Source organism: Paenibacillus sp. BK033 (assembly GCF_004345425.1).
Lineage (GTDB): Bacteria > Bacillota > Bacilli > Paenibacillales > Paenibacillaceae > Pristimantibacillus.
The window spans coordinates 288,357-403,699 of record NZ_SLVP01000005.1 but is presented as its reverse complement, the minus strand read 5'-3'; the positions used below and the strand labels follow the sequence as shown (position 1 = coordinate 403,699).

The following is a 115,343-nucleotide window of genomic DNA, read 5'->3' as shown; positions in this document are numbered from 1 at the left end:
CAAGGCCAAAATATCCGTGATTGCCAATAGCAAGAACGGGTTTGCCGCATGCCATTGCTTCAAGAGCAACCCGGCCCGTTCCGACAACCAGATCGCCGAGATTATAATAATCGCCGATCTGCATCTGATTTCCCACCGGATGGACGAACGGCGCATGGCATTCCTGGTTTACGGCCTCCGCCAGCTCGGCGATAGCAGCAGCCTGATTCCCCGTACCCGCGATAACCAATTGGAGAGGCAGCTTCCCGTGAAGGCGAAGGGTACGCGCCGCTCGCACAAGCATGGCGCAAACCGCCGCCTTGTCCCATGCCAGGCGGGAAGCATACACGACGATCTTGTCGCCGTCCGGTATGCGAAGACTGGCGCGCAAGGCCGCAGACGAAGCGGGACGATAACGCTCGAAGTCAATGCCATTGGCAATCAAATAGGACGGAATTCCCAGATAATCCAAATAACCGCGCACGGGTGGACTAACGCTGATGAAGGTGCAGGCAGCATCCTTCAATAATTGCAGCTGTTCGGGCGGATAATAAGAGCCATGCACGGTGAATACGACCGGAATTCCCAGCTTTCGCGCCGCTTTCGCTGCGTGCAAGCCGGATGGCAGCTGGTGAATATGCACGAGATTAATCTTGCGGCTTCTCATAATCTGCGTAAGCGCGGCTTCCGCCTGCAGCTGGTGTTCCGGGTCCATCAGCTGCTCTGCCGCCAGGTCCACGCGGTGAATCGGACAGCCTGCGCGGGCAAAAGCTTCGTACATCACGCCTGTCCCCCCTGCATAGACAGGCATGACGCCAAGCGCGGGAAATGCTTTCACAAGACTCAGCACGTAAGTTTCCGTTCCGCCGACAGCCAGGCTATCCATCACCATCAGCAGCCGAATCCGATTACGTATCATATCCCTGCTCCTTGTGCGATTTGCCGAAATAGGCGCGTGAACGCTGCTTCTGATGCTTGCGGTAGTAATACAGCACATCGCGCAAATTATCCACGTTCCTGGCTCCCGGCTTGATAATCTTCGCTATAAATTCGTAATCCTCTGCTCCCTCGATACGCCTTGTATGTCCGCCGATGCGGTCGAACACCGCTCCTCGGAACATAGCCGTCCCGTGGCAAATGCAATGACCGCCTTTCGCATACACTTTGCCGATCTGCTCTCCGTATTTAAGCCAATACACGGGCGTTCGGCTGTCCGGTTGGCCATCTTCGAATACCTCGTAATTCGTGCCAAGCAGATCAATATGGGGATTTTCGTTCAAATAACGGACCTGCTTGGCCAGCCTCTCCGGATGGGATAGATCATCCGCATCCTGAATGGCGATATACTCGCCTTTGGCCAAGTACATCCCGGCCGTTATGGCGCCGGCGTAACCGGCATTGCGCGGCAGCCGAAGCGTATATATCCCTTTTCCGTCCTGCAATAATGGCTCGTTGTCGTTAAGCCATGTTACGGCATATTCGTATGACCCGTCCGTGGACAAATCATCGATAAGAATAAGCTCCCAGTTCGTGTAGGTCTGATTGAGCAAGCTTGTCAAGCAATCCGACAGATAGGGAAGCTTGTTGTAGACGGTGACAACAATGCTGACTAGTCCAGGCACTCGCAGAAACGACAAAATGCCTCACCTCCCTTTTTTATTCGCAATCGTCATAACAGCCGGATATAAGAAATGAAGCGTAATTGAATAATGGAATAGCTGCCGTTCTCGTATCCGAATACCTCCGAGGTGCGGACCGTTACCGCCGTGCCGTCTACCGACACGAGCGTTCCGCAAATCGTTTCCAGGGCACTTGCAATCTGCACCTCTTTGTTCACGAAAGACAATAATTCTTCAATCATCGTTCCACCTTCTTTCCTGTCAATTGAAAGGAGACCAGCTGTTCCAGCGCAACCATGACCATAGTCCCTCCAGGCTCGCGCACGATTAGAAAATCGGAACCTACCTTACTGATTGTCCCTTCGACCGTACCCGCTGCAGTTAATAACTCGGCTGGCTTGCTTGTGTAAGGCTCGAAAACCTGCTTGAGCTTATTCAAGCCGGACATGCCGGCATCGCGCTGCCCCTCCAATCCAAACGAAGCCAATTCCTCCCGAATCGTTTGACGCAGCTCCGCCAGGAGTGCCGTCGCGTCAAGCGAATCCGAGCGTTGCGGCTGTGCCGCATTCAATCTCGGCAGCAGACGGGCAAGCCCGTCAAAATATTCCTTCAGCTCCTTCTCGTTTACGATAATTTTCATCGCTCCATCCTCCTTTTCCCACTCTCGGAAACTACCAATCTCCATACTTACTAGCGTATACAGGCGGCGGGAAGAAGGATTGAGTCAAATCACTAGTTAAATTGAAAATTTTTTCATAGAAAGGCAAAAAAGGACACCTTCCACGTTTAAGAAGGTGTCCTTTTATGTAGTAAACACAATAAAAAAGCCCGCAAATGCACGAGGCAATATGCAAAGACTTAAGTGCGGTCTATGTAATTAAATTAAGAAACAAAACAATTTTCGTCCTTAAAAAAATAAAAATCAACATTTTCCAAATCAGAGATATCCTCGATCTCTATAATAGTATTATAACCTGGATTTTATTATAAGTCTATACTTTATTAGAAAATCCCGGTATATTTCTTTTCTGGACTAAAAACCACTTATAAGGAGGCTTCAATCCATGATTGCGCTGCAAGGTATTAATAAGTCATTTAAGGTTGCGCGGAGAACAGCCGGCGTCCGGCAAGCCGTTAAAGCCCTATTCGCCCGGGAGCATACAATTGTCGAGGCGCTCCACAATATCTCGTTTCATATCTCCCCCGGTGAAATCGTGGGTTATATCGGCCCAAACGGAGCCGGTAAGTCAACCACCATTAAGGTCATGAGCGGTATTCTCGTGCCGGACAATGGAACATGCAAAATTCTAGGCTACACGCCTTGGCAAGACCGCGCGGCGTATGTCAAGAATATCGGCGTTGTCTTCGGCCAGCGAACCCAGCTGTGGTGGGATGTCCCCGTCATTGATTCCTTTGGGCTCCTTCGCGATATTTACAAGATTCCCGGCGATGTCTACCGTACCAACCTTGCGATGCTGACCGAATCGCTTGCGCTAACGGATATTCTGCAGACGCCTGTCAGACAGCTTAGTCTTGGTCAGCGCATGCGATGCGAAATCGCCGCTTCCCTTCTCCACGATCCTAAGATTTTATTCCTCGACGAACCGACAATCGGTCTTGACGCCGCCAGCAAAATCGCAGTCCGCCAGTTCATCAAACGAATCAATAAGGAACGCGGCGTGACGGTCATCTTGACCACGCATGACATGAACGATATTGAAGCGTTGGCGGACAGGATCCTGATGATCGGCAAAGGCACCCTGCTCTATGACGGCACGCTGAACGATCTGCGCGGCCGGTTCGGATCGAAGCGAACGGTTACGGTCGATTACCGCGAACATAATGAGCCGGTGCATATCGACGGTGTTCGTTGTCAATCGTGGACGCCGGAGCGTGCCGTTTACAGCATGGATATCGAAGTCACGCCGGTTGCCAGCGTTATTGCCAGGCTGTCCGAGCAGGTTGAGATCGTTGACCTCGAGGTTGGCACAACGCCTGTTGAGGAGCTTGTGCTGGAGCTCTATAAGGAGCACCGGATATGAATACGTACCTGTCCGTCTGGAAGCTGCGATTTGTCAGCGGGCTGCAATATCGGACAGCCGCCATCGCCGGCATGGCTACCCAGTTGTTTTTCGGCTTTATTTTTATCATGGTGTATGTCGCTTTCTATGCCCACAGCACGGCGGAGCCCTCGATGTCGCTCGAGCAGTTGGCTTCGTATATATGGCTGCAGCAAATTTTCCTTGCCTTTGTGATGCTCTGGTTCAGGGACAACGAAATCTTTACCCTCATCACAAGCGGCAATATCGCTTATGAATTATGCAGACCATGCGGGATTTACTCCTTCTGGTACGCCAAACTGCTTGCCCAGCGTTTATCAAGCGCAATCCTGCGGTGCATACCCATTCTTCTGGTCGCGCTCCTGCTGCCGAAACCCTATAACTTATCCTTTCCGCCTTCGGGCACAACCTTTGCGCTGTTTGCGGTGACGTTGCTGCTAGGACTTGCCGTTGATATCGCCATCTCCATGTTTATCAACATTTCCGTCTTTTGGACGATGTCCCCCGTCGGCTCTACCCTGGTGATCGCGGTGCTCGGAGAGTTTCTGGCCGGCATGATTATTCCGGTTCCCTTGATGCCGAATTGGATGCAGGCCGTTACTTATGCGCTTCCATTCCGCTGGACCGCCGATTTTCCGTTTCGCGTCTATTCCGGGCAAATTCCGCAATCCGAGGCGGTCTGGGGAATCCTGATTCAATTCATTTGGCTGGCTGCGTTGATCCTGCTTGGCCGGTGGTGCTTAAAGCGGGCGCTTCGCCAGATTGTTATACAAGGAGGTTGACCCGCATGTATCTGTATCTGAAATATATATCCATCCTGTTCAAATCGCAGGCGCAGTATCGTCTCTCCTTCTGGCTGCTGACTGTGGGGCAAGCCCTTACTCCGCTAACCGTTCTCGCCGGTTTATATTTTATGTTCGCGCAGTTTGGGCAGGTAAAAGGCTGGACTTTCTACGAAGCGGCCTTATGTTACGCGATTATCGGACTTAGCTATGCTCTTAGCGAGACGTTCGCCCGCGGTTTCGATATGTTCTCAAGCCTGGTTGGCAGCGGAGATTTCGACCGCCTGCTTGTCCGGCCGAGAAGCACCGTTCTGCAGGTGCTTGGTTCCAAATTCGAATTCGCAAGGCTAGGCCGCATGCTGCAGAGCTTGATCGTATTGGTCTGGTCGCTGAGTAAACTGCCGGTTGAGCTTACGCTCCCGAAGCTTGGCACGCTTATGCTGATGATTGTTTGCGGCATGCTGATCTTCTCGGGGTTATTCATCGCCACCGCCTCGCTTAGCTTCTGGACCATTCAAGGTCTTGAGGTAGCCAACGTCTTTACTGACGGCGGCCGGGAAATGGCGAAATACCCACTTTCGATTTACGAGAAATGGGTAACGAATTTCTTCACCTTCGTCATCCCGCTAGGCTGCGTCAACTATTTGCCGCTTCTCTACGTGCTTGACCGAACGGATGGACATCAAATTCTCTATATGCTGTCTCCGCTCGCGGGCGTAATTTTTATCCTCCCTTGCCTGATGCTGTGGCATATCGGGGTCCGGCATTACCGCTCGACGGGGTCGTAACCTCAGGAGCTCTCCTCCACTCTCCACCTGAACGAACGGCCTCCGCGCAACATACGACGGAGGCTGTTTGTCGATCTTTTCCGAACGTGTATATACCCGCAGGAAGAAACAAGTTTGAGATATAGTGTAGTGAGCAAATGGTTTGGGTATAGTATCTAGATACACAAAACTTTTCCAGTGGCAGGTGCATGAACTCCAATGTCTTCAAACGAACGCACCATTTCACAAATGAGCATGGCCATGACTGTTCATTCTTCCCTTTCCGATAATGAGCGAGCATTCCGGTCCATATTCGCGAACTGTTCGGATGTGGTCTTCCGCCGCTTAACCTTGCAAGGCAATGCCATCCTTCTATTGGTGTACGTCGACGGCATGATCGATAAGGATCTTGTTCAGAACGCAATCCTTAAACCTTTGCTGTATGAAGGAGTTCCCCAGGGGCTCGGGACACTCGGAAGCCTGGCCCAAATGCTGGATATGGAGCTTATTGCGGCTTTGCAGACCCAGAGGGTAACCCGATTCGAAGAAGCCTCAGACCTTATTTTAAAAGGAAATGTAGCGTTCCTTGCAGATGGCGATCCATTCGTTCTTCTTGCGGATGTTTCCCAATTCGAAACGCGGTCCATTGAAGAGCCTTCCACCGAAGCGGCCCTGCGCGGAACCCGTGAAAGCTTCACGGAGCTGCTTCGAACGAATACCACGCTGCTCAGGCGGATTATCGTGACGCCGGATCTAAAGATGGAAGCATTTCAAATCGGCAAATTGACGAAAACCGAGGTCGTTCTTGCCTATATCGAAGGTCTTTCCTCCCCTGCTTTGGTCAATGAAGTAAGGACTAGAATCGACGCGATCGATATTCAGAGCGTTCTGGAATCCGGCTATATCGAAGAATATATCGAAGACACCGGCTATTCACCGTTTCCGCAAATGCAAAGCACCGAGCGGGCCGATGTCGTGTCCGCTGGTCTGCTGGAAGGGAGAATAGCCGTCTTCGTAAATGGTTCTCCGATCGTTCTGGTCGTTCCGATGACGTTCTGGGACGGTCTACAGGCACCGGACGATTATTACGAACGTTTCTTGTATGTAACCATGAACCGGTGGATCCGCTATTCGTTCGCTCTTTTTTCGCTCCTCTTCCCGTCTATTTATATCGCGTTGACTACGTATCATCCCGAGATGATGCCTCCAAAGCTGATGCTCAGCATTACGGGGCTTAGAGAACAATCCCCTTTTCCAACGGTGATCGAGGTGTTTCTGATGGAATTTATGTTTGAAGGATTAAGGGAAGCCGGAATTCGATTGCCGCAGCAAATCGGTCCGCTGGTCAGTATCGTGGGAGCGTTGGTCATCGGCCAAGCCGCTGTGCAAGCGGGAATTATTTCGGCTCCCATTGTCATCGTCGTATCGGCAGCCGGTATCTCGTCCTTTGTTATTCCGCGTTACCGGTTCGGTTATCCCTTTAGAATGCTGAGATTCCCGCTGCTGGTTCTGTCCGGATTATTTGGTCTGTTTGGCGTGGCGCTTGGATTGATCATGATTCTATCCCATCTGATTCAACTAAGTCCGCTTGGCACGCCGTATCTTGAACCGATCGCACCGGCCAGCAAAAGCAAGCTGAAAAATGTTTTTTTGAGAAGGCCCAGAAAGCGTATGAGTTAAGGCGGGATCCATTGTTGAAAAAATCGATGACAACCATTTGCCTCTTACTGATTCTGTCGACTGTAACGGCCGGCTGCTGGAATCTTAAGGAGCCCAACCAGCTGGCGATTGTTATCGGCGGAGGGCTGGATATGAATGCGGACGGCAGGCTGGAGGTCAGTTCCCAGATTGCCGTTCCGGCTGGTCTAGGCGGTCCGGATACCGGACCTAGCAAGAAAAGAAGCTTTGTAGTGGTCAGCGCCTCCGGCAAGGACTTTATGGATGCGGGTCAAAATCTTCAGACGCAGCTCTCCCGTACCTTGTTCTATGCGCATCGCCAGACGATTCTGATTGGCCAGCGAATGGCCGAGCAAGGAATGGACAAATATTTGGATATGGTCGTGCGCAACCCGAAATCGGAAATGAGATCCGTCATTTTTGTGGTGAAAGACGGTACGGCCAAGGAGATTCTAGCCACGGAGCCGGTCTTTGATCCGTTGATCAGCACAGCCTTGGGCAGCGTTCAGTCAGCACTGGGGATGAAGCCTTATTACTATAGGGAATTTCTGTGCGAATCGCGGCCAAAAGGCGGGACCGTCTTGTTGCCGGCCGTTAGCTACCATTCGACCACAAAAAGGTTCATCTACTCGGGAGCAGCGATTCTGAATAAGGAAAATTCGCATAAGCTGACCGGATTTTTGAAGCCCGATGAATCGTATTACGCGAATTGGATTAAGGGAAGACAAAGATCGCTTACCGTCTCAACCTCGGGAAGCCAATCGAGCGGCAGTATCAGCTTAAGGGCGCAAGCTCTCAAGAGTCGAATCCGCGTGGCCAAAGACTCGAACGGAATGCGCGTGCATATTCATTTAAGCGGTAAAGGCAGCCTTGTGGAAAACAATTCCATGAGGGATCCTTCCCAAGAAAAGCAACTCCGCAAAATCGAGGAAATCCTAAGCCGGGAAGTTGAACGGGCCGTGAACAAGCTTGTCTTCAAAGCCCAAAAGCAATATAAAGCGGATATTTTCGGAATCGGCCGGCATGTTCACAACAAATACCCCGGTGAATGGAAACAGTTGCAAAATAACTGGAACGAGACGTTCAGCAGAATTCCGGTTACCGTAGAGGTACAGCTTCGGTACGAGGATCCGGGACAAACCAATTCTTCGATATGATGGTTCTGCAGCCGGGCAGGAAAGGACGAAGGCAATGAAAATTACGGGGTGGCAATTATTTTGGATCATGGCGACTGTGGAAGTAGTGATGGCGGTCTGGCTTCGCATCTCGCCTGCCGTGGAGATGGCCGGGCAAGACGCCTGGATGTCCATGCTGCTTGCTTGTCTGCTAGGCGGGGCAATCACGTTGCTGGTCGTCAAAGTTGGCATGCTGCATCCCGGCCAAAGTCTGGCCCAATTCAGCAGAGAGCTCTTTGGCCCATGGCTGGGCAAAATCGTCACCCTTCCCTATTTTGCGGCCTGGTTTATTTTATCAGGTGATGTGCTGCGTTCCTTCGCGGATTTCCTTCATCTCATCCTGCTGGACAAAACGCCGGTATGGGTGCTGATGGCGATGATTCTGACGGCTGCCATTTATTTGACGGGTACAAGCGGGATTACGGGAATCGGCCGTTTTTGCGGAATCGCGGGACCTCTGACGATTCTGACGCTGCTGGTGAGTTTTTTGCTGAATGCAACCAACGCGAGATGGGTTAATTTGCTGCCGGTCTTGGGTGATTCTAGCCTGACGGAAATCGTACGCGCCTCCTTCGCACCGGCTTCGTTTCTGGCCGAATCCTTTATGGCGCTTGTCCTGTTGTCGTTTGTTTCCAATCCCAAGCATATTTTGAAGAAGTCCTTGGCGAGCGTGTGGTTGACGGGCGTAATGCTTGTCCTGTCCACGCTGATGGTTCTGATGGTGTTTGGTCCGACGGTGGCTCAGGAGCTTCGATTCCCCTATTTCATGCTGGTGCGGTCGATCAACATTTTGAATTTCATTCAGAACATGGATATTCTTGTCATCTTTATTTGGATATTCGGAGTATTTGCGAAAATATCGCTGTACCTGTTCATTACCAGCTATGAAATAGCCCAGTGCTTCCGGATCAAGTCCTGGAAACGCCCTTTCTGGCTCACTGCTCCACTAATCTATCTTATCGCGATGATAATCCCAAATGAATCGGCCATCATGATGCTCCAAAGATTATGGGAGATGATTGTTATTCCCGTCTGCGCGATTGGCATTCCGATAGGCCTATGGATCATGACATCCGTTAGAAGAAGGCTGGTTAAAACGGAGTGATAACCCCGCGAAGCTATTCCGATTAATAATAGCGGCTCCCCGTAAAATCACGTGGAGCCGCTATTTCATGATTATTTTTTGAACGTGGAGGCGTCATAGGCTTTTTGCAAAATTTCCAGGTAACGGTCGAGCTTCAAGTCTTTAAGTCCCTTCAAGTAGCTGTCCCAGTCCTTGTCGAGGCTCTTGTGACCGGTAATGAATTGCAGCTCGTTCTCGTCAATGTACGTTTTGATGTTGGTTTGAAGCATGGTTGCTTCGTCCACTTCGGCTGGATCGAGCCAAATCGCCCAAAGCGGGAACAATTCTTTTGGCTCATGGCCTTGGTAGAGCAGCGTTGCTTGATACAGACGGCGTTCATAGTTCGCGGAATCGTAAATGTCTGTGCCTTGTACCCAGCTGTCGCGGTATTCTTTCGGCATATAGAAGTGAGCCATGCCGCTCCAGCCGGCGTTGCGCGGTGCTTCGCCTTCCGTCGTAGGAATAGGCGCTACCATAGGCTTCACGTTCTCTCCAAGCGCAAGATCGCCTTCCTTCGGATCCGTCCAGTCAATGCCTTTCATACCGGACGCGCCGTTGGTTTGGCCTTCCGGAGTAAACATGTAGTCAACCAACTTAATGAGAGCGATTTGCTTTTCTTCGCTTGCTTTGCTTGTGATCGCAAACTTGGCTCCAGGAGATACGCCACCGCCGTCATGCGTTGCGAGAGATACGCCTCCGGGGCCTGTAAGCGGCGGAAGCGGGTTGTAGTCCTTCGAGTTCTTATTGCCATGGTCAATGTTAAGGAAAATGGCAGGGTGCATGCCGGCGCCGGCGCCAAGAATTTGCGCATCGCCGTTTTCGCCGATTTTTTTGAACGCTTCGGCATTTTGCGTAAACGCGCCCGGATCAATCAAGCCTTCGTCATACAACGATTTAATGTACGCCAGGCCTTGCTTCCATTCGTCCGTAACCGCGGCGGAGCCTACCTTGCCGTCTTGCAGCATCAGATGGTTGCGGTCGTCGTCGTAGACGAAAGCATTCATCAGGTAAGGAACAACGTGTACGCCGAACTCTTCCGTCGAACCGCTCAGCGGTACCTCGTCTTTCTTGCCGTTTCCGTTTGGATCTTGGTTTTTAAACGCTTCAAGCACCTTTTTGAAGTCTTCGGTTGTTTTTGGCATTTCCAGGTTCAGCTTTTCCAGCCAGCTCGTATTCAGCCACAACTTGTTCGGATACGAACAGTGGAAGCATTGCGAGTATGCAGGAAGACCGTAGATGTTGCCGTCCGGCGCAACGCTGAACGCTTTGAAGTCCGCATTGCTCTCAAGCGCTTGCTTGATGTTCGGCGCGTATTTATCGATCAGGTCGTTCAGCGGAATAAGTACGCCTTGCTTACCGTATTTGATCAAGTCAGCTTGCGAGAATTGATCGATATAGGCCGTTAGCATGTAGGCATCCGGGAAATCGCCGCTCGCCAGGGAAATTTGGCGTTTCTCCTTGGCACCGTCCGAAGGGATGGCTTCGAAATTGAATTTGATGTTGAATTTCTCTTCCACGAATTTCGTGAACTTGTTGGTTGCCAGGTCGATATTAGGCTCCTGCACCGCGAACAGCTTAATATCTACGGGTGCGGACGGTTTTTCGGTTTCGGTGTTTGTTGAAGCGCTGTTAGCGGGTTTGTTGCTGGCCGGCGCATTGTTGCCTGCGTTGTTTTTCGAGCAAGCCGACATGACCAGGGTGACCATTAAGACTGTCACGAGCAGAATAACCATTCTCTGTTTTAACACGTGCAATCGCTCCCTTTTAATGAATTCCGTTAGGTGTTGCTAATTTTGTATTGAGTTCGTGCTTCTCGCTGCGCTTTTGAACGGCATTCCCCCTTTCACCTTGTCTCAGCCGGATTAGCCCTTGACGGAGCCGACAAGCATCCCCTGCACGAAATAACGCTGCACAAACGGATAGATAATGAGCACGGGAAGCGTTGCCACCACAATCAGCGAATATTTGAGAAGCTCCGCCAGCTGCTGGCGTTCAACCTGCTTCAAGGCGTCCATGTTGGCGCTGCCGCTGTTGTTTTGGATGATGATGCTTCGCAAAATGAGCTGCAGCGGATACTTGCTGTCCGATTTCAAATAAATCAAGGCATCGAAGTAGGCGTTCCACTGCCCTACCGCATACATGATGATCAGTACCGCGATTATCGGCTTGGATAACGACAGCACGACGCTGCGCATGAAGCGCAAATCGCTGCAGCCGTCGATTTCGCTTGCCTCGACAAGCTCGGACGGAATCGATTGCTGGAAGAACGACCTTGCGATAATAACCTGCCATACCCAGACCGCGTTCGGAATAATGAGCGCCCATCTGGTATCAATAAGGCCGAGGCTCTTCACAACCATGTAGGTTGGAATCAAACCGCCGCTGAACAGCATCGTAAACGTGATAATCATCATGATGACGTTGCGTCCAAAGAAGGTGGAACGCGACAGCGGATACGCCAGCATGATAGTCAATGTGACGCTGACGAGCGTTCCCGATACCGTATACAGCAGCGAATTGCCGTAACCGGTCAGCACCTGCGAGTTTTTGAATAGCGCTTCATAACCCTTAAGCGAGACATCCACCGGCCACAACCAGACCTTGCCTGCAGAGACGGCGGACGGACTGCTGAACGAACTGCTTAAGATATAAATCAGCGGATAGAGTACGGCGACAAGCACAAGCCCAAGAATGATGTATACGGTGATTAGAAATGCCTTATCGCCCGATGATTCTCTGATTTTGTTCCTTACCTTTGCCACATTAGCCATGCAAACACCTCTTCGTTACCAGATGCTGGATTTCAAAAACCGACGTGCCAGTGCGTTAACCGTAAACAGCAGAACAAGATTGATAACCGAGTTGAACAAGCCGACAGCCGTCGCGAAGCTGTAGTTCGCGTTCAGCAAGCCGATCTTGTACACGTATGTTGCGATGATCTCGGAGTTGGCGATATTCAGCTTGTTCTGGAGCAAGTACACTTTCTCGAAGCCAATCGCCATGACGTTCCCGACATTCAGAATAAGAATGATGGAGATCGTTGGCAGAATGCCCGGCAGATCGACGTTCCAAATCTTCTGAAAGCGCGATGCGCCGTCCACCCTTGCGGCTTCATACAGGGTTGGGTCAATTCCCGATAACGCGGCTAGATAGATCACGGCAGAATAGCCGGCCGTTTGCCAAATGTCTGACCAGACATAGATCGATGAGAACATGCCGGGACTGCCTAGAAAATTAACCGATTCCATGCCCAGGTGATTCATTAGCACATTCACGAAACCAAGCCTTGGCGCCAGGAACAGCATGATAATCGATACCATGACTACCGTAGAGATAAAGTACGGCGCGAAGGTCACGAGCTGCACGAAGCGTTTGAATTTCTGAGCCCGTACCTCGTTCAGCATCAAAGCCAGCAGAATCGGAATCGGGAATCCGGCAAGCAGCAAATAGAAGCTGAGCATAAGCGTGTTTTTCACAAGCGAGCCGAATATCGGATTCTCAAAGAACAATCTGAAGTTGTGGAACCCAACCCAAGGGCTTCCCCATATGCCTTTCGTGACGTAATAGTCTTTGAAGGCCAGCACCGCGTTCAGCATCGGATAGTATTTGAAAACGATAAAGAACAACAGCGGCGGTGCAACGATAAGATACAATTGCCAGTGTCTAGCGAAGCTCTTTCTTGCGCTGAGACGTTTGCCGGCGGCTTCCAAACGAATCCCCCCTAATTAATTGAGTAAACCGCGTCTTGATGGATGACAGCGCTTTCTACAGGTTCGATCATAGGTGATTTTTAGGGTCCCGGAATAGGTACAATTGCGTCATTCAGCGTACAAATCTCCCGAAAATATAGGGACATTTCCGCATAGTGCGGCCATTTTGCTCCTGCGATACCGTACATCTCAAGCAAAAAGGCCGGCCGCGTATGCCGCGGCCGGCCTAAAGCATTATTTTGTGTTTTTCTCCTGCAGCCATCTATCGTACGCTTGCTGCATAATCTCGACGTAACGGTCCGAATCGAGAGATTCCAGTCTGGTTACATAGGACGTCCAGTCCTTGTCCGGATCCATTTGGCCGGTGATAAACTCCATCGCGCTCTCATCGATCTCGTTCTTGAGGTTGGATTGCAAGAGACTTGCTTCGTCCGCGCTGTCAGGGTTGATCCAGACGGACCACATCGGGAAATATTCCTTGGGCTCATGCCCTTCGTATAATTCGGTAGCTTGAAACAGCCTTCTCTCGTATCCGCCCGGAGCGTAAATATCCATATCCTGAACCCAGCTGTTCCGATAGGACTTGGGCATATAGAAATGCCCCATTCCACTCCACCTCGTATTGTGCGGAGGATCCCCCTCTTTGGGCGCAATGCTGGCGAACGCAGCCGGGATATCCGGATCCAGCGCCTGCTCCCCTTGCACGGGTTTTCTCCAATCCACGCCTTCCTTGCCGATTTCCGCATTGGCCTGACCTTCCGGCGTGAAGAGATAATCAGCGATTCGGATGAGCGCAATCCGCGCTTCCGGGCTTGCTTTGTCTGTAATCACGAATTTGGCGCCAGGCATGATACCGGACGGATAATATACAGCATAAGAGGCATGCGGTCCCTCAAGAGGCGGAACCGGCACGTAATCGCTCCCCCTCTTGTTGCCTGGCCCGGTATTTACAAAGATTGCAGGATGCATGGCCGTGCCCGCTCCCAAAATCTGCGCATCGGCATTCTCTCCCAACTTGTAGAAGGCGTCGGAGTTTTGCGTAAAGGCGCCTATATCGATAAGCCCTTGATCATACAAGGACCTCACGTACTTCAATCCTTCCCGCCATTCGGGCTTGACTGCGGCCAGGCTGACTTTACCCTCCGCCACATTCAAGTAGGTCCGGTCGTCATCGTACACGAATCCGTTCATCAAATACGGAAGCACGCGTACGCCGAACTCCTCGGTCGAACCGCTGAGCGGAATTTCATCCGGCAAGCCGTTGCCATTCGGATCTCCATCCTTGAATGCCTGAAGCACCTCGCGTAATTGCTCCGTTGTTTTTGGCATCTGGAGTCCAAGCTTCTTCAGCCATTTATCGTTTAACCATAGCTTATACGGATACGAACAATGGAAGCAATCGCTATAGGCGCCAAGACCGTATATATTACCGTCCGGAGCCGTATTCAACGCCCGAAGTCCAGGCTCTTGTTCGAAAGCTGCCTTTATATGAGGCGCATACTGTTCAATGAGATCGTTCAGCGGATAAAGGATCCCCTGCTTGCCATAGCGGATGACGTCTGCTTGCGAGAACTGGTCAATATAGCTTGTCAGAATATAGGCATCGGGATAATGGCCGTTCGCGAGCGAAATTTGGCGTTTCTCCTTGGCCCCTTCGTACGGAATGGTCTGCCAGTTAAAGCTTACCTTAAATTTCTGTTCCAGCAGCCGGGAGAAATCGTTAGTCTTCAGGTTCTGGCCAGCGTCCTGCTGGGCGAAAACGCTGATCCGTAGCGGTTTATCCGCTTCGGATCCAGTTTGCTCCGCCGAACTGCATGAGGAGAGTCCCAGAAGGACGGAGCAGACGGAGAGAACGGTGCAGGCCAGACGAATAAGCTTGTTCAAACCATCTCCCCCTTCACCCTTCCACCGTTTGCCTGTACGAGCTTGGCGAGACGCCAGTGACCCGCTTAAATGCTCTTCGGAACGAATGGGAGCTGTTGTAGCCGACACGGGATGATATTTCGTCAACCGTGTACCGGTTTTCGCGCAGCAGCGCGATGGCGTTCTCCATCCGTACCTGCTCCAGATAATCGGACAGATTCGAGCCCGTCACTTCCTTGAATAACTGGGAAATATATTTCTCGGGTCTCTCCACGGCCTCGGCAACCCGGTACAGGGTCAAGTCGGAGTCCGAGAAACGACTAGCTATATAAGCTTTAATCGCCTCGATAATTCTTGTATGCCCGTCGTTCTTGCGGCTTACGACGATCGAGCACATCACGCCGGTGATATCTTCGATTTCGGCTTGGAAGGACCGCTTGTCGGAAGCGTGCAGCGCAATGATCCGGTCTTTAAGCTGCTCGAACATGCCGGATTCCATAAAGGATTTCTGATCGAGCAGCTTAAGCAGGGTTCCTTTCATTTCTCCGGCCAGCTGCTGCCACATTTCCACGGACAGCTCCCGCTGCTCGGTATTAAGAGACATTACTGTGCGGACGATTTTACTTGTTTCCTCCGACTCCCCTGCCCGGATCGTGCCGATCAGACGCAGCTCCATCTCAAGCGGATAATAATAAGTCGCGCTCTCGAGTCGGGTTTCCTCAAACCAGACGATTCCTTTCCGTTCGGCATGAAGCGCTTGATCCATTGTCTGCTTCGCCTGCTCATAGGAGACGCTGACTTCGGTTTCCGAAGCAAATGCTTCGCCAAGCGCGGCAATAAACGTAATGCGGTATTGGTCGAACGCATGCTTGGACAGCTGCTCGAGCAGGCTGGCAATCTCGCCTTGCCCAATCGCGTTGCCGGTCTCGGCTTCCATGGACGCGAACACGATCACTATCCGGTCGGAGCCCCAATCGGTGGTCAACGTAAAGCCGGCAATGTCGAGGAGCGCTTGCTTCAGCAGCAGCCTTGCGGCATGAAGCTCATTCAGAACCTCCACGCTGTCCATGCCCGTATAGCCTTGCACCTGTAAAATGCAGACGTATCCGGAATGTCCGTAAATGCCCGTATTCGCTTGGGAAGCGGCCGCGAATATTTCTTCCCGCGTCTGCAGTTCCCCGGATAGGAGCCGCTTCAGGAAAGCATCGCGAATGAGCGGTAGCTGTCTCCTCAATTCGGATTCCAGCTGATTGCTGCTGCGGATCATCTCCGCAATGTTCCCGTGCAGGAAGTCGTATTCGTTCCTTTCCGTCGTGTCGTCTTTTCCGAACTGCTCCTTTACCACGGAAACCAGCTTATGGATCGGCATGCTGTTGCGGTAGGCCAGCATTAATCCAACGAACAAACCAACGGCGATGGCAATGCCTGTAATCGTCCAAGTGATGAACTTGATCTGATTCGCATACTCGAGCAAGGCATGTCTCGGAATACCGGAGCGGTAAACCCAGCCGTTTGTATTCGAATGTATGGTAATCACGAGATCGTCTTTGTAGAATTGGCTGGTTTTGTCCGCGTCAAAGCTTGCATCCTTGGCTAACGCCTGCATGTCGGGCACGCCGGTACCCAGCGAAGCGATGGTTCGGCCGCTGGCATCGCTGATTTGCGTCCAGCCGCCGTATTTGTCCGTGATGCCCGTCAATAGATTGGTAATCGTCTTCTCGTCGATCGTAACCACCACAACAGCCGGAGAAGAACCGCTGAAGCTGTCCAGCGGGAAAGACTGCATGTAAGTGACGACCGATGTTATCGTTCCCCTATTATTGTAAGGGCGAAGCGGGATAATCTCGCTCCTATGCGTCTGCCCGAGAATGGACTGTCTCCATTCGGCTAACGATTGGTCCTCATACCGGAAGCTTTCGTAGAAATGCTCGGGTCTTACGTATGCGGAGCCTGGCGTCAGAATAACGTTGTAATTGCCCAGATAAATATAGAACTGCTGAAGAAAATCATTGGTCTGCCCAAACGTTAACACGCTGCGCAGGATCCGCCAGATGCCGTATACATTCGTCTGCTCCCCGCTGCTCTTCTCGTTCATCAGCATGTTCAAATCCGGATTGATCGCAAGCTGTCTCGTAAATCCTTCAACCTCTGCCATTCTGCGCTCCAGCAGCTCTTTGCTCTTCTGCAGCTGCATGACGCTGTTCTCGATGGACAGCTTCTCCGTCACCGATATGGAAGTATGATAGGATAGGAAGCCGGCAATGCTTGGAATGATCAGGATAACGATGTACGATACGAGGAATCTCCTAAAAACGCTGTTAAACTTCTTCATCCGCCACCCCCTCCCTTATATTCTGGCAGCGCTTACACGCCTCTTTCTCTATTATCCTATAAAATACGTTTTCCCGCACTTTATTTTCCCGACATACGCAGCCCTTTCATTTATCGTACCACTGAAGAATTCATACGTATTTGCATAAGCGTCCATTAATTTGACGATTACTCCGGTTGAAAAAAGAAGAACCGCAGGCAGCGCCAAGGCTGCTTGCGGTTCATTCTATGATTGATTTACTGAATTGGGGCAAGGTTGACCCCATCGATTACGGAATAAGAAGAGCTGCCCGGCGTCTTCCAGCCTACCGCGACATGATCGTCTCCTCCTTCTTCCTTATGCAAAACTTCAACATAGTAACGCTGACCGGCCGTCAGCGAGATTTGCCCGGACTGCTGGCTTGCGTATTGCGTGAAGTTCAGCGGATACACCCAGTCGACAACTTCTCCGATCTGAGTCTTATTGGCAGGATTCGCATCCGTACTGAGGTACATTACGCTATTATTATCTCCCGCGATAGAGAATTGGTAGATCCCCGTTACGGAAGGCACTATATAGCCCCGGATCCGCGTGCCGTAATTATCGCCCCAGTTGGATGGCGCCTGGAAGCTGGTTAACGTGCTGGTTCCGGATGGTGCCGTGCCGGTAGGAATGCTGGCAATCGTGCTGCCCGTAATATTCGTCCAGTACTCGCGCGTAATAGTGCCCGCAGGCGTCTGGCCGCCGGATGCGTTAGTCGTAACGTTAAGCGCAGCGCTGGCTGCCGACACGTTGCCGGCCCCATCTTTCGCCTTCACGGTAAAACTGTAAGCGGTGCTTGGAGACAAGCCGGTTACATTAAGCGATGTCGCTCCCGCTGTTGTGCCTGCAAGCGTTGCTCCGTTATATACTTCATATCCGGTCACGCCTACATTGTCCGTCGATGCCGACCAAGACAGGCTTACGCTTGTGGACGTCTTCGATGGCGAGGTTAGCCCTGTCGGCGTCGTTGGAGCTTGCGTATCGCCTGCCGCGGCATTTGTGGTTACGCTCAGCGCGGTGCTTGCGGCAGACAAATTGCCGGCGGCATCCTTCGCCTTCACCGTGAAGGTGTAGGTTGTGCTTGGAGAAAGCGCGGTTACGTTAAAGGAAGTGGCGCCCGTGGTCGAGCCGGCCAGCGTGCTTCCTTTATAAATGTCATAACCCGTTACTCCTACATTGTCCGTCGATGCGGACCAAGTCAGATTCACGCTGGTCGACGTCTTCGAAGGAGAGGACAATCCGGTTGGAGCCGTAGGCGCCTGCGTATCGCTTCCGCCACCGCCAACAGCCATGTTGACGTCGCAGGTTTTGTATTGACCCGGAGCAGGATCGCCGAATACGTTGTTGGCGCACATGACGCCGTTTGTATAGGTACCGTAATTGTAAAGACCTGCTGCGCCGTAGCGGACTTCCTTCGTTCCCGTAAAGCTGCACATATTGTTTTCGCCCGCGCACGCGACCCATACAGGCGTAGGAATCGAGCTGGTCGTGACGCTGATTGCGCTGCTAAGCGAGGAAGTATTGCCGGAGGCGTCCTTCGCTCTGACGGCAAAGCTGTAAGCCGTGTTGGAGGTCAATCCGTTTACCGTAAAGGAGGTTGTAGCCGGGCCTACCGTCGAACCCGCCAGTACGCCGTCTTTATAGATGTCGTACCCGGCAATTCCGATATTGTCCGTTGATGCAGTCCAAGTCAGCGTAACGCTTGTGTCGGTCTTCGACGGAGACGTCAAATTGGTTGGCGTTGTTGGAGCCGTTGTATCCGGCGGTCCCGCTATAACGGTAACGGTCTGCTCCTTCACGCTGGCGCGTCCGCCGTTATCCCAAACGCCAAGAATTACTTGATAAGTACCGGGCTTCTGATAAGTATACGTTGGGCTGGCGGTCGTAACCGGCAGTCCTTCGCCGAGATCCCACAGATTCTCCACAATGGTACCGTTGTCGGTTGATGTATTCGTGAAGGTCACGGATTGGCCAAGCTGCACGGTCAGCGGAGCTGTGAAGTTCGCTACCGGCTTCGGATCGCTGAAGCCCCTGCTTGCGAGCTGCGTGTTATTGCCGTTGCCGCTTACCGTATTGTTGCTCCACTCGAGATCCGCTGCCGAGGATGGATATTGGTCAATCGAAGGACCGGCGTTGTTCGTAATAATGTTATTAATGAAGCTCAGGCGGTCGGTACCGCCCGCGGTTGTAATTTCGATCGCTTTGCGCCCGTTATTCGTAATCGTATTGCTGTCGAACGTCACGTTTTTCGTATTGCCATGAATGCGGACCGCGTTGCCGTCGTAACCCGGATAAGCGGCTTTCGGATTGCCGGCGGCTCCGTCTTTGAACGTGTTTTTGTAAAAATATTGGTACTGCTCCGTTTGTCCCGTGCCTTCTCCTTGCAGCTGCATGCCCCACATTACCATGTTTTGCACCGTGTTGTAGTTCCAAAGCTGGTAGCCGGTGCCCGGGGACTGCTGAATGCCGACCTGCTGGCCGCCGTCAACCATGTTGCCGGAAGTGACGCCGTGGTCAACCATCACCTCAAGCCCCATGTTGCCTACCGTTGTGCTGGAGCCGACATAGTTGTTGCGGACCGCGATATAGGCGGAACGGACCGTGCTGATCCAGTGATCGACGGTATTGTTCTCAACCAGGGAATAGTTTACGTTGGTATGAAGCTCGATGCCCAGCCCTTCCATTTTCTTGCCGGTGCCGGTAACCGTATTTCCCCGAACGATCGCGTAAGGGCTGTCGTCGTTAATAAAGATGCCGCCGCGTCCGGTTTCCGCAACATAGTTATTCTCGACGAGGGCATGATCCGAGCCCCAGCCTACGCGCACGCCGCCGCCCCAGTCCGAATTAACCCCGATATTGGTTACCACGCTGTCCGCGATTGTCAGATTATCCGTGTTGACGCCGTACAATGCAAACGGACCGAATCCGGACGACATGCCGAAATCCTTAACCTTCAGATTCAGCATTTTATTGCCGCTGCCGTTTTCCGATACAACCGCGGATTGGGGTACAGTGCTGTTGCTGGCATCGAGCGTCATCGAAGACACTTCGGCGCCTGAGAGATTATAGAGCGAGAAGAAGGTATTGGCCGAAGTCGAATTGTATTTGATAATCGTATTATCCCGGCTTTGACCCGTAATTTTGACGCCCGATTTCCCGCTGACCGCGGTTCCGAGATAATACGTGCCGTCGGGAATAAATACCGTATCCCCGCTGGCTGCAGCGTTAACGGCCGCTTGAATAGCCGCACTGTCGTCGCCCGTGTCCGTGCCGTTCGCGCCATATGAAGTGACATTCAAGGTTGCGGCGTAAGCAGGCATCGCGGGGATGACGGGAAGCAATAAGGCTGTCGCGCATAAGAGGCTTGCAATTTTTTGGTTCGTCTTGGAGACCCGCTGTGACTTGGCTAATCTCATAAGTTCACTCTCTCTTTCGTTACTGGGATAATGGCATACAGATGCTTCCGGCTTCTTCTCCCCTGTTATGATCCCAAGAAGTTCCTCTCTCTGTAGCTAACTGCCCTGAACCGGGCTTCACCTCCCTTCGTGAAAGTGCAAAAGCGGCAAGGGCCGACGGCCTTTTTTTCGTGCATTGCTAGCCGTTACTCGTACTGCCGTATACGATAACTGCATTTCCCCAGTCCGCATGATCCCAGTCGTTTCCGTTGCCGCCGTTTGTGACGACCAGCTTTAGCGCTTGCGCGCCGCTGATGTCCAGATCGATCAAAGCGGTCTCCGATTCCGCGGTCAATACGCCGCTGTCGTAGGCTAGCTCTCCGTCGAGCCACACTTGGAAGCTGACCGCGCCATTGCCGTACGTCTCGTCATCCACGCCAACCTCAGCAAGGAAACGATTGTACGCACCGCCTACCGCGTAGATGATTTCCGAATCCGCATGCGTGCCGAGACCTTTGGCGTACTCGGTTCCGTTTAGCGTAATTACCCGGCCGTCGGAAGATTTATCGCGCATAACGCTGCCCCAGCCCGCCGTTCCGATGTCCCACCCATAATCACTCAAATACACGTCGCCTATTGGAGCAGGCTGAACGGCTGTTGCCGGATCGCTGGCTTCCGAAGCATTGCCCGCCGCATCCTTCGCCTTTACCGTAAAACGATTCGAAGTACCCGGCAGCAATCCGGTTGCTTCATAGTGAGTCGTCGCCCCGTTTGTCGTGCCGATCAGGATACCTCCCCGGTATACCTCATACCCCGTAACCTCCTTATTGTCCGATGACGCTGTCCAGTTGAGACTAACATTCGTCTCGCCGATTGCCGCTGCGGTCAGGCCGTTAGGCTTTGTTGGAGGCGTGGCATCGGGAGCTTCCGTCGTAACCGAAAGCGTTGCGCTTGGCGAGGATACGTTACCGGCAGCATCTCTTGCACGAAGCACGATTAGATACGCCGTTGACGGAGACAACCCCGTTGCGAGATAAGTCGTTTCTCCCGGGGCAGTTGATCCGGCCAATGTTTCGTTGACATACACGTCGTAACTTACGACGCCAACGTTATCCGATGCCGGACTCCAGCTGAGAGCAACGGTTTCATCGGTCTGCAGCGGCGAGACGAGATCGCCCGGAGCCGAAGGGGACTGCGTATCCGGTTTGCCCGGGCGCACGACTACGGTTCGTTCCTTAAGGCTGGCGCGTCCTTCGTTATCCCAGACAACCAAGGTTACCCGATAAGCGCCAAGCCGGTCGTATACAAAAGTCGGCTGCACGCTTGAACTTGGAAGACCCTCGCCAAAATCCCAGAGCTGATGCGAGATCGAGCCATCATCCTTTGATTTGTTCACGAACGCGACAGGCTCGCCGACGCGCACGATCATTGGCGCATCAAAGTCTGCCGTTGGTTTTGCATTCTCGAAGCCGCGCGAAGCAGGTTGCGAATTGCTGCCATTGCGGAGCACGGTATTCCCTTGCCATTCCAAATGGCCGGCAGCGGCAGGATACGGATCGACTGCAGCAGCCTTGTTTCCCGTTATTAGATTATTGGTAAAGCTCAGCCGGTCAACGCCTGCCGCCCCCGTAAACTCGATCCCTTTTCGTCCGTTGCCCGAGATGAGGTTGCTGTCGAACGTCAGATTCTGCGAGCTGCCGTGAATGCGTACGCCGTTCCCGTCGTAGCCCGGATACGCCGCGGCAGGGTTGCCTTCCTGCGTATCCATGAAGCTGTTTCTGTAAAAATACTGGAACTGCTCCGTTTGCCCCGTGCCTTCGCCCTGGAGCTGCATTCCCCACATCACCATGTTTTTCACTACGTTGTAGCCCCACAACTGATACCCCGTGCCGGGCGATTGCTGTATGCCAACCTGCTGGCCCCCGTCCACGATATTGTCCGTTGTGACGGCGTTATCCGCCATGACCTCGAGGCCAATGCTGCCTACTCTTCCGTCTTTGGGTTTCACGATGTTACGTCGTACCGCAATCGTATCGGAGCGAACCGCGCTGATCCAGAAGTCGACCTCATTGTCTTCAATGACGGAATGATTCACGTTCGTGTGCAATTCAATGGACAATCCATGCTCTTTCAGACCGGATCCGGTTATTTTGTTGGAGCGTATGACGGCTCCAGGACTATCGTCATTGATCAGAATGCCGCCGCGTCCCGTATTTGAAATTTCGTTATTCTCGACCAGCACGTTGGAAGAACCCCAGCCCGCGCGGATGCCAGCGCCCCATATGGAAGCGGTTCCGATATTGGATATCCTATTGTTGGTAATACTGGCGTCGGTGGAGCCTATCACATAGAGAGCATGCGGGCCAAAGCCTTCGGCTGCTTCAAAGTTTTGAACCCTGAGATTGTTCATCCTGTTATGGCTGCCGCCTTCGGATACTACGGCGGACATCGCGATTTGGCTTCCGCCGGCGTCTAGCGTGAGGTCCGATACCGAAGCATGCGTAACGTTGTGCAAATAGAACATATATGTATCCGAACCCGACGTGAATTGAATGATCGTCTTATCCCTTTTCTCGCCCCTGATCGTTACGCCGGATTTGCCCGATAAGGTGCCGGACAGCTGGTAAGTACCCTTCGGAATCATAACGGTATCGCCCGTATCTGCCGCATCTATGGCGGCTTGAATGGCTGCGCGGTCATCCAGTCCATCCTGGCCGTTTGCGCCATAATCCGCAGCCGAAATGATGTTCCTATGGGCTGGTGATGCCCCGGCGGCTGCACCAGGCAGCGGGAATGCCGTGAACAACAGGGCCAGCGACAGGAACAAGCCGGTCACCAATCGTTTGGATTTCATTAAGGTCATCTCTCCTTCGCGCTTGGTATAAGGCGGAACCGGATCTCCCTTCTCCGCTCCTCCATCGTGCCCGATCCCGGGTCATATGGAAACTGTTCAATTCTCGAATAACAGCACTATCAGGCTGTATTTCGGGTTAAATACTGTATTAAACGCTTCGCATAAAACTGTACAAAAACAAAAAAGCCCGCAGGTTTCCCGCGGGCCAGCTCCATTTTCGATATTAATGAGCTTCATATACATAGCGAAAACCATCAGATGGATGATATATCCCATCGATGGTTTTCGCGTACAGCATCTTATTTTTCCAGTGCGGCTTGAATGTGTTTGTTCAGCGTTGTTACATCGAAAGGCGAAGTCGGCTTGTCCGATAATTGGAAGCTTTGCTTTAGCTTGATTATACGGTAAACGCTCGCATCCAGAACAGACGGAGGGATTTCGCCGCTTTGCGCAGCTGCCGTCAGGGCGTCAATCACGGTTTGCTGCTGCACCGGGTCATGACCGACCAGGATAATATCCGCTCCTGCTAATACCGATTGCACCGATGCTGGCCCGACGGCCTTCACCTTCCCCACAGCCCCCATTGTCATATCGTCCGTAATAACAACTCCTCCGAACTTAAGCTCCCCTCTCAAATAATCCTGGATGACTTTCTTTGACATGGAAGCCGGCGTATCCGGATCAAGCTTCGTCATCAAGATATGCGCGACCATCACCATAGGCGCTCCTTGCTTAATTGCGGAGCCGAAGGGGACAAATTCGATGGAGCGCAGCCGCTCGAGATCATGATCGACCACCGGCAGCCCCAGGTGGGAATCGACGGAGGTATCGCCGTGCCCGGGAAAATGCTTGACTACCGGAATGACTCCCTGCGATTGGATGCCAAGCATCTCCTGCACGCCCATGCTGCTGACCAACTCTGCCGTGGTACCAAAAGCACGGTTTCCGATGACCGGGTTTTTGGGGTTTGTATTGACATCGAGAACGGGTGCGAAATCGGTATTCATACCAATCGCTTTCACCGCTTCGCCCAATGCCGCGCCTACCCGATTGGCATATTGGGGATCATTGGTCTTCCCTACCGTCCTGCTGGCCGGAAATGCCTGAATTGGCTTGGGCAATCGGGAGACCCGGCCCCCCTCCTGGTCCGTGCTCAAGAGAAGCGGAAGCTTCGCGCCATTGTTTCGGTTGATTTGCTTGAGATCGTTAACCAGCTTAATTGTCTGCGACGGAGACTCGATATTATTGCTATAGAGAATAATCCCGCCAATGTGGTTGTCTTTGATAAGCTTGCTTATTTCAGGCTGTATTTCCGTGCCGTCCATTCCCACCAATACCATTTGACCTATCTTCTCGGTTAAGCTCATGGATGCTGCAAGCTCGGCTATCGGATCGGCAGGCGTTGGCGTCTCGCTGTTCACGGGTTGCTCCGGCTCAGCCGTTCCGCAACCGGTCAGAACAAGAAGTGCAAGAATGATCGCGTACAGAGAACAGATTCGAAGATATCGCATAGGATCCTCCTTATGTAATTCTTAAACGGATGTCTTGAAGACCATCAAATATGTACGGTACAGCCCGGAAGAAAAGCTAAGTTGACCGATACCCGCAACTTAGCTTAACCCGATTATAACATAGCCGATTGCCGGGCACGAATCTGTTCTCTGGCCTCATCGTTCATCCTGGCCGGCGTCCATTTCGGTTCAAAGACGAGCTGGACTTCGGCTTGCTTTACGCCGTCAACCGATCCGGCTGCTTTTTTGACATCCGCAATAATGCGATCCGCCAAAGGGCATTCGGGAATAGTCAAGGTCATTTCGATAACTGCCTTCCCGTTTTCTTCTTCCTTAATACCGTATACAAGTCCGAGATCCACGATATTTACGCCTACTTCGGGATCCATCACGTTTTCGAGCGCCTCCATAATCCGATCTTCATTCATCGCTGCACCTCCCTCGCGTTTCAAGTAAAGTATTCGATCTTGGCTTCGGGAAAATGATCGTGAATCTGTTTATAAATAAATTCCTTCAGTGCGTTAGCCTGCTCGTCAGGGTAAACGTATTTCCCTTGGCCCCAACGCCCCCATTTGTATTTCCGGCTTTCTTCGTCCATCTCCAGCTTGGATTTGGGGTAGCGCTGCTGAATCACATTTTTCGCCGTTTTTGTGAAACGATGCTGGATCAGCTCGAAAGTCAGGTCGGTGCATGCTTCGGGCGGAAGCGCAGTTTTTAATAGACTGATGAGTTCGGCATAACCGTCTTCCCAGCCTTCATGCCAAATGATTGGAGCAATAATAAATCCTAGCGGATAACCTGCGTGGGCAACCTTTCCGGCCGCTGTAATTCGTTCGTAAAATTTCGAAGTGCCCGGCTCGAAATGTTTAATGACATAATCGGCGTTCACGCTGAAACGAAACCGGGTATGCTTGTTATGCTTGGCATCGAGGAGCGGCTCGACATGGTGATACTTCGTGACGAAGCGGAGCCGTCCAAGAGGCTGCTTCCCCATAAATTCGATGTATTCCTTGAGTGAGCCGGAAATATGCTCAAGGCCAACCGGATCGGAGGTACAGGCTGCCTCGAAGCGGGTAATCTCCGGCGCGCGCTCGTCGATATATTTTTTAGCCTGAGCAAGGATATCGTCGGTGTTGACGTAGACGCGGATATACGGCTTAGCTCCAAGCGTGGTCTGCAAATAGCAATAATGGCAATGCCCCATGCAACCCGTGGCAATGGGAATGGCGTATTCAGCCGAAGGCTTTGACTGGTCGAATTTTAACGTTTTCCGAATGCCTACGACAAGCGTTCGTTTGGCAATCCGGTATTTCTCCAAATCGCTTTCCCCGGGTAAATTGGTGATCCGGTTATGCGAAGTGGTCATTTGAATCGGTAGTCCTTGCTTCTTGGCCCATTCATGGATTCGTTGGCCTTTCGGATAGTTCAGCGCATCGGGCTCGAAATACACAAGCTCCGGAACGAATACCTGCGTATCGCGTGCCGGCGGAGTCAATAACCCGCTTGAATTTGACACATCGGCTCACCTCACTGTTACATTCGTTTCGCAATCAACCTTAGGGTGGACGAAATTATCGATTTCATACGAAACAGCTCTTAACGGTTAATCGCAGTGCATAGTTTCCAGACGATACGCGCAACATACACCATGAATCCTGAATAATGACGATCGTAGAACCGGGGGATGGCCATGGCGGAAAAAAATATTCTCGCTTATTTCAAAAGTCCCGAGCAAGCGGAGAAAGCACTCGAGCAATTAATGCCGTTAAAGGTTATAGACAGCTCCATTAACCGGTTTGACGGGTATCCGGGCGACGGATCGGATCGGATTCGCAATCCGATTACGGGCGATTTCCCGGGACTTGGCTACCTAACCCTGGGCGGAGATTTCTCGGACCGGGATGCCGCCATCCTGGCGGCGGCACACGTTAGCGCGAGCGGTATGAGCAGTGGTGGACAAGATGATGAAACGGCCGGGCGAGACATTCTTCTGACCGTTATTGTTGAAGAAGAGGATTATGAACAAGCGGTAGCCATCGTGGAGAAAGCCGGCGCGCTTGTCTAAGGAATAAGAAAGGGATGTTCCCATTTGGGAATATCCCTTTCTTCCTGTTTATATGTGCAATACTTCCTGTTTAAGCGGTGACAGCGCATGCGATTCATCGATGTGAATAAACGCGTCGTATCTTTGCGGCAAAATTGTTGGAACGTAGTTCCCTCTCTCTCGACGGGGGTTATAAACGACGCCAATCGCCCGATGGCCAATCGGTTCGGTAAAATCTTGCCGGTCGAGCATCAGGATCTTATCGAAAGCCCCGGCGCGATGCACGAGATCTTCCCAGCTGTCTTTCAAGGCTTCCGGCACGGTCATTGTTTTTATCTCGCCGCCCCATTGATCCGAAGCAATAACGGTGCCCCTATGCGTTCCGAAACCAACGGCATATACCCGGTCTTCCCCATACTTCTCCCGCACCAGCTGGCCGACGTTTACCATTCCGTCCTCAAGCATATCCGTTGCCCGGGCGTCCCCGATATGCGTGTTATGCTCCCACACAATAGCCTTGGCCCCTTGACCGTAAAAGGTCTTGATTCGGTCCAGCGCTTCAACCATGTGTTGATCCCGTATATTCCAGGATTCGGGTCCTCCGCGCACCATCGATTGATAGTACCGTTCTGCGTTTACGGCCACGAGGGCGTTCAGCTCATCGCTGAGGAGCGCTTCATCGCGGTTATCGCCTTGCTGTCTTTTGCTTTGAAGCTCTTTCAATAACCGTACAACCTCTTGTTCGCAGCTTTCGGATAGAAAAGCAGCCGAGACCCCGTAGTTTTGCGCTTCGCGGTTATAGGGATCGAAGCAGGCAAACGCCTTGCGAGCGATGTCCAGCTCCGGAGAACCCGTCTTCTCCAGATGCTTCAAAATCTCATCCATGGATTCCCACAAGCTGTAAACGTCAAGGCCGTAAAATCCGATCCTCGTATCCGGCATTTGAGATCGATTGTAGTCGTAAAGCCATCCCGCAAATTGCAAAATTTCTTCATTCGCCCACATCCAGGTTGGCCACCGGTTATAGTCGCGCAGCGCCTCTCTCGAATTGGGAGCAGCGCCGTTATACTGTTTTACATAGCGATTCAGGGTATAACAGGATGGCCAATCCCCTTCGACCGCAATAAAGGAGAAGCCTTTGTCGGCAATCAGCCTCTTGGATAACTCCGCTCTCCAAGTGTAAAACTCGGACGTGCCGTGGGAGGCTTCGCCCAATAATACGATATCCGCATCCCCAATGGCATGAATTAACGGGTCAAGATCTGCCGGGCTTTTTAATGGGAACGCGCAATCTTTTATTTTTTCCACTATGCTTTCGCTGTTGGTCATGTTTATTCTCCTACCCCTAGATGTCGCGATGCCGTGCCATCGTGCCATCTTATAGCGTTACCCGAAATAAAGCCATTATGTAATCCCGGATGCAGGCTGCTAATCAAACCAAGCTGCTAAGCTTGCTTATCCGAAAATTGATGTAACGCAAAAAACCCCAGATCGTGAATCTGCAGCCATTCGAATCGGTCAATCAAGCAACTACCGTAATGGTGCCGTGGTACATGTACATTCCGCAATCAAATGGATACGACCCGGGCTTTAAATGGTCCAAAGTCGTCACATTCTCCCCTTTTTTCAAATAAAGATCAAATCCGAGCTCATCCGAATCGACGCTTGTAATGCAGGTAAAAGAGGTATTCTTGACAAAATTCAGCTTTACGGGAACTCCTGCCTTAATTTCAATATCGGAAGGGTAAAAACCGTCTTTCTTGGCTTGGATCGTCACCACCTGATAGCCGTCCTGCATCGTCACGGCGGGCGTTTCCGCAGCGGTCTTCGAGTTGGATGAGGAGAAGAAAACAAAAAATAATGTGCATATAACAACGATAGCTAGAATAAGCCACATGGCCGGGGATTTGAATAGGCTGGTTTTCATCGCATACACTCCTTTCCTAGGTCGATTATACATCTTCGACTCGGATGAATATGGCCGGCCATGTGGCCGTTCCTTGAAGGAATAGTGAATATTTCAGTACAAAAAAACAGCTGCCGAATCTCGGAAGCTGCTTTGCGTTAACGCCGGCTTAGGAAAAGCAAAATAAATGAGATCACGATGATAGAGCCTGTCCATGCCCAAGCCAGCGTTGTATGGCCGGAATCAACGGCTACATAGATGGCGGTGGGCAACGTTTGAGTCTTGCCCGGAATGTTTCCCGCTATCATCAGCGTGGCGCCGAATTCTCCTAGACCTCGTGCAAAGCCAAGAATATAAGCCGAAATAAGCGATCGGAATGCCAGCGGCAGCGTAATGTGCCAGAATACCTGCCGTTCGTTCGCTCCGATTGACCGCCCCGCCTCTTCTAATCTTTTATCAACGGATTGAAAGCCAACCTTCATCGTCTGATACACCAGCGGAAAAGAAACGACGACTGCAGCTATAACGGCAGCCCACCAGGTAAAGATAACGGGAGCCGAGAATAGCCATTCGATAGCCCGCCCCAGCCAGCTTCTCCTTCCCAATAAGAAAAGCAATAAAAAACCGACGACAGTCGGCGGAAGGACTAGCGGCAGCATAAATACGGTTTCGATAAAAATCTTGCTTTTTAGTTTAGTGCGGGAGATCCACCACGCTGCAGCTACTCCAAGAAACAGCACAAAAAAGCTTGAACACAGGGCTACCAATAAGGATAACCGTATAGGAAGCCAAAAATCATGAGCGCTAATCAACTTCTCCCCCACTTCTTTTATGTCTAATTATAACGAAATGCATTTAAATAGAACATTCACCTAATATAAACGGTACCACCGTAGATATCAACAAAACAGTGTGATGAGAAGAACACTAAGCATTACCGGCAAAATTGGAGCAAGTAAAAAAGAAAGGAGACCCGCTGCCGGGTCTCCTGCCTCCTATGATGATTTCATTTCCGTTATTAAGCCCGAATTAGTTCAGACCGGCTTTTGACAAGCCAAAAGCTGCATCCGCGGAGCCAGGCTCGGTTCTAAAAGCAACGTTTGCGCGGTTCCAGGCATTGATCGCCATGATCGAGTAGGTCAGGTCGGAGATTTCCTTCTCCGTGAATTGTTCGCGGACATGGTTGTAGATTTCGTCGGATACGCCATGCTCCGGCAGTTTAGTCAAAACCTCAGTCCAAGCGAGCGCTGCTCTTTCCCGGGCGTCGAACAAGGTGGATTCTCTCCAGACCGCGAGATGGTAAAGACGCAGTTCTCTCTCTCCGTGAATCTTAGCTTCTTTCACATGCATATCCAGACAGAATCCGCAGCCGTTCATTTGGGAAGCCCGGATGTGAACGAGATGAATAATCTTCGTATCAATGGAACTGGATTTCTCCGCATAGCTCAGCTCCATCATTTTTTTCGTAAACTCAGGCGATTGCTGCATATAATTTACACGTTGTGTCATTTCGTATTCCTCCTCAAATTTGTTGTGACGTTATTAAGACAATTGACGGTTTCGTTTTGTGACAGCCTTAGCGAAAAAGTTTTTAAGTGACGTTCAGGCCGCCGTCTATCGCGATAACCTGACCCGTTATCCAATCCATACCCGGTTCGGAGAGAGTCACAATCCATGCGGCAACGTCTTTAGGCTCTCCGCGGCGGCCAAGAGGTATGCTCTTGCGTTCATGCTCCTTCACCGCTTCAGCCTGTTCCGGAGTAAGTCCCATCCGCTCCTGGAGAAAAGAAGTCTCGACAGGTCCGGACGCTATGGCATTCACGCGAATGCCCTTCGGAGCGAGCTCAAGCGCCCAGCTTCGCGTCATGTACTCCATTGCAGCTTTGCTCGAACCGTATAGCGACAAATTGGCTCCCGCTTTACTGCCATAAGTGCTCGACATATTGAGGATTAGTCCGTTTGTTTTCTCCAGATAAGGAATAGCAGCAGCTGCAAGCAGCGTTGGACCTACTACATTTACCGCGAAGATGTCTGTTATGGCTTGGGCATTCACATGCTCTAGCGGCATAATACCGCCTGCTCCCGCATTATTCACAATAATATCCAACCGTCCCCATAGCCCTATTGCTGCCGCAACCGTACCGGCAGCCGAATCGGGATCGCTTGAATCAGCAACAAAACCTCTGATATTCGGATGCTTTGCCGTAATTTCTTCCAATACTTCCGCCCGACGTCCGGTAATGAGCACCTTGGCTCCCTTGGCCGCAAACATTTGTGCGGCGGCAAATCCGATACCGGATCCTCCTCCGGTTATAATAACAACCTTATTGTCTAACATAAGCTCGGTCTCCTTTTAAACTATCACGGATTTATATTAAACTGCTAATAATTAATTAATTAACTATTGGACGAAAGCCGTCCTTTTCCAGGACGGAAATCGTGATTTAGAATAAAATGCTCAATAATTCTTTCAGCCTAGACTGATTTTCCATCGATAGCTTTCCAATATGCTCTTTGATTGTATCCTCGTAGACGGGCCACACCGTTTCAATCAGAGCCTCGCCTTGCGATGTTAATCGCACAAGGACTCGTCTTCGGTTAGAGGGATCAAAATCTCTTTGAATCCTTCCCGCCTTTTCCAACGTGTTCAGCAAGTTGCTGATATTCGCCCTTGTCACGGCGAGATCATCGCTTAATTCGGACGGAAGCATCGGCTTTCCGCCTCTTTTCAAGGCGACGAGCAAGCACCAACGGCCAAGCGTCAAATCAAACTTCCCAAGATGCTCTTCCAGCTTCTGTACCAGATGATGACTGGTTTTATAAATCGTTAGAAAAACATCGATTTGGAGAAGAGGCTTCTCAAACGGGTCCCATTTCTCTATACGGTTAGCCTCCTTTATAATTAATCAATTAACTATTTGCAAGTTAACAATACAGCGAATTTTTTCGCGTGTCAAGTCAATGCTTCATGCAAAGACTGCCGATAGGTTATTATCGGCAGTCCCCTATACCGGTATGCCTTAAGCTAATGCGGTTGGTCTTACCATAATTTCGCTAATGAGAGCGTCGTCAGGTTCACTGATTGCATAAGCGATAGCTTTCGCGATTCGGGACGGAGCAATTCCCATATCGCGTATCTGGCTGGCGACGGCTTGCACCTCGGGACTTGTGATGCTGCCGAAGAGCTCCGTACTTGTCAAGCCTGGAGCTACGACGGTGGATCGAATACCCGATGAAGCGGATTCCTCCAGGCGCAGCCCTTCCGAGATCGCCCTTACGGCAAATTTGGTAGCCGCGTATATGGCGGAAGTGGCGGATACGTGATAGCCCGAGGTGGAAGACAAATTAATGACATGACCGGACTTTTGCTCGCGCATAATCGGTAACACCGCTGCGATTGCGTACAACACGCCTTTGATATTCACATCAATCATTTGCTCCCACTCTTCCACCCGCAGCTCGTTCATTCTGGAGCTTGGCATAATGCCGGCGTTGTTTACCAAGACATCGATACGGCCATACTTATCCAATGCGAATTGTGCCAGGCTCTTCATATCATCGGCAGACACGACATTTGCTTTAACGGATACCGCTTCTCCTCCGTTTTGCTTAATGTCATTAACGATTGCGTGAAGACGATCCTCTCTCCTCGCTGCCAGCACAACCTTCGCTCCGTTTTCAGCTAGCAGCCTTGCCGTTGCCTCCCCTATTCCACTTGATGCTCCCGTAATAATAACGACTTTACCTTTTATATTTTCCATGGCGGTTATCTCCTTTGTTTGCTGAATTTGTGTCGGATATATAACGCGAGTTGAATATTTAACGGCCGTTGATTTACATTATAGACAGATATCGCAACCTCTCAATGGTTGATTGCAGCGCTTTTGTTTTATATCCGACACTCACTTCGCAATTGTTGATTAACTTAAGGAGGAATCCTTTGGCATGGAAAATGTGGCAAAGACGGATCGCCGTATTCTTAGGACGAAACAGGCGATCAAGAAGTCATTTCTTGAGCTTTTTACGGAAAAAGAGTTTGAACAGATTACGATTAACGAGATCGCGGACCGGGCCAATGTAAACCGCGGAACCGTTTATTTGCATTACAGCGACAAATACGATCTTCTGGACAAATGTATCGAAGAGCATATCAACGAAATCATCTCTTTATGTAAAGATCGCGGGTCGGGTCAAGGCAATCCCCAGCAGCTGTTTGATTATTTTCGCGAGCATTTCCCTTTTTTCTCGGCTATGTTTTCCAATGAACGAGTTTTTCTATTCCGGGATCAATTGCTTCATTTCTTCTCCGTCAATATGATGATGAAAATGGAACAGGCGAACGACAAGCCAATTATCGATCAGGAGATTAAGGCCCAATTTATGGCTTCCGCCTTTATCGGCATCCTGGAATGGTGGATTCGCAACCGGATGCCGCATTCCACTCTGTTTATGGCGGATCAGGTGCGGAATTTATTCGAAAATAACCAGGTCTACCCGATGTTTCGGTAAAACGAAAAACCATCCGATCCCGGAGTTTATGCTCCTAATCAGATGGTTTTTGACTTTTACAAACCTAAATTTTCAATGCGGTTAAGCAAGCTGGTTATATCTGAAATCGTTTGGATGATCGGCGAGTTTTGTATACGGTCCAAAGCGAGATGGCCGTTCGCCAAGGCGTCATTAATCTCCTGAAGCAAGACTTGATTTTTCTCGATCAATTGTTGATGCAGATCCTGTGCAATCGCGGGGGCTTCCAGCAGGTTAAACTGCATAATGTCTTCTTTTAACGCAACTAACCGGTCCTCCAGCTGCTGCTTGGTTTCGGGGTCGGTCGCGGCGTCCCGAATCATTTGCGGTGCCTGCTCCGCAAAATCGGACAATCTATTCATATGCTCCTGTGCTTGATCCGCGTATTTCACGGTTTGATTGGCGCTCTCGAACAATGAACACGCGCTTAACATCATCGCGGAAACGACGAGCAAGAGAATCATAAGTTTCCTCATTCCGCACCTCTTCCTTCCTTAGGGTTGCTAATTTTTACTTTTTACGCATTCGGAGGAAAAGGGTTTCATGAAACAGCCTCAAGGCGCGGCTTGAGGCTGTTTCTCTGCGTTTGATTAATCTACAATCATGTCGCCAACCCACAAAAGGATGCCGGTGGCGATATTGAACCAACCGATAAATTTGGAAATCTTCCATTCCTTTTTTTTCTTTTTATCCTTGCCCAGATCTCTCACGTCAATGTAAAGGATAAGCAGCCCGCTTACGATATACAATGTAATTGCGTAATACAGATAGCCTATGGTGTAACCGCCAAGCATCCGTAATCCCTTCCTCGCCAAACAGGATATTAAACGCCTTTCATTCCGATTCTTCGTACCTTCATCGCGACTTTGACTTCAAAAGTGCATTGCTTGTACATTTTGCTCCATTCCTCTGCCGTTTTGATCCGCTTGTTCCAATATTGCGACTTTCTGGCCCGTACGATTTCGCCAAATCCGAAATAATCCGAGCCCTTTTCTTGCGATTGCTTAATGATGTCGGAATAAAATTTAACGGCATCTTCTCCTTGCTTCTCCTCGATTAATTTCAAGATATCCGGATTATTAATCTGAATATCGTTGCTCACCTTTCCTTCCACGTTTAGCTCAATTCCGATATCTATCGTGAAATGCGGAACACCGTCCTTGATTTGGACTTTGATTTTGGAGCGGCGGTGGGTCGCGGTCGTCATGACGCTTTGTTCTGGACTGCCGAGCTGAACGAACACCCTGTAACCCGCGGGATTGATCCCTTTAACCGCCAAATACCCCGCTATTTCTAACGGCTTGGTCACTCCAACCATATGGTCGCCTACAAAGTAAGCCAGACCTTTGATCTCCACATTCTGTTCTTTCTTAATCTCAACAAATGGCAAAAAGCCTTCCTGTCCTTTTTTAGAGACATTGCTCCAGAATATGCCGATATAGTCTTTCGGAAATTTCCCCATTCGAATGCCTTCATCCAGCGTTGACATCAAATAAAGGGTAGGAACCCGTTCGAGAGGCGGAGACGCTTCCATAAATTTGCGTGCCTTGCCTTTGGCGACCATCATCCAGGCCATTCGCCGGACTTCAGAGTTTCGGCGAAAATAATCGTTTATGTTTTCGAGACCTTTTCTGGCCACGGCTTCGGAGATCACTATGACGCGCAAATGACCGAAAAAAAGCTTGCTGGATACCTGCTGCTGCAGATTCATAAAGGCGTCGTTTAAGCTATGGCCGACAACCTCGATAACCCACACCGTTTTTCCGACGGAGCCGCTTCCCCCGCCTCCGCTTTCGCCTGGCCCCAACGGTATTCTTCCGGGGAGAGCTATTTGCACGGCAACTCGGATCATTCCTTTACTCGGTGCGGGTATCGTTCCATGCAAATGGGAGATTTCGTCTTCTTGCTCTTCCGCTTTTTCCGTATTTGCCATATCGATAGATACCCCTAGCACAACTGCCCGTTCCTCGATCTCCATCCTATCCCAGCATCCGGCGAGAAATGGCGCGGCAATCGTAACCATGCATAGCACTCTAACGATTTTGATCCACATTCTTGTTGTCTGCAACAGGGTTCCCTCTCTTCTTGCGAAGAATCGAAACGATAAGCAATAAGCCCGGGTAGGCAATGGTAATGATAAGTCCGATGCGGCCGACGTTTTCAATAATTTCATACATTTGAATAATGTTTTTAGGCAGCATGGCCATTACAAAAACAAAAGGCAAAATGAAATAGGAAAACAGCTTATGCTCTTTCAATCGAAAAAAATGACTCATCGAATAAATCGTAAAGAAGTAACTCGAGAATAGCGTTGTAAACACCGCCGTCACCCATACGGCAAGAAAAGCCGCATCCAGCCGCTCCAAAATGTTAGCGGGCAATGACGTTGCCTTGGCAAGCTCCAAGGTCGGCCATAGCAGATTTTTTATCTCCTCCGCACCAAATACGCTGACGGTAGCGGCAACGATAGTCACATAAAGACCTCCGGCAATGACCATGCCCCAAAAACTAGCCTTCATCGCCTTTCGGGGATGCTTCATACTCGGGATAACGGCCGTCATCACGAATGCCCCCTGGAATAGGGCTGCGATCGTTAGCGTACCCTTTAGCATTCCGCCCGGCTCATTGCCCCAAATGGGCAGCAGATTAATCGCTTCCGCATTTTTCAAAGATAAAGCGGCAATGACAAGAACGGGAACCAGCAAAAACGGAAAGTAAAACGTGTGAATATGAGCAAACGTGGTAATTCCGTGCCGTGTGGAAATAGCAGCGAGAAGCAGCATGACGATAACCGTGACTTCAACCGGAGTTGATTTTAATACCGAAGTAACAACAACTTCGCCGAACTCCCGTGCGGTTAACGACGTAAGTACCGCAAAGAAGAGAATGATAAACAAGCTCCCCATCCATGCAAGCCATTTGCCTATTATCTTCTCGCTGTAGTCAATAATCGTTTCGTCCGGAAACCGCATGCCGAGCCGAGTAATCAGAATTAACCCTACAAAAGCAAGCAGCATAGCCAAAAAGGTTACCAGAGGCCCGCCAGAATCGGCAGCGCGCACCGCGAACAGCGGCAGCGCCAACACGCCTACGCCAATGATCGTGCTGACAAGAACTGCGGCTGCCTGTATGACTGTAATCTGGCGGGTCTCCATCTAACGATTCCTCCTATTCACTCTTATCATTTAAAGGATCCAACACGTTTTTCGACGTTTTTTTGAGCTCGTCAAACTGCGATTCCGATACTCTTGTTTCTTCGACAGGATCAAGAAACGCGGGTCTTTTATTCATCAGCCATAACGGTCCTCTGACCAGCAGATCCTTCAAGCCTTGAAAGTCAACCGGAATAAGCGGGCTAAGGTAAGGAACGCCAAAAGACTTGAGGGACAGCAGATGATTCGCTATCAGGATTAAACCGATCATTACCCCGTAAAGCCCAAAGGTGCCGGCTAATATAATGAGCGGAAAACGAAGCAGCCTTAACGCCAGCGCAGCATTGTATGCCGGGGTAGCGAAGGACCCAATCGTCGTTAAAGCGATAATAACAACCGTGATAGGACTAGCGAATCCGGCCGCTACTGCGGCTTGGCCCACGACTAACACGCCTACGATCGAGAGGGCCCCCCCGACTTGCTGCGGCAATCGGATCGTAGCTTCCCTGAGCACTTCCATCGAAATTTCGATAATGAAGACCTCGATAACCGCCGGGAAGGGTACGCCTGCCCTTCCTCCCGCTACGGCTACCGCGAAATCGGTTGGAATGAGCTCCGGATTGTAAGAGATAATCGAGACGTACAGGGACGGAAAAACCAATGAGAAGACGAGAGCAATCAACCTGGCGAATCGGATCGAGCTCATCAGAAGGAATCGTTCCGTATAGTCCTCTACGGTTTGATAGAACTGGTTAAAGACCGTAGGCACAACTAACGCCAAAGGCGAACCGTCTACGAGTATGGACACCCTTCCTTCGGCCAGGTTGGCCACCACCTTGTCCGGCCGCTCGGTATATTGAACTTGCGGAAACGGCGAATAATGATTGTCTTCGATAAACTGCTCCAAGTAACCGGAATCCAGTACCGTGTCGATATCGATTTTGGAAAGACGATTATGAACCTCTTCCACTAATGCGGGATTAGTAATTCCTTCTATATAACAAACGGCTACCTTTGATTTGGTTCTGCGGCCGATCTCCATGGTCTGAATGCGGAGATCAGGAGATTGGAGCCGGTATCGGATCAAGGAAATATTCGTGCCGAGAGGCTCGATGAAGCCTTCGCGCGGACCTCTGATAACCTGTTCGGTTGCGGGCTGCTCAATGGAGCGTTTTTCAACGGATCTCGTCGTAATGACGATGGATTCCTTCATCCCCTCTACGGCAATAACCGTATCGCCCCGCAAAATACAATCCACGAGCCCCGTTAATTCGCCCTGTAGGCTGCTCTTGCTGTGATAAAGAGAGTCGTTCATGATAACGTCGGATAACTGGCTAGTCTCAATTGATCTTCCAATCAGATGCGGCGGCGTATACATCAGCGCCTTCATGATATCCGAATTGACGCTGTCTTGATTGACCATGCAAGAAAAGAACATAATGGCGGCTGGAAATTGGCCGAATACGTTGAATTTGCGGACTGTAAAATCCTCGTTCATGCCAAGTATTCCGTCTAAAAAAGCTATGGTGTCTCCCAAGCTGGAGGTGACTTTCTGTCCATTGTATTTATCCATCGTTTTGCTTGGGCTTGGCATAAGCAGCTTAGCATCTAATCTTCTGACTTTTCTTGTTGGCATTCCATCACCTGCTACTCACCATAATCTGACTTTTTGCTTTCTCAGGTTTTACCAATACGGCGGAAATTATGCGTGTCCTCATTCCGGGAGCCCTTATGCAAAACAAAAGCAGCCGCCATAGAATTGGCAGCTGCTTCCACGAGATCGAACTCTTCTAGCCTGTATCCCAACGATGCCTAAACTTCGTCAGATTCGGATGCGCGTCCGGAGGCGCTTCGGTAATGATCAGCCGTATTTTTCCGATCCATTCCTCGAATGAATGATACGAAGCAAACGCGTTAGCCGTCTCCGGCGAGACGTACAGGAATAGCGGCGGCGGATATGCCTCCATCAGATGACGAATAGCCGCTTCGATTGGCGTATATTTCTTGCGCTTTCCTTCCCAATTCTCAACCGCTATCATAACGTCGTCCCCGTGCTCTCTTCTCCAGTCGAACAAGAAATCCTCCCGCTTATAATACGGCTCGATCGGACGTTTCCACATGCGTCTCGCCGTTTCTTCATGGAGCGGGTAAAGCACAAGCTTGACGAATGATCTTTCCTTTGCAAGCGCAGCCGCTTGCTCCAGCTGCCGGTCCGTCACGTCCTGGAACGTGTCATAATACACCATGGTTCCTTTTCTGGTGTCCGGCTCTTCTACGTGACCAAATGGCACCGTCCGGTTGCCCCGATCCATCGACATCCCCCCTAGTCATCCTTCGCAACATAGTATTGGTCTATTGATTCTTTTTCATTTCCTGCCGATTCGCCAACAGATTTGATTCTTCCTCTATACGGCTGACGTCAATCCGTTCGAACAAGATTTTCAGCTCCTTGATTTTGCGGTTCGCGGGAACGGAAATAATTGCCCATTCCGGCTGATCCAGTGTCAGGAACTTTCTTATTTCTTCGCAGGCGAACGGAATAAACGGGTTTAATAATTGAGCCAGGTTGGCAATGATCTGAACGGATGCATGAAGCGTATTCCCGCATGCCGCTTTATCTTCTTTGATCTGAAGCCACGGCTTCTGCTCGTCAAAGTACTTATTGGCGCGGCGTACGGAAGCGAATATTAGCTCAATGGCTTCTTTCATATGCCCCCCTTCTATCAATGCCCCGCTTCTAGCGTAGCAGTCTCCTATCGTCTGCTGCCAATCCTCGCTTAGAATCCCTTCCGGGATAAGTCCTTCAAACGATTTTTCAATAAAAGACAACGTCCGATTGACGAGATTTCCGAAGGCGCCAAGCAATTCGCCATTATGGCTATGAATGAATTCCCGCCATGAGAAGTCGGTATCCCGATTCTCGGGACCGTTGGCAATCAGAAAGTAGCGGATGGAATCCGGCTGATAGCGGCTTAGAATGTCCGGTACCCATACCGCCCAGTTGTTGCTCGTGGAGAACTTCTTTCCTTCCAAGGTCATATACTCGCAGGAAATAATCCGGTCGGGCAAATGCAGTCCGCCGGCTCCTATCAGCAATGCCGGCCATATGACCGTATGAAAAGGAACATTGTCTTTGCCGTGTACATAATAGGCCGTTATGGGATCATTGCCTTCTTGCCAAAATAGTTCCCAGCTGCCTCCAGTCTCCGCGGCCCACTGCTTGCTTGCCGACAGATAACCGCTGACGGCTTCAATCCAGACGTATATTTTTTTCTCCTCGAAGCCTTGAACCGGCACATCCACTCCCCAGGTTAAATCTCTCGTAACCGCGCGGTCTCGAAGTCCCTCTCTCACATATCTTCTCGTTATTTGAACCGCATTGTCTTTCCAGCCGCGCGAATGCTCAACATACTCCGACAGGACATCCTGGAAGCGGGAAAGCGAAATATAATAATGCTCGGTAGGACGTTCAACGGGCGGATTGCCGCAAATCTTGCAGGTCTTATCCGATAGGTCGGCGGGATCCAGCAAAGTAGAGCAATAATCGCATTGATCTCCCCTAGCCCGATTGCCGCAAACCGGGCAAGTCCCTTCGACATAACGGTCAGGCAAAAATCGCTGATCCGTCTCGCAATAGGTCTGCTGGATCGTTTTCTTGTACAAATATCCGTTCTCCAATAAGCTTAGAAAGAGCTTTTTTACGACCTCATGGTGAAACTCCTGGTCCGTGCGCGTGTACAGGTCGTACGTAAACCCCAGCTTCCGAAAGCAATCCGTAAACTCCCGGTGAAAACGGTCTGCGATATCCCCCGGCGATACGCCTTCGTTGAGCGCCTGTACAGCAACCGGCGTGCCATGACAGTCACTGCCCGAAACATACAGTACCGGATTGCCTTTCGCACGAAAATAACGGGCGAGCACATCACCCGGCAGCAAGCTCGCGAGCCGTCCCAAATGCAGCGATCCATTCGCGTAAGGCCAAGCGCCTCCAATAAAAATAGGGTTCATGATGTTCCCTCCTTCATATAATCCTGCAAAATAAAAACAAAAAAACTCCCATCCCGAAGGGACGAGAGTTATCCTCGCGCGGTTATCTGAATATTCAAGTTATTCGAATTATATTGGATAAATTTACCTCTGTCAATCATTCCCCTTAAGCTCGACTGGTATTGTCACTATAGTTCCGGTATGGTAAGTTAATACAGCTACCTGAGACCCTCAGCTCAGCTATGCCGATCCGCCAAGAAAGGATGAATCCCATGTTCAAGCTGCTCAGTAGAAGCATTCGCGACTTCCGCGCAGCGTACCCGCAGCTATTATTGTTTGAATATTTATTTATGCTGGTTACCAGCGTTATCATTATCCCCATCATTACTTTAATCTTTAGCCGTATCCTGACCGTTGTTGGTTCCGGCTCGCTTATGAACGATGATATCGTTCAGCTCGGATTAAGCTGGCAGAGCATGGTTGGCCTTACCGCTATTGCGCTTGTCGCTTCCTTCGCAATATTTATCGAGCTGTGCGTTCTAATTATTCTGGTTCAGCAGCGTTATTTCGGCAATCGGATCGCGATCATGGACGCCCTCTTTACCGCCCTCCGCCAAACGCCAAGTCTGTTAGGCTTCGGTACCGTGCAGCTGCTTGTCTTGCTGCTCGTGCTGATCCCGTTCGTCGACTCGCCGATGTCGGAATCGTTCTATGCGCTGTTTAACCTCCCTATTGTACTGGAGCGCAGCGTCATGAACTTGTCCGTCATGATGTCCATTGTCTACTTGCTTATCCTGCTTGCAGCCGTATATTTGGTGCTTCGATGGATTTTCGTCCTGCATTACATCGTCCTCGAAGGGCGTACCGTCGGCCGCGCAATCCGGAGCAGCCTCGAGCTGACGAGAGGCAAGCATTTCAGGGTGCTGACCTCCTTATTTTTAATAAACGCGCTTGTGATCGGTACAGGCTTCGCAACGCTTTCGTCGGTCTCTCTCTTGCCTCATTGGCTTAATCATAATGTGCTGAAGGCGTTCTCCGATCATTATTCCTTGACGCTGTCCACCATTCTAACGTACATGCTGACGCTGGCGATCATGCCTCTCAACATCATCGTGCTGACCCGGTTATTCTACGTACTCAAACGGGAAAAAGGACAGCATCTGCAGGATAACCTGAAGTTGTACCGCAGTACTCTTGGACGATTCGAAGATTCGCTGTCCGGCATGATAAAGCGTTTCGCTCATAAACGGGCATTGTTTGCCGTATTAGCCGTTGTTTATATAAGCCTTGCCTTATTCGTTGGTCTAAAAGCGAGCAGTCATCTGGTCTACGCCAAGTGGAGCGTCCTGATCTCCGCGCATCGCGGCGACACGGAGAACGCTCCCGAAAATTCGCTGCCGGGCATTCAAAGCGCCATTAATAAGGGCATCCAATCGGTTGAAATCGATATTCAGCTGTCCAAAGACAATGTCGCCGTCTTGAATCACGACGCTACTCTTAACCGGATGACCGGTGTGAACAAATCGGTGAATCAGCTGACCTACGACGAAATAAGCAGGTTGTCCATCGGACACGACGCCGAAGGTGATCCTATCCCTGTCGCTACGCTGGAGCAGGTATTGCAGGAGGCAAAAGGACGGATTAAGCTGCTGCTCGATTTGAAACCCCACGGCGCAAGCGAACCGCTTGTGAGGGAGGTTATCCGGCTGATTCATGAGAACGAAATGGAAAACGAAGTGTATATCCAGTCGTTTGACAGCACCATGCTGAGGCAAATTCGCGTGCTTTCCCCCGATATCCGCATTGGTCAGATCATGTATTTCGCCGTCGGCAATCTTTCCTCGTTAGACGTTGACTTCTACACAGTCGAACAGGTTATGGTAACGAAGCAGCTCGTCGACCGGGCGCATGCCTCCGGACGGGAGGTGTGGGTATGGACGGTGAACGGTCGTCACGACTTGAAGGAAATGCTGAAATTTCAGGTGGACGGTCTGATAACCGATACCCCAGCTCTTGCGCAATCCATGATTGGTGTTGATTTATAACTTGAAGAAGCTGAACCGTCTTAAGTGGTAAATTAAAAAGTAAGCCTCCTAAAAAATAGCGCTGCAGAGAGCTATCCCTGCAGCGCTATTTTTCGATTTTGTTCCTTTGCAGCTTTCTTGAGCAAAATTGCGGGCAAGCGAATGCTGCCGGACTTCTAGGCTAGAAATTGGCAAGCCTCAAAGCAAGAACCGGAGGAATCCTCTGCTATTTTTCACTTCTATTCGAACACATAGCCCCTCGTCATTTTACAACTTATAGGACCTTCCTACTTTCTAACGCGCACCCCGTCTATGAGGTACCCCGTACTGCTCACGATGACCTCCTGCTCCTCGAACAGCCCTTCCGTAACAGCCGTGACATAGGCATTGGAGTCAGTGACCTTAACTCGGGTCTTCGCGGCATAATAGGCATTTCCTAGAGGCCCTTCCTTGCTTTCCAGCGTAAATACATAAGCTCCTTGATCATCCTGATGCACGGCTTCGTTCGGCAGCGTAAGGTTGGCCTCGCTGTTGCTCTTCGCAAGCTTTACCTGCACACGCTCGCCGCCAATCAGCTTGTTGTCCTTAAGCAGAACCGTTACTAGGCCGGGAATGGAAATAGAATCGTTTGATGGCGGTTTGCCGCTGTCTGGCGTATCCCCGACTGCACCGTTTACAACATTATCGATAGACGTTATCGTACCAATAAGCTGTTCCGTGTCTTTGCCGGTTATCTTCATCTGATCCAACTTTTCTCCGATCTCCAGGAGTCGGGCTATATCGCCGGGTACCTGCAGCTGGATCTTAAAGCCTTCGGATGCATTGGCGATTATCACATCCGGCCCACCGCCGGGACCCGATCCAGCAAGCGCATGAACCTCGGTTACAATGCCCGCAAAAGGCGCGGAAACCGATTGGCTTTCGGCAATGCTCTTTTGCAGGCTATGTATGTGATTCTCCTGCGAGGCCATGTCAAGCTTGGCGGAATCCAGCGCAACCTTGGCCGCAGAGAGTGCGATCCCGTCTCCTTCGGTGACCGCCGCAATATAATCCGTCTGCAGCTGATTCATGGACAATTGCATTTTCTCGAGACTTGTCTTCATGTCATCGAGCTGAAGCATCGCTTCGCTGCCGTCATACTCGATTAATTTCTGGCCTTTCGTTACTTTATCGCCTTGTTTGACTAGCAACTTCTTCACTTTCCAGCCTGCCGGATTCATAAGGGCTTGCGTCAGCTCCGGTTGAACAGTCGCAATGCCTTCGAATTCGTGCGTGACCGATCCTTTGGATGCGGTTTGCGTATAGACCTTCTGCAAAGACAGGTTCCTTATCGTATTTCCCGCAAGGGTGCATGCCGCGAGCAGGATCAGGAACAGACCGGCAAGCAGCCGCAGCTTCCGTTTGCCGGAGCCGGACTTTCTATCATCCATTGCATTCACTCCTGAGATTATCCTTTTATGCCCGAATGTTGAATGCCTGCCACGAAATAAGACTCCGCGTACAGGAACAAGAGCACCATCGGGGCCATATACAATGCGGAAGCGGCAAACCCTGCCCCCCGTTCCGATTGGTTGATTTGCGCCAAATAGAGCGACAATGGCTGTCTGGCAGCGTCCTGCAAGAAAATAAGCGGCTGCTCGATCATGTTCCAATAATCGACGAACAGCAAAACCGCCAGCGCGGCGAGACCCGGCTGGGCCAGCGGAAGAATAACCCGCAAAAAAATAGTAAAAGGATCTGCTCCATCGACTTTGGCGGCTTCCGAAAGCGCGTAAGGAATATGAGCCATAAATTGCCGCAGCATAAACACGCCAAACGCGCCGAATATGCCGGGCAATATAATGGCTGAAGGCTGGTTCATAAGCCCCAGCTTATCGATTACAAGATAATTCGGGACTAACGTAACCTGGAAAGGCATAAGCATCGTCATCAGATAGACAAGAAACAGCTTTTCCCTTCCCGGAAACCGCAGCATGGCGAAAGCGTAAGCCGCCAGTGAACCAACGAAAATCTGGCCTATGACGATCGGCGCCGCAAGCCCGGCAGAGTTCCAGAACATGTGAAGGAACTTCGGACTCAGTAACAATACCTTCGCGTATTGTTCGAATGACAACCAGTCCGGCAGCAGCTTCAGATTAACGAAAGCATCCTTCCCGCCGCCGGCCGCATTCACCATCTGTCCGATTAAATGATAATTTTGGCTAAGCTCGGCTTCCGTCATCAAGGAGCTTACAAGCGTAAGTCCAATCGGAAACAGCATAACAGCTGCAAATACGGCAAGAATCACCGATAATGCCAGTCCGGACACTCTAATTTTCATTGATCCGCCCCCTACTCCGTTTGTTCCCTGAATCGGCGTTCAGTGCGGAGCAGTCCCGAGGTCAGGAGCACGATGCAGGCCACCATCATAGTCGCGGCGGCCGTCAGCTTTTGAACATCCAGCTCGAAAAACATGTTATTCATATAATGCTGCAGCATATACAACCGGTCATACGGATAATTTCCGGCCAGCAAATACGTCTCCCGAAACACCTTGAACGAGTTAATGATCGAGATCAACAGCACGAAAAATAAGGTTGGCGTCAAATAAACTAGCGTAATATGGCGGAATTGACGGAAACGGCCGGCGCCTTCAAGCGAGGCCGTCTCGTAATAATCCTTCGGAATCGATTGCAGCCCCGCCAGCAGCAGGATCATATCGTAGCCGATATTTTTCCATACATACATCGCGATAACGATACTCATGGACCAATTCGATTGCATCCAATCGATTCTTGCCATTCCCAAGGCGTGCAGCCATGCGTTCAAGGTCCCGTTCCAGTCGAAAAAGATTTGCCAGACCGTCACGACGGATGCTACAGGCACAACGAGCGGGAGCATAAACGATGTCCGCAGCGCACTGCGCAGGAAGATCCGCCTGTTTAGTAGGAGGGCAAGGGTCAAGGACAAAATGATTAATAGCGGAACGCCAACGGATGTAAACAGCATCGTATTGCCGGCCGCTTTACGGAACGAAGCGCTATGGAGAAGCTCGGAATAATTGCTAAAGCCTACGAATTGCCCGCCAAGCGCGCCGTCAGTGAAGGACTCATAGATGCCGAGCAGAAACGGGATGAGATAAAACAAGGAAAATCCAATCAAGCTCGGAGCAAGGAACAGCAGCGCCGTCATGCCGTCCCCTCTCCAACCTCGCAGTCCTCCTCTATTCATTGAGAACCGTCATCGCTTTATTTTGAATCAGCTTCGCTACGTCTTCCGCCGATTTCTGGCCGGCGAAGAAAGCTGACGTATTGGCGAATACGATATCCAGCACCTTGCCGGATGCATTCTTCTTGCGGGTAGCGGCATTCGCAAATGCTTCAAGCCGGTCGAGCTGCGTTTCGTCCACCTTGAAGGATTTGCCGGGCTGCGAGCCAATGGTTGGCGGCGTAATCGTTCCCCGCTTCTTCAGGGCTTGTACAGCGTCATCGAAACGCTCCTTGTTGATGGGAAGGCCAATCGTTGTGTGGTCCATCATGTATTTCAGGAAATCCCAGGCTGCGTCCTTCACTTTGGAATTTGCGTTTATTCCAATATCCGAACTCGTTTCAAAGGAAGTACCCGCCGGCTCGCTGTCCGCATGAGGTTTAATATAAAATTCCGTATCCTTGCCAAATAGATCTAATGTCGTTAAGTAATCTTCCGGTGACAAGATGGATACGTTCGTAAAATATCCCTGCCCCGACGTGCTGACGATGCCATCGTCAACCATGCTTTTTATTTGTTCAAGCAAGCCGGTGAATTCCGGCGAATCAAAGCTTGCCTTGCGGTTAGTCTCGTCTACAAACCTGCTATAGTTATCCGCGACAATGCTCCGTACGAAGTAATCGGTACCGCCAACTTGAAGACCTTCTCCGCTGGCAATAGCCGCCTTATATTTTCCGTTTGCGTTCACCAGTTCCTTGCCCGCTGACATGAAATCATCCCATGTCCATGAATGATCGTCGATCCTTACTCCAGTGGCGGCAATTGCGCTGCGGTCTCCGACCATGCCGCTTAAGCTGAAGGATAACGGCAGGCTGTACAGTCTCTTTTCACCTTGTTCGCTGCCTAATACATTCGTGAAGTAGTCCGTCTTGCGAAACGTATGGTCTTCGTCCATTCTTGCGGTTAAATCCTCAAGCAAATGATGCCTTTCATAATCGTCCGCGGCCAAATACCGGAGATCAACCAGGTCAGGTCCTTTTCCGGCCAGCATCGCCGTGTTTGTGGTTGTCGTAAACTTATCGATGTCGGCATCCGTTTGCTCTCCCCCCCCTTCGTCGCTGTACGGTTCGCTTAACCCGTATTGCAGCTTGATCTTGATATTCGGATGTGCTGCTTCGTAGGATTTTACCACTTGTTCGTATTGCTCCTCTGGCCAGAAAACGGAGAATACGACTGTTTTCTGACCGCCGCCGGATGCGTCTCCATCCGGTTCCGCGTTTGATGCAGCATCGGAAGGAACAGCTGACTTGCCCGGCTCGTGACTAGCCTTATCGCCTGCCTCCATGCCTTTGTTCGTACTGCAAGCCGCCGTGACCAGCACGATTAGCGAGACGGCAAGTATGATTAGTCCCCTATTCTTCATTCCATTCATTCCCTTTTCGCGTATTGTAACTCTGGAAATACATTAGCCTCCTCTAACCCGAATGCTTGACCCAAGTATAACTAAGCGATGTCTCAAAGCTTTCATCATTTTGTGTACAACATGTCTCCGACTTTCAAAAAAAATACGGCAGGCCGGACCTGTTTCGTCCAACCTGCCGCGCTCTCGGCAACTAAATATCCGATTTTACTTGTCCTGGAAATCAATAATGAAACCATGCAGGGCAATCGTGCCCTCAAGTTCGGACACAGGTGCGGGAACAATCTCCGTTCTGTTGAACGGTTTGCTGCCTGCGACCAAGAGCTCGCCATTGCCGATACTCCATTTCATAAGGGAAGGGACAAAGCCTTGGTAGACGGCCGTTTGGGACAACAGGTTGTTGCCTTGCAGCTTGCCCGCATAGATAATGTCCCCGTCGTTTTGCGTATAAGCGATCATCTTTCGATCCGGTGACAGGCTAAAGCTGACGATCTTCTCCAGCAATACGGTAAGCTCTCCGTTTCGACTGTCGTATTGGAACAAGGTGCCGTCGGCACCCAGGAATATAAACCGGTTCGCATCTACCCAGAAGCAACCGTTCTGCGTGGACGCATGGTCGTATCTCACTACAAAGCGGCCGTCATCGTTTAATTCGGCCAGCGAGACCAGCCTGCCGTTATCGATTAATAGACGATTTCCGTCCTCTGACAATACGGCAGAAGCGCTGTTCTTCATATCTGGCATGCCCTGCAGCGCCAGCTGCTTAAACGATCCCTGCCGAACGTTATAGACAACAAGGTTCAGCTGATCGCGGCGGTCTCCCAGCACTAGATACGACAGATATCGGCTATCGTTCGACCACCGCAGGTTACGGGAAAACAATCGCTGCGGCTGCTTTGGCACCGGCTCGTCTATGGAATAGTTTTGTCTTCCGTCCACGGATTGCAATTCCAGCGAGTAGCCATTCTTGGAATCCGACAGACTGGCGATCAGCCTGCCGTCCGGCGATAGGCTGAGAAGATCCTTTCCTGCATTTAAGCTTGCAGTAAGCTGTTTCGGTTGGTCAAAGGGCGGTGCGAGAAGCTGCAAGCCGTCATAAGGAGAACCGGAGGGAACGTTATCCGAAGCATAACCAACGATCTCTTCTTCGTTTGTCCAACCCAAAACCTCAAACTTGGCAAACCACTTCTCCAAGGGATAGATCGTCTTCACTTGAAACAGCTTGCCAACGTTTGCTCCAACCGCCGGCTGATCGGCCTCAGACTCCGGGATTACGATCGTCTCTGAGCGGGGATTTCCCATGCAGCCGGAAGCCGTAAGGAGCAGCGCCATCACAACCCAGTAAAGAAGAAGACGGGTGATCCGATTAATCATGCTGTGCATTATTACCCCCTCCCTTACTGCCGGCCGCGGGAAGCTCAACGCATACGTTTGTGAGTCCTTCGTCGCTCTCCATCCGAATGGTTCCGCCGTGGTCGTCGACAATGGATTTTACGATACTGAGACCTAGGCCTACGCTTCCTTCTTCCTTAAATGTCCTGTCGCCGGAATAAAAGGGCTCAAACACGCTGGCTATTTGCTCTGCCGACAACGTCTCGCCCGGATTGCTGAACGTGAATCGGAGAGTCTCCCCCTTCGGGTGCTTCTCTCCCGTGACCAGAATTTCCGCCAGCGGCGTGCTATATTTGATCGCATTATCTAGCAAATTGATAAACAATTGCCGCAGCCTGTCCGCTTCTCCCCATACTACAAGCCCGTCTTCCGCCCTCAAGACGATGCTCTTCTTATAACGTTTGGCGCGTATCGCCATGGCATCGCATAAATCGCGAAGCAGCACGCCGGTATCGACAAGCGCTGCTTCTTCCCTGACGGCGTCTCGCTTCGACACTTCAAGCAGGTTCAGCACCATACCGTGCAGCCGCCGGCTTTCCTCCACGATATGGGTCATTCCCTTTTGGAAAAACGCAGAGTCGCTCTCTCCACTCTCCCGGATGATCTCCGCGTAGCCAAGAATGGACGTGAGCGGCGTCTTGAGCTCATGCGTGACGTTATCGAAAAAGCGCTTCTCCTGCTCGATAAGCGACTGCAGCCTGTCGCGGTCCCGGCCAATCGTTGCAATCTGGCTGTCAATCCGTTCAATCATGTCGTTGAAGTTGTCCGCCAGCCGCCCAATCTCGTCCTTGCGCCGGAATTTCAGACGGACGTTCCGGTTTCCCCGTATAACCTCGGTGGATGCGTTAGTCAGCTTGATGAGCGGAATGGTGATATGCCGGGACAGCAAGTAAGAGAAACCAAACGCAGCCAGGAAGATTGCAAGAGCGAGATAGAAGATGATGTTAAGAACTCGCCCGGTCTGCTCATACAGCGAAGAGAAGTCTTTGGCAAACCGCAGGATCCCGACCTTTACCCCATCGATTACGACGGGATAGGAATACAGCACGGAGCCGGCACTGCCTTTATACGAAATGGTATATGCCGTCTTGCCTTGCAATGCAAGCTTCAGGTCCTCGGTGGAACGTCCCGCGAATTTATCGGCGTCCGTGGAATACAGCAGCATACCATCTACCGTATAGGCGCTCACATCGCTTGAAGTGGCGCGGCGAAGATCGCGAGCCATCTCTTCGGCCATTTGACCGAAATAAAGGTCGTTGTTTGCGAAATGATTAATGAGGAAGGCTTGAGTGACGTAAATATTGCCGTTGTTCTTGAGATCGATGAGATCCGATGTGACAATACTCTTGTTGCTGTTACGGATATATTCCTTTAACGTGACGTTCAGCAAAAGGAAGGATAAGCAAAAAATCAGGAAAAAACCGATGACGAACTTGGCCCGCAGGGTTTGCAGCATACGGTCAGTCCGTCCTTTTCTCGAATTTGTAGCCGATGCCGAACACGGTTGTAATCAGATCAGCGGCGTCAAGCTTCTTGCGCAGCCGCTGAATATGGGTATCAACCGTCCGCATGTCTCCGGGAAAATCATACCCCCACACGGACTCCAGCAGCTCGGCGCGCGTAAAGATTTTGCCCCGGACACCTAATAGCGCCAGCAGCAGATCAAACTCCTTAGGCGTTAGATCAATGAGCTCGCCTTGCTTCGTTACGAGACGTTCGGATGGAGAGATAACGATGTCCCGGAACCCGATTTCCGTCGGCAGCGCCGGCTTCGCCGGGGCTTGGGCTTGCGCAAGCCTGCGGAGGATGGTTCGGATCCGGACAATAACCTCCCGAAGATCAAACGGCTTCGTAACGTAATCGTCCGCTCCCACTTCGAGTCCGAGAATTTTGTCCGTGATATCCGATCTGGCCGTAAGCATTAGAATCGGAATGTTATATTGCGCGGTCACCAATTTGCAGATATCAAGCCCGCTTTTGTCCGGCAGCATCCAATCCAGCACCAGCAGGTCGGGCCTGAACCATTCGAGCTCCCTTAGCCCGTCCGTGCCGGTGCCGGCTATACGCGTCTCGAAGCCTTCGCGTGCCAGACCGTAAGCAAGCAGATCCGCGATTGCCTCCTCGTCCTCGATGATGAGTATTCTTGTTTTGTCCATTATGAAGCTCCAATCCGTATACGTTTGTACCCTTTAGAATAACTGTCATTTGTTGCGGGATTGTCTAGAAGTTGCGTCTAACTTGTCTTGAAGATGTCAACAAAATGTGTCCGAATGGATGAATGCCCATATTTAAATGTCATTAATTATAAATAACGTTAATTACGCCGTTAGCCTTTGCAAACGCCTTGACTGCTTTCTTTACATTTTTGCGCAGCTGAGCAGATACGTGAATGTCCGGCTCAAAATGCAGCAGCTCTACCTTAAGAATATTTTCTTTCCGGTCGAGCCGGGGATCCATTCTGCCAATTAACCTGTCCCCTGCAAGGATCGGCATCGCGTAATAGCCATATTTTCGCTTATCCGCAGGCGTATAAATCTCCCATCGGTATTCGAAATGAAATAAATCCTCCAGCCGCTTTCGGCTCCACAGCAAATTATCGAGCGGCGGCAAGAACGTAATCTCCGCGGCTTCCGCCTCCAGCGGCTGGGCCGGCTCCACGGCAGCCGCATCATGGTGCGCCAGCACCCGTTCCGCATCGGATGCCAGCACATAATACGGCTGCTTAAGACCCTCCACCTCAACCTCCGTAACGATGCCGGATTGGATAAATTGCCGGATTGCATCGCGGCGCTGGGCAGCGCTGTATCTCAGCCAGCCAAATCGGGAATCGGAAGGCTCGAATACGCGATAAGCCCGGAAATATTTCAGCAGCATGAGCCGTTCCGCTTCTTCTCTCCCCAGTTCGCCTGCAGCTTTAAGAAGCTCTGCCGGAACGCTGCGGCTCGTCAAATCAAATAGTCTCTGATTGCCTTCCCTGCCGACAATCCGGATAAGCGCCGAATCGGTTAATAGATTGATGGCATGCGAGGTTGCTTTTGTTTTGGCTGCCGAATTGGTATTCTCCCAATAACCATGCACCTTCTTATCCGATTCGAACGCTCTGGCAGGCAGCGGCCCCTCAGCGCGAAGCTTGTCCATGACCTGCTCCGGCACAGGCTGCAAGGCTTCAACCGCGGAAGCCGCATGCTCGCGGATTCTTGCCCGGGTAGGTTCGAATATGGGATAATCCTCCATCGGAATGATGCAGGCAGCATTGGCGAAATATTCGAATACCTTATGATCGCTTAATAAGTCATTAAGAAGAGTTGGTTCATAGCCCGTCAATCGGGCTGACATGACCAAATGCTGATTCGCCCGGACGGCAGCTACCGGATCGATCTGCAAGCATTCCAACTCGCGTATGATACCCAGCACCTGATCATGATCGGCAGCCTTGTTGCTCCGCGGTGCGAGAAGCTGCTGTTTTTCCAATAGAAATCGCCTAAGCGCCCGTTTGGTGGTTTTTATCATCCGTTTGTTCCTTTCTATTCTCCGTATTATCGATGCGTTCATGGGAATACTTGGTTGTAACCAAGGCTAAGGAAGGAGTCAATGAATGGAGTCCGCAGAAAAAATCTCAGGAACGCAATTATGCCTATTAATGTTTTCTTTTATTGCCCCTACCGTCATTCTCGTTATTCCGGGCCTTATGTCAAGTCTGGCCAAGCAGGATGCGTGGATAACGATTCTCCCCACGTTCTTGTTTGGCGCTTTAAATATAGGAGTCATGCTCGTTTTGTCGAAGCGTTATCCCGGGATGACCATCATCCAATACAGCGCATGCATTATCGGCAAATGGCCGGCGAAGGTTCTAAGCTGTTATTTGATTTATGTCTGGTTTAATTTCGATTTCATCATTCTGAATCAGCATATCCAATTTATTAATACGGTTTTTCTTATGCGAACTCCTTCTGTCGTCATCAGTCTGACGCTGGCGATTTTCTGCTGCATTGCAGTCTATATGGGGATAGAAGCGATCGGAAGATGCAACGAATATCTGGCCTTGCTCAATTTTCTGCTTCTGATTCCCCTCCTTTTCCTGATGCTCGCGGAGTCCGATCCGGAGAGGCTTCGCCCCGTAATGGGGAGCGGAATCGTTCCCATTCTTCAAGCAAGCGTCTTCCCTATCGCGTACATCACTCAATTTTTCACGTTAGGCTGGCTTCTGCCTTACTTGAATCAACCGAAGAAAGCTGCCAAGGCTTCCTTTCTTTCTTTGAGCATTATCACGGGACTTTTATGCATAACGCTCCTTCCACTTATCATGGTGTTTGGGCCGTTAACGGAAAAGCTGACCTTCCCGGTATTAAGCGTTATCCAATATATCGGGATAAAAGGAAGCTTTGAGAGATTGGAAGCCTTGGCGGTAGCGATCTGGGTGATGAGCTGCTTCATTAAAATCGCCGTTACGATATTCGTGATCTGCCTCAGCATCAGCCAAACGTTCAACACGAAAAACTACAGGGACATCGTCATTCCCGTCATGATATTGTCTGTGCTGGGCTCGTTAACCGTATTTAAAAATTATGCGACGGAGCTCACCAGCTATCTGAACTTTACCTATCCCAGCTACGCGATGTTTACTCACTTTGTGGTGCCCCTCCTGCTTCTCGCCATAGATACAATCAGGAAAGGCTTTCGGCATACTGCAGCTTAATAAGGCCGCGCAATGATTTTTCCGATTGGCTCGAACAGGCCCCTAATGGGGGTTGTCGAGCTTGGAAGCGGAATATGGGCAATCCACAAGCAGCCCGCCACCACGACTATCGTCATTAAACTCGCAAATAAAACAGCCGCTCCCGGCTGTTTTATTTGCAGAACCCGGTACCAGGACCAGCCAACCGCAGCCAGTGCAAAAACAATCAATTGCAAGATCATCGCATGTTCTCCTATTCGTGTTGGAGCGTGGAATGAACCATTCCGGCGCCATTGACCGTCAGATTGACGTCAACCGTTATGCGTGCGTTCTGGAACTGGGTATCCCACTCCTTTTTTATCGTCTTCCACTTGCCCGGATTACTCTTGTAAACTTCTTGCCCGAATCCTACGCTATCCGCTTTATATTTCTTTTGCAGTTTAACCAGCAGCTGCTCCGCTTGCATTCTCATGGAGTTTTCCATCGCTTGTTTGATCATCGTCATTTGGGCGGAATTGCTGACGTCGAGCGTGGAATTGTTCTCCTCGACCGTCCCCGTCCCTTCCAGCGTGACGTTGAATCGGATTCCGTTATTATCCGTATGCGTCACGATTTTGCTAGTCGTATGGTTAAGCATAACCCCGATCTCCCCATAGTCCTCGGGTAATTGTGCCGATATGCGGCCGAATTTCAGCTTATTCGTTAACCACATTAAGGAAAGCGTCTCTTTCTCGTCCAATAGACCGATTAGCTTGAGATCCTTCAGGATTCCCGTACCTTCGGCCTTGAAGATCTGCTCCTTTTTATCGGCAAGGTGATCTCCAAGCTCCAGAACTCCGACAACGGGCTGTATTCCTTCGCTTTGACTCGCAATAAAGAAATCGCGCAGGGTGACGGCCACTTCGTCTCCCGTTCTTTGCATTTCGTTAACGACTTCAAGCGGCACCTGCTTCAATGGATAGTTCAATTCAAGAATCTGCCTCGCATCTCCGCCTTTGACGATCATGATATAGGTTTTCAGGCGATTTCTCGGATCATGGGTAAAAACGTCAAGCAAGGCCTTATTAATGCCTTGTCTGGCTAAACGCTCGCTAATAAACACCACGCTGCGATGGGAGTAAAATAATTGACGAGAGCTTTTTTTCTGCAGGGCCCGATGAATTTCATTGCCGCTGTTACCGGTTGCCGATACGAGATAGAAGGAGCCCGAATCACCTTTCCCCCCTCCTCCCGTACCCTCTTTGGAGCCGGGAATGGCGATTTGCAGAGTGCAAAACAAGCTGCCGTCCTCCTGCACGTCCATGGCCGTTCCCGTTACAAAAGCCAGATCATTGATCTCCATGCGGTCCCAGCAACCGCCAAGGGTAAAAACGACAAGAAGAAGCCATGCGGCTTTCAGAGCTCTCATCTACTCCCACCCTCTTTATTCGTTTTCCACCGATATTTAAGCCGAATCGGGATCCGGACGAAAACATCCTTAAAGGCAGCCAGTCCAATCGGAGTGACCGGGGCAAAATAAAGCTTGCCAAAGGAACGGAGCGAGGTTACATGCAGCATGATGCCGAGAAACCCGAGGACTATGCCGTACAACCCCAGCGTACCCGCCATAAACAGCATCGGAAACCGGAGCAGCCGAATCCCGTTGCGCAAACTGAACCGAGGAGTGGTAAAGGCGGATATTCCCGTAAGCGATACGATGATGACAACCGGGGCGGAGATTAAACCGGCCTGCACCGCGGCTTGCCCAATAACAAGACCGCCTACGATGCCGATTGTCGGTCCGATTTGCTTCGGCATTCTTACGCCGGCTTCAAGCAACGCCTCGAATACAATCTCCATCATTAAAGCTTCTATCATCGCGGGAAAAGGAACCGCCTCCCTCGAACCGGCAATGCTCAAAACCAGATTCGTGGGAATCATTTCCTGATGAAAGGTCGTAATCGCTACGTAAAGGGCGGGAGCAAAGACGGCAAAATGAATAAACAAAAAGCGGATCCAACGGATAAACGTAGCGATCGGCCAACGGATATAGTAATCCTCGCTGGCTTGAAGTCCCGTCCAGAATGTCATCGGGACAATCAGGACATAAGGGCTTGTATCCACAAGAATAGCTACCTTTCCTTCGAGCAGCTCGGCGGCAACCACATCCGGCCGTTCCGTGCTGTGGACCTGCGGAAACGGAGAATAAGGCTGATCCTCGATAAATTCCTCGATGTAGCCGGAGTCAAGAACGCCGTCTATTTGTATCGAGCGCAACCGGCTCCTCACCTGCTCGAGTACTTTATCTTCCGCAATTCCCTCAAGGTACGTCATGACGATCTGCGTCTGCGACAGCTCTCCGAGCGTAATGCTTTCCGTCTTCAGCTTTGAAGTTTTGAGTCTGGCCCGTACCAGACCCAGGTTAGTTGAGAGCTGCTCGATAAAGCCTTCCTTGGAGCCTCGGATAACGGGCTCGGAGGAAGGCTCTTCAAGGCTTCGTTTCGCGACTCCGGGGACGGCAACCGTGATGACGCTGCTGCTGCCTGCCGTTAGAATAGCCGCATGGCCTTGCAGGAGGTTGCGGACGACTTCGGATATTTGGCTGGAGATGATGGTTGTTCCAACGGATATCCATTGATCGGCCAGCTCTTCCGCATCAGATGGAATGTCCTCTTCCGCGGAGCGGGCAAGCAGCGGTTTTAATACATGCTCTTCAAGCAGGGGCTTATCAATCAAGCTGTTTATGTAAACAATAATCCATTGCGGCTTTTGTTGAACTTTAATCCTTCTGTATTCCAGGTCATAGCAATTCCGAAACGTTTCTTTGATACAACTCTCGTTCAGCTCTATGTCGGAAACAAACCGTTTATCGTCATCTTCCTGGAGGATGCTCCTCTTGGATTTAAGAATGTTGAAATAGCTGCCGGATGATCGGATTCTTAATCTCCTCATAGAAAGCACCTCCTAGGCGGTCTCATAACCTTGATGAATTCCCATTCCCATAGTATGGATGCGGCGATTCAAAATATTCAGCCGGGGATGCGCAAAGAAAAAGCCTGGAGCGCGGTTAGGCCCCAGACTTTTATGAATTCCTGCTTATCGGGGCAGCTCGGGGATAATCGGTTTGGCAAGACGGTCGGCCCGGCCGATCCCTAGCGGCAAGCTTAACGCTCCCGCAAGAACGACAAGAGCCGCTCCGATTAAAGCCGAAAGATAGCTTCCGTTGCCGGAGATCAAATGACCCGCAATAAGCGGACCGATGATCTGCCCCAATCCAAAAAACGTCGTCAATAAGCCGATGATTTTCCGGTTGTTCCGAGGGAACAGATCCTTCGCATAAGCAACAAACAGCATGGTAATTCCCATAAAAGTGGCCCCGAACAAAATAGCGCCTGCAAAGATGGCTGCCTTGTTCGGAATAAGTACCGGAACGGCAATGCCTATGGCTTGCATGGCCATCGCAAGGGACAGGGTCCACTTTTTCCCCCACCGTGACGCAATCATCGACCAAAGGACGCAGGAAGGAATGGCTGCAGCGCCGACAAGCATCCAGCTGAGCGATGTCATGTTCGGGATGTTCGATACGGTCTTGGCGTAAGCGACGAGATAGGTTCCCGTCACGATATAGCCCAAGCCTTCCAATCCGTAGGCAATAGTCAAACAGACCATAATCCGCCGGGCGGAGGACGACGCTTCGTTGCTCGAAGGGCTTGCCTTAACCGTTCCCTCATTTCTTCCCCCTAATGAGTACCAGGCGGCCAATCCCAGGACCAGGCTGATCAAACCTAACCCCTTCCATATCCCAACCCACTCGCTGCTGCGTGCCAACAACGGGACGGCAATCCCGGTAAGCAGGATTCCGGCTCCCACCCCTCCGTAGAAGATCCCGGCCTGAAGGGCGGACAAACGCTCCATTACGATGCTGGTAACGATGACGAAGACCGTTGCGCTTGCCAGTCCGGACAAGAAACGCAGCACTAGCCATGCATCGAGACCGTGGAATTCTCCCATGCTCCATGTCGTTCCTATACTAACGATGATCCCTGCGAACAATAGCAGCGAGCGGTTCTTGATCCGCATGAACGTTAAGATAAAGGCGCCGATCAAATATCCCAGATAATTGCTGGAAGCCAGATACCCGGCACCCGAAGCGGAGAACAAATGATGATCCATCATAATGGGCAGCATGGGGGTAAAAGCAAACCTTCCGATTCCCATGGCAATCATCATGGCGGCTACGCCGCCGGCGAGTACCATCCAGGTATGTCTTCTTCTCATAAATGTTCCTTCTTTCTTTGGATAGCCTGTTCATGTTGGCATAATTCTGATATCATGAAATTTAAATGATTATATATTTTGTTATCTGAATTCCAGATATCTAAGGCATAATAATATAACGGAGGCCGCAATGGACATTCAATTACTCAAAGTATTCTCGACAACCGCCAAGGAAGGAAGTATCTCGAAGGCGGCTCAAAAATTGAATTTCGCCCAATCCAACGTCACTCATAAAATTCAGCAGCTGGAAGCCGATTTGCAGACGCAGCTCTTCTACCGCCATAACCGGGGAATTACCTTGACGCCCTCCGGCCAGATTCTCGTCTCCTACGCGGAAAAAATTCTGCATGTCATTCAGGAAGCCAGGTCGGCTGTTGTTGATTCCAAGGTACCGGCTGGACCTTTGTCCATTGGATCGATGGAGACAACCGCCGCCGTCCGATTACCCGTTCTTCTGGCCAAGTATCATGCCGATTATCCGGCAGTGGATTTCAATTTGGTTACGGGTCCCACGGACAGCCACATTCATGGCGTTCTGCATTATGAACTGAACGGTGCCTTTGTTGCCGGGCCCGTTGATCACCCCGAATTGGAGCAAGAAAGCGTGACCGACGAGGAGCTGGTCCTTGTCACTTCGTCCTCTCACCCGGCTATCAATAGCATTCACGAGGTCCAATCAAGGACGCTGCTTGTTTTTCAGAACGGATGCTCCTACCGGGCTAAATTCAATCAATTGCTTCAAGAGGAAGGCATTATCCCCGTCAAGCTAATGGAATTCGGATCGCTCGAGACGATTATTGGCTGTGTCAGCGCAGGTCTCGGCATTTCTTTATTGCCACGCTCAATCGTCACCGAGCAGGAGCAGCAGGGACAAATTCGGACGCATGCGATTCCGAGCAAGCATGGGCACGTGACAACCGTATTCATTCGGCGCAAGGATGCTTTAATGACTCCCGCATTATCCGCGTTCCTCACGGAAATGCGGGCTCATTTTAATTAAAAAGGCTTTGTTTATTTCGTTAAGGCGGCAGCTTGGCCAATGATCTCTTCCACAATCTGCCGGGCCGTTTGACCGGCAGTCAGCATCCGTGTTCCTTGTCCTGCCCATAAGGATAAGTAGTCCGCTTTCTGCTGCTTGCCCGCCGCATTCCGGATATCGCGCGTTGCGGTGTTTTGCGTTGGGAACGGCAGCGGAGCTTTACCGCTTGCCTCCCATTGCTCGATAAATCCGTTTCTAATGCCACGGGCCGGCCTCCCGGAGAAGGCATTGGTAATCACCGTACTCTCCTCGTCGCTGGCAAGAAGGGCTTTCCGGTATGCCTCGCCGGTCCCGGCTTCGATCGATGTCAGGAAGCGGGTTCCCAGCTGTACGCCTTGCGCGCCAAGCATCAGAGCAGCAGCAAGCCCGCGGCCATCCATAATTCCGCCTGCAGCGATAACGGGAATGGCTACTCGATCCACGATCTGCGGAACAAGAGCCATCGTACCGATATTCGCTCCCATTGGATTTACAGCTGCGCCAAAGGTGCCGCGATGGCCTCCTGCTTCGCTTCCTTGCGCGACAATCGCATCACAGTCCTTCTCCTCGGCAATCAGCGCTTCCCTTACCGTGGTAACCATGGCTGCAACCTTGCTGCCGGAAGCCTTCGCTGCTTGCATCTGCGGTTCCGGCAGCACGCCAAATGCCGTGCTGATAACGGGAACCTTCTCCTCGATTAACACGTTGAACTGTTCTTCGAACCAATCGGGCGTATGGATTGCGTTTCCTTCCGAGTCGGGAATACCCAGCTGCTTCCGGAACTCGTTAAGCTTGTCCTGTACCTCTTGCGTTCGAGTATTATCGTCCGAAGGCTGATTCACGAACAAATTCACTCCGAAAGGTGCCGTGGTTAATTGTCTGATTCGGCGGACTGCTGACCGGATATCCTCCGGCGCCATATAAGCTGCCCCTAAAGTGCCAAGCCCGCCCGCCTCGGAGACGGCAGCCGTCAATTCGGGCGTGGAGGGCCCGCCTGCCATACCGGCCAGAAATAGCGGATAACGGATTCCGAACAATTCGCATAAAGGCGTACGAAGCATATTTAGCATCGGAACTCACTCCTTCTATAAAACGTCCAGTCTTGCTTGCTAACTTGCTTCAAGTATACAACGAAGCGGCTTTCACGAATAATACAGAAAAATGCTATCTGCTATCGTAAAATGAGATAGCAGATAGCACATCTATTTCAATCATCCTTGTTCGGAATGGATGAAAGGCGCGTTATTCATACATCATAAATTCGCAGCTCGTAAATCATGAACGTCATCTCCTTCGAAATAGGGTAACGCCAAGAACACAAACTTATTCGCTTACCACTTGCCGGCGCTTTGACCGCCATCCACATGAAGGACTTCGCCCGTAACGAATTGGGCAGCTTCCAGGTACAGAATCGCTTCCACAATTTCATGAACCTCGCCCATCCGTTTCATCGGGTGCAGCTGAGCCAAGAAATCATGGGTTTCGGGAGCATGCATAGGCGTTTTGATAACGCCTGGCGCAACCGCGTTGACGCGAATGCCTTTGTCCGCATATTCAATCGCAAGGGACTTGGACACCGTCGTCAAGCCTCCTTTCGTCAGCGCGGCGAGTGCAGACGGCACATCTTTGATCGGCTGCTCGGAGACGCCGCTTGCCGTGATATTGACAATATGCCCGGATTTTGCTTTTTGCATCTCGGTAATTGCGCGCTGGGTTATATGGAAGAAACCCGCTACATTCGTGGACAATACGGCTTCAAACTCCTCTTCGGTGTAATCCGTAAAGGGTTTCGCCAGAAAAATGCCGGCATTGTTAACCAGCGTATCCACACGGCCGAAACGCGCGATGGCTTCGCTAATCAGACGTTCTGCCACCTGCGGTTTGGAAATGTCGCCTGCGACATAGGCGATTTTCAATCCGGTTGGATCGATTTCTTTTGCAGCTTCCAGCAAGGTTTGCTCGCGTCGGCCGTTAATCACGACCTTCGCCCCTTTCTTAACGAGTTCAATGGCAACCGCCTTGCCGATCCCGCTGCTTCCGCCTGTTATAATGGCAACTTTATTTTGAAATGTCATGATATTTAATCCCCTTCTGTTTACCTATCAATAGATAGTTTTTTGAGACGCTGATTTATCAAACCTTTGCCAACGGCTTAACCGTTCTCAAATGGTTAACGTAGTCGATACTGCTTTGCGCCAGCCGCTCGTCGGTAAGATTGGATACGTCGTTTAAAGTAAAGTGAGGAAGATAAGTTGCGCTAATGAAATGAGCCGTTGCTTCAAACGGACGCAAGATTTCTTGTACGGTGAATCGGTTGAAGCCGGTTGGCTGATACGATTCCTCGGACCCGTAAGTGGAGACGGCTACGCCAAATTCCTTGCCGGTTGTTTTGTCGCCTTCCGGACCGAAAGCCCAGCCGTATTGCAGCACGGTATCAAACCATTTTTTCAATAGTGCGGGCGCGCTGTACCAGAAGAGCGGGAATTGGAAGATAATGCGGTCATGGGCTTCCACCAGCGCCTGCTCTTTCGCAACATCGATATTTTCGTCCGGGTAAGCTTTGTAAATTTCATGGATGGTGTATTCGCCTTGTTTCCTCAATTCTTCAAGCCAAGCTTTATTCACGCGCGATGCTTCCATATTAGGGTGTGCTGCGATTACTAATGTTTTCATGATCATTTGCTCCTTTAATGGTTTATTTATTGTTTGCGAAGAAGGATACGTCCTTCATAAAGATGCTTTCTTGTTTCTTCACCAATGGCCCGTCAAGCTCCGAGACCCTTTTCACTTCTATCCACTCCGGATCGTTGCGGAAACGATCGTAATTGAGGTTGCGCTGTTCCATGCCGGCATGTTCGACCACGTAATATAAGCGTTCCTTGGCCTCGTCTTCGTCTTCCCAGAATTGCGTGATCTTCATATCATGCTTCCCGAATAATTCAATGACATGATCTCTGAACCGGTCTTTTATGGCCTGCAGCTTGCCCGGTTGCATATCGTAAATTCGCAGCTCGTACAACAAACGTCTCAACTCCTTTAACTTTTCTCTTATTCAGAATTACCTATTAGTAGGTAGGTATGGCTTCTTAATTTGTCCGCTTGTTCATATTACTATATCTCCACTAACCCTGCATAATACGAAATCAAGATAATAAGCATCTCGAATCCAGATATCAAAAGCAGCCATTATTTTGGCTGCCGCGCAAAGTTGTTTTCCTATTTTTAATGCAATAATTTCAGTGCTTTATCGGGGTCGACCAATATGCGCCCATAATACTGTTTGGATTTAAAATTATGAATTTCCTTGCATGCCTTTTCCATGCGGCCCATGATGATCTCGTCCTCCAGTTCGACCGGCGACCAATATAACACATGCATGGGATACTGATGGCCTTCGAAATCCTCTGGAGCATACATAATCCGATCCGCTTTTTTGAAGCCGTTCTTCTTGTAAAAAGCCAGGCGCCTCCGGGTATCCTCGTTCTCGGGATCGTTCGGCTCGGCTTCAAGCAGGATCATTTTCCCCTTTGTTTTTAACGAGTTGAGAACCCGGGAGCCAACCCCTCTGCTTCTCGAATGCGGCGTGACCAACAGATAATCGATAAAAATAAAGGTCGTGAACTCGGCATACAAAACGATGTAGCTGTCGGTTTCTTTAATGTGATAGACATCCGTCTCTTCAAGCAAGTCAACGAGCTGGTGAGGATCCTTCATTTCGTGCTCCGGAAAATAGTCATGCAGCTTCTCGTACCATTGCATATTTTCCACTAAGATTTTCTCCTTTATCCCTGTTGTCCGGTTTACTTCGTCTGCCCCCTTACAATAACCTTCTTGTCCCCGCTCTATTCACGGGCTAGACTCAATTTCTGAATAATTCTGCGCTTCCGGTACATGATTCTGCCCGTTTCGGTCACATCCTGAAGGGTGGAACGATTGAGATATGCGCCGAACAGAATACCCGCGATCGGAATCATCTGAAATAGCTTTTTCCAACCGAAATTATCCCTGTACGACAACATGACCTCACGCCATCCTTGCAGCTGAGATAATACCTGCTTGCTCTGCTCGCCTGTATGGAAAGCGGCAAGATCCTCGAGAATGGCTTTCTTGCCAACAATGTCGGAGGATGAGAACTGCAGGCATTTCACGATAAAAATTCGCTCGGACTTCTCTGATGGGTCATAACCGTAGCTGATCGCAATCTCCTGCAGCGCTTTAATGGAAATGCCAAGCAGGAGCGGAATATCGATGGCAAGGGTGAAGAGTCCGCCGATTCCCGTCGTTGCGCCTTGAACGGTCGCGGTATTGCTGCTTGATCTGCTGATGCTTTGGGCGATTTCGTCCATTCTCCCAAGCGGCAGCTGCGCGATTTGCTCCAATGCGGTATCGGCATCCGGATCTTCGACGTCAGGCAGCATCCTCCGGTACATTTGCTCCTTGCTGATTAAATACCTGCCTCCGCTTTGCACGTAGCTTCCAAGCTCGTCTAGCACGACTCCGATTTTGTCCTGGATGAACTTTGGCGTTAAGCGGTCCAGGATCACAAACGGCAACCGGCCTAGCTTTTCCCAAAAGAACAGATCCTTCTGCTCCTTCTCCCACTGCTCGATCAGCCTTAACTCCGCATTTAGGTATTGAAGATCTTCCGTATTTGTCATCTATGTCCTTGACCCCTTCGCTTCAAATATTCGCTTTAGCCTTACATACTGTAAAATGCGCGTTTTCGTTTCATAAATATCCCCGCAAAAAACAAAAAAACCTGCCGGCGCGGCAGGTCAATCGAAACCGGCGTGGCATTCATCGCTTGTCACTGATGATTGCCGCGTCGGTTCTTTCTGTTCGGTGGTCAAGCCTCCAGATTCAACAAGAAGTCTTTCGTCACCTGATAAGCTTCGTTCCATCCCATCTTCGCGTAGAAGCGGAGTCCGTCGAGCCCTTTCAAATAATAAGCGCCCATTAACCGTTCCCTGAATTGCGGATGCTCGATCGCTGTTTTCGCCCGGTATGCTTCATAAGCCGATATGACGCCGTTCCATGGCATATGCCGGTCAAGTACTGCCAGATCAATCAAAGGATCGCCATACAAGCAATTGCCGTCAATAATGCCGGTCACCCGTTGTCCGTCCGATAAAACATTCCACTGATGAAAGTCCCCATGCACAAAGCTCCTGTACGGAGCATTATAGGGCACGTAGGTCATAAGCCGGTTATAAATTTCTTCATAGACCGCTCTTTCCAAGCAAGACGTGCGATACAGCTCCTGCCAATTCTCCCAGAAGCCCGTCTGCTCCTCCGCGTTTACGGCGATGACAAAGTCCTTCCAAGTTGAATAAGCTCCGTTCCCATCCGCTTCAATCCAGCCGTATCCGTTGGTGCTCCGAACTTCTGCCTTAACCATTCCCGTTAAAATATCAAACAGTTCCGGTAATAAGCGTTTCTGCTCTTCCAAGGTGCAATCGGATAAAAGGCGTCCTTCTATTCGTTCCGTAATCGCATAGGATAATCGTTCCGTTGTTCCATAAGCCACGCATTTCGGAAAAGGAATACCTTGAGCCGTCAGCAATTCCGATACGTATCGTTCCGTCTCGTAGGCGCCTTTCAAATCGCTGAATTTCACGACATATCCTTTCCCTGCATGCATAAAAGCAAACACGCTGCTAATATTTCCTCCGGATAATTGTGCAAGCTCCGTCGCGCCCGGTCCAAGCCGATGCTGCAATACCTGTTCAACTTCGCTATTAGTGAGCAAAGGTTTTTCGTAAGCCGTCATGGGACCATCTCCAAATGTACACAGAGTAGATAATATCACTATAAAAAACGAGAAAATACGGGTCAACGGCGAGTTTAGGTGAAATAAAAAAAGGACGCCCTCCGGGCATCCTCTCTTCATTATGGCGTGGCAGGCTCTGCTGCTATAGCCTCCTTATTTTTACTTTTCTTTATGGCGAGCAAGAATGTCGATAACGCTAGGACGGCAATAATGACCGACATCATTCCGATTGCGGTACTAAAGCCTAACGTGCTGGAAGCGACTCCGCCGCCATAGGCGCTGGTTCCTTGGAACAAGTATGCGGCAACGAGCACGGCGGATAAAAATTGAACGCGGTTATGGGCTTGAGAGTTGATTGCCGCTAATCCAATGCCTCCGGATGCGGAGAACCCGTACGCAAGGCCTCCCAGCACGGATGAGCTCATGAAGAGAAGGAACGAATGAACCTCCGCGGCACTAAAGAGCAATACAGCCGCTACTACGATGGAAGCCATGCCGATGCGAATAGATACAACCGGTTTTAACCGGCCGGCAATGGTAGCGCTGACCGAGGCAAGCAAGTATGAAACGGACAATACGGTACCGATGACAAGGATATCCTGCGTGCCAATGACGTCACGGGCGATTTGGGCGCCAAGCGACAGCAATACCGCACCGTTCGCGAAGCCCGTGCCAATCGCCAGGGCTGCCAGCAAGTAGATGCCCCATTGTCCCCTCGGAACCTTTACCCCCCGAATCTGAAGCTTGAAGGCAGGTCTTGCTTCAGACTGCGCTTTGGTTTGCTTGGGAAGAAAGAGACTTAAAATGATGCTGGCAAATACGAGAACGGCCAATACCCAATAGCTGAAATGAAGCGGTGCCGGCGCGTACTTAATCAATGCCGCTCCCACGATTGTAGCAAGGAATAGCCCAACAGCCTGAGTAATCGTGTTTATGGAGCCAGGCAGCTTTTTATTTGTGGTCGGATTGAATTCCACAAGCGCAGCCGCTCCGGATCCGGCGGTTAACCCTACCCCAAGGCCTTGGAATATCCGGCCGACAAACAGCCAGAACACGTTCTGCGCTGTTGCGAATACCACTGCCCCGATAAGAAGAAAGATTAGTCCCGTAATTAACGTATTTCTGCGGCCAATGTAGTCGGACAGATTGCCAAGCAGAAACAAAACAAGAATAAGAACGATTGGATACACCGAGAAGATACCGGTTGTTACCGACTTGGAAAGATGCCACTGCAATGCATAAACCGGAAATTCAATGGACGGCGCCGTGCTGGACCATAAGCTGACCGTGAGTACCCAAGCCACAATCCAGAAGGACGCTTTCGAAGATATTGTTCGCATGTTTTGACCTCTTTTCGTTGGTTATAGGATGACCTAAATTAGAAAATCAATTAAAGAATGTTCGTTCTTTAATAATCAAAAAAAATGGCGTTTCTTACGTCATGCTTTCGACTTAATACGACGAGACATGCAGTATAATCCACGTTTCGGAACGACTGTTCTTTAATTATCGCGCAAACTTGATTTCCACATGTCTCAGTATATTTATTTAAGAACGATTAGTCAAGAACAATCGCAGCCAGATCAGACAAGGATTGACATTGCTACCTTCGCAGCATCCTCGAGCACTTGACGGTCCGTTGCGATTTTCGCAAGCACATAAAGCCCGTATCGCGTATTCAACAGGAATCTGGCCGCTTCTTGCACGGTATACTTTGTTTTCAGCTCGCCTTGCTGCTGGGCACGCATCAGAAATTTCTTGAAATTCGTTTCCATATCCAGCGTATACGCTTCAATCCGGAAAGAAACAACCGGATCTACCTTCCCCATCTCCATGGCGGTATTGGCAATTAGACATCCGCGGCGGCCATTTTCTTCGCTTATCGCTACATCGATCAACCGCTGAAAGTAACGCCATAACACGTCTTTCGCAGGTCCGTTCTCTTCAAGAATGCTATAGGCATGACCGCGGTTTCCTTCACGGAACCGGTCCAGACAAGTCAGAAAAAGCTGATTCTTATCCCCAAAGGTATCGTACAAGCTGCCTCTGTGCACACCGGTACGCTCTACTAAATCTTGAATCGATGTGCGTTCGTATCCTTTTTCCCAGAATAATTCCATCGCCTTCTGCAGCACAGCATCTTGGTCGAATTCTCTTGGTCTAGCCATTGTTCATACCTCCCTTATGTCCAATCATAGCGGTTTAAGAACGAACAGTAAAGAATTTTCGCAAGCCAATTGCTGTTAGTATGCCGCAGTCCTTAAACGATTTATCCCGCGATCCTTTTTATGCGGGGAAAAATCAAAAAAAGCCGCGGTTACGCGACTTTTTTGATCAACGTAAATCCTATCCCGTTTAGAGAACAGCTGCTTTGCCGCCGTCAATATTAACGGATGTACCCGTCACGTAAGAAGCGGCATCCGATACGAGAAACGCGATCACGTTCGCCGCTTCCTCCGTACGGCCGATTCGCCTCAAAGGAATGTCGTGACGAGGGTCCGCGGCGAATTCGTCCCAGGTAAGTTGCGGAGCCGTTGCCTGCCACATCCGCTCGATCTGATCGCTCCGGATCAAGCCGATGCAAACCGCATTTACGCGAATTCCGTCGGCCGCCAGATCCTTGCTCATTGCCTTCGTTAGCGCCAAGCCGGCTGCCCGGCTTACCGAGGTCGGCAGCGAAGAGCCGGAAGGCGTTTTGCCGCCGATTGCCGTTACGTTAACGACCGCGCCTCCCCCACTCTGGCGCAGGAACGGCAATGCCGCCCGCGTGAAATGGATCGCTCCGAACAGCTTTAGATCCAGATCGGCCGACCAAGCCGCTGCATCGACTGCTTCGAATGGCTTTGCCGCCGAAGTGCCGGCGTTATTGACGAGTATGTCGATGCCGCCGAATCGCTCGGCTGCCGTCAATACCGCGCGCTGCACCTCAGCTTCAACGGATACGTCGGCAGAAATAATAAGCGGCTCTACGCCAGTCTTTGCAGTAATTTTTTCTGCTGCAGCTTTGAGCGGCTCTTCGCTTCTGGCTACAAGGGCAACCTGCGCGCCTTCGGCAGCAAGCAGCATCGCGGTTGCAAATCCGATGCCTTTGCTTCCGCCGGTAATGATGGCCCGTTTTCCTTTAAATCCTAATTCCATGCTATTCAAACTCCCTTGTCGCTGTATTTAGTAAGGACCTTACCCGAATAACCCTCTGCCGATCAGGTTTGCGCTAACCGGTACCTTGCCGACCTCGCGTGCCCATACCGATAATTGACCCATGTGATGGATCTCGTGGGCGATGACATGCCTCATCACTTCACCGCATTTATGGGCTTCTTCTTTCCCGTCATCCGTAATATCAATCATCACGCGGTTCTCCAGGCTGTCATTCCATCCGTAGACGAATGGCGCAACCTCCTCCCGGCAGCGGGCAGAGAAGTCAATGACCTGCCGCAGGCTCGCTACCTCGCCAAACGAAGGTATGTAGAGTTCCTTTCCTTCTATTCCGCCACAGATCCAACCATATTCGACGGCCACGATATGATAAAGCGTGGGCAGGATGAAGCCTAATCCGCCGGTACGCTTTTTCAGCAGCTCATCGGGGTCGACTTCACCGCACCAGCGGAACCAGTCCTGACGAACCTGCCAGTTATACTCGAATAATTTAATCACGCTTAGCCCTCCCGCATAGCCCGTATATCCCTATTATTCTGCTCGGGTATATAATCTCCTGCCTGCTTGATGGTCTTATTTCCTCCAGAAGGTTGTGCAGTCCGCTTTATCGGTAATGTTAAATTCAATCATCCTCTTGAGAAGGCCGTAATCGACGGGTTTCTCCCACCGAATACGCAGTAATAAGCCGGTGTGATCATAGCCGGCCTTTTCTATGTCATCCGTAAACCGAATCATCCCTGCCCGTTCCGGCGCGACAGCGAGATGCTGTTTGGCTGCGCTAAACCCGATGATATAGGTATCGTGGTCTGTGAACATGGGCTGGTTCCAGCCGATCTTTGGAGCCAATAAAGGAAACGTATCCGCAGCCCAAGTCAACACTTCCTCCGTCCGTTCCCGGTGCGTCAAGTTATCAATACCGGCCAAAAAATCTGCAAACACTTCCATATGGGACTCCCCCTAAACTATCATTTCGTTCTATTTTTCTTCCCTAAGGGTTTTGATATTCGTTGCCGGCGATTCAATATCATCTCAAATCCGTATGCTGCATAGCCATTTCACCAAATGGTCATAATACCCAATACCCATGCGATGCGGCTGATTAACCAGGCGAGGTGATTATCTATGAATCTCAGCTCAAGACTTGAAGAGAATGAATCGTACCTTAGAGAACAATTCCAGAATTGCTCGGACTTCATTATCCGTTCATTTAGGCTAAAGGACGAAACCGTGCTTTTGCTCGCTTATTTAGATGGAATGATACGCATGCAAAGCGTTGAAGAGAGTATCCTAAAACCTCTTATGCATGATGAACCGCCGCTTTGCACTGGCACAAATCGTTTACAATCGCTTGCGGAAATCATCAGAAGCAATTGGCTTCCCTTAGCGAACGTGCAAACGTCCGACAGCGCGGAAAAGCTGGTGCAGCATATCCTGCAGGGCAGTATGGCGGTATTCGCGGAAGGCGAAGCATCCGCGCTTATCGCGCAGATCCGGGATTACGAAACAAGAAGCATTCAAGAGCCTAAGAAGGAATCGGCTTTGCGCGGCTCCAAGGAAGGCTTCGTCGAAAGCTTGCGTACGAATACCACGATGATCAGACGCCGGATTATTCACAAGGATCTAAAGCTGGAGTCCTTCACCGTTGGGACATACACGCAAACGGACGTGGCTCTTGTCTATGTGCAAGGTCTGGCAGAAGAAAAAATACTTGCGCAAGTGAGGGAAAAGCTCAATGCCATTGAGATAGACGGGATTATCGATTCCGCCTACATTGAGGAATGGATGGAGGGCAAATCCTTCTCTCTCTTCTCGCAAATTCAGAATACCGAACGTCCGGATATCGTCACGGCAAGCTTATTGGAAGGAAAAGTTGCAATTATAGCCAACGGGTCTCCGTTTGCCTTGATTCTTCCCATTACATTCTGGTCAGGCCTTCAGTCCGTTGACGATTATTTCGAGAGGTTTATTTTTGTATTGCTTACCCGCACGATTCGTTACATCATGACCTTTATTTCTTTCGCTTTGCCCTCCATTTATGTTGCCCTATCGACCTTCCACCCGGAGATGGTGCCCAGTTATCTGATGATGGGCATTTCCGCCGCAAGAGAAAGCTCTCCGTTTCCGACGGTGATTGAGGTATTTCTCATGCTGTTTGTGTTTGATGCCTTGCAGGAGGCCGGCGTTCACCTTCCGAACCAGCTCGGCCCGGTGGTCAGCATCCTTGGGGCGCTGGTTATTGGACAAGCCGCTGTGGAAGCGGGACTCATCTCCACGCCAATCATAATCGTGGTTTCTTTAACGGGTGTAGCGTCGTATTCCATTCCAAGATACAGCGCTAGTCTGCCCTTTCGCATCATTCGTTATCTGTTTCTCTTCATTACCGGGCTGCTTGGCTTTGTAGGCTTTGCATTCGGCATCATCTTCCTGATGATTCACATGGTCATGCTCGAATCGTTCGGAAGACCGTTTATGTATCCGATTGCTCCCTTTGACGCCAAACGGATCAAAGACATCATTATCCGCTATCCTTTCTGGATTCAGAATGGCCGCAATAAGAAAGGACAACGCAAATGATACGCTCGCTGCAAAAAACTTGTCTGTCTCTTGTTTTACTGTTCGCTTCCGCCGGCTGTACGGATTTCGTAGAGCCGAATCAATTAGCATTCGTTATTGGCACCGGGATTGATCATGCCGGAGAGAATATGCTGGAGCTCAGCCATCAGATAGCCGTTCCTTCCCAATTAAGCTCAACCAAGGGAGGGAGTAATGGAAAGTCGGAGAGTTTTATCGTCATCTCGGCGAAGGGGAAAAATGTGTTCGAGGCAAATGAAAAACTGCAAAGAAAGATGTCCAGAAGACTTATTACGAGCCATCGTACATTAATTGCAATCAGCGATCAGTATATCGAAAACAATAATACCAAAAAGCTATTCGATAAATTGAACAGAGACCCTGCGAATAACCAAAGAGACATTATCGTTGTGGTTAAAGGCAGTGCCAAGGAATTCATGAAGATCAAACATCCTTTGGAGCAGCTCTCCAGCATAGCCACAAATAAAGAGCTGCGAATCAACGGGATGAACAACTACTCGATCAGGCAATTTTTCATAGAAATGGCTCAGGAAGGAACAAGAATTCTGGTCCCTCTCCTTCAGATCGACAACCATGACCAGCCAGGCACTGAAAAAGCGCATTTCATCCAATTTGCCGGGTTTGCGGTTCTGGATAACGAGCTGAAGTTAAAAGGGATTCTTAATGATCCGGAAGGCTCAAGAGCGATTTGGATGATTGGAAAAGGAACCTTTCATGGCTTAACGATACCGTGGAAGGAAGGAAACGGTACCTTGTCCTTTCGGTTAACGCATCTGGAGCGAGAAATTCATTCGGTTGACGGCAATGATCCCAAGCACATTTTATTAACGGTAAAAGCTCAAGCCTATCTTCTTGATAATACAACGACGCTTGATATGTCTGAAGTAGACAATATGATTGCGCTTAAGAAGTACTTGGACGAACGGGTTGAGAAAGACATGCAGGCTACGCTAAATAAAGTCCAGGGATGGGGACAGGATATCTTTGGCATCGGCGAATACCTTCATCGCAAGCATCCTTATTGGTGGAAAACGCAAAAAAACAACTGGGATGATAACTTTAAGAATATCAACGTCTCCGTGAAAGCAAATATTCTGTTGCGGTCTACCGGGACAAGTGCCGGTCAAGTGAAATAATTATTGGAAAGAGGAGCAAAGCATGAAAGTCAGCAGCTATCAAATGTATTGGATCGTGACGATATCCTCTATCGTCACGACCACTTACCTTCCTATCCATCTAGCCGTGGAGCAAGCGCGTCAGGACAGCTGGATATCCATGCTGCTTGGCGGTGTTGCGATGCTCTTTTTCACCTGGATCTCCCTTCGGGTCTGCAGACAGCATGAGGATAAAACCTTGATTACGCTTATGAAGGATCTCTTGGGCACGGTAATGGGAAAAATTCTGGTACTGGCGCACTTCCTGTTATGGTTCAGACAAATGTCGATGATTGCAAAAGGCACGGTTGATTTCCAAAATCTGGTTTTGCTTCATAATACGCCAATGATATTCATTTTGATCTGCTTGCTGTTCCTTGTCGTTTATGCCGTGTACAAAGGCGGGATAACGGCTATTAGCCGCTGCGCGGAGATTATCGGCCCTATTCTGCTCTTCATGTTATTCGTTCAGTTATTTCTCAATCCGCAGGATATGAACGTAAAGAGAATCCTGCCGGTCTACGCGGATTCAGGGTGGTTGGCCATCCTCTCAGGCACATTTAACTCTTATAGCTATATCGCGGATCCTACAATTGTCCTTATGCTGTACTTTTTTGCTGAAAACAAGCGAACGGCTGCTAGGGCCGTTATCTGGGGAACGGTCACGACGGTCGTATGGGGAGTGCTCGCAACGTTTGTTCTAATGTTTGTTACCGGACCTCAGATTGCCTCTCAATTGGTTGTACCGATCTATTCGCTGACAAAGTATATCTCCATTCTTAACTTCATTCAGAATATCGATGCTTTTTATATCCCGTTGTGGCTGCTTGCCGCGTTCATCAAATTATCCGTGTGCTTGTTTATCCTTAGCTATGGGTTGTCCGAATGGATCGGCTACCGGAATTGGAAGTTGATCGCTTGCATCGTCACTTGCCTCTGGTGCGTGTTTTACATTTACAGCAACCATAATATTCGCCTGTCCTATACCTTGAAAAGCTTGTATTTAAACGGCATCTTCTACCCTATTGTATACCTTGTGCTTCCTTTGATTCTTTGGATACTCGGATCCGTCAAGCAGCGGAGAAAAGCATAAGCTTTTCTCAGGTCTTGCTGGCCGCAACCGGAGGATAATATTTCTTCGCGATAAGCAAATAGACGGCTCCGAAGGCAACGGACAGTGTGACAACGATGGATGCCGCAAGAACAATGACCGTAACTCCCGTCAAGAATGGCGTTGCGCCGTTCTTCACCATTAAGAGCGTACCTTGAGCTGCCGTAGCGACGCCAAAGGTATAAGCCCAATAGCCAGGCGCAAATGACTGCTCCCTCAACCACTTGAATGAAAAAGACAACGAAATTAAAAGGAACAACGTATAACCTGCCATTGCATACGTAACGAAATCGGAGGATTTTCCGCTTAGAACTTGATAGGCAACCAGCACAATGGCGCTTGGAGCCATATAAATGCCCATAAAGTTACGCGCCTTCGCATCCAACCCGCCTGTTGCAAGCTGTTGGAAGATAACCGAATCCAATATCATCCAGGAAATAAAGCCTGCTCCGAATACCATCCAGCCGTATTCCTTGTATCCAAGCAGCCCTGCAATCAAGGCGTTCACCAGCACGCTTGCCGTGTAGGTCAGAAATAACGAAGGCGTAACCTGCGTTCGGCTTCGCGGATATCTCCACATTCCGGATAGCCGGATAGCCGCCAACATCAGGTTGGAAACGGAGCCAGCCCAGAACAAAACGCGGGCGAACGTCACATCGTACGGCAAAATGGCAGCGGACATAAGAAGAACGGATTCAGGAATAAGAGCCACAAAGGAGCCTTGCACGGGATCCATCCACTCCTGCCTTGCGGCTTGGCGATGGTTGATCCATTTGTTCACATATATCATTCCCCACCACAAGAAGGACAGAATGGCGAGACCTTCAAGCAGTTCCCCCCATAGCTTTGAGCCTCCCCACGTTTCTTGCGCGAACCTAAGCGCGTTCCCCGTTTCCGCCAGCCCCAAGGTCATCGCGAAAAAGGAAGCAGGCGCAATCGGCAGTTTGTGCATTCTCTTCATAGTCATCTCTCCATTCTCTCTTTTGTTCAGCTCGAAATGCAGCCTAATGAATATGAGTTCATTGTAAGGAGAATGCTATCGATAGATCAATGCTATTGTTTCTATCGTTATGATATATAATTTAAATCGTTTTTCAGTTAAAGCATATACAATTCAATAGAAGTTTTCTATGATGATCATAGAATTCTAGGAATTGATTTAATAATACGATATCTTTATACTGGAAAGAATGCGATTTATGATTTGAAGAGGTGTTGCAAATGGAGATTAGACAGCTGGAGTATTTTCAAGCGATCTGCGATGAGCTTCATTTTACCCGTGCCGCCGATAAGCTTGGCATTACGCAGCCGACGTTGAGTTATCAAATCAAGCAGTTGGAGGATGAGCTAGGGGTGCCTTTATTTCATCGAATCGGAAAAAAAATCGCGCTTACGGAAGCCGGTTTTATTCTTCTGAACCACAGCCGCAACATCTTCCGCTCGGTCGAAGGGGCACGCGAGGAAATTTCCGAGCTTCATCATATGGAGCGCGGAGCCTTGACGATCGGAACTCTAATAGGAGAAATTAATGATCTTGTTTCCGGTCTGCTGGTCGAATTTCACGAGAAATACCCGGGGATAAGCATGAAGCTTTTGGCATTGGAGGATGTGGTAGATCCCCTTCTGCAGGACGATCTTGATTTTGCCGTAACCATCTTTCCGGTAGACGACGACAGATTCAGCAAGGTTTCTTTGTATGAAGAGGAATTTTATTTCGTTGCCCGCTCCGATTCTCCGCTATCCGCTAAGCCCAGCGTGACCATTGAGGAAGCGATGAGAGAGCCCATCATTATGTTCCCCAAAACCCACCGTTGCCGGCAGTTGATTGACACGGTGTGCAGCATGCACGGCATTGCTTGGGAGCCCGTCATTGAAACCTCGGCAATCAAGTCGATTCTTTCCCTCGTACAGGCCGGGGCCGGAGCATCCATTCTATCCAAAACGCTGCTTGAATTGTATCCCCATCAGAATATGACCATGATCCCGATAAGCAATCCCTCCCTTCGCAGGGAAGTCGGTATTGTCTATCTGAAGGACAGGTATGTAGGCAAGGCGACCGCTGCTTTCATGAAGCAGCTGACCTCGCGCTTTGATGGGATCCAAGCTCCATAAGGCAAAAAGAAGCTGCCGATCCACTGGTTCGGCAGCTTCTTTGTTGCGTATAATCGGAATAACTTATTTCAGGAATCTTCCCGTTATCGAATGTTCCTCGTGAATGATTTGCGACGGGGTACCCTCGAACACCACCTGGCCGCCTCTGCTGCCTCCATCCGGCCCCATGTCGATAATCCAGTCCGCCTGGCTGATGACCTCGAGATTGTGTTCAATGACAATGACCGTATTGCCGGCATCCACAAGCCGGTTCATGATCTCCAGCAGATGGCCGATATCCGACATATGCAGACCGGTTGTCGGCTCGTCCATGACGTAGATGCTGCCCTTCTGGTGAAGCTCGCTTGCCAGCTTGATGCGCTGGCATTCCCCGCCGGACAACGTGCTGAGCGGCTGACCAAGCGTAATGTAATTCAAGCCGACGTCGCTCATCGCCTGCAGCTTCTTCTTCACTTCCTTCAGCTCGAAAAACTCCAATGCCTGCTCGACGGTCATCTCCAGCACTTCCGCAATATTCTTGCCGTTCAGCTTGTAATCGAGAACCTCTTCCTTGAAGCGCTTGCCTTCGCAGACCTCGCATGGCAGCTTGACGCTTTCGAAGAAGGACAGATCCGTATACACAACGCCAAGCCCCTGGCAGTTCTCGCAAGCTCCTTTGGAATTGAAGCTGAACAAGCCCTGATTCACCTTATTGGCGGAAGCAAAGGCCTTGCGCACGTCATCCATGATTCCCGTATAGGTTGCCGGATTCGAACGGGTTGACACGCCAACCGCCGATTGATCGATGACGACTGCATCCGGATGCTGGCTGAGGAATACATCGTTGATAAGCGAGCTTTTCCCCGAACCGGCCACTCCTGTTACGACGTTTAATACGCCGGTTGGGATATCCACGCTTACATTCCGAAGGTTATGCAGATTGGCATGACGGATGGGCAGCTTGCCGGAAGCCTTCCTGCAATCCTGCTTCAATGCAAGCGGTCTCTTCATATGCGTTCCGGTTAAAGTACCCGACTCCAATAAGCCCTGGAAGCTGCCTTCGAACACAATATTCCCTCCGCGGCTCCCTGCATGAGGACCAACGTCAACGATATGATCGGCAACTTTAATAACGTCTGGATCATGCTCAACGACGATAACCGTATTGCCCTTATCCCGCAGCTTAACCAGCAAGTCGTTCAACCGGTGTACGTCTCGGGGATGCAGGCCAACGCTAGGCTCGTCGAAAATATAAGTGACATCGACCAGGCTGCCGCTCAGATGCTTAACCATCTTCACGCGCTGCGATTCGCCGCCGGACAACGTATCGGTCTCCCGGTCCAGCGTTAAATAATCCAGCCCGATATCCACCAGATGCTGAAGACGCTCCGTTAACGATTTGACGATTGGCGCCGCTTTGGCATCGCTGATTTCTTGAACAGCCCGAATGAGATGTCCCACCTCCATGGAAGACAGCTCTGCGATGTTCATTCCGTTAATCCGGCAGTTCAGCGCAGCCTGACTAAGTCTCGATCCGTGGCAGCTGGTGCATTTGCCCTCGGTGATAAACGGCATAACCGCTTTTTGCGTGCGTTCGGATTTCAGCTTTACGTCCTGCTTGATATATTTGTTCGTGAACTTCTCGATAACGCCTTCCACGGTAATGTTGGTCGCCTTGCCGGCAAAGTCCATTTGCACCTTCCGTGCCTTGGCATGGAGCAGCTGGTCCAGCTCTTCCGGCGAGTAATCCTGCAGCTTCTTGTCCGGATCGAAGTCCCCAGACTGCAGAAGCATATTCATTTCCCAGCCGTTTACGGTATAATCCGGAAGCATAACGGCCCCTTCATTAAGCGACTTGGACAGATCAATGGCCTTGCTCATATCCACTCCGAGCCTGCGGCCGATGCCGTTGCACTCAGGACACATGCCTTGCGGATCGTTAAAGGAAAACATATTGGCAGAGCCGACAAACGGCTGCCCCACCCGGGAGAACAAAACGCGGAGAATCGGAGAAATATCCGTAATGGTGCCCATGGTGGAGTGGGAGCCTCCGCCCAGTCTTTTCTGGTCGACAACAACGGCCATGCTTAAGTTTTCGATTCCGTCCGTATCCGGCTGTGGAAAGCTCGGCAGAAAAGTTCGAACGAACGTGCTGAAATTCTCGTTCAGAAGTCTTGTGGATTCAGCAGCGATCGTATCGAAGACGATGGATGACTTTCCTGATCCCGATACCCCCGTAAAAATCGTGATTTTCCGCTTCGGGATACGCAAAGAAACGTTTTTAAGGTTATTTTCCCTGGCATTCGTGATAACAATGTACTCCTGGCCCGTTTCGCTCATTTCTTACATCCTTTCGGGTCGTAGTTTAATATCCTTCCAATTGTACGAACCAGACATAAACCGGTTGCAACTGATTGCAACCGGTTTATGTGGTTTCGAGCCCTTGCAGGCTCGTTTATGCGATTATTGCGCCAGCAGCTTGGCAAGCTCGTTGTGCCAGTTCGTCCAGCCGTATCTTGCGCCTTCCAGCCCTTGTACGTTCGAGAAGCCGGTTTGTTCAAGGTGAAGATTAACCTTGCCCTCTCCCAACTCCTGCACCGTCCAGGTAACCGTATGCTTCTCCGGACCAACCGCCCAAGAATAGGATAACAAGCGGTTTGCTTCGTCCACGGCAAGCACTTCGCCGTCAATAACGCCGTCCCAATATTGGTTAGGCTCGGCCCGGAACTGAAACTTGTGTCCAACCTCCGGTTTGAAATCGTTCGGGAGCACCCATTTGGCAAGCATTTCGGAAGTGGTTAACGCAGCCCAAGCCTTCTCTACCGAAGTATTGTACTGAAAATCCAGCTCTAATTTCAAACTCATTCTTCTTCCTCCTCCAATAGTTGCTGCAAACGCAGCATATTAACCGTCCAGAATTTCCTGTAGTAAGAAACCCAATCCTGAATTTCCTTCAGTGGGGCGGCATTAAGCCGAAAACGCGTTTCTCTGCCGACCTTCCGGTCCGTTACCAGTCCCGCTTCTTTCAGAATCGTCAAATGCTTGGAAACGGCCGTGCGCCCCATATCGAATTGCGAGGTTAACTCGTGAAGCGGGACTTCGGCTGTCTCGGACAATAGCTGAATTAACCGGCGCCTGGTTGGATCCGCGATCGCGTCAAAGACATCCCGTGACGGATGATTATCGTTCACAACACCCCCTCCTAGAGTTCGACTTCCTAAAAAGATATTTGGCGTTTGGATCCATGGGTTGCGGCTGCTCCATTCATTTCGTTACAATAGAATGTAAGGTAACTTTTTACTTATGCCTAATGATAAGACACCAAACGGTGTCGTGTCAACTTGAATTCAACGACAGTAATGCTTTCCTTTCCGAAAATGAGATATATCTAGTATCGCAACACGAAAGCCGCGAGGAATTCTCGCGGCTTTCGTGTTGTTTTTATTGATTATTTCAACGTAATCGTCTTTTTCCAAGTAAGCTCTTTGCCGGCATCATTTACGAAAGTGAAAGTGACATCGCCTTTCTGGCCCTTCAAGTCGTCCGGGTAGAAGAAGCCCATAAATTGTCCGTTTCCGCTGATATAGAATCCGTCTTCGCCATTGCCGCCATGCTCAATCGCTTCTTGCGTCGTGTTGACGATGCTGGTTTTGCCCGATTTCCATTCCATTTTGGACAGCATGTAGCCTTCCGGGCGTTTGTTGACCGAAAAATCAAAGCTGTTGCCTTCGATCGGTTTTTCGGTCTGATCGATGATAATCAAGATCTCTTCATTCGCGTTTTCGCCGGCTGCGTTAGACGACTTCGTAGCGTCCGGAGCTGCATTCTCGGGTGTCGAGCTCTCAGGCGCGGTGGATTCCCCGGCAGGCTCAGACGATGCGGTATTGCCAGGCGCCATGGATTCTTCCGCATTTCCGGCATTGTTGTCAGGCGAATTGGATGGCGCTTCCGTTACGGTCCCTTCGTTTGTCGTATTCGCATTTCCCGTGTCCGCTTTGTTGCCGCATGCGCTCATAACGACCAGAATGGCTAACGATGCTGCCAGTAAGCCTACGGATTTTTTATTCATCATGAATCTCTCCTTTGTTTTCTTGTAAAGTGAATGAAAAAGCTGCGCCGTTTCCGGTATTAACCGCATCGTATTGACTGCCGTGCAGCTCCAAAATATGTTTGACAATAGCAAGCCCTAAGCCGGTTCCGCCGGATTTGCGATCACGGGAACGTTCTACTCTGTAGAACTGATCCCAAATTCGGCTCAAGTCTTCCTCTGCAATAGAAGGACCGATATTCTCCACGACGGTTTTTATCGCTTCTCCTTCTGCCCTTTCCATTTCAATAACGATCGCGCTGTCCTCTACGGCGTGCCGAATCGCATTGCTGAGCAGATTGAGCAGCACCTGCTCGATACGTCTACGGTCCGCATTAACGAACAGCTCCCGTTCTCCGTCCTGCCGAACTCTTAACCGCAGCTGCTTGCTCTCCAGCTGCTGGGTGAAGGAGCTTGCAACCTCTCTAACCAGATTGGTCAGGGAGAACCGGTCGATATTCAGCTTGACGGCCTTCACCTCGAATTTGGACAGCTCCAGCATATCCATAATAAGAGCGTTCATCCGGTCCGTCTCGTTCACGATCAAGGCGAGGTAACGTTCTCTTTTGTCATCAGCAACCCCGTCTTGCAGCCCCTCCGCAAACCCTTTTACAATGCCAAGCGGAGTTTTGAGCTCGTGCGATATATTCGCCACCAGTTCTTTGCGCAGCTGCTCGGACCTCTGCTTCTCTCTCATGTCCTCCTGCAGCTGCTCGTTGGCAAGCTTGAGCTCACTAAGCGCCGAGTCCAGGTTTTGGGATAAAGCGTTCAAATTCCTCGACAACTCCCCGAATTCGTCCTTGGAACGAATCTCCGGATGTTCGGCGAAATCAAGCTTGGCTAAGCGCGCGGCCGAGCGATTCAGAGTCAGCAGCGGACGCGATACAATTCTCGAATAGATTAGCGATAAAGCAAGGACGAGAGCAAGAATAACCGGCGCCAAATAAATGACGTATTTTTTCAAAATACCAACCGCTTCTCCTACCGGCTGGAGCGAAGCCATGACGAACATATAATGCTCATCCTCTTCGTCACCGGTAAGGGATTTCACCAGTACGGCGTACTCTACTCCGCTCCATGGATCCTTCCATTCGCTCCGTACCGTCTGTCCCGCGTGCAAGCGGGACAAGCGCGACTCCGCCGATGCCGTCCAATCCTGCAAGGCTTCGTCAACAAGGGCATCCTGGTAAAGCGGGTTGAACGACCGCTGCTCCGGCAGCAGAAATTCGGCAACCTTTCCCTCGACCCGTACCAACCCTTCGTCCAGCGGTGCGGCATTATCGGACCAGAAGTTAATCGGGTGAAGCACCGTATCCTTCTCGTCCATAAAAATGCCGTCCACAATCATGTTATTTCCTAGCGATACTCCTCGCGGGATGGTATTGATCGTTGCACCCGCCGTTGGGATCGGAACGGTAATCATCTTATTGCCTGACTGAAGCTTTACGTAATACGGATTGAGGTTAGCCTTGTTAAAGCTCTTATTCAGTATGGCGGAGCTGGTATCATTCCGGTTCATGAACGTCCCGAGCAGGCTGGAAAGCTCCCGCTCATTCCCCTTTACCTCGTTATACTGTTTGCTAAACCCGTTAATGGACGATTCCAGCTGATGAATCCGGGACATCCGGTAAAACCGTTCAAAGAACAACCCTTCGGCCAACATCACCAGCGTAAAAATAAACAAGATCAAAGCAGACGTGATGACGAACAGCTTGAGTACGACGCCATGTCTTCTCATGCTTCCGATTCAAACCTGTAACCGGATCGTATCACGGTCGCGATCAGCTTGCCGGCGTCCCCGAGCTTGGCTCTTAATTTCTTGACGTGAGTATCCACGGTCCGCAAATCGCCAAGGTACTCGTATCCCCATACGGCATTCAGAATATATTCGCGGGACAATACCTTGCCGTCGTGCTTGATCAGGAACAGCAGCAGATCGTATTCCTTGGGCGACAAGTTAATGAGCTGACCCGCCAACGTAACCGTATGGGCCTCCCGGTTCACCGACAATTTCCCGTACTGAAGAAGCTCTGCCTCCCGCCCCACCGTTCTTTCCGTTCTCTTCATTAAGGCGTTTGCCCGGGCGACCAGCACCCTTGGGCTTAGCGGCTTCGTTACGTATTCGTCGGCTCCCAGCTCGAACCCCATCAATTGATCTTCGTCCTCGGCCCTTGCCGTGATCATAATTATAGGTACATCCGATTTCTCGCGGATCCGTCTGCATACGGACCAGCCATCCATCTCCGGCATCATAATATCCAGCACAACCAGGTCGACGGAGACTCGCTCGAACAACTCAAGCGCAACCCTTCCGTTCTCCGCCTCGTGGACATCCCATCGCTCTTTTTTGAAATAATCCGTTATAAACTCCCGCATAAGCGTATCGTCTTCCACTAATAAAATGCTACGTTTCATTTAGATCCCGCCTCTTTCCGGCATAGGTTCCATTCTCGTACGGAACCGCAATCGTATTTCCTATGCTATCACAGGTTTACCCGAAATTCGGCATTCTTATCATTCTTTTGCACCTCCGTTTGTTCTACAAGTTGAAGTATAGGAGGTTCTTGTGTCCAACGTGTGTATTTGAAATGGATGCCTAGAGAAATCTATACATAAACGCTGGGGTTCCTCTCTAAAACGAAGAACCCCCGGCTTACCGGAGGTTCTTCCCTTTAATCGTTATTTATCTGCGTACTTCTAAGACGTACACCGAATGAGGCTTCAAAGTCATCAGCGGCTTGCCATCATGGAACTTTAGAAGGAACTCCACTGCGGTTACCGCATCCGGCTGAAAGACATCGTTGATTAACTCGTAATCGTCTCCGGACAGCTCCCATACCGCCGCTACTCCCGAGTGCGCAAAGGAACCGATAGCCAGCTCCGCCTCAACCTCTGCAAGTCCGCGGTTAACGACGAACAAGGTCAATACATGTCCTGATTCGTCAAGCGCGGCCGTTGCGTCAAGCGCCGGCAAAGCTCCCGGCTCGAGACCAAACCGCTTTGAGCCCGATAGCCAATCAAAGCTAGGACTGTCTGTTTCCGTTGGCAGTATGCGGGAAATATCGCGATTCGCGTAAGCCTTCATCACATGGAACGTTGGAGTGCCGTACACTACTCCGCTGCGGCCGCTCCAGCCCGTTTCTTTCCCCCTGTACTGATCCGCGTAACCATCCCCAACCCGAATGCATCCGCCAAGCCAACCGTTGACCAGGTCGGAGTAGCTGCCAATTTCGATCAGATGGGATTGACGGATAAATTCGTTGAGGTTTGCGGCATTGGCTACCGCAGCCTCCAGCGTATGCTCCATCGGGCGCCCTTCGCGGATCGTATTGGGATAATACATCGTGTTGTACTCCGTGATCGCGAGCTTCACATGCGAGTAAGCCGGATTGCCCGAAATGATCTCTTCAGCCTTGCGGATTGCGGCACGGCTTACCTCAGGAAACGACATGACTGCCGGGTACCGTTCTTCTTTCGGCGTATCAGGGGTAATTCCCACCGTGCCGAAGCCGTGATAAATATGCAGCGTCAACATGTCCATTTTGCCCGCCGAGATACCAAGCAACGTGCGGTTCCATTCGGGATCGCAATCGCCGCATGCGAGAAGCACGATATCCGGATCCACCGCTTTCATCGCATCCGCAAAACGGTTATACCGGTGCGCGAATTGCTCCGCCGTGCAATGGCCATGCTGCCATGGTCCGTAAATTTCGTTCCCGATTTCCCAATACTTGACGCCATAAGGCTTCGGATGGCCATTACGGGCCCGCAAAGCGCCGTATTCCGAATCCACGCTGCCGTTGCAATATTCCAGCCATGCGGCTGCCTCTTCCGGCGAACCCGTTCCCGCATTAACGCAAATTAAAGGCTCCGTCTCGGTATCCCGGCAGAACGCCAGAAATTCATCGGTGCCGAAATATTTGTTCGTCCAGCCGCCCCAGGCCTCATTAACCATGTTGGGCCGCTCCAGCACGGGACCAATCGCGTCCTCAAAATGATACGCGCTGATGTAATTACCCGCCAGACGCATCATCCCCGGCTTCAACAGCTTGGTCAGCTCTACTACTTCCCGTTTCACGTAGCCCATGCTGTCGGAAGGAAGCATCGACACATGGTCAAGCCACAGCATGCCCGATCCCATGCCGTCACGCCAGGTTTCTTGCTCCGAAGAAAGCAGAATCCGGAATTCCGCGTTCTCGCAGGAACGTTCAGGCGTCAGCTCAATCTGATATTCGTTCCACTTATGTCCCCGCAGCTCAACTTCAGTATGGCTCAGCACCTCGCCGGACGCTCGGTCGGCAATCTCGCAAACAGCAGCCCGGAGATCCATAGCGGCACGCGCTATGATACTCACGCGATAAGCAAGACCGCCCTCGACACTAATCTGTTGTCCAATTCCGCCGTAGCAGCGGTCCGCGCTGTAAATCCGAATACGCTGGCTATGGCCGGAATGCCTCGGTGCCGCAGGCTCCAGCGCATATTCCGTATTTTTGCCGTTGGTTACGGCATACCAGCCGGAGGATACGCCACGCGTGTCGGCTTCGTCCTCAAAATCCATGTCTCTTAGCGTAAAGGCTAGCATGGCATCCATATGATCGCGGATGTCCTCAACGAAATGGCCGAAAATATAAGGATTCAAGCGGTGCTTGGAAGGTGCTTCGGTGTTAACGGTAATGCTTGCCTTCTGGTTCATGCGATTCTCTCCCTCGTCTGTCAAACTTCCGCCTCATCTTCCATGGCAGAGATGGACTAGATTTCATATCCATGATAGTGTTTTCGTAAGCGAAAGAACATAGAGGAAAAGGAAGGTTACGTGAGGAAAATGGACATCACTAAAGAGGATGGGAACCGGGCGCAGCATAAGCAGGGCATGATTCATGCGCTGCCTTATTCTCCCGAGCTGTCGGTATATGTTCCAATGATCGGAGTGAGTATTTGCGCGCCAACCTACAAGAATATCCGTCAAAAAGCAGATATCACTGTACTCGGATATGTGATAAACGGACATGGCGAAATCCAGGTTAACGCGGAAAAGCACCGCCTCGGCAGAGGCGATGCCTTTATTTTAAGGAAAGACGGCAGGCATGAAGTAACGGCGTTGTCGGATTCAAGCGATCCATGGACGTATTACTGGTTCAATCTTCACGGCAATAGCCTGCCGCTCCTCGAAGCCTTCCATTTACTTCATACCCCGTATATTCCAAGCGTTGACATCGAAGCTTTGTTCTTGAAAGGCTTTTCTGCTGCAAAGCGTAAAACCGAAAATGGCACTGACGCGCAAACGGCGGTGATTCTTAGCTGTACGGAAATATTAATTGCTCTCCAGAAAGCCGTAAAGCATAAGGCCGAAATAACCTCGCCCATTCTTGGACGAATGAAGCTTTATCTGGATCGGCTTGTCGGCGAAACCTTCCAATCGGGGGAATTCGCCCGTCAAATGGGATTATCCTTCAAGCAGCTGAACCGTATCTTTAAACAGCATACCGGCAGCACCGTTTACCAATACGTACTCACACGCAAGCTGGACATTGCGAGAATGATGCTTCATGACACGGAGCTGCCCGTTCACGAAATCGCCGTTTACCTTGGTTACGACGACCCTCAGTATTTCTCGAATCTTTTCAAGCAAAAGACGGGCATGGCCCCTACGTTATACCGGCAAAACGCCAAGGCGGCTGATTAGTTGCCGCGAATAGCGGCCCGCGACAGCTGGTCGGCCGATTTGTTCTCGGAGCTGGGGATCCACATCATAAAAAACAGCTCGAATTGCTTCGTCAGCCGAAGCGCTTCTTGAAGCAGCGGCGCGAATTTCTTGTTTTTCACAAACTCGATCTCGACAGCCCGGTTCACGAATTGGGAATCCGTCCGGAAGGACACGGTTTTATATTTCTTGCGGATGCATAACTCCAGTGCGAGGATAAAGGTCCGGAACTCCGCTTCGTGATTGTCCATTACCCCTAACGGAATGGAGTAGCGCTCCACTTCCCCGTTATGCTTGATAAAAATACCGGCGCCGCTTGGTCCCGGATTTCCCGCGCTTGCACCATCCATATAGACTTCAACCATGGTATTCCTGCCCTTCTCTAAAACTGAGAATGAAACAACGCAAAAAAGGAAAATATATCCCACAGAGGTGATCCCCTGTGCGGTTTGATGGCTTGAACAAAAACGAAGATTTCGCGCGACGCGATTTTGAGAATAGAAATTTTGCCATACGTCTTTATTACCTGACCTCGGTCTGCAGCGAGGATGATATATTTGACAAACTGATTACTCCTTTCTACCAGACCGACACCTCCGATGACTTCGCCAGGTATCTTCAATCCTTTCCGGATTGGTCGCGGCCAAGCGGCGAGGCTGAAGCAACGGAGCGGATGCTGGACGGTTATGTGTTGATCCTTCTAAACGGAACAATGCTATCCGTCTGCATGAAGAGCTTTCAATCCCGCACCGTCAGCGAGTCAACCGAAGAAAATATATTGCAAGGCCCCAAAGACAGTCTTAACGAGAACATCAAGATCTCGATAAATATGATACGCAGCCGCTACAAAAGCGAATCCCTTCGCATGGAAAGCCACCTGGCTGGGAGTAAATCCAAAATAAAGCTGATGCTGTTATTCGATGAGCAGCTTACGGATAACGGCACGCTTGCCGAGCTTAAAGACAGGCTTGCCAAGGTACAAGCGGATCTTGTGCAATCGGCAGGACAATTACAGAAATGCCTCATTCATAACCGGTTCAACCTTTTCCCTCTCTTTATGACTACCGAGCGTCCGGACCGCGTAGTGAAAACCTTTCGGAAGGCAAGATCGTCATCTTGATCGAGGGTTCTTCATGGGCATTAATCGGACCCGCTACATTCTTCGATTTCTTCAAATCGATGGATGACCCTGTCCATCTGCCGATAATCAGCAAGTTTATGGTGTGTATCCGTTATGTGGCGCTTTTGATTACGCTAGTGCTGCCAGCATTATATATTTCGATTATTTCATATTCTCCCGATCTATTGAAGGTTCAATTTGCCTTGCTTGTTGCGGGAAGCCGGATGTCGGTTCCGTTTCCTTCCTACGTGGAGATTATGTTTATGCTGATTATGACTGAGTTTCTGATTGAAGCGAGTATCCGCCTGCCCAAAACCATCAGTCCTACGGCAACAACCGTGGGAGGGTTAATATTGGGACAAGCCGCAACGGAGGCGGGGCTCGTAGCCGAAGTGATGATTATCGTCATATCGGCCGTTGCCATCTCCAACTTTGTTATTCCCGTTAATTCCATGCATCAAGCAATCCGGGTAATCCGGTATCCATTGGTCATTCTTGCCAGCTTTCTTGGCACGGTTGGCGTTGTTATTGGAATATTGGCCCTTATGGCCTATCTATGCAATTTGAGAAGCTTAGGCAAGCCGTATATGAAACTTCTTTAATTACACAGGAAAACAGGTGATTCGTATGCTACAAATCCGTTATTACTACTTTCTCCTCTATCTGAATTTTATCGTTTGCATGATTGAGTTCACTCCAAAGCTGATCTATTCGGGACGGTATACCAGCAGTCTATGCAGTCTGCTGGTTGCATTGCTGCTTACCGGATTAATGATCGTCTTTTTTGAAAAGCTGATGAGCCGGTTCTCCGGGCAATCCATTGCCCAGATCATGAGCGGATCGATAGCCCGGCTGGTTCAGAAGAGCCTCTTCTTCTGTTATTTTGTCCTTTCGTACGGGTCCGGTCTAATTTTTCTGATCTCGTACACGCAAATCATTCATAAGTTTATATGCCCGGATATCTCTTCCGGACTGCTATTTGGCGTCTTTCTCGTTCTCCTTGTCTTTGCCTCTCTTATCGAGTCCAGGAGTGTCTTGTACATGCTCGAGATTGCGGTATTATTTCAGATTCCTTTTATTATCATTATGATTCTGCTTTTCCTGCTGGACTCTAATATTCATTTCGATTTCTTGCTCGAAGCCGCAACCTATATTCGGCATTGGCCAAGCTACGAGATGATTGCGGCAGGCGCTTTTCTCTTCAACGGTTATATGAGCCGCCTGGTGTTTAATGAACATTTGGTGAACAGCAAGCCTATGAAGCCATTTATCATCCTCTTTACTGCGGGTCTGCTTCTGCTTCTTTCCTATTATTTCATTCCCATCGGTTATTTGGGTCTAAAAGGAATTGACAGCGATATGGATGTCTGGTTCACGACAACAAACAGCATGCGGCTTCCGTATTTCTTTATTGAACGGTTTCTGGTCATTTTTCTAATGGTGCAGCTTGGCATTTCGCTTATGTTTGTCATGGTCTGCTGGCATTCCTCGCTCCAATTTCTTAGACAAGCGAACCTTTTCAAGGGGGGGAAACAAAAATGGATATGGGTCTCGCTCTTGCTTGCTGCATCTTGTGCGCTGCGGCCTTATATGGATGTTTCTACGGTTCGGAACAGCTTTGGCTGGCTTCTAAACGTCAAGCTAATTTTCGATATCGTGATGATAGCGGCCATCGCATGGTGCGCACGAAAAAGAAAAGCACTCTAAACGTTAGCTGCGCATGGTTTTTATTGGTGGTAACTTTGTCGGGCTGCGCCTTCGAAGATATCGACAGACGCGCTTTCGTAACGTCAATCGGTCTGGATCCGTCCGAAGACAAGGACAAGAAGTATACGGTTATTCTGAAAGTCTCGATGTCCAAAGGGGATCCAAAGAACATCGGCAGCGAATTTTTGCTGCTTAAGGTGAATTGTAACTCGATATCGGAGGGGCTTGAACGTCTTCGGTCCATGAGCGACAAAAAGCTGGAATACGGCCATGTCAAAGTCCTGCTGTTTGGGGAAGAGGTGGCGAGAAAGGACATCTCTCTTGCGGTGGATTATTTTATGAGGAGGCCTGATATTCAAAAAATCGCCTATTTAAGCGTAGGCAAGCCAAATTCCTATGAGCTGCTGAAATATAAGCCGAAGGAAGAAGCCGTAGCCGGCAGCTACTTCTTTTATACATTCGAACGAAGCCGTAAACAATCTCCGTTTGTTTATGCCGTCCCCTTATACGACGCGAGCCGCAGAATCACCACGTCAGGACTGGATCTGACAATGCCGGTTGTGACGTACGAGCATGATGCTCTACAGATTAACCGGATTGCCCTGTTCGACAAGAAACAAATGAAGGAAGAGCTCACATCTGAGGAATCTCGGCTCTTGAAGCTTCTTATATCCGGCGTACACAATGATACGTTAACCTTGAAGACTCCAAATGGAGACTATTCCGTAACAAGCGAAGAAGGGTCTGCTGGCTTCAAGCTAATTGCCGGACAAGGGCATGGAAAGCCCATGGCCGTCTTTTCGATTCGAATGCGCGGGGCATTAATAGAAAAGCTGGATGATTCCGCTGTTATCTCGGATGACGTAAAACTCGCATTGGCGAAGCAAGCCGAGGAACAAATCAAATCCAAAGCGCAGCAGCTGCTGGTTAAGCTAAGAGATGAACGCCTCGATCCGCTGGGACTTGGTCTTCGTTACCGCGCAAGGCATTTTGACCATTCAAACGATCTTCGGACTTGGTCCACTCTCTATCCGGAGCTCGAGTTCCAGGTGAATGTGAAGTATAAGTTTAAAGAAGATTGAAAGACAGCCCATTGAAAATCATGGACTGTCTTACTTATCGTTTATAAGAGGCATAATCTCGACATCGAGATTTTACGCTGCTTGTCAGCCGAACAAACCCCGGCGAATAAAATTAGCGGTTACAGGAGCCTTCCCTAACTCTCTCGACCATACGGACAATTGGCCGATATGATGGATTTCGTGGGCAAGGACATGCCGCATGATTTCCCCGTATTTGAAATTCATGGGCTCGCCATTCGGATATACATCAGACAATACCTTCATTTCCATCTCATCGGTCCATGACGCTACGAATGACCGAACTTCTTCGTGGAGTTTATCCGATAACTCCATGACCTGCTCGAGGCTGGCATAAGACTCGAACGGTTCCGTGAAATCAGGCTTCCCTTGCAGACCGCAGATCCAGCTGTATTCCACGTCCGCAACATGAAACAAGGTATGTAGAATCCCTCCTATCCCCCCCGTCCGCTTCTTCAGCAGCTCTTCCCGGGAAACGTCCCGGCACCATTCGAACCAGTCTTGCCTTACTTGCCAGTTGTATTCAAATAACTTCAGCATTAGCAGCACTCCTTAAAGTCATTAATTGTTAGTTGTATTAAATATCCGGTTTTGAAAGCATTGCGAAGTAATCAACGACAACCTCGCGAAAGGACAAAGCAGCCCGCGACATATATCGGCTCTTATGCCATAATAATGCGATTTCCCGCACGAGATCGTTTTTTTCCACCTCTAGATATGCAATCTGTCCGTTTGAATTTCTGGCTGTGCCCGGAATAAACGCAATGCCGATCCCGGCCTCCACCAGCGCATTAATTCGGGCGGGTTCATCTCCCTCATACACAAACTTCGGCTCAAATCCGGCCTTGTTGCATATGGAATCTACCAGGTCGCGTGTTCCGTACCCCTTCTTCACCCCAACGAACCATTCGTCTTTCAGTTCGGACAACGATACGCTGCTTCGACCCGCAAGACGATGCGTCCTCGGAACCGCCACAAGGACAGGGTCTCTGTACATAATCTGACATTCGATATCTTCTCCTTCAAGCGGAGGCGAAGACAGGCAGAAATCAATATCTCCCCGATGAAGATGCGCCACCATTTCCTGTGTCGTAAGCATTTGCACGTGGAACTGGATATTCGGCTTTTTCTTCCGGAACTCTCGCAGGATACTAGGCAGCATGCTGGCCGTATTCACGGCAAGTTCGATCGTCCCTTGTTCCGAGCCGGACGGATCGTTAAGCTCCTGCTTGCCTTGCTCCAGCTCGAACAAGGCCCGCTCTGCGCGTTGCAGAAATCGGCTTCCCGACTCGTTAAGACGCAGCTTTCTGCCTACCCGGTCGAATAAAGGCACGCCTAAATCTTCCTCCAAACGTTGAATCGTCTTGCTAAGCGATGACTGCGTGACATGCAGATGCCGCGCCGCTTCAGTCACATGCTCCAGACGGGCTACCGTCAAGAAATATTGCAATTGCAAAAGCTCCATGAAATTCACCATCCGCATATTCCTTCAAGTCTATGAAATTATAACATGAAATGCGTTGGAATAAATGACGAACTTCCCGTACGATAAGCTCATGACAAATCGAGGAGTGACTTTAATTGAATACTGTCAACAGATGGCTGATGATTGCCGTCGGCTTGGGAATCCTGCTCAACCCTTTAAATTCGTCCATGATATCGGTGGCAATCGCAAGACTCCAGTCCGATTACAGGCTTGATTACACCGGCGTTTCGTGGATTATATTTTCATTTTATATTGCGAGCGCCGTTGCCCAGCCCGTGATGGGCAGAGCAAGCGATCTATTCGGACGGAGAAAAATTTTTCTGTACGGTCTAGTCGTAGCCTTTCTTGCATCGCTAATAGCGCCGTTGTCGCCTAGCTTCGGCTGGCTGATCGCGTTCCGCGTTATCCAATCGATAGGCACCAGCATGATGGTTGCCGTAGGCATGGCTATAGTGCGAATCTATATCACGGATAAGCAGGCGGCCGCACTGTCGGTCTTGTCTATCTTCCTATCCGGTGCGGCGGCTATCGGTCCCTTTGTTGGCGGCGTGCTCATCCACTGGTGGGATTGGCCGGCGATCTTCTTCGTCAATATTCCGTTTGCCATAGCGAGCTTTTTGCTGGCGTGGAGAACCATTCCCATGGATAAGCCGGAGACCTCTCCCGCCCGCGGCCTTACCTTCCGCAGATGGCTTGACCTGATCGATGCGCCAGGAATCCTGTTATTTACAGCAGGGCTGGTTGCCCTGCTTGTAGGAGTATTGTCGGCGAAATCTTCGGGGCAGCTCTCAATCGGATACGTCGTTATCGGTCTGATTGGACTATTGTCGCTTGGAGCCTTCGTCAGGCATGAGCTGAAAGCAAAATCTCCTTTTATCCCGCTGCGGACAATAGCCCAATACCCGGCGATGACTTGGGTCAATGTCCAATTTATCCTTGTAAACATTTTGTTCTACTCGTTATTCTTTGGACTTCCGTCATACTTGCAGATCGTACGGCATGTCAGCGAGTTTCATACCGGCTTGCTGATGCTTAGCTTAGGCTTGTGTTCGCTTGCCGCATCCCCGCTTGCGGGCAAATGGATCGATAAATCCGGTCCGCGGCCCGCTTTGTTGGTGTCGGCCGTTCTAATGGTGTTTGGTTCTGCCTGGATCGTGACGTTAAATGAGGCTTCGCCCGTTATCAGCGTCTGCATTGCCTTGGCTGCCTTCGGAATCAGCAACGGACTGAACAGCGTGGGCATGCAGACGGCTTTGTTCGACAGCACGCCCAAAGAGATCATTGGTGTCGCTTCCGGCTTGTTTAATACCTCCCGCTATCTCGGTACCATCATTTCTTCCTTATTGACCGGCATTGTTATGGGAGGAGAATTCAGCTTTACCGGGTTCCGCATACTGGCGATTATCCTAACGGTAATTGCCTTGATTCTAGTCCTGATGAGCTGGCGGCGAGCTCGCTCCGCGAGCTTAAAGGAATCAAAGGCCTAACAGTTATGCCGGATCGACGGGTGCGAGGCGGCACTTGCTTGCCTGTTCGTAAGCATAGGCTAACTTGAAAAGCACCGGCTCGCTGTAGGCGGTTCCGACAAACGTGATTCCCTGCGGACCTTTAGTCGTGTAGCCTCCTTCAGCGATGATGCCCGTCTCCGCGTAACCGCCTGGTACGGTAATGGCGGGATAACCCGCACGCGCGGAAATATCCAGCCCTTCCTCGTTGCCCAGGAACAGCAAGGCGTCCAGCTTATAAGCTTCGATAGCATGGTCAATTCCCTGTCTCCGCGCGGTTTCATGGTTAAGCCTTAGACTTTCGAGATATTCCGGCTCGGTTAAGGTTCCGCTCGTTTCATTCGACCAGATCAATACGTCCTGTCCGTATTTGAGTGCCGTATCGCGATGGGCTTCGTTGTAGGCGATCAGTTCGTCCAAAGTCCGGATGAATGCACCGCTTCCGGCTCTGGCTAAATAATCGTGAAGACCCTTTTTAAACTCATAACGCATGACATCCCAATCCCACTTCGCGTTCTCGCAAGGCATGTTCACGGGATCCACGATTACGGCTCCCCGTTCAGCGCACAAAGCGATTGCCCGCTCTAGGATTTCTGCTCTTGCCCCGTCAAGCCCCTGGTAGTAATGCCGCGGTATGCCAATTCTCGCGCCTTGCAAGCCGTCGCCATCCAGGAAGCTTGTATAATCCGCATAGGCTGTTCGCCAGGTTTCATGCATTGCCGAATCCTCCGGATCCAAGGCTGTCATCGCCCCCAACAAAATCGCCGCGTCCTTGACCGTCCGGGTCATTGGCCCGGCCGAATCCTGGCTGTGAGTGATGGGGATGATCCCTCTTCGGCTGACAAGACCTACGGTTGGCTTCATGCCAACAATGCCATTTTGCGAGGACGGACTAATAATGGAGCCCGATGTTTCCGTTCCGATTGCGGCCGCACACAAATTGGCAGCTACCGCGGAACCGGACCCGGAGCTTGAACCTCCCACGAACAGCTCGCCGGGTCCATAAGGGTTCAAAGTGAGTCCGCCTCTGGAGCTGTATCCCGCCCACATCGAGCCGGACATAAAGTTCGCCCATTCCGTCATATTGGCTTTCCCGAGAATGACGGCTCCCGCTGCCCGAAGCTGGGCGGCCACTGCCGAATCCGCAGGGGCGAAATGCTCCTCGAGAGCTATGGATCCCGCGCTCGTATGCATTCGATCTCCCGTATCGATATTATCTTTAAGCAGAATCGGAATGCCGTGTAGAGGTCCTCGCGCACCAAGCTCCACCCGCTCCTTATCCAGTTCCCGCGCAATGGATATGGCGTCGGGATTTACTTCAAGTACGGCTCTTAATGTCGGATTTATCCGTTCAATCCGCTCCAAATACCAGCGAACGCAAGCCTCGGACGTCAGCTCGCCCGTATCCATCGCCGCTTGCAGCGATAAAATATCAGCTTCGAATAATTTTTCGTCAATGATTTTATTCATATAGATCCGCTCCTAGGTTTGTTTGCATTCTCCATAATAGTCTACCATTTATAGCCAAATGCTGGTTGGTAAAAATCATCTATAGTTGTTATCCCTCAATAATTTAAGCTGTCGAATTGGGCTTCGACAGCTTTGCGCAGCAGTAATCTTCATTTAAATCGTGTAGAACACTCTTTTGCTGTTGAGCAACGGAAGACAAATATGGTCAATCAGACCGGAAATATGCTCTTCAATCCAACTTAACTTGTCTGGCTGGCTCAATACGAAGGTGTAATAGCCAACGATCGCGAGAAACATAAACGCTTCAAGCTGAGCTAATTCCATTCTTCTAGCCATGCAGCTGCTATAGCCGGCGAGCAGAGCATCCCGATGTTTGCAATCGACTAGCAAAGCGCTCATCGCAACATCCATCGCATAATACCCGTAGCCCGACATGCCAAAATCAATGATTGATATTCCTTTGGGAGAACGTATCAAGTTGCTGTAGTTCATATCTCCATGAATGAAGCCCCAGGTTTCAGGAGTTGCTTCCCATAAAGTCATCCACTCCAGCATCATCCGCATCGTTTGCTCGAGAATTTGAAAATCTTTGCTAGAGAGAATGCCATACTCTACTCCTCTCCGCAATTTAATGATCATGGAATGAATCCATTCCATTCCATATTCCGGATGAATGCGGGCGTGTCCCGTCTCGTAGTTTCGCGAGAAGTGATGAAGCTTCGCGATACGAGTGCCCAGGATATGGGCTGCCTCCTCGCTATCCATCTCTTGCTTAGACAAAACATCGCCATCAATCCATTGCAAGACCGTACAGGGGACCTCTTCTTGGCCGATTCGAATCATCGTGACCAACTCGCTTTTCCGATTGGCAACCGGAGTCTGTACAGGCATATCAGCATGAGCCGACCAAGCGAGCAAAAAAGCTAGTTCAGAGCGGATTGCTCCCGGTGTGGTTTGAATACCTTCCATATTGCTTGCAATCGGCTTATGAATTCGCAGCAAATAACTGGATTGCTTATCCGTTATTTTGTAAGTCATATTCTCGTTATGACGGATGAATTCAAATACGGGGTCCGCAAAAGAATAGCATCGTAAAGCCTCTTCCAGGAACATCTTGTGGTCCATGATAGACTCCTCCTCATTTAGAGCTGCAAAACGGTAATATCCTCCCCATGGAGGACTTCTTGGCTGTCGCGAAAGCCAAAGCTTTCATACAGCTTCCTGGCTGGCGTATTTTCCTTCTTATACGGAATCCAGCAATAACGAGCGGGGCCTGCCGGGCAGGTGCGGATAAACGCCAATATTTTCGCCATGGCTTCCCGTCCGTAGCCCTTGTTTTGATGCTTCGCATCGATCATCAGACGCAAGATGCAATAGCCGTCTTCAGCAAACGATGGAAGATCGTAGCTGGTTATTTTATACGTAATCATGACAAATCCGACAGGCTGCTCATCGGCATAAATAGCAAACGGAAACGGAGCTCCCCCATTGGTCGCCAGAACATAGCACGAAGCTACGCTTGAGAGATTTGATGCCACGTAACGTTTCTGATCTTCGGACACCTCCAAATTAAAGATGTCGCGACGGTTATCCAACGTAATTTTTCGAAGCGTAATCATATCAGCCTTCCTCCTTTTCGGTTATTGCGGCCGCTTTCCTACCATACAATTAATGCCAAAAAAGGAATAGACTTATGTTGAAAAATGATGTACTGTATTATGTATCCATGACATTTTTAGGTGACCCTATAAACCATAAAAAAGAGACAGTCAGCATCTGCCGACTGTCTTTCTTGTCCTTCTAATAGCTCATACAGCATCAAGGTCCAACTACCCGTTGGCGGGTTATACTCGTCTTCTCAAAACCCGTCAATCAATGATTTCCCGTTCGTAATCCGCGCCCAGCTATCCTGCAGAAAATCCCGTGTCCAATCGTCGGGTTGACTTAGATCCCAGCTTCTATGCATGCCTACAAGGACGATAATGTCCCGAAGTCTTAAGAAAATCCCGAGCTGATCCTTCAAATGGCGTGGCAGTTGGCGGCCGCCATCCGTATAACCCCGTTCAAAATGCTTCATAAACAGCTCGTATTGCGTCTTTCTTTCCGCCCTTGAATCTTCTCCAAAGACATAGAGTAAGTAATAAAGCTGGATAGCAATATCCTCTGTATACCAGCTATACTGGCATTCATCGAAGTCAAACAGCGTCATTTCACCTGACTCGTCTAGCGTAAAATTGCCAACATTGATGTCTCCGTGGATAAGTCCGAAATGCTCCGGAGTTACGGGCAATCCGGCAAGCTCTGATTTGAGTTCATTAAGTGCCAGAAGAATCGGCTGATGGCCTTGCGGCAAATAGCGCTCGGCCCGCAGCAAATATTCATTCCGCTCCCATGTATGTCTTCTGCCTGCCTCGGTTGGCTTGAACGATCTCGACAGATCATGAAGACGGCTCGTAAAACGCCCGCATTGCTCATACAGATAAGGATTGCCCAAACATTCGGGGTATCCGATCTTACGGCCTGGCGCATAAGTAAACGAAGTTGCATAAAACGACGCAATTCCGCCTCCAGCGATTCGTTCAATCCTTTTCCCTTCCATCGAGAGTAGGGGCACGGATACTTTCAGTTCGTGCTGTGCCAGATATAGAATCCAATCGAGCTCAGCGGATACGCCTTCCCACGTGCGAAGCGTGCTTGGCGTGAACCGAAGGATGTACTTCCCGTCCTCGCGCTGGTAGGAATAAATAAAGTTTTGAAAACCTCCAATAAACGTCAGCTCTTCAGGGCCAACCCCAAACCTTGCGGCACCTTCCTCAGCATATTCGTCCATAAACATAGCTTTTATCCTCGGGTCCATGCTTTCTCCCCTCGTCTTATCCGATATGCACAACCGTGTCTCCACGCCGGAAAGCACTCGGCAATCCCGTTTCCAGCAGCTTCAGCCTGCGCAGCATATGCTCCCGTGCTTCTCCGTCCATTTTGGCGATTACCCATTCCTTCAGCTTGTCGAGCTCCTCCAAGATGGCGGGAACATCTTCATGCTCGACATCCGTTCCGCCCTGGAATAAGGCCGTCCATTGGAGCCCCAGCTCCTCCGTCGCCGGCTCCCAGTACTGCTTATAAAATGCTTCCGTCGCAACCGGCAGCATAAATGCGCGTTCGAATTCGTCTTCGGGATCGAGTATAAATGCGCTGATCGACATGTCTATTTCACTCCAAATCTGATTGAGAATGTGTAGTCCGGGAATTCCTGACGCAACCGGTTCAAGCTGTTCTCCGCGGCGGCGCGCAGCTCCGGCGAGTCTCCGTCAAGCTGGAACTGGAAGCGCCGAATGCTTTTAATATCTTCCAAGCTCGGGATCTCGGATGTTCCGTCAGGCGTCGTACGCGTGCCTACCGCTTTTTCCATCAAATTATTAATTCGGGTTTTTGTTTTCTGGTAAAGCTGTTTATCCGTGAACTGCTGAGGCGTCTGCTGAGGCTTGCCGGTTTTGGGATGAATGCGATTCAAGCCTTCGGCGGATTTGGCTTCGTAGAAAATACCGTTCTCAACGTCGATGCCGTCGAATTCGCCCAATGCTCCGTTGCGGCTGTCGTATAACTCCACGCCTTTGTATTTGGCTTTGCTCCAGTGCACGTAATCTTCATCTTCCGGATTCTTGGAAGGCTCCTTCTCCTCCGGTTTGCCGGGTTCGCCTTTCTCTTCCCGCCCGTCAACCGGCTTATGAGGAATATCCGGCTCAGGCCTACTCTTACGCTTTAACAGCTTCTCCAGCCATTTCCGAAGCCGCTCGCCGCCTTTCTTGACCAATCGCCCAAACGGCACGCGGCTGAGAGCCAGCGCAAGCAGAGCGGCTGCGGCATTCTCGGGAGTAAGCAGCCGCTTCGGATCTCGAATATCCTTCGCGATTTCGTGACCGCTGGCAGGAATGCTAATCGCAGTAAAGGCAAAGCCCAGCGCCGGCCAGAAGCCAACAAACAGCAGCGCGAGAGAAAAAGCTCCTAACAGAATCGCTCCTTTTTCCCTAAAGCTGAGACGATCCCACCAATTCTGCAGCGAGTCGAACATACAGGAGAAGCAGGCGGATGCATGAAGCTGAACCTGTCCTTGCCAATAAGCGGCAAAGCCTGCGAGAATGACCACGCCTATCAGCAGCAAGGCGAGTCCCGCCGCCACCCGGTAATGGTGCTGCATCCTTGCGCGCAGCTCTTCTTGAACGGATACCGCTTCGGGATTTCCATACAGCAAGGAAAAGCCCAGCTCCCGCCGTTCCCGAGCCAAAGCCATAACGCTGGAGAAGCTTTCCCTCCTCAGGATAAAAGCTCTCCACATAAGCACGATTTCGCTAAGAGGATCAAGGAATCGTTCCGCTGCCGTCATTGGGAGCTGGCTTCTTACGCGGTTCAGCGCGAAGTAATCCAGAACAAGGCCCAATAGCAGCATCAGCAGAAAAGTATCTTTCGTATGATAGCCGCTCCCGGTCCAATCGCTTATCGTCATGAACCACTCCGGCAATGAGTTTTGCCCGTTATAGGCGGCATGATCAAGAATGGACCAGGCTAGCAGCAGCGCAGGCAGAGTAAACACCCAATTGCTCAGCCGTTTGCGGTATCGTACCGCAAGTCCCAATCCTAATGCAACCATTGCCGTATGTACGGGATGACTAACGGTCATGATGGTCGGGAAAATGCTTTCCTCGAACCGGCCGGGGAACAACGTCCAGAAATCCCAGTGGATGGTCTCCCCGCCCAGCATCGTTGTGCTGTAGCCGTAGGTCCGTCCGATAATCCCGGAATTCAGCCATCTTCGGCTTAACTCCTCCATCAGCTGAAAGCCTATTCCGGATGCCGCTCCAGCCAGCGCGTAATCGCTTAGACTCATGGCAGACGCCCGCCGCGAGAACAATAAATACAAGCCGAGCGGAAGCAGCTTCCATATCTCCTCCGCAATGGGAGTAATAACCGCTTGAGACCATGTGTCCGATGTCCGGCCTCCGACGAGCCCGTGTACGCCCATCAATGTCCAGGCCGTAACCGGGATTACGAGCAAGATTCCCAGCAGCATAAACAGGGCCGTCTTCCTCCAGGTAAAGGTTTTGCTGCGGCATAGCAGCCAGGACTGCAGCATCACGTAAAATGACCATAAATACTGAACCAGCATCGTACGCGAATCGCGATACAGGAATAAACCCGCGATAAACAGAAGCAGCGATATCCAGCACCAGACCGCATAGAACGTTGTCAGCAAAGGATATCGTTTAGGTATTTCCCGGACGAATCGGTACACCGCTTCCGCGTAATCTCTAATCCCGCTACGGATCCGCCACATCGTTTCCGTATCCATCCCTCCCTTACCCGTCTTCCCCATGAAAGCAGGAGGATGATTCCCTTTCCAAATCATACTCGATAATCTGGTCCACGAATCATAAATAAGAGGAAATTAACTAAAACTGGACTTTGTTCCCAATTTCAAGGCAACAGGGTCGGGATTACTCCCCCCGCGCCATGAAATCCTCTCCGCATTTCGTACGGGTAACGGTTAGATCCGTATGTCTAATAATCGTTGAACCGATTCCGGAGGACCCATTGCCTTTGACGCACACGCATCGCTTATCAATAGGAGTACGTTCTCCTGCTGCGTTCACATAGAAATAGAGATCCGTTACTATCCCATATTCCATTTCGGGCTTGGAGGTGTTATAGATTCCGTCTTCCCCAACCGGGATAACGTCATATTTCCCCTCTTTTAGAAGTGCCGGTGCGCCTTGCACATTGTAATTCACTCTTACATCGCCCTCATACCCTTCAGGAATCAAGTAGATATCGTTGGTTGAAGTAGGCGAATAAGGGTGGATCGCAATGAAACCTATCGTCCATAACAAGGCAACAAGCCCAAACAAGGCTGTGATCACATTTCTGCTCATCGTCTGCTCATCCCTTTCTCCAGCATCTGAACAAAATGATAATCCTTCCGTCATTCCGCCATAAGTTCTAACTTTCATAGAACCCTTTCTCGACAGCACAAATACGCCTGCCTCGGCATAAACGATAACAGGCGTATTTCCATTTGATATTCTTTTAACGCAACAGCTCACGCAGTTTGGACAACTCGAGGCTTGCTTGCGGCTTAAAGTCATCGGAACCAGCATACTGGTACAAGCTGTGCAGGAACTGTCGTCCCTCCAGCGTTTGTCCCGCTTGCCCGGCATCCACGGCGCAGACTAACAGGCTTCCCGCTCCGACCTTGCATTCGAACACCATTCCAAGCTTATGGTTGCGCTCGAAGTTATCGATGGTTTGCACGATGGGCTGCAGAGCCCGGTCCGTTCCATCCAAAATAATGGAGCGGGAGCTTTCCGCAATCTGGCGCCACGGCTCCGTGGAATGCATTTCAGTTGGAAACAGCTTAAACAAGGGATGCTCCTTCTCGATCAGCAGTCCCATCGTACCAACCGGCACCGGCTTGTTCATGCTCTCCGAGATCGACCGGAACATCGGGTAACACCAGAAGTCCACGCAATAGGTTCCGTCAATGGCATTTTCCAGCTGCTTCGGATTTGGCATAATGACAACGCGTTCCCCCTTCTCAAGCAGCGCGGCAGCTTCGTCTGTCAGCCCGTTGAACAGGTTCAATCCGCTCTTGTCGGCTTCCATTCCGTCCGGGTAAATCCAGAGATCATAGGACTTCCGGATATCGGTACCGGCGATACGCAGCTGGAGAGACACCTTCGTCATCGTCTGTACTTCCGGCATGCTGAAGGAAATCTGGCCAATATCCACATAGTCCCCTGAAGCATTCGCCGTAGCGATTGCTTCCCCGCTGGCCAATTGAACTTCCCGAGCTGCCAGTTTCCATTCCAGCTTGAAACCGGCAAGCGGTTCCGGTCTCAGGTAACGAAGCTGAATCGAAGCTTCAAAGGATTCCTTCGCTTTGTAATTGTACTTCGCGAACCGTGCCAGAAGCACGGCATCCGAACAGAAGGTCCGCCATTCCTCGGGAGATACGAGTCCTTTGGATTCCATAAACGCATCCAGCACGCCAACAAGCGCGGTCCCTTGCCCGCTGAAATCCTGAAGGTCCAGCAGCTGGAAGCCTGCCAGTTGCCTGGTCCGGAATGCGGCTTCCAGCTCTTCCTTGTAGCTGTCGACCGCAAGCCGGCCGGAGGCAGCATGGTATTTTTCCGCGAGATGGTCCAATCCCTTCTCTTCAAGCCGCTGCTTGAAGACTTCAAAGTTACGAGCCTTTAAAGGACCTGTATATTTGGCAATCTCGTTAAAGTCGGGATACGTCTGGTACTGCCCGATTTCATGGGAGACGACCGGAATATGCGGTACCCATTCGCCTTCGACTGCATCCGCTTTAACGGTTTTCGCTTCCGTTCCGTATTGAATCTGAATGGTCCCATCGTGCCCGGAGGCTTTCTCCATAGTCCCCTTGTCTTCTTGCGGCCAAATCGCTTCATCATAGTCGGTCAACGTGCCTTGCGGTCCAAGCTGCACATGCCCTTGCGGAGCATCGCACATCGCGTACGAACCCCGGATTAGACGGTCGCGCGAGAAGCGGACGCCGCAATAGAAATCCTCATGCTCCAGGATGACGGGAACAAACTGAAAATTATTCGAGCCTTGCGTATATAACGGACGGCTGTCGAATGCCTTGTAATTTTTCAAGATTTCGTCAATGCGTTCCTTGCTCCCCCACAGTTCATTGCCAAGCGACATCATCACAAAGGAAGGGTGATTGCCGAACGCCTTCAGCATCCGGTAGCCTTCTTCGATCAGATAGAGCTGTTCCTCCGCATTGTGATTATCGTACGTTTCGTCCGTTACGGTTCCCCAGAACGGCAGCTCCGGTTCCATGTAGATACCCAGCATATCGGCGGCTTCGAAGGCAGCGTCAGGCGGACACGCGGTATGGAACCGATAATGGTTAATCCCATAGGACTTGGCCGTCTCAAGCACCTTCAGCCATTCTTCCACTTCCGTTGGAGCAAAGCCGGTCAGAGGAAAAATCAAGCCGTCATGCTTGCCCCGCAAAAAGGTTTTCGCACCGTTAATCGTAAACGAGCTTCCTTCTGCTCGGAATGCCCGTAAACCAAAAATCGACTCATAGAGCCCTCCGCAAGCGGCTTCTTTAATTCATACAGATGCGGCGCGCATAAGCTGTTCTGCGTTCCCAGCTCTTCCCCGTCGATCCAGACCGTCGTTACTCGAGTCCGCTCAAGGTACAGCTTAACGCCGGCATGAGCCAGCCCTGCCGGAATAAAGAATTTGCGGGAGTACCAAGCCCAGCCCTCAAAGGCATACTCGTCGGTGAGGCAATCCACATTGACGCTTTGATTGCGCTTTCCCTTTCTTGCATGCGAAGTTGTACCGGGTAAAGCAATGGTATCGTTCAATGGCTTCCGCAAGCCAACTTTTTCTTCGTCCAGTTGTAGCTCCCACATGCCTTGCAGGTTGATTCTTGCGATCATTGTTACACATCCTCCATACAAACGGTTTGATTGCGACAACTATAGCACAATCGCGATGACCAAAATACCGCAACAATTAGTAACGTTTTCATAGCAAATTTACACCGCCACCCTAAATAGCAGCAAAAAAACCGCGCTCCCGCGCGGTTTTTCTTAGCTGTGCAGTTAACTCGTTACTTTCCTTCGTTTCCCCTCCAGGCATTTCTGGATCACGGTAAGAACAGACGAGCTGTGCAGAGGCTTGCTGATATATTCGTTCATCCCCGCGGTCATGTACCGCTCCCGGTCCCCAATCAGCGCGTTTGCCGTGACGGCAACGATGTAAGGAAGGTCACCCGGTTTAAGCTTCTGACGCAATATTCTCGAGGCTTCGATTCCGTTCATCACCGGCATCTGTATATCCATAAATACGATATCATATTTCTTCTTGAGTACCTCATCCACGACTTCGGCACCGTTCGACACCGCCTTGGGACGATAGCCCAGCTTCTCTACCATGCGGATCAGCACAAGCCGGTTCACTTCATTGTCTTCCGCAATCAGGATGGAAAGCTCGTCCTCCGGCTGCGGTGCTTTTTCCATAATGCAATCATGCACGGCAATAGACGGCAGCGACTCGGCTTTAATCAGAATATGGAAGCGGAATATCGTTCCGCCGCCAGGGTTAGGCTCGCAATATATCTGGCCGTCCATCAGCTGTACGAGCTTTCGCGTAATCGCCAGCCCGAGCCCGGTGCCACCGGCCTGCCTTACCATAAAATGATCCGCTTGATAAAAAGGTTCAAACAGATAAGGCACCTTGTCCTCCGGAACCCCGATCCCCGTGTCCTTTACGGCAAAATGAAGTCTTACGCTCTTGCCTTCGACCTCGGCTTTGTCCACGGAAACGCCGATCGATCCCTTAGGCGTAAACTTGATGGCGTTGCCGATCAGGTTCAGCATAATCTGACGGATCTTAAGCGAATCGCCAATCACGTTATGCGGAATTCCAGGGCTGATGCTTACTTTGAACTCCAGGTTTTTCTCCATCGCCTTGGGCATTAAGGTATCAAAGGTCTCCGCAATAGCCTCGTTTAAATTAAACGGCTCCTCCGTCAATTCCGTATTGCCCGATTCCACTTTAGAAAAATCGAGAATATCGTTAATGATGCCAAGCAGCGTGTCCCCGCTCTTGCGAATAATGGATACGTACTCCCTCTGCTCCTCGTCCAGCGGCGTATCGAGAAGCAGATCGGTCATACCGATTACCCCGTTCATCGGAGTGCGGATTTCATGGCTCATCATCGCCATAAATTCGCTTTTCACCTCGTTGGTCCGTACGGCCGTTTCTTTCTCGATCAGCAGCTTTTTCTGTTCCGTAATGTCTTTAATCAGCAAATAGAATCCGATACTTCGGTTATTTACGATTATAGGCGCAATCGTAACCAATACCTCCACGTAAGACCCGTCGACATGCAGGACATGGTTAATGGAGCCTTCAATCTCGGTATACGGTTCATTGTCGGCCAGAATGCGAGCCAGCTTGTCCTCTCCGATCACGCTGGCAATACTTGTGCCGATCAAATCCGAAACCTTCCGGCCGGTCATTTTCTCCGCCATCATGTTGCCGCCGATAATCTTGCCTTGCAGATCGAAGGAGATAATGGTGTCGTGATTGTATTTCTTAAGCGACGTATATCTCTCTACCGATTCCTGCAGCTTTTGCTCGGTCAGCTTGGTTGCGGTAATATCAACGATCTGGGCGATATAATACCAGGGCGCTCCGTCCGAACCATTCCTGACAAGCGAGATATGCAAGGACACCCATACGATAGCTTCGTTATTCAACAGGTATTTCTTTTCCAGATTTAAGGTCGAGATTTTCCCTTCAAGAAGATCCTTAAACTTTTGGCACAGATTCTCTGTGCCGGAGGAGAAAATGAGTTCGGCGGGGTCAAGCGTCATCAGCTCCGCCCTTTTATATCCGAGAATCTGGCAAGCAGCCGGATTGACGTCAATCCATCTGCGATCCAGTGAGATCAATGCGATGCCGATTGGAGCATAATTAAAAACATGCGCAAACATGTTCTGTTGGTTAAAGGTTACTTCTTCCACGATTAGCCGCCTCCGAGTTCAGAATGATATGACCCGATATTTACGCAAAGGACCCGCAAGCTGCGGGTCCCTGGTTAAATGTTCGATTAAGCCTCCGATACGAGGATTGAGCTCTTTAAGGACTGGTTAAGTTCTTTCATCCGCTGCAGCTTGTTACGGGATGTATAGGTGTCTGTGCGGTTCGTATCGACAAACAAAACGGAATCCTTGGGCAGCTCGGGCAATTTGCTTCCCGTTAGACCAATCGTAATTCCCTTGTTCACAATAACGACCTTGGTTGCGGGGGCAAAATCAGGATGGATTGCGTATTTGGAATGGTATGTGTTCTGAACCCGCCGCATCTTAATTTTGTTCAAGCTCATTTTTGCAACCCCCTTAATGCCGAATGGATGAAATCAAAAATCATCACGTTGGAATGTGCCATCAGTATACCATTTTTTATATCGTCCGTGTAGTCCACGTACATATTTTGGTTCCATTTCGTTTCTTCGGGAAAATGATAAGAGATCACGTACTCTCCCAGCTTATAAAGCAGGTAAAACATACGCTTGGCCTCCGTGTAGAACAGTACGGGCTCTCCTTCATCCCTGGTATTGTACGTAAAAGATACGTATGAGTTAGGGTCATTGACATGAAACGAATAACCCCCGGCCGTGTCCCCTGCCGCTTCGATGCAGGACAATACGTCATTGTTATGCTGAAACAGACAAATCGCCGCACAGCTCCTAAGCCTGCCAAGCGTAAGGTCATGAATGCGCAGCTGCTTGATCTCCGCTCCCTTGATAATGCCTTGAAGACGCGCCAATAACAACCTTAGCTGTGACAGCTCCCGGATCTTCAGATGGTCCTTAACCATCTTCTGAACAAATTCCGAGAATTCCACTAACGCCGCAAGGGTATCGATACTTTCCATGTACTCCGCTTTTTTGGGAAAGTATGAAGCCCCTTCTCTCAGAATATCGCTAAGCACGGGCTTCCAGTCAATCCCTACTCCAATCGGCATGTCCAGCAGATACTTGCCATGCCTGTCGATAATGTCATAGAGCATAACCCAAATATACGGGTCGATTTCGTATTTGCTCGGAATTTCGGAGGGCTGCGCCTCCGCGGTCAGCTCGAGATAATCCGTAAGCTCGCGGTTGGATGGCTCCCTGCGGTGACTCTGCTTGTAACGCTCGATGTAGTTGTACATCAATCGGCGAATGGACGTGAAATATCTCTTCGTAATGGTAGGCTCTGCGTAGAGAAACAACGTTTTTCCTGCATTAAGAGCCGTCAAAAATTCCCGATGGGTGACGGAGTAGCCGGTGTCGGTCATGCTGCCGCCTTTATTGTAGAGGAACAGGCAAAAAATATCGCATTCCCTGACCTTGTTCAAGCAGTGCTCCACCCCGCTTACATCCATCGGCCAGGGTCCGAAAGTTCGTTCGTACATCTCCGGCTGATGGCCCAGCGCGGTAAACTCTTCAAATGTCCGGTTTCTTAGCGGTGTCAGCGCATCCTGAGCAACGGAGCTGATAAATAGCTTTGTAAGAGTAGGCATCGGATCATAGGCTCCTCGTTAAGATAGGAATGATCTCCCTATTATACCATACGGGCTATGGTTATCTAATAGAGTCCACGTACCTGTTCCTAATCTTTTGCAAGGCCAAACAACTCCGGGATATCGTTCAGCAATCGTCCGATAGGTTCGGCTGCATGCTCATTCCAGGGTCCCTCAAAGCATCCGTAACCGAAAACGACGTGAATAGCTTCGGCTTGCACAGCCGGAAGCGATTGCCATTCCTGGCTTCCGGAAAGCATTGCCCATCTCTCCTCCGCCGCTTTGGTCCGCCCGACATGCACGAGTATACGGTCTGCCCGGTACTCCGATAGCTCGGAAGCCGTTACCTGTTCCAGCCATTTCATATCCCGCACGGCCTCCGGCATGCCAATCTCCAGGTCATCGTAGAGCACCGTACCGGCCAAATGCCCCCATACCGATACTTGGCCGTTGCTTACGGCAAGAACAAGAACCGTCTTCCCGGCAAGGAGCGGAGCTATTTTGCTTTTGACGGCGCTAACATCCCGGTCATACCTTCTCAGCCAGATCTCGGCCTCATCCTCGCGTTCCAAGAACCGGGCTAACTTCCTCAAATGGGTGCGCCAATCCTCTCTCCAGCTTAGAAACAAAACCGGAGCCAGCTCTCTCAGCTTGTCTTGTTCTTCCGGAGGAATAAACTCGTCAATTGCCACGATGCGGTCGGGATTGGCTTGGCGAAGGGCATGGAGATTATATTCATAATGATGACTGAGCGGCGTGATCACTTCGAAATCGTATCTGTTCCGATATCGGTCTGTCCAGTAGTGATCAAGCGGCGCTGCAATGGGAATCAGCTGCAGCGCCAATAGCTGCCCCAGATTAATCCAGCTATACGCCGCGATCCGCTGCTGCCTGTTGCGTTGGTAGACAGCCGGCGCGAACCCCGTATGCTTCTTGAACAAGCTGCTGAAATAACTTTCGTTCTTGTAGCCGATCCGCTCGACGATTTCGGCAAGCGTCAACTTCTGTTCGTTCATGAGGCGCTTGGCTTCCCGAATTCGAAGCTCCGTTCTGTACTCGGCTACTCCTTTGCCGTAGCGCTCCTTAAACAGCCTCATGAAATGAAAACGACTGTGTCCGGCAATGCGCGCAAGCGAATCAATGGCCATTTCACTCGTATAATGACGTTCAAGCTCCAGCCGCGCCATCTCTAGCGCCATTTCCGTCTGCCGCTCCCGATGGGACAACACGAGACTGAGCAGCTCGAGCAGTCCCGCCTCTATGCGCAGCCAGGCTGACGCCGTACCCTGTTTCCGGCTATCCCGGATTGCGTTGTACAGCTGACCGGTCGCTACCGCCGGAGAAAGTATAGGCTCGCTCAGGAACGGGAACAGCGCCTTAGTGCCGCATTCCCGGTTAAAGGCATGGGGCTCCTGAAGCTCCCGGGATGATGACGGCCGTTCAAAAGCATGGAATGCAAGCATTAGCAGCTCCAAGGGCTGACCGACATAATTGGTCCATTCAATTAATTGACCAGGCGCGCAGACGAACATCCAGCCCGGCTTCAGAAGGTGCAGCCGACCGTCAATAATAAGTCGCCCTTCGCTTGAATTTGACAGAAGAAGCACTTGGGAATTCGTTTCGATAAAAGAACGGTCGGAAACAGGCGCTTGCGGATCATCCCGCAGCACCTGTACATCAAGCAGCCCATAACAAAGCCTGGCCGCAATCGTAGATTGCTGGCCAGGACCGATTCGAACATTATTCATGGACATCCTTCAAGACATCGTCGATCATGAGTCCGTTCGCGATGATATTGGCATTAAACCAATGGCCGGAATCCGCTTCGAATACCTGATTGTTCCGGACCGCTTGCAAAGACTTCCACAAGGAATTATCTACTGGAGGCTTGCCGCGTCCGGGGCCCGAGATGACGAAAATATAATCAACGTCCTTCAAGTCCGCAAGCTTTTCAATCGAGAACGTATCGTAATCGCCTGTTACGATGGAAGGCTGCTTGAAACCAAGCGTTTTGTAAAGCGTCTCGCCGCCGTAGAAGTTTGGCCCGAACAGCTTAAAGCCCTTCTCACCGTCCGCTTGCAGCAGAACGGCTGTTTTCTCGGCGGGAATAGTGCCTAGCTTTGCCTTCGCTTCCTGTACCTTCTTGTCGAAGTTGCCAAGCGCCGCCTTCACGGCGTCTTCTTCATTCAGAAGCGTTCCCAGCTTCTGCAGATTTCCGCGCCAATCCGCTTCGTTATCGGACAGGACATAGGTAGGAGCGATTTTGGCAAATTGCTCATAGCTGCCGTCAGCCAGATAAGTCGGGGCCAGGAAGATGATGAGATCAGGGCTGTAGGACAACGCCTCCTCCGGCTTCATCCCTCCTTCCATGTTCAAGACGGGAACGTCTTTAAGTTCGTCCTGCAAATATTGCTGCGGCACGCCGGCAGCGCCCCATTGTGCTATGGGCTTCAAGCCTAATGCGGTAAGCGGGTCTTCCAGAAACGGTGCAAGCACCTTTTTCGGATGAGCGGGCACTTGCACGTCATGACCCATAGCATCTTTCATTGTGCGTACTGCGTTATCGTCAGCAGGCGACTGTCCGGTAGAATTCGCCGATGATGCGACGGCCGAAGGCGGATTCGGCTCTGCATTTCCGTTATTGTTGCCGCCGCACGCGGCCAGTAGAGCAATCAGCATGAGGATGATTGCCAGCTGAGTAAAGCGTGTCATTGTTTTCATGGTTCACTGACTCCTATAAATGAAATTGATTATCATTATCTAGGAATAAGTATAGTACCTTCTACACGGCTTGTGAATCATGATTTGTGCGGTTTTTTTTGAAAACACCGCATTTTGTCTGTTAGACGGTCTATTTATAATCCCAATCGCGCTAAAAAAAGCGACCCCGCAACGGAGCCGCCTTAACTAGTGCTTAATTGCTTAATTGCTTAATTGCTTGTAAGCGAATAATCGTCGAAGAAGAACGTACCGCGCATATCTTTGAAGTACGTATAAATGCGGACTTTGGCTGTATTGGCAGGAGCGGTATACGAGCCGTGTACGTTAGCCCAGCCGGATGTCGTTGTGCCGCTGTAGGTCGTGATCGTATTGTCGGCAAGCATCGAACCCGAGGCGTCGAGGAACTGCAATTTGAATTGAAGAGTGCTGCCATTGTTGGCGGTAATATTCACGTAGCCGTCAAAGGTATAGGATTTACCCGCAGTTGCGGATACGTCCTGATACCAGCCAAACCATGGACCGGTATCGCCGTTAATGCGGATGGATGAGGAACCCGAGCGGTAGGTGGACGTATTGCGGGATACGTAATAATCCTGCTCATAGGTCCAGGAAGCCGGCCGATTGCTGCCGTTATCCGTCTCGAAGCCGGCGTTTGCCAGCAGGTTGCCGCTGCCGCCCGTTGCCGCGTCCATCGTTACGTTAAGCGTGGAGCTAGCCGCGGAGACATTCCCTGCCGCATCCTTCGCTTTTACAGTGAAGCTATACGACGTGCCTGCGGTCAACCCGGTTGCCTGATAGGTTGTCGCTCCTGTTGTTGACCCGATCAACGCTGCGCCTCGATAAATATCGTAGCCCGTAACGCCAACGTTGTCGGTCGATGCCGTCCAGGACAGGTTGACGGTGGTTTGAGTCTTCGAAGGCGAAGTTAAGCCGGTTGGCGCGGTAGGGGCCGTCGTATCGGCAGCAGCGTTTGTTGTCACATTAAGCGCGCTGCTGGCCGCCGAAACATTGCCTGCCGCATCCTTCGCTTTTACCGTGAAGCTGTACGACGTGCCTGCGGTCAACCCGGTTGCCTGATAAGCTGTCGCTCCTGTTGTTGAGCCAATCAGCGCCGCGCCTTGATAAACATCATAGCCGGCAACGCCAACATTGTCGGTTGAGGCCGTCCAGGATAAATCAACGGTTGTTGCGGTTTTCGCCGGCGATGTCAGATTGGTCGGAGACGTTGGCGCGGTTGTATCCGCAGGTCCAGTCCCTCCGCTCCCGTCCGTCAAGGAGAAATCGTCGAAATAAAGCGCGCCTCGCAGGTCCTTCATGTAAATGTAAACGCGGGCTTTAGCTGTGTTCGCAGGAGCGGTGCGGGTGCCGTTAATATTGACGAAGCCGGTGTTGGTTCCCGTATGCGTGTAAAGCAGGTTATCCTGCAAAACGGTATTCGAAGCATCCAGAAATCTGAGCCTGAATTCAATCGTGGTTCCGTTGTTCGCGGCTGCGTTGTAGTAGCCGTCGAAGGTATAAGCAGACCCTGCTGCCGCGGCGACGTCCTGATAGAAAGCAAGCCATGGACCGCTGTCGCCAGTCATCTTCATGGAAGCGGTGCCGCTGCGTTTGACTGCCGTATCGCGGTAGCAGAAGTAATCATTCTCGCAAATCCATTGATCCGGTTTGTTATTGCTGTTGCTCGTGTCAAAGCCCGGATTCTGCAGCTTGTTCGCCGGAATCGGCGCTAGCGTCGTTACGCTGATCGTACCGCTTGCCGCGGACGTATTGTTTCTCGCGTCTCTTGCTTTCACGTAATAGGAATACGCGGTTGAAGGTATCAAGCCCGTATCCGTGAAGGTTGTTGCGGTGCCGCTCACCGTTCCCGCAAGACTTCCGTTCCGGTAAATGTCATAGGCCGTCACTCCGACATTGTCTGTTGACGCTGCCCACGATAAAGTAACCGAAATATCCAGCTTTGAAGGCGATGCCAGATTGGAAGGAGCCGTAGGAGCCGTTGTATCCGGCGGGTTTGTCGTTACGTTAAGCGCGCTGCTGGCCGCGGACTCGTTCCCCGCGTTATCCTTGGCTTTAACGGTGAAGGAGTAAGCGGTGTTTGCCGTCAGTCCTGTTGCCGTATACGTTGTTGCTCCTCCCGTCGAACCGAGCTTTGCCGAACCGCGATAGACATCGTAATCCGTCACGCGGACATTATCCGTCGACGGCGACCAAGAAAGCGTTACCGTTGTATCGGTTTTCGAAGGGGAAGTCAGGTTTGTTGGCGCTGCAGGGGCCGTTGTATCCGGCGCGTTGCAGCCTTCGCATTCGATTTTCACCGCGATATCGCGGCTGAAGGCCGGCACGTTATTCAAGACCAGATTGCCGCCGGCAGCCTGGACGCTGCTTGTAGTTCCGTAGGTTCCGGTGTACGTATTGTAGTAAGTGACGTTATAGTAGTTGTTCGGCATCGGAATGGTAAAGCTCATGCCGCTTACTGTTCTTGGACTCGATACGGTATGATTGGCTTGCGTATCATTAATCCACAGGTAAGCACGTGAATTGTCCTTGAAGCCGCCGATCTTCGTATTGTTGGACTGCAAGCCGTAATCGACAAACGGCATGTTGATCAGATGGTCCTCTTCCGGTTGAATGAAGTTCGCCAGCTGCGTGTAGATGGCTTTGAAATTCGCCGGCAGCGCAAAGCCGGTCTCAAACGTCCACCACAAGCTGCCTCCAGCCGCTCCCGCGCGGAATATCGGTCCCCACAGCGCATTATGCATATATTCGTCTATTGTGGAATCCGTCGTCTGGTCGGTATCCGCCTTCCCTACTTCCCCGATGAAAGCAGGTTTGCCGGGTGCAAGGGCGTGCAGATTGTCAATTTGCTGCTCCCATGCGTCCACGACATTTGCGCTGGAATCGTATCGGTGTACATTCGTAGCGCTAAGCGTCGTTAAGGTCTCCCAAGATTGCTGGCCGGAACCGGCGTGGTCCTTCCAGGCAAAGCTTGTTGTTGTTGGATGGTGGTAGAAGTCCAGGCTCTTCCAGTAGTTATCCATCGTTGCATGCCAGCTTGCGCGGTTCGCTGCAGACGTATCCACGCGATTGTCGGACTCGTTCCAATACTCCAGCATGCCAAGCGCTCTGCTGTAACCGAAGCGGGCAAACATATACCGAAGCAGCTTCTTCTGATACGAGATGGCCGTCGGATTCGTCCAGAAGTCCGTATTGTTCTCCGAATACGTGGAAGGACCGCCATTCGCCTGGTTGTATGCGTTTACATTCCATTGGTAGTACATATCCCCGAAGCTGTTCATCGTCAGCATAATGTAAACGCCGTTAGCAGCCGCGGTGTCCAGCATTTGATCCATGCGGGCCTGATTATCCAGCTGGTACTTGCCAATGCCGGCGTAATTGATCGTCAGACCGGCTTCGTTAGCCGTAATGGGTCCCCATTCCGGAGCGAAGCTGCTCCACCAGCAGGAATACCAGACGCGCAGGAAGTTCATCTTGGCCGGCAGCAGATTCGGAATCTCTGTAGTAACCGCAGTCGAGTCCGATGTGTTGTTCCAGGCAAAGTTGGTGCCGAGCAGCGTCAGTTGGGAACCAAAGCTGTCAACGAACCGGTCGCCTTGCGCGGTCATGAAACCCCGGTTGCTGCCTGGTCCACCCGCCGTAAACGTATACGTCGACGAGGTTCCCGTTCCGTTGGCATCCGTGACGCTCAGCGTAACGCTATGTACGCCCGACTGCCGCGGGGAATAACGGATAGCCCAGTTCGGAGATGAATTGGATTTATAGAAGCCCGGTACGGACTCCACGGTTCCCGAAGGAGTAGTAATCGTCGCGTTTACGCTCACTTCATCCGGGTTAAACGGATTAGTATACGTAGAGCTTAAATTAAAAGTCATTTCGTACTTGTCGTACATCGCTGGATTTGCAGTGTTCATCGTCACATTGCTGATAGTCGTTGCCGCGGCTGATGCCGGACGATTCGCAAGGGGCATGCTCCCAAGCACCAGCAGAAAGCTCATAAAGAGAATAAAAAATGGCTTGTTCCTTACTCCCATCGTGCGCATAAAGGTTCACTTCTCCTTCTCGAATAGGTTTGCTCATGAAGTGATTCTCGGTTGCTTATCATTAACCTCCCTTCAACGTTTGTGGTTCCCATTCTCAGCGATTGGGAGTGGAATCACAACCTAGCAAAACACAGATTTTCACCCCTTAAACAAGTGAAGCTAGGAAAATGAATCCACTATATGGGAGTAAAGGTTTGCAGCAGGAAAATGGAGCGGCAGAAAAGAATAACTTTTTTCGATCCGGCAGGAATGTTCCGGTCTAGAACGGGACATGCTAGTACTCAATGTCTTGTCTTGATAGCGAAAGAATGCTTTTGAAGAAAAAATACTAGGAGGTTCTTTTATGATCGAAACCCCTCACATTACAGCCGCAAACGAGCTAAAAACGGATGAGGATATCCGGAAAGTGATGGCTTCCAAAGAGCCTGTTATCGTCTATCAGGACCGGATGCGCTTAAGACCGCCCCTTCCGATCATTGCCTACAACGACGATATGGTCAAAATAGAAGACGGGACGACCTTTCTCCGCAGCGTGACGCATTTCTATACATTAAGCGATGAAGAGAAAGTAAAGTATAAGATTAACGAACCAAAAGCATAAGAAAACAGCTGCCCAAGTAAGTTCTTGAGGCAGCTGTTTTTTATTGTTACCGGTTTTAGAAAATAGTCGGCACCATCCCTCCATCCATCCGGATAGGCGAACCCTTAAAGGCAGAAGCATCCGGGCTGCATACAAAAGCAGCCAGTCTGCCAATCTCGCTTGGCCTGATGAATCTCTGAATTTCCGATTGGGGAAGATTGGCGGCCATAAATCTCTTCTCTTTCTCCGCAAAAGGAATTGCTTCATCCGAATAGAGCTGGTCGATGATCCGATAAACGTTTTCGGAGAGCGTTGGCCCCGGTAAGATGGAGTTAACCGTCACTTCCGTTCCTGCGGTTAATTTGGACAAGCTTTTGGTTAACGATAACAGCATTGATTTGGTCATCGCATATTGCGGCATTTGGCCTGAGGGCATAAGCGCTTCTTCGCTTGCGATAAAGAGAATGCGGCCGTAGCCGTTGCTCAGCATTTTGGGCAAATAATATTTACATAGATCATTGGCTGCAAGCACATTCGTACGGAAATACCGCTCCCAGACTTCATGACCGACGTCTTCGTAAGCCATGATTTCGTAAATGCCCGCATTATTCACCACGATATCCACTTGGGGGAGCCTCTCGAATAGAGCTTCAAGCTGCTGCTTATTCGTTAGATCGGCTGCTGCACCTTGCGGAGAGGTCGCCGGGAATCGTGCTTTAATCTCCTCAACGATTCGATTGGTCTCTGCTTCGTCGCGGCCGCTAATCCACACATCGACGCCTTCCCTTGCCAGTTCTATAGCTATGGCTTTACCAATGCCTTTCGTTGATCCGGTCACTAACGCCGTTTTGTTCGATAATCGCATATCCATATTCTCTATCTCCTTTGTTGCTTGGGATAGAGATTATACTATCTTGTACGGAGCCGTTGGTAACTAGCTCTCCCCGCCAATTTTCTTGCTTAACGCGCCAATGGAACAGACTGGCTGTTTTGCTTGATCCGCCAATTCGCCGGCGTCTCCCCTTCCCATGACCGAAACGCCCGATAGAACGAATTCTGATCTTCATAACCCGTTAGAAAGGCCACCTCATGAATCTCGAGAGAAGGATCCTTTAAATAAGTCAAAGCCATTTCATGCCTGACATGCGACAAAATTTTCTTAAAGCTTGTCCCTTCTTCCGCAAGCCTGCGCTGAAGCGTACGTTCGCTTATGCCAAGATCCCGGGCGACGATCAGCATATCCGGACGACTGCCTGCCAGGCCACGTTTGATTAGCCTCTTGACAGTCTGAACGATGGAAAACCGGCTTTCCCGGTCATCCAACGAGCGCTCAAGCGCAGGCGTCAGAATCTCCAGCAGCTCTTCATTATAGGAAAGAAAAGGAAGATCCAAGTCGCTGCGTTTCAGCGTCAATCGGTTATGTTCCGCGCCAAACCGGACCGGGCAGCCCATATAATCTTCAAGAGTGCCAGCCTTCATAAAGGGGAAAGTAAATTCAACAAGCTTGGCGTTAATAAGCCGGCCTGTACCTCTGCGTCCAAGCTCGAGAAGCGTCGCTAATGTAATCGCTATAAGCATAGGCGGACCGGAGTGCTGTGGATCTGACCAGCTTAGTTGAATGCGGCATTCATTCCCCTGCTCCGTGATGCGAAGGCTTTCCGGTGGACATAGCCGTTTGTACTTAGCCATGCGGTTTAACGCATCGCGATAGTCGCGGGCATGGTAAGTCGCTAGCATAGAAGGCGGATATTGCGTGGTATCATAGGCGGTTGAAAGCTTAACCACAGCTTCAAATATATCGCCAACAAGCTCGGAATACGCTTGCCATATCGCAAAATATTGCTTTTCCGTAACTCCTCCAGGCATCTCGATTTGGGCTAAAGTCAGCTGTGACTTATCAGCAATTTCCTGTACGGTAAAGCCAATTTCGCGCAATCCGGTCCAGAATCCAGGAGGAATTTTAATCCGGTCATGTGATGTCATGTTGCTAGTTCCCCTTTTAACGGCTGTTGTTAGCGTTATGCTTAAGCCCTTGGTTCAACTCTCTTGCTATCATTTTGTTACGGATGATAAAGACGATCCAAGAAATCGTATAAAACAGCAATAAACTTCCGAAATAACTGCTCCAGGTAGCGTCTTCTATCCAATCATTAAATAATAAAGTCAGTAGAACAACCAAATTCGTTAATACAAAATGAGCGGCGAGAGCAAGTAAGAAGCTAATGCGCTCGATATCGAAAAGATAACTCAAAGCACCTGCGCCTGCTGAGATCAGGAAAATGCTCCAGACGGTTTCGTGAGTCAATACAACCTGCTGCTTGTTAAACAGTGTCACAAACAAATAAACAAAGGAACCGTATCCTAACCCGGCAGACATCCGCGCTAACCCGTGCATGTTACCCCCTCACTCTTCCCGTTCGTTTGCCCCAGGCTTGACGAGCATTCCAAATGCCACCGAATAACAATCCGACCGATATGCCGCTTATCGCCGTGTACAGTACGTTAAAGCTTAAAGTATCGGCTGCGTCTGCATCGACATGCATATAGATGTTCAGAGCATATTTAATAACAAAGTTGATTAAAACGATGATCAGCGGAAGATAGTTTTTTTCCCGGATTAATGCCCCGTTCCTGACGAAGAAACGATGATTTCTGCGATACAGCTGATAGCCCAGAAACGTACCTGCCACTGCGCAGATCAAATAGACGATAAAAGCATCATTAATGAAGGAGAAGGCTGTAAAAATCGTGTACAATCCCCAAGTGATAAAGATACCCGGTACCAATAACGGCTTTAACAGGTTGCTGCTTACCTCTTTCTCTTGGGACATGGAGTACCCTCTTTGGATTAAAAATGCGAGCATGACCCAAACGTATAATGGCGTATGCTTCAAGACTTCCATTGACGGGTCATTTGACTTGTGAATAACAACGTTAGTTTACATAACATTTTTTATGTAACCTTAATCTCTGCTTGCCGTTTAATGCAGCTGTTTCGTTGCATAAGAAATCGTTCCATATAAGAACGCAAAAAAAGGACGTCGGCTAAACTGCCAAGCGGCCCCAGCGGTGAAGTATAGTCGAATATATCCGTCATCAGCGTTCCGCCGTCACGGGATTCAAAACGATGCTCATGCTTGAACCGTTTAAAGGCGCCTTCGACCATTTCATCCACAAACCGGCATGGCCGCTCGTATTCCGAAATAACGGCCGTAAGCCGCTGGCGAACTCCGAAATGAACGGCTTCCCAGGTGACGGTCTCCCCGAGTTCGATTAACCCGCTTGTCCGGCCTTTCACCGCTCTTTCTTTCGTTTGAGAAGTGGACGACATGTGAAGCTCTATGCTGCGGGAAAGATCGAAGCAAAC

At 50.4% G+C, this 115,343-nt stretch carries 102 protein-coding genes and 4 pseudogenes (2 of these 106 cut by a window edge); 21 read left to right on the top strand and 85 right to left on the bottom strand.

Features of this window, described 5'->3' with window-relative positions; genetic code table 11:
- The 4 genes in view from EV294_RS19220 to EV294_RS19205 are tightly spaced (at most 32 nt apart) and all read right to left on the bottom strand, a layout consistent with a single transcriptional unit that may run on beyond the window.
- A protein-coding gene (locus EV294_RS19220; RefSeq protein ID WP_132309658.1) for a glycosyltransferase crosses the window boundary here: on the bottom strand, nt 1-898 show its 5' portion. Its footprint begins 233 nt before the window's first position; the window shows 898 of its 1,131 coding nt (coding positions 1-898); it begins with the start codon at nt 896-898; its stop codon lies beyond the left edge, outside the window.
- On the bottom strand, nt 888-1,616 hold the full coding sequence (locus EV294_RS19215) for a glycosyltransferase family 2 protein (protein WP_132309656.1): 729 nt from the start codon (nt 1,614-1,616) through the stop codon (nt 888-890). The genes EV294_RS19220 and EV294_RS19215 overlap by 11 nt, the downstream gene beginning before the upstream one ends.
- A gap of 32 nt (nt 1,617-1,648) precedes the next feature.
- The gene (locus tag EV294_RS19210) at nt 1,649-1,840 is read right to left on the bottom strand and encodes a hypothetical protein (protein WP_132309654.1); all 192 of its coding nucleotides are present in this window, start codon (nt 1,838-1,840) and stop codon (nt 1,649-1,651) included.
- Entirely contained in the window at nt 1,837-2,238 is a 402-nt protein-coding gene (locus EV294_RS19205; protein ID WP_132309652.1) for a hypothetical protein, read from the bottom strand. The genes EV294_RS19210 and EV294_RS19205 overlap by 4 nt, the downstream gene beginning before the upstream one ends.
- Nucleotides 2,239-2,662: 424 nt before the next feature.
- Here EV294_RS19205 and EV294_RS19200 point away from each other — a divergent pair, with 424 nt between their 5' ends.
- The 6 genes from EV294_RS19200 to EV294_RS19175 all read left to right on the top strand — a co-directional run bounded on the left by EV294_RS19200 (nt 2,663) and on the right by EV294_RS19175 (nt 9,164).
- Nucleotides 2,663-3,640, top strand: coding sequence for an ABC transporter ATP-binding protein (locus EV294_RS19200; protein ID WP_132309650.1), 978 nt, complete (start codon nt 2,663-2,665; stop codon nt 3,638-3,640).
- Entirely contained in the window at nt 3,637-4,440 is an 804-nt protein-coding gene (locus EV294_RS19195; RefSeq protein WP_132309648.1) for an ABC transporter permease, read from the top strand. The genes EV294_RS19200 and EV294_RS19195 overlap by 4 nt, the downstream gene beginning before the upstream one ends.
- A gap of 5 nt (nt 4,441-4,445) precedes the next feature.
- Nucleotides 4,446-5,228 carry an ABC transporter permease gene (locus tag EV294_RS19190; RefSeq protein WP_132309646.1) on the top strand — a complete coding sequence of 261 codons (783 nt, stop codon included), beginning with the start codon at nt 4,446-4,448 and terminating at the stop codon, nt 5,226-5,228.
- A 198-nt stretch (nt 5,229-5,426) separates the two neighbouring features.
- Nucleotides 5,427-6,887 (top strand): spore germination protein, encoded by a 1,461-nt coding sequence (locus tag EV294_RS19185; protein WP_132309644.1) that lies wholly within the window; start codon nt 5,427-5,429, stop codon nt 6,885-6,887.
- Between the two features lie 14 nt (nt 6,888-6,901).
- Nucleotides 6,902-8,041: a Ger(x)C family spore germination protein gene (locus EV294_RS19180; RefSeq protein ID WP_132309642.1), complete on the top strand. Its 1,140-nt coding sequence runs from the start codon at nt 6,902-6,904 to the stop codon at nt 8,039-8,041.
- A 34-nt stretch (nt 8,042-8,075) separates the two neighbouring features.
- The gene (locus EV294_RS19175; protein ID WP_132309640.1) at nt 8,076-9,164 is read left to right on the top strand and encodes a GerAB/ArcD/ProY family transporter; all 1,089 of its coding nucleotides are present in this window, start codon (nt 8,076-8,078) and stop codon (nt 9,162-9,164) included.
- A gap of 71 nt (nt 9,165-9,235) precedes the next feature.
- Here the strand turns inward: EV294_RS19175 and EV294_RS19170 are convergent, their stop codons facing one another.
- The 10 genes from EV294_RS19170 to splB form a co-directional block, all read right to left on the bottom strand.
- Nucleotides 9,236-10,915: an extracellular solute-binding protein gene (locus EV294_RS19170; protein ID WP_132309849.1), complete on the bottom strand. Its 1,680-nt coding sequence runs from the start codon at nt 10,913-10,915 to the stop codon at nt 9,236-9,238.
- Nucleotides 10,916-11,044: 129 nt separating this feature from the next.
- A complete protein-coding gene (locus EV294_RS19165; RefSeq protein WP_132309638.1) occupies nt 11,045-11,953 on the bottom strand; it encodes a carbohydrate ABC transporter permease in 909 nt (302 codons plus the stop codon).
- A gap of 15 nt (nt 11,954-11,968) precedes the next feature.
- Nucleotides 11,969-12,892 (bottom strand): ABC transporter permease, encoded by a 924-nt coding sequence (locus tag EV294_RS19160; RefSeq protein WP_132309636.1) that lies wholly within the window; start codon nt 12,890-12,892, stop codon nt 11,969-11,971.
- A gap of 234 nt (nt 12,893-13,126) precedes the next feature.
- Nucleotides 13,127-14,776: an extracellular solute-binding protein gene (locus EV294_RS19155; RefSeq protein WP_132309634.1), complete on the bottom strand. Its 1,650-nt coding sequence runs from the start codon at nt 14,774-14,776 to the stop codon at nt 13,127-13,129.
- A 13-nt stretch (nt 14,777-14,789) separates the two neighbouring features.
- Nucleotides 14,790-17,087, bottom strand: coding sequence for a helix-turn-helix domain-containing protein (locus tag EV294_RS19150; RefSeq protein WP_132309632.1), 2,298 nt, complete (start codon nt 17,085-17,087; stop codon nt 14,790-14,792).
- 236 nt (nt 17,088-17,323) lie between these two features.
- On the bottom strand, nt 17,324-20,524 hold the full coding sequence (locus EV294_RS30360; RefSeq protein ID WP_165930739.1) for a fibronectin type III domain-containing protein: 3,201 nt from the start codon (nt 20,522-20,524) through the stop codon (nt 17,324-17,326).
- A gap of 178 nt (nt 20,525-20,702) precedes the next feature.
- Nucleotides 20,703-23,357 carry an NPCBM/NEW2 domain-containing protein gene (locus EV294_RS19130; protein WP_165930738.1) on the bottom strand — a complete coding sequence of 885 codons (2,655 nt, stop codon included), beginning with the start codon at nt 23,355-23,357 and terminating at the stop codon, nt 20,703-20,705.
- Between the two features lie 299 nt (nt 23,358-23,656).
- Entirely contained in the window at nt 23,657-24,868 is a 1,212-nt protein-coding gene (gene nagZ, locus EV294_RS19125; protein WP_132309628.1) for a beta-N-acetylhexosaminidase, read from the bottom strand.
- A gap of 113 nt (nt 24,869-24,981) precedes the next feature.
- Nucleotides 24,982-25,296 (bottom strand): metal-sulfur cluster assembly factor, encoded by a 315-nt coding sequence (locus tag EV294_RS19120; RefSeq protein ID WP_132309626.1) that lies wholly within the window; start codon nt 25,294-25,296, stop codon nt 24,982-24,984.
- A gap of 20 nt (nt 25,297-25,316) precedes the next feature.
- Nucleotides 25,317-26,384 (bottom strand): spore photoproduct lyase, encoded by a 1,068-nt coding sequence (gene splB / locus EV294_RS19115; RefSeq protein ID WP_132309624.1) that lies wholly within the window; start codon nt 26,382-26,384, stop codon nt 25,317-25,319.
- Between the two features lie 174 nt (nt 26,385-26,558).
- On the opposite strand from splB, the gene EV294_RS19110 reads away from it, so the two are divergent.
- Complete coding sequence (locus EV294_RS19110) at nt 26,559-26,933, top strand: hypothetical protein (RefSeq protein ID WP_132309622.1); 375 nt, start codon at nt 26,559-26,561, stop codon at nt 26,931-26,933.
- Between the two features lie 48 nt (nt 26,934-26,981).
- Here the strand turns inward: EV294_RS19110 and EV294_RS19105 are convergent, their stop codons facing one another.
- From EV294_RS19105 to EV294_RS19075, 7 genes are all read right to left on the bottom strand, one after another.
- A complete protein-coding gene (locus EV294_RS19105) occupies nt 26,982-28,241 on the bottom strand; it encodes an erythromycin esterase family protein (RefSeq protein ID WP_132309620.1) in 1,260 nt (419 codons plus the stop codon).
- A 193-nt stretch (nt 28,242-28,434) separates the two neighbouring features.
- Nucleotides 28,435-28,839, bottom strand: coding sequence for a cupredoxin domain-containing protein (locus EV294_RS19100; protein ID WP_165930737.1), 405 nt, complete (start codon nt 28,837-28,839; stop codon nt 28,435-28,437).
- Nucleotides 28,840-28,976: 137 nt separating this feature from the next.
- Nucleotides 28,977-29,630, bottom strand: coding sequence for a molybdate ABC transporter permease subunit (modB, locus tag EV294_RS19095; protein WP_132309608.1), 654 nt, complete (start codon nt 29,628-29,630; stop codon nt 28,977-28,979).
- A 217-nt stretch (nt 29,631-29,847) separates the two neighbouring features.
- Nucleotides 29,848-30,327 (bottom strand): carboxymuconolactone decarboxylase family protein, encoded by a 480-nt coding sequence (locus tag EV294_RS19090; protein WP_132309606.1) that lies wholly within the window; start codon nt 30,325-30,327, stop codon nt 29,848-29,850.
- Nucleotides 30,328-30,409: 82 nt separating this feature from the next.
- A complete protein-coding gene (locus EV294_RS19085; RefSeq protein ID WP_132309604.1) occupies nt 30,410-31,156 on the bottom strand; it encodes an SDR family NAD(P)-dependent oxidoreductase in 747 nt (248 codons plus the stop codon).
- A 106-nt stretch (nt 31,157-31,262) separates the two neighbouring features.
- A complete protein-coding gene (locus EV294_RS31120) occupies nt 31,263-31,583 on the bottom strand; it encodes a transcriptional regulator (protein ID WP_165930736.1) in 321 nt (106 codons plus the stop codon).
- Nucleotides 31,584-31,838: 255 nt separating this feature from the next.
- On the bottom strand, nt 31,839-32,579 hold the full coding sequence (locus EV294_RS19075; protein ID WP_132309602.1) for an SDR family oxidoreductase: 741 nt from the start codon (nt 32,577-32,579) through the stop codon (nt 31,839-31,841).
- A 184-nt stretch (nt 32,580-32,763) separates the two neighbouring features.
- On the opposite strand from EV294_RS19075, the gene EV294_RS19070 reads away from it, so the two are divergent.
- Entirely contained in the window at nt 32,764-33,327 is a 564-nt protein-coding gene (locus EV294_RS19070) for a TetR/AcrR family transcriptional regulator (protein ID WP_132309600.1), read from the top strand.
- Between the two features lie 56 nt (nt 33,328-33,383).
- Here the strand turns inward: EV294_RS19070 and EV294_RS19065 are convergent, their stop codons facing one another.
- From EV294_RS19065 to metG, 7 genes are all read right to left on the bottom strand, one after another.
- Nucleotides 33,384-33,821: a DUF6376 family protein gene (locus EV294_RS19065; protein ID WP_132309598.1), complete on the bottom strand. Its 438-nt coding sequence runs from the start codon at nt 33,819-33,821 to the stop codon at nt 33,384-33,386.
- A gap of 114 nt (nt 33,822-33,935) precedes the next feature.
- Complete coding sequence (locus tag EV294_RS19060; protein ID WP_132309596.1) at nt 33,936-34,139, bottom strand: CLC_0170 family protein; 204 nt, start codon at nt 34,137-34,139, stop codon at nt 33,936-33,938.
- Between the two features lie 29 nt (nt 34,140-34,168).
- On the bottom strand, nt 34,169-35,413 hold the full coding sequence (locus EV294_RS19055; protein ID WP_132309594.1) for a Ger(x)C family spore germination protein: 1,245 nt from the start codon (nt 35,411-35,413) through the stop codon (nt 34,169-34,171).
- A complete protein-coding gene (locus EV294_RS19050; RefSeq protein WP_132309592.1) occupies nt 35,379-36,500 on the bottom strand; it encodes a GerAB/ArcD/ProY family transporter in 1,122 nt (373 codons plus the stop codon). Before EV294_RS19050 ends, EV294_RS19055 begins: the two co-directional genes overlap by 35 nt.
- Nucleotides 36,501-36,513: 13 nt before the next feature.
- Nucleotides 36,514-38,133, bottom strand: a complete 1,620-nt coding sequence (locus tag EV294_RS19045; RefSeq protein WP_132309590.1) for a spore germination protein — start codon at nt 38,131-38,133, stop codon at nt 36,514-36,516.
- A gap of 154 nt (nt 38,134-38,287) precedes the next feature.
- On the bottom strand, nt 38,288-38,809 hold the full coding sequence (locus EV294_RS19040; protein ID WP_132309845.1) for a hypothetical protein: 522 nt from the start codon (nt 38,807-38,809) through the stop codon (nt 38,288-38,290).
- Between the two features lie 40 nt (nt 38,810-38,849).
- Nucleotides 38,850-40,505: a methionine--tRNA ligase gene (gene metG, locus EV294_RS19035; protein ID WP_132309588.1), complete on the bottom strand. Its 1,656-nt coding sequence runs from the start codon at nt 40,503-40,505 to the stop codon at nt 38,850-38,852.
- Between the two features lie 251 nt (nt 40,506-40,756).
- Between metG and EV294_RS19030 the strand changes: the two genes are divergently transcribed.
- The gene (locus EV294_RS19030) at nt 40,757-42,529 is read left to right on the top strand and encodes a glycerophosphodiester phosphodiesterase (protein ID WP_243711710.1); all 1,773 of its coding nucleotides are present in this window, start codon (nt 40,757-40,759) and stop codon (nt 42,527-42,529) included.
- Between the two features lie 266 nt (nt 42,530-42,795).
- Here EV294_RS19030 and EV294_RS19025 read toward each other — a convergent pair whose 3' ends face one another.
- The 8 genes from EV294_RS19025 to EV294_RS18990 form a co-directional block, all read right to left on the bottom strand.
- Entirely contained in the window at nt 42,796-43,938 is a 1,143-nt protein-coding gene (locus tag EV294_RS19025; RefSeq protein WP_132309584.1) for an efflux RND transporter periplasmic adaptor subunit, read from the bottom strand.
- A 17-nt stretch (nt 43,939-43,955) separates the two neighbouring features.
- Nucleotides 43,956-44,828 carry a carbohydrate ABC transporter permease gene (locus EV294_RS19020; RefSeq protein ID WP_132309582.1) on the bottom strand — a complete coding sequence of 291 codons (873 nt, stop codon included), beginning with the start codon at nt 44,826-44,828 and terminating at the stop codon, nt 43,956-43,958.
- A gap of 11 nt (nt 44,829-44,839) precedes the next feature.
- Nucleotides 44,840-45,718 (bottom strand): carbohydrate ABC transporter permease, encoded by an 879-nt coding sequence (locus EV294_RS19015; RefSeq protein ID WP_481856082.1) that lies wholly within the window; start codon nt 45,716-45,718, stop codon nt 44,840-44,842.
- Entirely contained in the window at nt 45,711-47,117 is a 1,407-nt protein-coding gene (locus tag EV294_RS19010) for an ABC transporter substrate-binding protein (RefSeq protein ID WP_165930735.1), read from the bottom strand. Before EV294_RS19010 ends, EV294_RS19015 begins: the two co-directional genes overlap by 8 nt.
- 204 nt (nt 47,118-47,321) lie before the next feature.
- Entirely contained in the window at nt 47,322-48,497 is a 1,176-nt protein-coding gene (locus EV294_RS19005) for a TolB-like translocation protein (protein WP_132309576.1), read from the bottom strand.
- Complete coding sequence (locus EV294_RS19000) at nt 48,481-49,962, bottom strand: ATP-binding protein (protein WP_132309574.1); 1,482 nt, start codon at nt 49,960-49,962, stop codon at nt 48,481-48,483. The genes EV294_RS19005 and EV294_RS19000 overlap by 17 nt, the downstream gene beginning before the upstream one ends.
- A 4-nt stretch (nt 49,963-49,966) precedes the next feature.
- A complete protein-coding gene (locus EV294_RS18995) occupies nt 49,967-50,662 on the bottom strand; it encodes a response regulator transcription factor (protein WP_132309572.1) in 696 nt (231 codons plus the stop codon).
- A gap of 142 nt (nt 50,663-50,804) precedes the next feature.
- Nucleotides 50,805-52,016, bottom strand: coding sequence for a winged helix-turn-helix domain-containing protein (locus EV294_RS18990; RefSeq protein WP_132309570.1), 1,212 nt, complete (start codon nt 52,014-52,016; stop codon nt 50,805-50,807).
- Between the two features lie 85 nt (nt 52,017-52,101).
- Between EV294_RS18990 and EV294_RS18985 the strand changes: the two genes are divergently transcribed.
- On the top strand, nt 52,102-53,202 hold the full coding sequence (locus EV294_RS18985) for a GerAB/ArcD/ProY family transporter (RefSeq protein WP_132309568.1): 1,101 nt from the start codon (nt 52,102-52,104) through the stop codon (nt 53,200-53,202).
- On the opposite strand, the gene EV294_RS18980 is transcribed toward EV294_RS18985, so the two are convergent.
- From EV294_RS18980 to EV294_RS18965, 4 genes are all read right to left on the bottom strand, one after another.
- The gene (locus EV294_RS18980) at nt 53,199-53,423 is read right to left on the bottom strand and encodes a hypothetical protein (RefSeq protein ID WP_132309566.1); all 225 of its coding nucleotides are present in this window, start codon (nt 53,421-53,423) and stop codon (nt 53,199-53,201) included. The two genes, EV294_RS18985 and EV294_RS18980, sit on opposite strands and share 4 nt — an antisense overlap.
- 11 nt (nt 53,424-53,434) lie before the next feature.
- Nucleotides 53,435-54,589 (bottom strand): Ger(x)C family spore germination protein, encoded by a 1,155-nt coding sequence (locus EV294_RS18975; RefSeq protein WP_132309564.1) that lies wholly within the window; start codon nt 54,587-54,589, stop codon nt 53,435-53,437.
- Entirely contained in the window at nt 54,586-56,112 is a 1,527-nt protein-coding gene (locus EV294_RS18970; protein WP_132309562.1) for a spore germination protein, read from the bottom strand. The genes EV294_RS18975 and EV294_RS18970 overlap by 4 nt, the downstream gene beginning before the upstream one ends.
- 144 nt (nt 56,113-56,256) lie before the next feature.
- Nucleotides 56,257-57,438 (bottom strand): YbfB/YjiJ family MFS transporter, encoded by a 1,182-nt coding sequence (locus EV294_RS18965; protein ID WP_132309560.1) that lies wholly within the window; start codon nt 57,436-57,438, stop codon nt 56,257-56,259.
- 130 nt (nt 57,439-57,568) lie between these two features.
- On the opposite strand from EV294_RS18965, the gene EV294_RS18960 reads away from it, so the two are divergent.
- A complete protein-coding gene (locus EV294_RS18960) occupies nt 57,569-58,438 on the top strand; it encodes a LysR family transcriptional regulator (RefSeq protein WP_132309558.1) in 870 nt (289 codons plus the stop codon).
- Between the two features lie 11 nt (nt 58,439-58,449).
- Here the strand turns inward: EV294_RS18960 and EV294_RS18955 are convergent, their stop codons facing one another.
- The 12 genes from EV294_RS18955 to EV294_RS18900 form a co-directional block, all read right to left on the bottom strand.
- Nucleotides 58,450-59,526 carry an NAD(P)H-dependent flavin oxidoreductase gene (locus tag EV294_RS18955; RefSeq protein WP_132309556.1) on the bottom strand — a complete coding sequence of 359 codons (1,077 nt, stop codon included), beginning with the start codon at nt 59,524-59,526 and terminating at the stop codon, nt 58,450-58,452.
- Nucleotides 59,527-59,787: 261 nt separating this feature from the next.
- Nucleotides 59,788-60,531, bottom strand: coding sequence for an SDR family NAD(P)-dependent oxidoreductase (locus EV294_RS18950; protein ID WP_132309554.1), 744 nt, complete (start codon nt 60,529-60,531; stop codon nt 59,788-59,790).
- Nucleotides 60,532-60,589: 58 nt separating this feature from the next.
- Nucleotides 60,590-61,129 carry an NAD(P)H-dependent oxidoreductase gene (locus EV294_RS18945; protein ID WP_132309552.1) on the bottom strand — a complete coding sequence of 180 codons (540 nt, stop codon included), beginning with the start codon at nt 61,127-61,129 and terminating at the stop codon, nt 60,590-60,592.
- 22 nt (nt 61,130-61,151) lie between these two features.
- Nucleotides 61,152-61,475, bottom strand: coding sequence for an NIPSNAP family protein (locus tag EV294_RS18940; protein ID WP_243711708.1), 324 nt, complete (start codon nt 61,473-61,475; stop codon nt 61,152-61,154).
- 203 nt (nt 61,476-61,678) lie between these two features.
- Nucleotides 61,679-62,215 (bottom strand): GNAT family N-acetyltransferase, encoded by a 537-nt coding sequence (locus EV294_RS18935; protein WP_132309843.1) that lies wholly within the window; start codon nt 62,213-62,215, stop codon nt 61,679-61,681.
- Between the two features lie 83 nt (nt 62,216-62,298).
- A complete protein-coding gene (locus tag EV294_RS18930) occupies nt 62,299-63,114 on the bottom strand; it encodes an EcsC family protein (RefSeq protein ID WP_132309548.1) in 816 nt (271 codons plus the stop codon).
- 188 nt (nt 63,115-63,302) lie between these two features.
- Complete coding sequence (locus tag EV294_RS18925; protein ID WP_165930734.1) at nt 63,303-64,226, bottom strand: aminoglycoside phosphotransferase family protein; 924 nt, start codon at nt 64,224-64,226, stop codon at nt 63,303-63,305.
- A gap of 119 nt (nt 64,227-64,345) precedes the next feature.
- Nucleotides 64,346-65,566 carry an MFS transporter gene (locus EV294_RS18920; RefSeq protein WP_132309544.1) on the bottom strand — a complete coding sequence of 407 codons (1,221 nt, stop codon included), beginning with the start codon at nt 65,564-65,566 and terminating at the stop codon, nt 64,346-64,348.
- Nucleotides 65,567-65,809: 243 nt separating this feature from the next.
- On the bottom strand, nt 65,810-66,394 hold the full coding sequence (locus EV294_RS18915) for a TetR/AcrR family transcriptional regulator (protein WP_132309542.1): 585 nt from the start codon (nt 66,392-66,394) through the stop codon (nt 65,810-65,812).
- 187 nt (nt 66,395-66,581) lie between these two features.
- Nucleotides 66,582-67,364, bottom strand: coding sequence for an SDR family NAD(P)-dependent oxidoreductase (locus tag EV294_RS18910; protein ID WP_132309540.1), 783 nt, complete (start codon nt 67,362-67,364; stop codon nt 66,582-66,584).
- A 39-nt stretch (nt 67,365-67,403) separates the two neighbouring features.
- Nucleotides 67,404-67,880: a DinB family protein gene (locus EV294_RS18905; protein ID WP_132309538.1), complete on the bottom strand. Its 477-nt coding sequence runs from the start codon at nt 67,878-67,880 to the stop codon at nt 67,404-67,406.
- Nucleotides 67,881-67,955: 75 nt separating this feature from the next.
- On the bottom strand, nt 67,956-68,327 hold the full coding sequence (locus EV294_RS18900) for an iron chaperone (RefSeq protein WP_132309536.1): 372 nt from the start codon (nt 68,325-68,327) through the stop codon (nt 67,956-67,958).
- Between the two features lie 177 nt (nt 68,328-68,504).
- On the opposite strand from EV294_RS18900, the gene EV294_RS18895 reads away from it, so the two are divergent.
- The 3 genes from EV294_RS18895 to EV294_RS18885 are packed head-to-tail and all read left to right on the top strand — an operon-like array spanning nt 68,505 to nt 72,221.
- Nucleotides 68,505-69,956: a spore germination protein gene (locus EV294_RS18895; RefSeq protein ID WP_132309534.1), complete on the top strand. Its 1,452-nt coding sequence runs from the start codon at nt 68,505-68,507 to the stop codon at nt 69,954-69,956.
- Complete coding sequence (locus EV294_RS18890) at nt 69,953-71,110, top strand: Ger(x)C family spore germination protein (protein ID WP_132309532.1); 1,158 nt, start codon at nt 69,953-69,955, stop codon at nt 71,108-71,110. Before EV294_RS18895 ends, EV294_RS18890 begins: the two co-directional genes overlap by 4 nt.
- 22 nt (nt 71,111-71,132) lie before the next feature.
- Nucleotides 71,133-72,221, top strand: coding sequence for a GerAB/ArcD/ProY family transporter (locus EV294_RS18885; RefSeq protein WP_132309530.1), 1,089 nt, complete (start codon nt 71,133-71,135; stop codon nt 72,219-72,221).
- A 7-nt stretch (nt 72,222-72,228) separates the two neighbouring features.
- Here the strand turns inward: EV294_RS18885 and EV294_RS18880 are convergent, their stop codons facing one another.
- A complete protein-coding gene (locus EV294_RS18880) occupies nt 72,229-73,200 on the bottom strand; it encodes an SLAC1 family transporter (RefSeq protein WP_165930733.1) in 972 nt (323 codons plus the stop codon).
- A gap of 260 nt (nt 73,201-73,460) precedes the next feature.
- Between EV294_RS18880 and EV294_RS18875 the strand changes: the two genes are divergently transcribed.
- On the top strand, nt 73,461-74,351 hold the full coding sequence (locus EV294_RS18875; protein ID WP_132309526.1) for a LysR family transcriptional regulator: 891 nt from the start codon (nt 73,461-73,463) through the stop codon (nt 74,349-74,351).
- 63 nt (nt 74,352-74,414) lie between these two features.
- Here the strand turns inward: EV294_RS18875 and EV294_RS18870 are convergent, their stop codons facing one another.
- The 7 genes from EV294_RS18870 to EV294_RS18840 form a co-directional block, all read right to left on the bottom strand.
- Nucleotides 74,415-76,670 (bottom strand): ATP-binding cassette domain-containing protein, encoded by a 2,256-nt coding sequence (locus tag EV294_RS18870; RefSeq protein WP_132309524.1) that lies wholly within the window; start codon nt 76,668-76,670, stop codon nt 74,415-74,417.
- 123 nt (nt 76,671-76,793) lie between these two features.
- On the bottom strand, nt 76,794-77,195 hold the full coding sequence (locus EV294_RS18865; protein WP_132309522.1) for an SRPBCC family protein: 402 nt from the start codon (nt 77,193-77,195) through the stop codon (nt 76,794-76,796).
- The gene (locus tag EV294_RS18860) at nt 77,192-77,521 is read right to left on the bottom strand and encodes an ArsR/SmtB family transcription factor (protein ID WP_132309520.1); all 330 of its coding nucleotides are present in this window, start codon (nt 77,519-77,521) and stop codon (nt 77,192-77,194) included. Before EV294_RS18860 ends, EV294_RS18865 begins: the two co-directional genes overlap by 4 nt.
- 257 nt (nt 77,522-77,778) lie before the next feature.
- Nucleotides 77,779-78,402 carry a hypothetical protein gene (locus EV294_RS18855; protein ID WP_243711707.1) on the bottom strand — a complete coding sequence of 208 codons (624 nt, stop codon included), beginning with the start codon at nt 78,400-78,402 and terminating at the stop codon, nt 77,779-77,781.
- Nucleotides 78,392-80,155, bottom strand: a complete 1,764-nt coding sequence (locus EV294_RS18850) for a sensor histidine kinase (protein WP_132309516.1) — start codon at nt 80,153-80,155, stop codon at nt 78,392-78,394. Before EV294_RS18850 ends, EV294_RS18855 begins: the two co-directional genes overlap by 11 nt.
- Entirely contained in the window at nt 80,152-80,832 is a 681-nt protein-coding gene (locus EV294_RS18845; protein ID WP_132309514.1) for a response regulator transcription factor, read from the bottom strand. Before EV294_RS18845 ends, EV294_RS18850 begins: the two co-directional genes overlap by 4 nt.
- 268 nt (nt 80,833-81,100) lie before the next feature.
- Nucleotides 81,101-83,110: an alpha-L-arabinofuranosidase C-terminal domain-containing protein gene (locus EV294_RS18840; RefSeq protein WP_132309512.1), complete on the bottom strand. Its 2,010-nt coding sequence runs from the start codon at nt 83,108-83,110 to the stop codon at nt 81,101-81,103.
- 129 nt (nt 83,111-83,239) lie between these two features.
- Between EV294_RS18840 and EV294_RS18835 the strand changes: the two genes are divergently transcribed.
- Nucleotides 83,240-84,100 carry an AraC family transcriptional regulator gene (locus tag EV294_RS18835; protein ID WP_132309510.1) on the top strand — a complete coding sequence of 287 codons (861 nt, stop codon included), beginning with the start codon at nt 83,240-83,242 and terminating at the stop codon, nt 84,098-84,100.
- On the opposite strand, the gene EV294_RS18830 is transcribed toward EV294_RS18835, so the two are convergent.
- Nucleotides 84,097-84,483 (bottom strand): reverse transcriptase-like protein, encoded by a 387-nt coding sequence (locus tag EV294_RS18830; RefSeq protein WP_132309508.1) that lies wholly within the window; start codon nt 84,481-84,483, stop codon nt 84,097-84,099. The two genes, EV294_RS18835 and EV294_RS18830, sit on opposite strands and share 4 nt — an antisense overlap.
- Nucleotides 84,484-84,560: 77 nt before the next feature.
- Here EV294_RS18830 and EV294_RS31115 point away from each other — a divergent pair.
- The 3 genes and pseudogenes from EV294_RS31115 (at nt 84,561) to EV294_RS18815 (ending at nt 88,027) form a co-directional block, all read left to right on the top strand.
- A pseudogene (locus tag EV294_RS31115) lies at nt 84,561-85,840 on the top strand (spore germination protein).
- 16 nt (nt 85,841-85,856) lie between these two features.
- A complete protein-coding gene (locus EV294_RS30355) occupies nt 85,857-86,945 on the top strand; it encodes a hypothetical protein (RefSeq protein WP_165930731.1) in 1,089 nt (362 codons plus the stop codon).
- On the top strand, nt 86,915-88,027 hold the full coding sequence (locus EV294_RS18815; RefSeq protein WP_165930730.1) for a Ger(x)C family spore germination protein: 1,113 nt from the start codon (nt 86,915-86,917) through the stop codon (nt 88,025-88,027). Before EV294_RS30355 ends, EV294_RS18815 begins: the two co-directional genes overlap by 31 nt.
- Before the next feature lie 84 nt (nt 88,028-88,111).
- Here the strand turns inward: EV294_RS18815 and EV294_RS18810 are convergent, their stop codons facing one another.
- Together EV294_RS18810 and EV294_RS18805 are read right to left on the bottom strand one after the other, a co-directional pair.
- Complete coding sequence (locus EV294_RS18810; protein ID WP_132309500.1) at nt 88,112-88,585, bottom strand: DinB family protein; 474 nt, start codon at nt 88,583-88,585, stop codon at nt 88,112-88,114.
- 37 nt (nt 88,586-88,622) lie between these two features.
- The gene (locus tag EV294_RS18805) at nt 88,623-89,510 is read right to left on the bottom strand and encodes a LysR family transcriptional regulator (RefSeq protein ID WP_132309498.1); all 888 of its coding nucleotides are present in this window, start codon (nt 89,508-89,510) and stop codon (nt 88,623-88,625) included.
- Nucleotides 89,511-89,626: 116 nt separating this feature from the next.
- Between EV294_RS18805 and EV294_RS18800 the strand changes: the two genes are divergently transcribed.
- Complete coding sequence (locus tag EV294_RS18800) at nt 89,627-91,018, top strand: MFS transporter (protein ID WP_132309496.1); 1,392 nt, start codon at nt 89,627-89,629, stop codon at nt 91,016-91,018.
- A gap of 3 nt (nt 91,019-91,021) precedes the next feature.
- Here the strand turns inward: EV294_RS18800 and EV294_RS18795 are convergent, their stop codons facing one another.
- From EV294_RS18795 to EV294_RS30715, 17 genes and pseudogenes are all read right to left on the bottom strand, one after another.
- The gene (locus EV294_RS18795) at nt 91,022-92,506 is read right to left on the bottom strand and encodes an amidase family protein (RefSeq protein WP_132309494.1); all 1,485 of its coding nucleotides are present in this window, start codon (nt 92,504-92,506) and stop codon (nt 91,022-91,024) included.
- Between the two features lie 153 nt (nt 92,507-92,659).
- Nucleotides 92,660-93,631: a phosphotransferase enzyme family protein gene (locus tag EV294_RS18790; protein WP_132309492.1), complete on the bottom strand. Its 972-nt coding sequence runs from the start codon at nt 93,629-93,631 to the stop codon at nt 92,660-92,662.
- A 17-nt stretch (nt 93,632-93,648) separates the two neighbouring features.
- Complete coding sequence (locus EV294_RS18785) at nt 93,649-94,125, bottom strand: GNAT family N-acetyltransferase (RefSeq protein ID WP_132309490.1); 477 nt, start codon at nt 94,123-94,125, stop codon at nt 93,649-93,651.
- Between the two features lie 239 nt (nt 94,126-94,364).
- Nucleotides 94,365-95,363, bottom strand: coding sequence for a phosphotransferase enzyme family protein (locus EV294_RS18780; protein WP_132309488.1), 999 nt, complete (start codon nt 95,361-95,363; stop codon nt 94,365-94,367).
- Between the two features lie 16 nt (nt 95,364-95,379).
- A complete protein-coding gene (locus EV294_RS18775) occupies nt 95,380-95,709 on the bottom strand; it encodes a hypothetical protein (RefSeq protein ID WP_132309486.1) in 330 nt (109 codons plus the stop codon).
- A gap of 2 nt (nt 95,710-95,711) precedes the next feature.
- Entirely contained in the window at nt 95,712-97,850 is a 2,139-nt protein-coding gene (locus tag EV294_RS18770) for a PrsW family glutamic-type intramembrane protease (RefSeq protein ID WP_243711706.1), read from the bottom strand.
- 145 nt (nt 97,851-97,995) lie between these two features.
- Nucleotides 97,996-98,430 carry a DUF6843 domain-containing protein gene (locus EV294_RS18765; RefSeq protein WP_132309484.1) on the bottom strand — a complete coding sequence of 145 codons (435 nt, stop codon included), beginning with the start codon at nt 98,428-98,430 and terminating at the stop codon, nt 97,996-97,998.
- Between the two features lie 154 nt (nt 98,431-98,584).
- Nucleotides 98,585-100,543, bottom strand: coding sequence for a glycoside hydrolase family 2 TIM barrel-domain containing protein (locus tag EV294_RS18760; RefSeq protein ID WP_243711705.1), 1,959 nt, complete (start codon nt 100,541-100,543; stop codon nt 98,585-98,587).
- Nucleotides 100,519-100,980, bottom strand: coding sequence for a hypothetical protein (locus tag EV294_RS30730; RefSeq protein WP_243711704.1), 462 nt, complete (start codon nt 100,978-100,980; stop codon nt 100,519-100,521). Before EV294_RS30730 ends, EV294_RS18760 begins: the two co-directional genes overlap by 25 nt.
- Before the next feature lie 165 nt (nt 100,981-101,145).
- Entirely contained in the window at nt 101,146-103,074 is a 1,929-nt protein-coding gene (locus EV294_RS18755; RefSeq protein ID WP_207918166.1) for a PAS domain S-box protein, read from the bottom strand.
- 86 nt (nt 103,075-103,160) lie between these two features.
- Entirely contained in the window at nt 103,161-103,436 is a 276-nt protein-coding gene (locus EV294_RS18750) for a hypothetical protein (RefSeq protein WP_132309482.1), read from the bottom strand.
- Entirely contained in the window at nt 103,433-104,617 is a 1,185-nt protein-coding gene (locus EV294_RS18745) for a DUF4062 domain-containing protein (RefSeq protein WP_132309480.1), read from the bottom strand. Before EV294_RS18745 ends, EV294_RS18750 begins: the two co-directional genes overlap by 4 nt.
- An 89-nt stretch (nt 104,618-104,706) precedes the next feature.
- The gene (locus tag EV294_RS18740) at nt 104,707-106,365 is read right to left on the bottom strand and encodes an AraC family transcriptional regulator (RefSeq protein ID WP_165930729.1); all 1,659 of its coding nucleotides are present in this window, start codon (nt 106,363-106,365) and stop codon (nt 104,707-104,709) included.
- Nucleotides 106,358-107,338 carry an ABC transporter substrate-binding protein gene (locus EV294_RS18735; RefSeq protein ID WP_132309476.1) on the bottom strand — a complete coding sequence of 327 codons (981 nt, stop codon included), beginning with the start codon at nt 107,336-107,338 and terminating at the stop codon, nt 106,358-106,360. The genes EV294_RS18740 and EV294_RS18735 overlap by 8 nt, the downstream gene beginning before the upstream one ends.
- 209 nt (nt 107,339-107,547) lie before the next feature.
- Nucleotides 107,548-107,994: pseudogene (locus EV294_RS30725) on the bottom strand (carbohydrate binding domain-containing protein); the annotation flags it as partial.
- Nucleotides 107,995-108,030: 36 nt separating this feature from the next.
- Nucleotides 108,031-108,591, bottom strand: a pseudogene (locus EV294_RS30720) (fibronectin type III domain-containing protein); the annotation flags it as partial.
- A 522-nt stretch (nt 108,592-109,113) separates the two neighbouring features.
- Nucleotides 109,114-111,246, bottom strand: a pseudogene (locus EV294_RS30715) (fibronectin type III domain-containing protein); the annotation flags it as partial.
- A 493-nt stretch (nt 111,247-111,739) separates the two neighbouring features.
- Between EV294_RS30715 and EV294_RS18715 the strand changes: the two are divergent.
- Nucleotides 111,740-111,997 (top strand): hypothetical protein, encoded by a 258-nt coding sequence (locus tag EV294_RS18715; RefSeq protein ID WP_132309474.1) that lies wholly within the window; start codon nt 111,740-111,742, stop codon nt 111,995-111,997.
- Between the two features lie 55 nt (nt 111,998-112,052).
- Here the strand turns inward: EV294_RS18715 and EV294_RS18710 are convergent, their stop codons facing one another.
- The 5 genes from EV294_RS18710 to EV294_RS18690 form a co-directional block, all read right to left on the bottom strand.
- Nucleotides 112,053-112,847: an SDR family NAD(P)-dependent oxidoreductase gene (locus EV294_RS18710; RefSeq protein ID WP_132309472.1), complete on the bottom strand. Its 795-nt coding sequence runs from the start codon at nt 112,845-112,847 to the stop codon at nt 112,053-112,055.
- 89 nt (nt 112,848-112,936) lie between these two features.
- Nucleotides 112,937-113,959, bottom strand: a complete 1,023-nt coding sequence (locus EV294_RS18705; RefSeq protein ID WP_132309470.1) for an AraC family transcriptional regulator — start codon at nt 113,957-113,959, stop codon at nt 112,937-112,939.
- A 16-nt stretch (nt 113,960-113,975) separates the two neighbouring features.
- The gene (locus tag EV294_RS18700) at nt 113,976-114,371 is read right to left on the bottom strand and encodes a DUF3021 family protein (protein ID WP_132309468.1); all 396 of its coding nucleotides are present in this window, start codon (nt 114,369-114,371) and stop codon (nt 113,976-113,978) included.
- Nucleotide 114,372: 1 nt separating this feature from the next.
- Nucleotides 114,373-114,879 carry a DUF6622 family protein gene (locus EV294_RS18695; RefSeq protein ID WP_347813056.1) on the bottom strand — a complete coding sequence of 169 codons (507 nt, stop codon included), beginning with the start codon at nt 114,877-114,879 and terminating at the stop codon, nt 114,373-114,375.
- A gap of 50 nt (nt 114,880-114,929) precedes the next feature.
- Nucleotides 114,930-115,343 carry the 3' portion of an SRPBCC family protein gene (locus EV294_RS18690; protein ID WP_132309465.1) on the bottom strand. It continues 45 nt past the right edge of the window, so the window shows 414 of its 459 coding nt (coding positions 46-459); the start codon falls outside the window, past its right edge; its stop codon occupies nt 114,930-114,932.

Excerpts from the sequence above, each read along its gene's own strand:
- EV294_RS19210 (WP_132309654.1), bottom strand. The coding sequence starts at position 1,840 with ATGATTGAAGAATTATTGTCTTTCGTGAACAAAGAGGTGCAGATTGCA.
- EV294_RS19205 (WP_132309652.1), bottom strand. The coding sequence starts at position 2,238 with ATGAAAATTATCGTAAACGAGAAGGAGCTGAAGGAATATTTTGACGGG.
- EV294_RS19200 (WP_132309650.1), top strand. The coding sequence starts at position 2,663 with ATGATTGCGCTGCAAGGTATTAATAAGTCATTTAAGGTTGCGCGGAGA.
- EV294_RS19195 (WP_132309648.1), top strand. The coding sequence starts at position 3,637 with ATGAATACGTACCTGTCCGTCTGGAAGCTGCGATTTGTCAGCGGGCTG.
- EV294_RS19190 (WP_132309646.1), top strand. The coding sequence starts at position 4,446 with ATGTATCTGTATCTGAAATATATATCCATCCTGTTCAAATCGCAGGCG.
- EV294_RS19185 (WP_132309644.1), top strand. The coding sequence starts at position 5,427 with ATGTCTTCAAACGAACGCACCATTTCACAAATGAGCATGGCCATGACT.
- EV294_RS19175 (WP_132309640.1), top strand. The coding sequence starts at position 8,076 with ATGAAAATTACGGGGTGGCAATTATTTTGGATCATGGCGACTGTGGAA.
- EV294_RS19170 (WP_132309849.1), bottom strand. The coding sequence starts at position 10,915 with ATGGTTATTCTGCTCGTGACAGTCTTAATGGTCACCCTGGTCATGTCG.
- EV294_RS19165 (WP_132309638.1), bottom strand. The coding sequence starts at position 11,953 with ATGGCTAATGTGGCAAAGGTAAGGAACAAAATCAGAGAATCATCGGGC.
- EV294_RS19150 (WP_132309632.1), bottom strand. The coding sequence starts at position 17,087 with ATGAAGAAGTTTAACAGCGTTTTTAGGAGATTCCTCGTATCGTACATC.
- EV294_RS30360 (WP_165930739.1), bottom strand. The coding sequence starts at position 20,524 with ATGAGATTAGCCAAGTCACAGCGGGTCTCCAAGACGAACCAAAAAATT.
- EV294_RS19130 (WP_165930738.1), bottom strand. The coding sequence starts at position 23,357 with ATGAAATCCAAACGATTGGTGACCGGCTTGTTCCTGTCGCTGGCCCTG.
- nagZ (WP_132309628.1), bottom strand. The coding sequence starts at position 24,868 with ATGCGATATCTTCGAATCTGTTCTCTGTACGCGATCATTCTTGCACTT.
- EV294_RS19120 (WP_132309626.1), bottom strand. The coding sequence starts at position 25,296 with ATGAATGAAGATCGGATTATGGAGGCGCTCGAAAACGTGATGGATCCC.
- EV294_RS19110 (WP_132309622.1), top strand. The coding sequence starts at position 26,559 with ATGGCGGAAAAAAATATTCTCGCTTATTTCAAAAGTCCCGAGCAAGCG.
- EV294_RS19105 (WP_132309620.1), bottom strand. The coding sequence starts at position 28,241 with ATGACCAACAGCGAAAGCATAGTGGAAAAAATAAAAGATTGCGCGTTC.
- EV294_RS19100 (WP_165930737.1), bottom strand. The coding sequence starts at position 28,839 with ATGAAAACCAGCCTATTCAAATCCCCGGCCATGTGGCTTATTCTAGCT.
- EV294_RS19090 (WP_132309606.1), bottom strand. The coding sequence starts at position 30,327 with ATGACACAACGTGTAAATTATATGCAGCAATCGCCTGAGTTTACGAAA.
- EV294_RS19085 (WP_132309604.1), bottom strand. The coding sequence starts at position 31,156 with ATGTTAGACAATAAGGTTGTTATTATAACCGGAGGAGGATCCGGTATC.
- EV294_RS19075 (WP_132309602.1), bottom strand. The coding sequence starts at position 32,579 with ATGGAAAATATAAAAGGTAAAGTCGTTATTATTACGGGAGCATCAAGT.
- EV294_RS19070 (WP_132309600.1), top strand. The coding sequence starts at position 32,764 with ATGGAAAATGTGGCAAAGACGGATCGCCGTATTCTTAGGACGAAACAG.
- EV294_RS19065 (WP_132309598.1), bottom strand. The coding sequence starts at position 33,821 with ATGAGGAAACTTATGATTCTCTTGCTCGTCGTTTCCGCGATGATGTTA.
- EV294_RS19060 (WP_132309596.1), bottom strand. The coding sequence starts at position 34,139 with ATGCTTGGCGGTTACACCATAGGCTATCTGTATTACGCAATTACATTG.
- EV294_RS19050 (WP_132309592.1), bottom strand. The coding sequence starts at position 36,500 with ATGGAGACCCGCCAGATTACAGTCATACAGGCAGCCGCAGTTCTTGTC.
- EV294_RS19045 (WP_132309590.1), bottom strand. The coding sequence starts at position 38,133 with ATGCCAACAAGAAAAGTCAGAAGATTAGATGCTAAGCTGCTTATGCCA.
- EV294_RS19040 (WP_132309845.1), bottom strand. The coding sequence starts at position 38,809 with ATGGATCGGGGCAACCGGACGGTGCCATTTGGTCACGTAGAAGAGCCG.
- metG (WP_132309588.1), bottom strand. The coding sequence starts at position 40,505 with ATGAACCCTATTTTTATTGGAGGCGCTTGGCCTTACGCGAATGGATCG.
- EV294_RS19030 (WP_243711710.1), top strand. The coding sequence starts at position 40,757 with ATGTTCAAGCTGCTCAGTAGAAGCATTCGCGACTTCCGCGCAGCGTAC.
- EV294_RS19025 (WP_132309584.1), bottom strand. The coding sequence starts at position 43,938 with ATGGATGATAGAAAGTCCGGCTCCGGCAAACGGAAGCTGCGGCTGCTT.
- EV294_RS19020 (WP_132309582.1), bottom strand. The coding sequence starts at position 44,828 with ATGAAAATTAGAGTGTCCGGACTGGCATTATCGGTGATTCTTGCCGTA.
- EV294_RS19015 (WP_481856082.1), bottom strand. The coding sequence starts at position 45,718 with ATGAATAGAGGAGGACTGCGAGGTTGGAGAGGGGACGGCATGACGGCG.
- EV294_RS19010 (WP_165930735.1), bottom strand. The coding sequence starts at position 47,117 with ATGAAGAATAGGGGACTAATCATACTTGCCGTCTCGCTAATCGTGCTG.
- EV294_RS19005 (WP_132309576.1), bottom strand. The coding sequence starts at position 48,497 with ATGCACAGCATGATTAATCGGATCACCCGTCTTCTTCTTTACTGGGTT.
- EV294_RS19000 (WP_132309574.1), bottom strand. The coding sequence starts at position 49,962 with ATGCTGCAAACCCTGCGGGCCAAGTTCGTCATCGGTTTTTTCCTGATT.
- EV294_RS18995 (WP_132309572.1), bottom strand. The coding sequence starts at position 50,662 with ATGGACAAAACAAGAATACTCATCATCGAGGACGAGGAGGCAATCGCG.
- EV294_RS18990 (WP_132309570.1), bottom strand. The coding sequence starts at position 52,016 with ATGATAAAAACCACCAAACGGGCGCTTAGGCGATTTCTATTGGAAAAA.
- EV294_RS18985 (WP_132309568.1), top strand. The coding sequence starts at position 52,102 with ATGGAGTCCGCAGAAAAAATCTCAGGAACGCAATTATGCCTATTAATG.
- EV294_RS18980 (WP_132309566.1), bottom strand. The coding sequence starts at position 53,423 with ATGATCTTGCAATTGATTGTTTTTGCACTGGCTGCGGTTGGCTGGTCC.
- EV294_RS18975 (WP_132309564.1), bottom strand. The coding sequence starts at position 54,589 with ATGAGAGCTCTGAAAGCCGCATGGCTTCTTCTTGTCGTTTTTACCCTT.
- EV294_RS18970 (WP_132309562.1), bottom strand. The coding sequence starts at position 56,112 with ATGAGGAGATTAAGAATCCGATCATCCGGCAGCTATTTCAACATTCTT.
- EV294_RS18965 (WP_132309560.1), bottom strand. The coding sequence starts at position 57,438 with ATGAGAAGAAGACATACCTGGATGGTACTCGCCGGCGGCGTAGCCGCC.
- EV294_RS18960 (WP_132309558.1), top strand. The coding sequence starts at position 57,569 with ATGGACATTCAATTACTCAAAGTATTCTCGACAACCGCCAAGGAAGGA.
- EV294_RS18955 (WP_132309556.1), bottom strand. The coding sequence starts at position 59,526 with ATGCTAAATATGCTTCGTACGCCTTTATGCGAATTGTTCGGAATCCGT.
- EV294_RS18950 (WP_132309554.1), bottom strand. The coding sequence starts at position 60,531 with ATGACATTTCAAAATAAAGTTGCCATTATAACAGGCGGAAGCAGCGGG.
- EV294_RS18945 (WP_132309552.1), bottom strand. The coding sequence starts at position 61,129 with ATGAAAACATTAGTAATCGCAGCACACCCTAATATGGAAGCATCGCGC.
- EV294_RS18935 (WP_132309843.1), bottom strand. The coding sequence starts at position 62,215 with ATGCAATGGTACGAGAAGCTGCATGACTATTTTCCGGAGCACGAAATG.
- EV294_RS18930 (WP_132309548.1), bottom strand. The coding sequence starts at position 63,114 with ATGACAAATACGGAAGATCTTCAATACCTAAATGCGGAGTTAAGGCTG.
- EV294_RS18925 (WP_165930734.1), bottom strand. The coding sequence starts at position 64,226 with ATGACGGCTTACGAAAAACCTTTGCTCACTAATAGCGAAGTTGAACAG.
- EV294_RS18920 (WP_132309544.1), bottom strand. The coding sequence starts at position 65,566 with ATGCGAACAATATCTTCGAAAGCGTCCTTCTGGATTGTGGCTTGGGTA.
- EV294_RS18915 (WP_132309542.1), bottom strand. The coding sequence starts at position 66,394 with ATGGCTAGACCAAGAGAATTCGACCAAGATGCTGTGCTGCAGAAGGCG.
- EV294_RS18910 (WP_132309540.1), bottom strand. The coding sequence starts at position 67,364 with ATGGAATTAGGATTTAAAGGAAAACGGGCCATCATTACCGGCGGAAGC.
- EV294_RS18900 (WP_132309536.1), bottom strand. The coding sequence starts at position 68,327 with ATGGAAGTGTTTGCAGATTTTTTGGCCGGTATTGATAACTTGACGCAC.
- EV294_RS18895 (WP_132309534.1), top strand. The coding sequence starts at position 68,505 with ATGAATCTCAGCTCAAGACTTGAAGAGAATGAATCGTACCTTAGAGAA.
- EV294_RS18890 (WP_132309532.1), top strand. The coding sequence starts at position 69,953 with ATGATACGCTCGCTGCAAAAAACTTGTCTGTCTCTTGTTTTACTGTTC.
- EV294_RS18885 (WP_132309530.1), top strand. The coding sequence starts at position 71,133 with ATGAAAGTCAGCAGCTATCAAATGTATTGGATCGTGACGATATCCTCT.
- EV294_RS18880 (WP_165930733.1), bottom strand. The coding sequence starts at position 73,200 with ATGAAGAGAATGCACAAACTGCCGATTGCGCCTGCTTCCTTTTTCGCG.
- EV294_RS18875 (WP_132309526.1), top strand. The coding sequence starts at position 73,461 with ATGGAGATTAGACAGCTGGAGTATTTTCAAGCGATCTGCGATGAGCTT.
- EV294_RS18870 (WP_132309524.1), bottom strand. The coding sequence starts at position 76,670 with ATGAGCGAAACGGGCCAGGAGTACATTGTTATCACGAATGCCAGGGAA.
- EV294_RS18865 (WP_132309522.1), bottom strand. The coding sequence starts at position 77,195 with ATGAGTTTGAAATTAGAGCTGGATTTTCAGTACAATACTTCGGTAGAG.
- EV294_RS18855 (WP_243711707.1), bottom strand. The coding sequence starts at position 78,402 with ATGATGAATAAAAAATCCGTAGGCTTACTGGCAGCATCGTTAGCCATT.
- EV294_RS18850 (WP_132309516.1), bottom strand. The coding sequence starts at position 80,155 with ATGAGAAGACATGGCGTCGTACTCAAGCTGTTCGTCATCACGTCTGCT.
- EV294_RS18845 (WP_132309514.1), bottom strand. The coding sequence starts at position 80,832 with ATGAAACGTAGCATTTTATTAGTGGAAGACGATACGCTTATGCGGGAG.
- EV294_RS18840 (WP_132309512.1), bottom strand. The coding sequence starts at position 83,110 with ATGAACCAGAAGGCAAGCATTACCGTTAACACCGAAGCACCTTCCAAG.
- EV294_RS18835 (WP_132309510.1), top strand. The coding sequence starts at position 83,240 with ATGGACATCACTAAAGAGGATGGGAACCGGGCGCAGCATAAGCAGGGC.
- EV294_RS18830 (WP_132309508.1), bottom strand. The coding sequence starts at position 84,483 with ATGGTTGAAGTCTATATGGATGGTGCAAGCGCGGGAAATCCGGGACCA.
- EV294_RS18815 (WP_165930730.1), top strand. The coding sequence starts at position 86,915 with ATGGTGCGCACGAAAAAGAAAAGCACTCTAAACGTTAGCTGCGCATGG.
- EV294_RS18810 (WP_132309500.1), bottom strand. The coding sequence starts at position 88,585 with ATGCTGAAGTTATTTGAATACAACTGGCAAGTAAGGCAAGACTGGTTC.
- EV294_RS18805 (WP_132309498.1), bottom strand. The coding sequence starts at position 89,510 with ATGGAGCTTTTGCAATTGCAATATTTCTTGACGGTAGCCCGTCTGGAG.
- EV294_RS18795 (WP_132309494.1), bottom strand. The coding sequence starts at position 92,506 with ATGAATAAAATCATTGACGAAAAATTATTCGAAGCTGATATTTTATCG.
- EV294_RS18790 (WP_132309492.1), bottom strand. The coding sequence starts at position 93,631 with ATGGACCACAAGATGTTCCTGGAAGAGGCTTTACGATGCTATTCTTTT.
- EV294_RS18785 (WP_132309490.1), bottom strand. The coding sequence starts at position 94,125 with ATGATTACGCTTCGAAAAATTACGTTGGATAACCGTCGCGACATCTTT.
- EV294_RS18780 (WP_132309488.1), bottom strand. The coding sequence starts at position 95,363 with ATGGACCCGAGGATAAAAGCTATGTTTATGGACGAATATGCTGAGGAA.
- EV294_RS18775 (WP_132309486.1), bottom strand. The coding sequence starts at position 95,709 with ATGTCGATCAGCGCATTTATACTCGATCCCGAAGACGAATTCGAACGC.
- EV294_RS18770 (WP_243711706.1), bottom strand. The coding sequence starts at position 97,850 with ATGGATACGGAAACGATGTGGCGGATCCGTAGCGGGATTAGAGATTAC.
- EV294_RS18765 (WP_132309484.1), bottom strand. The coding sequence starts at position 98,430 with ATGAGCAGAAATGTGATCACAGCCTTGTTTGGGCTTGTTGCCTTGTTA.
- EV294_RS30730 (WP_243711704.1), bottom strand. The coding sequence starts at position 100,980 with ATGATCGCAAGAATCAACCTGCAAGGCATGTGGGAGCTACAACTGGAC.
- EV294_RS18750 (WP_132309482.1), bottom strand. The coding sequence starts at position 103,436 with ATGAGCTTGAACAAAATTAAGATGCGGCGGGTTCAGAACACATACCAT.
- EV294_RS18745 (WP_132309480.1), bottom strand. The coding sequence starts at position 104,617 with ATGCCTACTCTTACAAAGCTATTTATCAGCTCCGTTGCTCAGGATGCG.
- EV294_RS18740 (WP_165930729.1), bottom strand. The coding sequence starts at position 106,365 with ATGAATAATGTTCGAATCGGTCCTGGCCAGCAATCTACGATTGCGGCC.
- EV294_RS18735 (WP_132309476.1), bottom strand. The coding sequence starts at position 107,338 with ATGAAAACAATGACACGCTTTACTCAGCTGGCAATCATCCTCATGCTG.
- EV294_RS18715 (WP_132309474.1), top strand. The coding sequence starts at position 111,740 with ATGATCGAAACCCCTCACATTACAGCCGCAAACGAGCTAAAAACGGAT.
- EV294_RS18710 (WP_132309472.1), bottom strand. The coding sequence starts at position 112,847 with ATGGATATGCGATTATCGAACAAAACGGCGTTAGTGACCGGATCAACG.
- EV294_RS18705 (WP_132309470.1), bottom strand. The coding sequence starts at position 113,959 with ATGACATCACATGACCGGATTAAAATTCCTCCTGGATTCTGGACCGGA.
- EV294_RS18700 (WP_132309468.1), bottom strand. The coding sequence starts at position 114,371 with ATGCACGGGTTAGCGCGGATGTCTGCCGGGTTAGGATACGGTTCCTTT.
- EV294_RS18695 (WP_347813056.1), bottom strand. The coding sequence starts at position 114,879 with ATGGAAGTCTTGAAGCATACGCCATTATACGTTTGGGTCATGCTCGCA.